The sequence below is a fragment of the Bacillus sp. 01N42_2 genome, assembly GCF_056399565.1.
In genome coordinates this window covers 57291-170397 of sequence record NZ_JBFTRO010000005.1, presented here as the reverse complement: position 1 = coordinate 170397, position 113107 = coordinate 57291, and the positions used below count along the sequence as shown (strand labels likewise).

118 protein-coding genes and 2 pseudogenes (2 of these 120 only partly in view) are annotated in these 113107 nt (G+C 47.3%); 58 read left to right on the top strand and 62 right to left on the bottom strand.

Annotated elements, in window-relative coordinates:
- Both lepB and AC1DN5_RS13115 read right to left on the bottom strand, forming a co-directional pair.
- Positions 1-474, bottom strand: the 5' portion of a protein-coding gene (gene lepB / locus AC1DN5_RS13120) for a signal peptidase I (protein WP_016938300.1). 42 nt of this gene lie to the left of the window's left edge; 474 of the gene's 516 nt are visible here — the first part of the coding sequence; it begins with the start codon at positions 472-474; the stop codon falls past the left edge of the window.
- Complete coding sequence (locus AC1DN5_RS13115; RefSeq protein WP_366969577.1) at positions 471-1097, bottom strand: TVP38/TMEM64 family protein; 627 nt, start codon at positions 1095-1097, stop codon at positions 471-473. The genes lepB and AC1DN5_RS13115 overlap by 4 nt, the downstream gene beginning before the upstream one ends.
- A 150-nt stretch (positions 1098-1247) precedes the next feature.
- On the opposite strand from AC1DN5_RS13115, the gene AC1DN5_RS13110 reads away from it, so the two are divergent.
- The 4 genes from AC1DN5_RS13110 (at position 1248) to AC1DN5_RS13095 (ending at position 3752) form a co-directional block, all read left to right on the top strand.
- Positions 1248-1607, top strand: a complete 360-nt coding sequence (locus AC1DN5_RS13110; RefSeq protein ID WP_016938302.1) for a YhjD family protein — start codon at positions 1248-1250, stop codon at positions 1605-1607.
- Positions 1608-1727: 120 nt separating this feature from the next.
- Positions 1728-1928 carry a DUF3311 domain-containing protein gene (locus AC1DN5_RS13105; protein WP_003155162.1) on the top strand — a complete coding sequence of 67 codons (201 nt, stop codon included), beginning with the start codon at positions 1728-1730 and terminating at the stop codon, positions 1926-1928.
- A complete protein-coding gene (locus tag AC1DN5_RS13100; RefSeq protein WP_366969579.1) occupies positions 1925-3394 on the top strand; it encodes a sodium:solute symporter family protein in 1470 nt (489 codons plus the stop codon). Before AC1DN5_RS13105 ends, AC1DN5_RS13100 begins: the two co-directional genes overlap by 4 nt.
- Before the next feature lie 40 nt (positions 3395-3434).
- Positions 3435-3752 (top strand): YbjQ family protein, encoded by a 318-nt coding sequence (locus AC1DN5_RS13095; protein ID WP_016938304.1) that lies wholly within the window; start codon positions 3435-3437, stop codon positions 3750-3752.
- 32 nt (positions 3753-3784) lie between these two features.
- Here the strand turns inward: AC1DN5_RS13095 and AC1DN5_RS13090 are convergent, their stop codons facing one another.
- On the bottom strand, positions 3785-4054 hold the full coding sequence (locus AC1DN5_RS13090) for an excalibur calcium-binding domain-containing protein (protein WP_016938305.1): 270 nt from the start codon (positions 4052-4054) through the stop codon (positions 3785-3787).
- A gap of 195 nt (positions 4055-4249) precedes the next feature.
- On the opposite strand from AC1DN5_RS13090, the gene AC1DN5_RS13085 reads away from it, so the two are divergent.
- Entirely contained in the window at positions 4250-4960 is a 711-nt protein-coding gene (locus AC1DN5_RS13085; RefSeq protein ID WP_366969683.1) for a YrpD family protein, read from the top strand.
- Here AC1DN5_RS13085 and AC1DN5_RS13080 read toward each other — a convergent pair.
- The 3 genes from AC1DN5_RS13080 to AC1DN5_RS13070 all read right to left on the bottom strand — a co-directional run bounded on the left by AC1DN5_RS13080 (position 4953) and on the right by AC1DN5_RS13070 (position 6270).
- Positions 4953-5087 (bottom strand): hypothetical protein, encoded by a 135-nt coding sequence (locus AC1DN5_RS13080; RefSeq protein ID WP_016938307.1) that lies wholly within the window; start codon positions 5085-5087, stop codon positions 4953-4955. The two genes, AC1DN5_RS13085 and AC1DN5_RS13080, sit on opposite strands and share 8 nt — an antisense overlap.
- An 88-nt stretch (positions 5088-5175) precedes the next feature.
- Entirely contained in the window at positions 5176-5547 is a 372-nt protein-coding gene (locus AC1DN5_RS13075; RefSeq protein ID WP_366969580.1) for an iron chaperone, read from the bottom strand.
- Between the two features lie 144 nt (positions 5548-5691).
- Entirely contained in the window at positions 5692-6270 is a 579-nt protein-coding gene (locus AC1DN5_RS13070) for a competence protein ComK (RefSeq protein ID WP_045925287.1), read from the bottom strand.
- 316 nt (positions 6271-6586) lie between these two features.
- Between AC1DN5_RS13070 and AC1DN5_RS13065 the strand changes: the two genes are divergently transcribed.
- Positions 6587-6820, top strand: a complete 234-nt coding sequence (locus tag AC1DN5_RS13065) for an IDEAL domain-containing protein (RefSeq protein WP_045925286.1) — start codon at positions 6587-6589, stop codon at positions 6818-6820.
- A 29-nt stretch (positions 6821-6849) separates the two neighbouring features.
- Here AC1DN5_RS13065 and AC1DN5_RS13060 read toward each other — a convergent pair whose 3' ends face one another.
- Entirely contained in the window at positions 6850-7707 is an 858-nt protein-coding gene (locus AC1DN5_RS13060) for an SDR family oxidoreductase (RefSeq protein WP_007610477.1), read from the bottom strand.
- 123 nt (positions 7708-7830) lie between these two features.
- Here AC1DN5_RS13060 and AC1DN5_RS13055 point away from each other — a divergent pair, with 123 nt between their 5' ends.
- The 7 genes and pseudogenes from AC1DN5_RS13055 (at position 7831) to AC1DN5_RS13025 (ending at position 14608) form a co-directional block, all read left to right on the top strand.
- Positions 7831-9354 (top strand): FAD-dependent oxidoreductase, encoded by a 1524-nt coding sequence (locus tag AC1DN5_RS13055; protein ID WP_366969581.1) that lies wholly within the window; start codon positions 7831-7833, stop codon positions 9352-9354.
- Between the two features lie 18 nt (positions 9355-9372).
- A pseudogene (locus AC1DN5_RS13050) lies at positions 9373-9960 on the top strand (protoglobin domain-containing protein); the annotation flags it as partial.
- Positions 9961-10125: 165 nt separating this feature from the next.
- A complete protein-coding gene (locus AC1DN5_RS13045; protein ID WP_395941030.1) occupies positions 10126-10767 on the top strand; it encodes a methyl-accepting chemotaxis protein in 642 nt (213 codons plus the stop codon).
- A gap of 130 nt (positions 10768-10897) precedes the next feature.
- The gene (locus AC1DN5_RS13040; protein WP_016938313.1) at positions 10898-11455 is read left to right on the top strand and encodes a biotin transporter BioY; all 558 of its coding nucleotides are present in this window, start codon (positions 10898-10900) and stop codon (positions 11453-11455) included.
- Positions 11456-11466: 11 nt separating this feature from the next.
- Positions 11467-12903, top strand: a complete 1437-nt coding sequence (locus tag AC1DN5_RS13035) for an acyl-CoA synthetase (RefSeq protein WP_366969582.1) — start codon at positions 11467-11469, stop codon at positions 12901-12903.
- Positions 12891-13982 (top strand): acetyl-CoA C-acyltransferase, encoded by a 1092-nt coding sequence (locus AC1DN5_RS13030; protein WP_366969583.1) that lies wholly within the window; start codon positions 12891-12893, stop codon positions 13980-13982. The genes AC1DN5_RS13035 and AC1DN5_RS13030 overlap by 13 nt, the downstream gene beginning before the upstream one ends.
- Before the next feature lie 50 nt (positions 13983-14032).
- On the top strand, positions 14033-14608 hold the full coding sequence (locus AC1DN5_RS13025) for a histidine phosphatase family protein (RefSeq protein ID WP_047476718.1): 576 nt from the start codon (positions 14033-14035) through the stop codon (positions 14606-14608).
- A gap of 15 nt (positions 14609-14623) precedes the next feature.
- Here AC1DN5_RS13025 and AC1DN5_RS13020 read toward each other — a convergent pair whose 3' ends face one another.
- Positions 14624-15463: an ABC transporter substrate-binding protein gene (locus AC1DN5_RS13020; RefSeq protein WP_047476716.1), complete on the bottom strand. Its 840-nt coding sequence runs from the start codon at positions 15461-15463 to the stop codon at positions 14624-14626.
- Between the two features lie 487 nt (positions 15464-15950).
- Between AC1DN5_RS13020 and AC1DN5_RS13015 the strand changes: the two genes are divergently transcribed.
- Entirely contained in the window at positions 15951-17099 is a 1149-nt protein-coding gene (locus tag AC1DN5_RS13015) for a S8 family peptidase (protein WP_016938318.1), read from the top strand.
- 43 nt (positions 17100-17142) lie between these two features.
- Here the strand turns inward: AC1DN5_RS13015 and AC1DN5_RS13010 are convergent, their stop codons facing one another.
- Positions 17143-18393, bottom strand: coding sequence for a M48 family metallopeptidase (locus AC1DN5_RS13010; protein WP_366969585.1), 1251 nt, complete (start codon positions 18391-18393; stop codon positions 17143-17145).
- Positions 18394-18547: 154 nt separating this feature from the next.
- Between AC1DN5_RS13010 and AC1DN5_RS13005 the strand changes: the two genes are divergently transcribed.
- Positions 18548-18943: a YhfM domain-containing protein gene (locus tag AC1DN5_RS13005; protein ID WP_064778236.1), complete on the top strand. Its 396-nt coding sequence runs from the start codon at positions 18548-18550 to the stop codon at positions 18941-18943.
- 50 nt (positions 18944-18993) lie between these two features.
- Here AC1DN5_RS13005 and AC1DN5_RS13000 read toward each other — a convergent pair whose 3' ends face one another.
- From AC1DN5_RS13000 to AC1DN5_RS12985, 4 genes are all read right to left on the bottom strand, one after another.
- Positions 18994-20535 carry a fatty acid--CoA ligase family protein gene (locus tag AC1DN5_RS13000; RefSeq protein WP_016938321.1) on the bottom strand — a complete coding sequence of 514 codons (1542 nt, stop codon included), beginning with the start codon at positions 20533-20535 and terminating at the stop codon, positions 18994-18996.
- A 131-nt stretch (positions 20536-20666) separates the two neighbouring features.
- On the bottom strand, positions 20667-21311 hold the full coding sequence (locus AC1DN5_RS12995; protein ID WP_188153870.1) for an SDR family oxidoreductase: 645 nt from the start codon (positions 21309-21311) through the stop codon (positions 20667-20669).
- Positions 21312-21392: 81 nt separating this feature from the next.
- On the bottom strand, positions 21393-22388 hold the full coding sequence (gene lplJ, locus AC1DN5_RS12990; protein WP_064778239.1) for a lipoate--protein ligase LplJ: 996 nt from the start codon (positions 22386-22388) through the stop codon (positions 21393-21395).
- A gap of 12 nt (positions 22389-22400) precedes the next feature.
- Entirely contained in the window at positions 22401-23135 is a 735-nt protein-coding gene (locus tag AC1DN5_RS12985; RefSeq protein WP_060963145.1) for an MBL fold metallo-hydrolase, read from the bottom strand.
- 157 nt (positions 23136-23292) lie between these two features.
- Between AC1DN5_RS12985 and yhfH the strand changes: the two genes are divergently transcribed.
- Positions 23293-23427 (top strand): protein YhfH, encoded by a 135-nt coding sequence (gene yhfH / locus AC1DN5_RS12980; RefSeq protein ID WP_016938325.1) that lies wholly within the window; start codon positions 23293-23295, stop codon positions 23425-23427.
- Between the two features lie 233 nt (positions 23428-23660).
- Entirely contained in the window at positions 23661-24950 is a 1290-nt protein-coding gene (locus AC1DN5_RS12975; RefSeq protein WP_016938326.1) for a cation:dicarboxylate symporter family transporter, read from the top strand.
- A 40-nt stretch (positions 24951-24990) separates the two neighbouring features.
- Here AC1DN5_RS12975 and AC1DN5_RS12970 read toward each other — a convergent pair whose 3' ends face one another.
- Positions 24991-26022 (bottom strand): M42 family metallopeptidase, encoded by a 1032-nt coding sequence (locus AC1DN5_RS12970; protein ID WP_032864854.1) that lies wholly within the window; start codon positions 26020-26022, stop codon positions 24991-24993.
- Positions 26023-26220: 198 nt separating this feature from the next.
- On the opposite strand from AC1DN5_RS12970, the gene AC1DN5_RS12965 reads away from it, so the two are divergent.
- Both AC1DN5_RS12965 and fabHB read left to right on the top strand, forming a co-directional pair.
- A complete protein-coding gene (locus AC1DN5_RS12965) occupies positions 26221-26451 on the top strand; it encodes a hypothetical protein (RefSeq protein ID WP_155816750.1) in 231 nt (76 codons plus the stop codon).
- A gap of 59 nt (positions 26452-26510) precedes the next feature.
- Positions 26511-27488 carry a beta-ketoacyl-ACP synthase III FabHB gene (fabHB, locus tag AC1DN5_RS12960; RefSeq protein ID WP_045925275.1) on the top strand — a complete coding sequence of 326 codons (978 nt, stop codon included), beginning with the start codon at positions 26511-26513 and terminating at the stop codon, positions 27486-27488.
- Between the two features lie 61 nt (positions 27489-27549).
- Here fabHB and AC1DN5_RS12955 read toward each other — a convergent pair whose 3' ends face one another.
- From AC1DN5_RS12955 to AC1DN5_RS12930, 6 genes are all read right to left on the bottom strand, one after another.
- Positions 27550-29883 (bottom strand): YhgE/Pip domain-containing protein, encoded by a 2334-nt coding sequence (locus AC1DN5_RS12955; protein WP_366969587.1) that lies wholly within the window; start codon positions 29881-29883, stop codon positions 27550-27552.
- Positions 29884-29954: 71 nt separating this feature from the next.
- Positions 29955-30527 (bottom strand): TetR/AcrR family transcriptional regulator, encoded by a 573-nt coding sequence (locus AC1DN5_RS12950; protein WP_016938331.1) that lies wholly within the window; start codon positions 30525-30527, stop codon positions 29955-29957.
- Positions 30528-30675: 148 nt separating this feature from the next.
- A complete protein-coding gene (gene hemY, locus AC1DN5_RS12945; protein WP_016938332.1) occupies positions 30676-32109 on the bottom strand; it encodes a protoporphyrinogen oxidase in 1434 nt (477 codons plus the stop codon).
- Positions 32110-32136: 27 nt separating this feature from the next.
- Positions 32137-33072 (bottom strand): ferrochelatase, encoded by a 936-nt coding sequence (gene hemH / locus AC1DN5_RS12940; RefSeq protein ID WP_016938333.1) that lies wholly within the window; start codon positions 33070-33072, stop codon positions 32137-32139.
- A gap of 75 nt (positions 33073-33147) precedes the next feature.
- Positions 33148-34209, bottom strand: coding sequence for a uroporphyrinogen decarboxylase (hemE, locus tag AC1DN5_RS12935; RefSeq protein ID WP_029575331.1), 1062 nt, complete (start codon positions 34207-34209; stop codon positions 33148-33150).
- 123 nt (positions 34210-34332) lie between these two features.
- Positions 34333-36474, bottom strand: coding sequence for a transglycosylase domain-containing protein (locus AC1DN5_RS12930; RefSeq protein ID WP_366969589.1), 2142 nt, complete (start codon positions 36472-36474; stop codon positions 34333-34335).
- 122 nt (positions 36475-36596) lie between these two features.
- Here AC1DN5_RS12930 and hmoB point away from each other — a divergent pair, with 122 nt between their 5' ends.
- The 3 genes from hmoB (at position 36597) to AC1DN5_RS12915 (ending at position 39853) form a co-directional block, all read left to right on the top strand.
- Positions 36597-37097 (top strand): heme-degrading oxygenase HmoB, encoded by a 501-nt coding sequence (hmoB, locus tag AC1DN5_RS12925; RefSeq protein ID WP_366969590.1) that lies wholly within the window; start codon positions 36597-36599, stop codon positions 37095-37097.
- 114 nt (positions 37098-37211) lie between these two features.
- Positions 37212-38597, top strand: coding sequence for a hypothetical protein (locus AC1DN5_RS12920; protein WP_095240995.1), 1386 nt, complete (start codon positions 37212-37214; stop codon positions 38595-38597).
- Positions 38598-38665: 68 nt separating this feature from the next.
- On the top strand, positions 38666-39853 hold the full coding sequence (locus AC1DN5_RS12915; RefSeq protein ID WP_366969591.1) for a M20 family metallopeptidase: 1188 nt from the start codon (positions 38666-38668) through the stop codon (positions 39851-39853).
- A gap of 22 nt (positions 39854-39875) precedes the next feature.
- Here the strand turns inward: AC1DN5_RS12915 and AC1DN5_RS12910 are convergent, their stop codons facing one another.
- The 3 genes from AC1DN5_RS12910 to ecsA are packed head-to-tail and all read right to left on the bottom strand — an operon-like array spanning position 39876 to position 42585.
- Positions 39876-40580, bottom strand: coding sequence for an EcsC family protein (locus AC1DN5_RS12910; protein ID WP_016938339.1), 705 nt, complete (start codon positions 40578-40580; stop codon positions 39876-39878).
- A gap of 42 nt (positions 40581-40622) precedes the next feature.
- Positions 40623-41849: an ABC transporter permease gene (locus AC1DN5_RS12905; RefSeq protein WP_016938340.1), complete on the bottom strand. Its 1227-nt coding sequence runs from the start codon at positions 41847-41849 to the stop codon at positions 40623-40625.
- Positions 41842-42585: an ABC transporter ATP-binding protein EcsA gene (gene ecsA / locus AC1DN5_RS12900; RefSeq protein ID WP_016938341.1), complete on the bottom strand. Its 744-nt coding sequence runs from the start codon at positions 42583-42585 to the stop codon at positions 41842-41844. Before ecsA ends, AC1DN5_RS12905 begins: the two co-directional genes overlap by 8 nt.
- Positions 42586-43075: 490 nt before the next feature.
- Here ecsA and AC1DN5_RS12895 point away from each other — a divergent pair, with 490 nt between their 5' ends.
- The 3 genes from AC1DN5_RS12895 to AC1DN5_RS12885 all read left to right on the top strand — a co-directional run bounded on the left by AC1DN5_RS12895 (position 43076) and on the right by AC1DN5_RS12885 (position 45367).
- Entirely contained in the window at positions 43076-43513 is a 438-nt protein-coding gene (locus AC1DN5_RS12895; protein WP_007409220.1) for an HIT family protein, read from the top strand.
- 135 nt (positions 43514-43648) lie between these two features.
- Positions 43649-44728 carry a 3-phosphoserine/phosphohydroxythreonine transaminase gene (serC, locus tag AC1DN5_RS12890; protein ID WP_045925268.1) on the top strand — a complete coding sequence of 360 codons (1080 nt, stop codon included), beginning with the start codon at positions 43649-43651 and terminating at the stop codon, positions 44726-44728.
- A gap of 120 nt (positions 44729-44848) precedes the next feature.
- On the top strand, positions 44849-45367 hold the full coding sequence (locus tag AC1DN5_RS12885; RefSeq protein WP_016938343.1) for a tryptophan transporter: 519 nt from the start codon (positions 44849-44851) through the stop codon (positions 45365-45367).
- 57 nt (positions 45368-45424) lie between these two features.
- On the opposite strand, the gene yhzF is transcribed toward AC1DN5_RS12885, so the two are convergent.
- On the bottom strand, positions 45425-45616 hold the full coding sequence (gene yhzF, locus AC1DN5_RS12880; protein ID WP_007409223.1) for a membrane protein YhzF: 192 nt from the start codon (positions 45614-45616) through the stop codon (positions 45425-45427).
- A gap of 118 nt (positions 45617-45734) precedes the next feature.
- On the opposite strand from yhzF, the gene AC1DN5_RS12875 reads away from it, so the two are divergent.
- Both AC1DN5_RS12875 and AC1DN5_RS12870 read left to right on the top strand, forming a co-directional pair.
- Positions 45735-46091 carry a YtxH domain-containing protein gene (locus AC1DN5_RS12875; RefSeq protein ID WP_007409224.1) on the top strand — a complete coding sequence of 119 codons (357 nt, stop codon included), beginning with the start codon at positions 45735-45737 and terminating at the stop codon, positions 46089-46091.
- Positions 46092-46270: 179 nt separating this feature from the next.
- Positions 46271-46882, top strand: a complete 612-nt coding sequence (locus AC1DN5_RS12870; protein WP_016938344.1) for an HTH-type transcriptional regulator Hpr — start codon at positions 46271-46273, stop codon at positions 46880-46882.
- Here the strand turns inward: AC1DN5_RS12870 and AC1DN5_RS12865 are convergent.
- A complete protein-coding gene (locus AC1DN5_RS12865) occupies positions 46879-47220 on the bottom strand; it encodes a YhaI family protein (RefSeq protein ID WP_003155243.1) in 342 nt (113 codons plus the stop codon). The two genes, AC1DN5_RS12870 and AC1DN5_RS12865, sit on opposite strands and share 4 nt — an antisense overlap.
- A 210-nt stretch (positions 47221-47430) precedes the next feature.
- Between AC1DN5_RS12865 and AC1DN5_RS12860 the strand changes: the two genes are divergently transcribed.
- The gene (locus AC1DN5_RS12860; RefSeq protein WP_016938345.1) at positions 47431-47961 is read left to right on the top strand and encodes a DUF3267 domain-containing protein; all 531 of its coding nucleotides are present in this window, start codon (positions 47431-47433) and stop codon (positions 47959-47961) included.
- 60 nt (positions 47962-48021) lie between these two features.
- Complete coding sequence (locus AC1DN5_RS12855; RefSeq protein ID WP_003155245.1) at positions 48022-48240, top strand: hypothetical protein; 219 nt, start codon at positions 48022-48024, stop codon at positions 48238-48240.
- A 52-nt stretch (positions 48241-48292) separates the two neighbouring features.
- Here the strand turns inward: AC1DN5_RS12855 and yhzE2 are convergent, their stop codons facing one another.
- Complete coding sequence (gene yhzE2 / locus AC1DN5_RS12850) at positions 48293-48379, bottom strand: sporulation protein YhzE2 (RefSeq protein ID WP_013351705.1); 87 nt, start codon at positions 48377-48379, stop codon at positions 48293-48295.
- 124 nt (positions 48380-48503) lie between these two features.
- Entirely contained in the window at positions 48504-48590 is an 87-nt protein-coding gene (locus AC1DN5_RS12845; RefSeq protein ID WP_016938346.1) for a YjcZ family sporulation protein, read from the bottom strand.
- 158 nt (positions 48591-48748) lie between these two features.
- On the opposite strand from AC1DN5_RS12845, the gene AC1DN5_RS12840 reads away from it, so the two are divergent.
- Complete coding sequence (locus tag AC1DN5_RS12840; protein WP_049628209.1) at positions 48749-49606, top strand: peptidylprolyl isomerase; 858 nt, start codon at positions 48749-48751, stop codon at positions 49604-49606.
- A gap of 37 nt (positions 49607-49643) precedes the next feature.
- On the opposite strand, the gene AC1DN5_RS12835 is transcribed toward AC1DN5_RS12840, so the two are convergent.
- The 6 genes from AC1DN5_RS12835 to AC1DN5_RS12810 all read right to left on the bottom strand — a co-directional run bounded on the left by AC1DN5_RS12835 (position 49644) and on the right by AC1DN5_RS12810 (position 57366).
- Positions 49644-49871 carry a sporulation YhaL family protein gene (locus AC1DN5_RS12835; RefSeq protein ID WP_013351703.1) on the bottom strand — a complete coding sequence of 76 codons (228 nt, stop codon included), beginning with the start codon at positions 49869-49871 and terminating at the stop codon, positions 49644-49646.
- Between the two features lie 112 nt (positions 49872-49983).
- Positions 49984-50928 (bottom strand): 3'-5' exoribonuclease YhaM, encoded by a 945-nt coding sequence (yhaM, locus tag AC1DN5_RS12830; RefSeq protein WP_016938348.1) that lies wholly within the window; start codon positions 50926-50928, stop codon positions 49984-49986.
- A 73-nt stretch (positions 50929-51001) separates the two neighbouring features.
- Positions 51002-53887, bottom strand: a complete 2886-nt coding sequence (locus AC1DN5_RS12825) for an ATP-binding protein (protein ID WP_366969598.1) — start codon at positions 53885-53887, stop codon at positions 51002-51004.
- The gene (locus AC1DN5_RS12820) at positions 53884-55107 is read right to left on the bottom strand and encodes a metallophosphoesterase family protein (protein WP_366969601.1); all 1224 of its coding nucleotides are present in this window, start codon (positions 55105-55107) and stop codon (positions 53884-53886) included. The genes AC1DN5_RS12825 and AC1DN5_RS12820 overlap by 4 nt, the downstream gene beginning before the upstream one ends.
- A gap of 110 nt (positions 55108-55217) precedes the next feature.
- Positions 55218-56477: an ABC transporter permease gene (locus tag AC1DN5_RS12815; RefSeq protein WP_016938351.1), complete on the bottom strand. Its 1260-nt coding sequence runs from the start codon at positions 56475-56477 to the stop codon at positions 55218-55220.
- Positions 56470-57366, bottom strand: coding sequence for an ABC transporter ATP-binding protein (locus tag AC1DN5_RS12810; protein WP_016938352.1), 897 nt, complete (start codon positions 57364-57366; stop codon positions 56470-56472). Before AC1DN5_RS12810 ends, AC1DN5_RS12815 begins: the two co-directional genes overlap by 8 nt.
- A gap of 105 nt (positions 57367-57471) precedes the next feature.
- On the opposite strand from AC1DN5_RS12810, the gene AC1DN5_RS12805 reads away from it, so the two are divergent.
- Positions 57472-57657 (top strand): YhzD family protein, encoded by a 186-nt coding sequence (locus AC1DN5_RS12805; RefSeq protein WP_016938353.1) that lies wholly within the window; start codon positions 57472-57474, stop codon positions 57655-57657.
- Between the two features lie 24 nt (positions 57658-57681).
- Here AC1DN5_RS12805 and AC1DN5_RS12800 read toward each other — a convergent pair whose 3' ends face one another.
- Positions 57682-58449: an enoyl-CoA hydratase gene (locus tag AC1DN5_RS12800; protein WP_047476684.1), complete on the bottom strand. Its 768-nt coding sequence runs from the start codon at positions 58447-58449 to the stop codon at positions 57682-57684.
- 185 nt (positions 58450-58634) lie between these two features.
- On the opposite strand from AC1DN5_RS12800, the gene AC1DN5_RS12795 reads away from it, so the two are divergent.
- From AC1DN5_RS12795 to AC1DN5_RS12785, 3 genes are read left to right on the top strand one after another with little or no spacing between them, the layout of a single operon-like run.
- Positions 58635-58988 (top strand): hypothetical protein, encoded by a 354-nt coding sequence (locus tag AC1DN5_RS12795; protein WP_269775482.1) that lies wholly within the window; start codon positions 58635-58637, stop codon positions 58986-58988.
- Positions 58989-59015: 27 nt separating this feature from the next.
- Positions 59016-59513 (top strand): cation:proton antiporter regulatory subunit, encoded by a 498-nt coding sequence (locus AC1DN5_RS12790; RefSeq protein WP_269775481.1) that lies wholly within the window; start codon positions 59016-59018, stop codon positions 59511-59513.
- A gap of 7 nt (positions 59514-59520) precedes the next feature.
- Positions 59521-60735 (top strand): cation:proton antiporter, encoded by a 1215-nt coding sequence (locus tag AC1DN5_RS12785; protein WP_049628203.1) that lies wholly within the window; start codon positions 59521-59523, stop codon positions 60733-60735.
- Between the two features lie 25 nt (positions 60736-60760).
- On the opposite strand, the gene AC1DN5_RS12780 is transcribed toward AC1DN5_RS12785, so the two are convergent.
- The 3 genes from AC1DN5_RS12780 to AC1DN5_RS12770 all read right to left on the bottom strand — a co-directional run bounded on the left by AC1DN5_RS12780 (position 60761) and on the right by AC1DN5_RS12770 (position 64633).
- Complete coding sequence (locus AC1DN5_RS12780) at positions 60761-62050, bottom strand: lysine N(6)-hydroxylase/L-ornithine N(5)-oxygenase family protein (protein ID WP_016938357.1); 1290 nt, start codon at positions 62048-62050, stop codon at positions 60761-60763.
- 101 nt (positions 62051-62151) lie between these two features.
- Positions 62152-63654, bottom strand: a complete 1503-nt coding sequence (locus AC1DN5_RS12775; RefSeq protein WP_366969604.1) for a coproporphyrinogen III oxidase — start codon at positions 63652-63654, stop codon at positions 62152-62154.
- Between the two features lie 112 nt (positions 63655-63766).
- Entirely contained in the window at positions 63767-64633 is an 867-nt protein-coding gene (locus tag AC1DN5_RS12770) for a Cof-type HAD-IIB family hydrolase (protein WP_016938359.1), read from the bottom strand.
- Positions 64634-65002: 369 nt separating this feature from the next.
- Here AC1DN5_RS12770 and AC1DN5_RS12765 point away from each other — a divergent pair, with 369 nt between their 5' ends.
- Complete coding sequence (locus tag AC1DN5_RS12765; RefSeq protein WP_080752449.1) at positions 65003-66142, top strand: DNA alkylation repair protein; 1140 nt, start codon at positions 65003-65005, stop codon at positions 66140-66142.
- Between the two features lie 37 nt (positions 66143-66179).
- Here the strand turns inward: AC1DN5_RS12765 and AC1DN5_RS12760 are convergent, their stop codons facing one another.
- Positions 66180-66530, bottom strand: coding sequence for a YlbF/YmcA family competence regulator (locus AC1DN5_RS12760; RefSeq protein WP_045927096.1), 351 nt, complete (start codon positions 66528-66530; stop codon positions 66180-66182).
- 85 nt (positions 66531-66615) lie between these two features.
- Positions 66616-67749, bottom strand: coding sequence for a DUF445 domain-containing protein (locus AC1DN5_RS12755; RefSeq protein WP_366969605.1), 1134 nt, complete (start codon positions 67747-67749; stop codon positions 66616-66618).
- Positions 67750-67986: 237 nt separating this feature from the next.
- On the opposite strand from AC1DN5_RS12755, the gene AC1DN5_RS12750 reads away from it, so the two are divergent.
- The 6 genes from AC1DN5_RS12750 to AC1DN5_RS12725 all read left to right on the top strand — a co-directional run bounded on the left by AC1DN5_RS12750 (position 67987) and on the right by AC1DN5_RS12725 (position 72033).
- On the top strand, positions 67987-69078 hold the full coding sequence (locus AC1DN5_RS12750) for a YheC/YheD family endospore coat-associated protein (RefSeq protein ID WP_016938363.1): 1092 nt from the start codon (positions 67987-67989) through the stop codon (positions 69076-69078).
- Positions 69068-70426: a YheC/YheD family endospore coat-associated protein gene (locus tag AC1DN5_RS12745; RefSeq protein WP_198698620.1), complete on the top strand. Its 1359-nt coding sequence runs from the start codon at positions 69068-69070 to the stop codon at positions 70424-70426. The genes AC1DN5_RS12750 and AC1DN5_RS12745 overlap by 11 nt, the downstream gene beginning before the upstream one ends.
- 83 nt (positions 70427-70509) lie before the next feature.
- Positions 70510-70725 carry a YheE family protein gene (locus AC1DN5_RS12740; RefSeq protein WP_012117190.1) on the top strand — a complete coding sequence of 72 codons (216 nt, stop codon included), beginning with the start codon at positions 70510-70512 and terminating at the stop codon, positions 70723-70725.
- Between the two features lie 224 nt (positions 70726-70949).
- Positions 70950-71156: an alpha/beta-type small acid-soluble spore protein gene (locus tag AC1DN5_RS12735; protein ID WP_016938365.1), complete on the top strand. Its 207-nt coding sequence runs from the start codon at positions 70950-70952 to the stop codon at positions 71154-71156.
- 102 nt (positions 71157-71258) lie between these two features.
- Positions 71259-71384 (top strand): hypothetical protein, encoded by a 126-nt coding sequence (locus tag AC1DN5_RS12730; protein ID WP_016938366.1) that lies wholly within the window; start codon positions 71259-71261, stop codon positions 71382-71384.
- Between the two features lie 28 nt (positions 71385-71412).
- On the top strand, positions 71413-72033 hold the full coding sequence (locus AC1DN5_RS12725; protein ID WP_047476679.1) for an NAD(P)-dependent oxidoreductase: 621 nt from the start codon (positions 71413-71415) through the stop codon (positions 72031-72033).
- A 40-nt stretch (positions 72034-72073) separates the two neighbouring features.
- Here AC1DN5_RS12725 and bmrD read toward each other — a convergent pair whose 3' ends face one another.
- Together bmrD and bmrC are read right to left on the bottom strand one after the other, a co-directional pair.
- Positions 72074-74095 (bottom strand): multidrug resistance ABC transporter ATP-binding protein/permease BmrD, encoded by a 2022-nt coding sequence (gene bmrD, locus AC1DN5_RS12720; RefSeq protein ID WP_366969606.1) that lies wholly within the window; start codon positions 74093-74095, stop codon positions 72074-72076.
- Complete coding sequence (bmrC, locus tag AC1DN5_RS12715; RefSeq protein WP_366969608.1) at positions 74092-75849, bottom strand: multidrug ABC transporter ATP-binding protein BmrC; 1758 nt, start codon at positions 75847-75849, stop codon at positions 74092-74094. Before bmrC ends, bmrD begins: the two co-directional genes overlap by 4 nt.
- A gap of 421 nt (positions 75850-76270) precedes the next feature.
- Between bmrC and AC1DN5_RS12710 the strand changes: the two genes are divergently transcribed.
- Positions 76271-76771 carry a universal stress protein gene (locus tag AC1DN5_RS12710; protein ID WP_045927089.1) on the top strand — a complete coding sequence of 167 codons (501 nt, stop codon included), beginning with the start codon at positions 76271-76273 and terminating at the stop codon, positions 76769-76771.
- Between the two features lie 37 nt (positions 76772-76808).
- Here the strand turns inward: AC1DN5_RS12710 and AC1DN5_RS12705 are convergent, their stop codons facing one another.
- Positions 76809-77360 (bottom strand): hypothetical protein, encoded by a 552-nt coding sequence (locus AC1DN5_RS12705; protein ID WP_016938373.1) that lies wholly within the window; start codon positions 77358-77360, stop codon positions 76809-76811.
- 108 nt (positions 77361-77468) lie between these two features.
- On the opposite strand from AC1DN5_RS12705, the gene AC1DN5_RS12700 reads away from it, so the two are divergent.
- A complete protein-coding gene (locus AC1DN5_RS12700) occupies positions 77469-78053 on the top strand; it encodes a TetR/AcrR family transcriptional regulator (RefSeq protein ID WP_016938374.1) in 585 nt (194 codons plus the stop codon).
- A 41-nt stretch (positions 78054-78094) separates the two neighbouring features.
- Here the strand turns inward: AC1DN5_RS12700 and dat are convergent, their stop codons facing one another.
- Positions 78095-78946: a D-amino-acid transaminase gene (gene dat, locus AC1DN5_RS12695; RefSeq protein ID WP_099745088.1), complete on the bottom strand. Its 852-nt coding sequence runs from the start codon at positions 78944-78946 to the stop codon at positions 78095-78097.
- 256 nt (positions 78947-79202) lie between these two features.
- Here dat and AC1DN5_RS12690 point away from each other — a divergent pair, with 256 nt between their 5' ends.
- Complete coding sequence (locus AC1DN5_RS12690) at positions 79203-80051, top strand: polysaccharide deacetylase family protein (RefSeq protein ID WP_016938376.1); 849 nt, start codon at positions 79203-79205, stop codon at positions 80049-80051.
- 34 nt (positions 80052-80085) lie between these two features.
- Here AC1DN5_RS12690 and AC1DN5_RS12685 read toward each other — a convergent pair whose 3' ends face one another.
- The 3 genes from AC1DN5_RS12685 to AC1DN5_RS12675 all read right to left on the bottom strand — a co-directional run bounded on the left by AC1DN5_RS12685 (position 80086) and on the right by AC1DN5_RS12675 (position 82265).
- Positions 80086-80817 (bottom strand): NAD-dependent protein deacylase, encoded by a 732-nt coding sequence (locus tag AC1DN5_RS12685; RefSeq protein ID WP_406795070.1) that lies wholly within the window; start codon positions 80815-80817, stop codon positions 80086-80088.
- 63 nt (positions 80818-80880) lie between these two features.
- A complete protein-coding gene (locus AC1DN5_RS12680) occupies positions 80881-81996 on the bottom strand; it encodes a mechanosensitive ion channel family protein (protein ID WP_016938378.1) in 1116 nt (371 codons plus the stop codon).
- A gap of 164 nt (positions 81997-82160) precedes the next feature.
- Entirely contained in the window at positions 82161-82265 is a 105-nt protein-coding gene (locus tag AC1DN5_RS12675; protein ID WP_016938379.1) for a YhdX family protein, read from the bottom strand.
- 169 nt (positions 82266-82434) lie between these two features.
- Between AC1DN5_RS12675 and AC1DN5_RS12670 the strand changes: the two genes are divergently transcribed.
- From AC1DN5_RS12670 to crcB, 3 genes are read left to right on the top strand one after another with little or no spacing between them, the layout of a single operon-like run.
- Positions 82435-83151, top strand: a complete 717-nt coding sequence (locus AC1DN5_RS12670; RefSeq protein WP_366969609.1) for a glycerophosphodiester phosphodiesterase — start codon at positions 82435-82437, stop codon at positions 83149-83151.
- 1 nt (position 83152) lies between these two features.
- Entirely contained in the window at positions 83153-83548 is a 396-nt protein-coding gene (locus AC1DN5_RS12665; RefSeq protein WP_366969610.1) for a fluoride efflux transporter FluC, read from the top strand.
- Positions 83545-83904: a fluoride efflux transporter CrcB gene (gene crcB / locus AC1DN5_RS12660; RefSeq protein ID WP_045927082.1), complete on the top strand. Its 360-nt coding sequence runs from the start codon at positions 83545-83547 to the stop codon at positions 83902-83904. The genes AC1DN5_RS12665 and crcB overlap by 4 nt, the downstream gene beginning before the upstream one ends.
- 13 nt (positions 83905-83917) lie before the next feature.
- Here crcB and AC1DN5_RS12655 read toward each other — a convergent pair whose 3' ends face one another.
- The 3 genes from AC1DN5_RS12655 to AC1DN5_RS12645 form a co-directional block, all read right to left on the bottom strand.
- Positions 83918-85306, bottom strand: coding sequence for a hemolysin family protein (locus AC1DN5_RS12655; protein ID WP_366969611.1), 1389 nt, complete (start codon positions 85304-85306; stop codon positions 83918-83920).
- 231 nt (positions 85307-85537) lie between these two features.
- Positions 85538-86782: a beta-ketoacyl synthase N-terminal-like domain-containing protein gene (locus AC1DN5_RS12650; protein ID WP_188153853.1), complete on the bottom strand. Its 1245-nt coding sequence runs from the start codon at positions 86780-86782 to the stop codon at positions 85538-85540.
- Between the two features lie 32 nt (positions 86783-86814).
- On the bottom strand, positions 86815-87999 hold the full coding sequence (locus AC1DN5_RS12645; RefSeq protein ID WP_366969612.1) for a pyridoxal phosphate-dependent aminotransferase: 1185 nt from the start codon (positions 87997-87999) through the stop codon (positions 86815-86817).
- 178 nt (positions 88000-88177) lie between these two features.
- Here AC1DN5_RS12645 and AC1DN5_RS12640 point away from each other — a divergent pair, with 178 nt between their 5' ends.
- Positions 88178-88603, top strand: a complete 426-nt coding sequence (locus tag AC1DN5_RS12640; RefSeq protein WP_016938386.1) for a MerR family transcriptional regulator — start codon at positions 88178-88180, stop codon at positions 88601-88603.
- 61 nt (positions 88604-88664) lie between these two features.
- On the top strand, positions 88665-89999 hold the full coding sequence (locus tag AC1DN5_RS12635) for a hemolysin family protein (RefSeq protein ID WP_016938387.1): 1335 nt from the start codon (positions 88665-88667) through the stop codon (positions 89997-89999).
- Between the two features lie 45 nt (positions 90000-90044).
- Here AC1DN5_RS12635 and AC1DN5_RS12630 read toward each other — a convergent pair whose 3' ends face one another.
- Positions 90045-90644: a lysophospholipid acyltransferase family protein gene (locus tag AC1DN5_RS12630; RefSeq protein WP_045927079.1), complete on the bottom strand. Its 600-nt coding sequence runs from the start codon at positions 90642-90644 to the stop codon at positions 90045-90047.
- Positions 90645-90882: 238 nt separating this feature from the next.
- Here AC1DN5_RS12630 and sigM point away from each other — a divergent pair, with 238 nt between their 5' ends.
- Genes sigM through AC1DN5_RS12615 form a run of 3 tightly spaced genes read left to right on the top strand, consistent with a single transcriptional unit; the run spans position 90883 to position 92718 of the window.
- Positions 90883-91374, top strand: a complete 492-nt coding sequence (gene sigM, locus AC1DN5_RS12625) for an RNA polymerase sigma factor SigM (protein WP_003155312.1) — start codon at positions 90883-90885, stop codon at positions 91372-91374.
- The gene (locus AC1DN5_RS12620; protein WP_316100815.1) at positions 91367-92440 is read left to right on the top strand and encodes an anti-sigma factor; all 1074 of its coding nucleotides are present in this window, start codon (positions 91367-91369) and stop codon (positions 92438-92440) included. Before sigM ends, AC1DN5_RS12620 begins: the two co-directional genes overlap by 8 nt.
- Positions 92428-92718 carry an anti-sigma-M factor gene (locus tag AC1DN5_RS12615; RefSeq protein ID WP_003155315.1) on the top strand — a complete coding sequence of 97 codons (291 nt, stop codon included), beginning with the start codon at positions 92428-92430 and terminating at the stop codon, positions 92716-92718. The genes AC1DN5_RS12620 and AC1DN5_RS12615 overlap by 13 nt, the downstream gene beginning before the upstream one ends.
- A 41-nt stretch (positions 92719-92759) precedes the next feature.
- Here the strand turns inward: AC1DN5_RS12615 and AC1DN5_RS12610 are convergent, their stop codons facing one another.
- The 4 genes from AC1DN5_RS12610 to AC1DN5_RS12595 all read right to left on the bottom strand — a co-directional run bounded on the left by AC1DN5_RS12610 (position 92760) and on the right by AC1DN5_RS12595 (position 98044).
- Positions 92760-94115 (bottom strand): sodium-dependent transporter, encoded by a 1356-nt coding sequence (locus AC1DN5_RS12610; protein WP_366969615.1) that lies wholly within the window; start codon positions 94113-94115, stop codon positions 92760-92762.
- 124 nt (positions 94116-94239) lie between these two features.
- Positions 94240-95637 (bottom strand): amino acid permease, encoded by a 1398-nt coding sequence (locus AC1DN5_RS12605; protein WP_366969617.1) that lies wholly within the window; start codon positions 95635-95637, stop codon positions 94240-94242.
- A 354-nt stretch (positions 95638-95991) separates the two neighbouring features.
- Positions 95992-96861, bottom strand: a complete 870-nt coding sequence (locus AC1DN5_RS12600; RefSeq protein ID WP_016938392.1) for an SDR family oxidoreductase — start codon at positions 96859-96861, stop codon at positions 95992-95994.
- Positions 96862-96940: 79 nt separating this feature from the next.
- Entirely contained in the window at positions 96941-98044 is a 1104-nt protein-coding gene (locus tag AC1DN5_RS12595; RefSeq protein ID WP_049628186.1) for a citrate synthase/methylcitrate synthase, read from the bottom strand.
- Between the two features lie 109 nt (positions 98045-98153).
- On the opposite strand from AC1DN5_RS12595, the gene AC1DN5_RS12590 reads away from it, so the two are divergent.
- On the top strand, positions 98154-99029 hold the full coding sequence (locus AC1DN5_RS12590; RefSeq protein WP_045927075.1) for a LysR family transcriptional regulator: 876 nt from the start codon (positions 98154-98156) through the stop codon (positions 99027-99029).
- A gap of 68 nt (positions 99030-99097) precedes the next feature.
- Here AC1DN5_RS12590 and AC1DN5_RS12585 read toward each other — a convergent pair whose 3' ends face one another.
- On the bottom strand, positions 99098-99922 hold the full coding sequence (locus AC1DN5_RS12585) for a C40 family peptidase (RefSeq protein WP_016938395.1): 825 nt from the start codon (positions 99920-99922) through the stop codon (positions 99098-99100).
- A gap of 460 nt (positions 99923-100382) precedes the next feature.
- Between AC1DN5_RS12585 and AC1DN5_RS12580 the strand changes: the two genes are divergently transcribed.
- Complete coding sequence (locus AC1DN5_RS12580; RefSeq protein WP_366969620.1) at positions 100383-101762, top strand: alkaline phosphatase; 1380 nt, start codon at positions 100383-100385, stop codon at positions 101760-101762.
- A gap of 35 nt (positions 101763-101797) precedes the next feature.
- Here the strand turns inward: AC1DN5_RS12580 and AC1DN5_RS12575 are convergent, their stop codons facing one another.
- On the bottom strand, positions 101798-103204 hold the full coding sequence (locus tag AC1DN5_RS12575; RefSeq protein WP_049628183.1) for a SpoVR family protein: 1407 nt from the start codon (positions 103202-103204) through the stop codon (positions 101798-101800).
- Positions 103205-103377: 173 nt separating this feature from the next.
- Here AC1DN5_RS12575 and AC1DN5_RS12570 point away from each other — a divergent pair, with 173 nt between their 5' ends.
- From AC1DN5_RS12570 to lytF, 3 genes are all read left to right on the top strand, one after another.
- Positions 103378-104892 carry a mechanosensitive ion channel gene (locus tag AC1DN5_RS12570; RefSeq protein ID WP_064778267.1) on the top strand — a complete coding sequence of 505 codons (1515 nt, stop codon included), beginning with the start codon at positions 103378-103380 and terminating at the stop codon, positions 104890-104892.
- Positions 104893-105027: 135 nt separating this feature from the next.
- Positions 105028-105462 carry a nitric oxide-sensing transcriptional repressor NsrR gene (gene nsrR / locus AC1DN5_RS12565; RefSeq protein ID WP_016938399.1) on the top strand — a complete coding sequence of 145 codons (435 nt, stop codon included), beginning with the start codon at positions 105028-105030 and terminating at the stop codon, positions 105460-105462.
- A 178-nt stretch (positions 105463-105640) separates the two neighbouring features.
- Positions 105641-107104, top strand: a complete 1464-nt coding sequence (lytF, locus tag AC1DN5_RS12560) for a peptidoglycan endopeptidase LytF (RefSeq protein WP_366969622.1) — start codon at positions 105641-105643, stop codon at positions 107102-107104.
- Between the two features lie 41 nt (positions 107105-107145).
- On the opposite strand, the gene AC1DN5_RS12555 is transcribed toward lytF, so the two are convergent.
- Positions 107146-107469 carry a DUF3889 domain-containing protein gene (locus tag AC1DN5_RS12555; RefSeq protein WP_016938401.1) on the bottom strand — a complete coding sequence of 108 codons (324 nt, stop codon included), beginning with the start codon at positions 107467-107469 and terminating at the stop codon, positions 107146-107148.
- Between the two features lie 190 nt (positions 107470-107659).
- On the opposite strand from AC1DN5_RS12555, the gene AC1DN5_RS12550 reads away from it, so the two are divergent.
- Complete coding sequence (locus AC1DN5_RS12550; RefSeq protein WP_016938402.1) at positions 107660-107902, top strand: YhdB family protein; 243 nt, start codon at positions 107660-107662, stop codon at positions 107900-107902.
- A gap of 13 nt (positions 107903-107915) precedes the next feature.
- Here the strand turns inward: AC1DN5_RS12550 and AC1DN5_RS12545 are convergent, their stop codons facing one another.
- The 5 genes and pseudogenes from AC1DN5_RS12545 to glpD form a co-directional block, all read right to left on the bottom strand.
- On the bottom strand, positions 107916-108440 hold the full coding sequence (locus AC1DN5_RS12545) for an NADPH-dependent FMN reductase (RefSeq protein ID WP_366969623.1): 525 nt from the start codon (positions 108438-108440) through the stop codon (positions 107916-107918).
- Positions 108441-109084, bottom strand: a pseudogene (locus AC1DN5_RS12540) (response regulator).
- Positions 109065-110222, bottom strand: a complete 1158-nt coding sequence (locus tag AC1DN5_RS12535) for a GAF domain-containing sensor histidine kinase (RefSeq protein WP_366969624.1) — start codon at positions 110220-110222, stop codon at positions 109065-109067. Before AC1DN5_RS12535 ends, AC1DN5_RS12540 begins: the two are co-directional and overlap by 20 nt.
- A gap of 142 nt (positions 110223-110364) precedes the next feature.
- Positions 110365-112107, bottom strand: a complete 1743-nt coding sequence (locus tag AC1DN5_RS12530; RefSeq protein WP_045927068.1) for a phospho-sugar mutase — start codon at positions 112105-112107, stop codon at positions 110365-110367.
- Between the two features lie 132 nt (positions 112108-112239).
- Positions 112240-113107: the 3' portion of a glycerol-3-phosphate dehydrogenase gene (gene glpD, locus AC1DN5_RS12525; protein ID WP_366969625.1), read on the bottom strand. Its footprint extends 800 nt past the window's final position; the window shows 868 of its 1668 coding nt (coding positions 801-1668); its start codon lies off the right edge, out of view — the gene reads right to left on this strand; it ends in the stop codon at positions 112240-112242.

Below are 113107 nucleotides of genomic sequence, written 5' to 3'. Positions count from 1 at the left end.
ATCCTTAATCGGTCCGAAATGGCGGCTGTCGAGGCTGTATATGCGATTGTCGCCAATAACGAAATATTGCCCCTTCGGTATGCTTTTGCGCCCGGTCGTTTCCTTCAATGTATAATCACCGGTCACATGGCTGCCTGCGGACAATGATGACTTTAACGGTTTTAAAAACGGTTCTGAAACCCGTTTTCCATTCACATACAGCTGGTCTTCCCTGTAAGCGATCGACTCGCCCGGGAGCCCGATGACACGTTTGATCAGCACTTTGCGGTGTGGGCCTTTAAACAGGACAATATCGAAACGGCGGATCGTTTTGTAACGATGGGAAAACTTGTTGACTATCAGCTCATTTCCTTGTTTAAAGGTCGGATTCATGCTGATTCCTTCGACTTTATAATCAATAAAAATGGCATTTTTTAATTGTATGGCCAAAACAACGATAAGCACGCCGGCTATAAACCAAAATCGTTTTTTCAAGATTCCTGTCTCCCTCCGTCTTTCTCATGCTGACTGATCCTCGTCTGTAAACGCCGTTCGATATGCTTTCCTGCATACCACAGCACCGTTATCACCGTTAAGGCGCCCGCCATCCTGAAAGGCTGTGTAAAGAGCGCGTGAAGGTCATACCCGATAAAGCTGATCATAAAGATCATGACCATTTTCCCCATAGCGGCGGCTGATACAAACTGCAGCGCCCCCACCCGTGACAGGCCGGCAACGATATGAACCGCAGCGGACGGCGTAAAGGGGAAGCAAAGTAAAATAAACAGCGGACCGAAACCGTGCCGCTCAACCCACAGCATCATCCGCCTTATGGTCTGATGCCTGCGGATGAAACCGAAAGCTCTTTTCTGTCCGAAACGGCGGACGGCATAAAACATAAGCAGTGATCCTGCCGCAGATCCGAGCCACGACAGAAAAAAACCTTCCCACAGTCCAAATGCATTCGTATTCGCCACCACAAATACAACAAGCGGCAAAAACGGAAGAAACGCTTCAATAAAAGGCAGTAAAACCGCAGCAGCCGGGCCGAAAGCTCTATAGCTTTGGAACCATTCCGTCAGCTGTTCCTCAGTCAAATATGATAAAAATTGCTCCAACGTTTATACTCCTTAACGAGTTTGTCTATCCTTATTCTACACATTATCTCCAAAAAACGAAAATGTTTACGAGATTTTCCGACTTGAAATATCGTGTAAGCGAGTATAAAATAAGAACAAATGTTCTCTTTTAAGAAAGAAGGAGTATTTATGCCTGACATCCGGAGCGGCACCCGCGACCTCATCGAAAAAGGGCTGTTTCTGCCCATGGCAGCCGCCATTCTGAATCGGGATCTCGAAGCGCTTGATTCGTGCCCGTTCAAATTAAAACAACCCTATAAACAGCTTATCAGCTGCTCTTTAAAATTAGCACAAAAGGATTTGAGTGATGTTCGAAAAGAGTTAAGAAAGCGTAAAATCAAAATATACGAAGCCCAAAGAGATGAAGCATTTACGCTTTATATATGCACCATTAACGGCTATGAAGAAAAACACCGTTATTTCAACCCGAGAATACGGGAACAGGTAACCGCCTTATTGGAGTATTACCTGTCTCTTGCAGCCATTTAAAAAGCAGCCGTGACTGCTTTTCCTTTCAATCAATAAAATTCAGACTATTCACACTATACATTCGACATGATTTTCTTTATAATTCGGGACACGCTGTTTTCAATGAAAAGGAGGAATGTTATGAAACTGATTCATGTTCTCGCTGCCCTGCCCTTTTTCGGAATTCTCGCCGGCATTCCATTCGCCAACCGGGTGACGCCTTATGTTTTCGGAATGCCTTTCATTCTCGCATATGTCGTCATCTGGGCGGTTCTGACTTCTGTTCTGATGGCTGCGGTTTACAAATTGGACAAAGAAAACAAGGCGGGTGAGACGGAATGAACGCCGCATTTCCCGTAATGGCCGCCGTGCTCCTGTTTTGTGTATATCTCGGAATCCGCGCCCGAAAAGGAAAAAAGATGGATCTTGAACAATGGACGGTGGGCGGACGCGGCTTCGGCACGATGTTTGTCTTCTTATTAATGGCGGGAGAAATTTACACGACCTTCACATTCCTCGGCGGAAGCGGATGGGCTTACGGAAAAGGGGGTCCCGCCTTTTACATTATCGCTTACGGCTGTCTTGCCTACATTTTGTCATATTGGCTTCTGCCTGCCGTGTGGACATACGCCAAACAGCACAAACTGATGTCGCAATCTGATTTTTTTACTTCAAAATACAACAGCCCGCTCCTCGGCATTCTCGTATCGCTCGTCGGCATCGCATCTCTCATCCCCTATCTCGTCCTGCAGCTGAAAGGGCTCGGATTAATTGTTTCAGCAACGTCGTACGGCCAGATTCCGCCATCAGCCGCAGTCTGGATCGGCGCTGTCTCCATCACGATTTATGTGATGATTTCAGGAATCCACGGTTCAGCGTGGATATCAGTCGTCAAAGACATCATGATTTTAGGCATCGTCCTGTATTTAGGCATTTATCTGCCCATTCATTACTACGGCGGTTTTGCGGAGATGTTCAAACAAATCGACGCCGCAAAACCCGGATTTCTTACACTTTCTAAAACCGGACAGAGCCCTTCATGGTTCAGCTCAACCGTCCTGCTGACCGCTCTCGGCTTTTATATGTGGCCCCATACCTTTGCCGCTTCCTATTCGGCGGAGCATCCGCGGGTGTTTCGGAAAAACGCGATCATCATGCCTCTTTATCAGCTTGTCCTGCTGTTTGTCATCTTTACCGGATTTGCAGCGATTCTGCAGGTGCCCGGTTTAAAAGGGGCGGACACGGATCTCGCCTTATTAAAGCTGTCAGTGAAAACCTTTGATCCTTGGTTTGTCGGACTGATCGGATCGGCGGGCATTCTGACGGCGCTTGTCCCCGGTTCAATGATACTCATGGCCTCAAGCACGCTGTTCGCCAAAAATGTGTACAAAGCAATCCGGCCCGGCACGACTGACAAAAAAGTTTCACGGCTCGCAAAATATGCCGTACCCGTTATTGCGCTGATTTCCGTATATTTTACGCTGAAAGGCGGAAATACCATCGTCACCTTGCTTTTAATGGGCTACAGCCTTGTCACCCAGCTTTTCCCCGCGCTTTTATTCAGCCTGCCGAAGCGGCGTTTTATCACAAGCCACGGCGCTTTTGCCGGCATAGCGGCCGGGATCGGGACGGTCGCCTTCATCACGCTGACCGAATCAACCATCGGAACCCTCTTTCCGTTTCTTCCGCAAATCGTGAAAGACATGAATACAGGCATCATCGCGCTGATTTTAAACACCGCCGTCATGTTTGCAGTCAGTGCCGCAGTCAGAAAAAAACAAATCAGCGCAACCGAAAAAGCGGCTTAATGGTAAAATAGCGGTAAGACACATGGAGGGGGAAAGCCGCATGATCATGACAACAACTGAAACCGTCGCCGGAAAACAGATTACGGAAGTAAAAGGCCTGGTGACAAGCAGTATCGTCCAGTCCCGTCACATCGGAAAAGACTTGCTTGCAGGCCTAAAATCTGTTGTCGGCGGCGAATTAAAAAGCTATACCGAAATGCTGGAAGACTCCAAAAAAGCGGTGAAAGAACGGCTGATCAGAGAAGCGGAGCAGCTCGGAGCGAACGCCATCGTCGGCCTGCGGTTCGAACTGACCGCCGGACAGAACACGTCCGAATTAATCGGATACGGAACCGCCGTCACCATCGAATCAATGTAAAAAAACAAGCCTCTTTAAAGAGGCTTGTTTTTTTATTTCTCACATGCGATATAGTCTTTATCACGATCAAGTCTTTTATTTGCATCGTAAAGCGCTTTTGAGACATACGGCTTGTACTTTGTTCTGCCGCCTTTGTTTTTCACTTTTGACGTCCGGGCCACGCCGCCCTTATACACCTTATTCAGCGCCTTGCAGTTTTGATACGTTTTCACCTTTGTTTTCGCTTCTGCTGTCTGCCCCGCCCCGTATGAACATCCGAACACCAGACCGAAAGACAAAAGCACAGCTGCCGTCTTTTTCATACTCTATCTATCCCCTCTCCTGAGTGATGCGGTATTGCTGAACATAGCATAGTTCAAATAATCTCCATTTACAAGATAAATAGGAAAAAAGTTTCGATTTACATTTGTTTGGATCTCTTTTATGGAATTTCTTCCAAAACCTTTTATAATATGAATTGATAGCGCTATCTGACTATGATGATAGGAGGAGAAATGATGATGAAAAAAGGGCTTCTTGCGGGTGTGCTCACTTCAGCCGTTCTATTCGGCGCATGTACTGCGGATATTCCTGGGGTCATCAGCCCCAATACGGCGGAAGCGGCGTCCCAGCTCAGCAAAGGAATCGGCGGAAGGGCCTACCTGAACAGTACGGGCTCTGTTCTCGTCACGAAAATTCAGCTTCCGAGCTCGATTCAGGTGTCAAATGGGACAGCCTATATTTACTCAGGATTTACCGGAGGCACGGAGGCCGATATCGGGCTTCAGTACAGTGAAACGTATCATGTATGGAAACCGATCATGAAAGTCGGCTCAAAAGGGCAAAGCCAGGTCCGGTATCTGGAAGGAGAAAGCCAATTCACCTATACGAAAGGCTTCCGGCCCGGCAGCACCGTACAGCTGACCATTTACAAAAATCTGAACGGTAATACCCGCGCCACATATTGGGGCACGAATAATGACGGGTACACCGGCCGCATCATCTCAGAACTCGCACAAACAAATGTAGGTTCGGTCTCAAAATGGAAAGCGCTCGCCACCGTTGCGGTCACATCAGAGGATCAGCGCCCTTACATCAAATCAAACTTCTCAACAGCTTTTACAAACATCACGATCGACAATAAAGCAGTCACACCTGTGGTGGATACACAGGACTTTGCCAAAGTGACGGTGTCAGGCAGCAGCGTCAGCATGTCTGTCGTCAAATAAAGAATTCCGAACGCACGATTCCTGCCATCGTGCGTTTCGTTATGTCAATCCCGCACTTTACCGCGAAGATTTCGCCTGAAGGAAAAGCCGTTTTCGCCGAACCCGGGTATTCAGGCGATGAACGCATGATGATCCTCCGCCGGAAACGCAAATCCCTTAGGATTACTTTTCATAAAAAAGCTCCTGATCAGGTTTGTGCTTTAATATTTTTTCGTTCATTTCCGCCAAAACGCTGAACAGTCTGCCTTCTCCTGAATATTAAATTGAATCATGCTTTCAAGCAGATCATAATGCACCGGTTTAGTCCATTGAATTCTGAACAAACGGGAAGTGGCGCTATAGCCGGCGCGGGCGATGTCATCGGCAAAGTGCGCAATCCCCGCTTCTTCGGGGGAAACACTTAGATGATGCTTCGCTGCTGCAAAGCCGATAATAAAGGTGCCGTGATCAGTAAACATCGGCGTATTCCACTTGATCTGCGGTTGTAAATTCGGGAATCGGTCAGCCGTCCAAGACAGGATTTCCTCTAGTTTGAGCCGGTGATCCGGATTGTCGATTTCTGATACATATTTTGCAAATACATCCATGCCCATCTCTCCTAAAATATAATGTCATGACTCTTTCCACCATCATAGCCAACAGACGGAGACGATACAACTCTGCCCGGGCATGTAAATCAAAAAAGCCCTTCCCAAAAGGAAAGGGCCCGTCCCTTCACATCACAGCTTTCTCTAATATCTCTCCCCCAGCTCCCGCAAAATAAAGTCGTAAATCATTTTAGTCCGCTCTTCTTTCGGGTACAGCATGAATTCCTGCCGCTTCGGGATATGGCTGCCCATCCTGTCCTGAAAAGTGGTTCTGAGATAGGCGGTTCTGTAAACTTGATTCTCAAAAGAATGATAAGATACTTCCAGCTCCATCGTTTTGCCGTTTGAGAATGTGACCGCTGTATCATCGAATGCGGTCGGTTGAAAATCTTTAACATGCACATGAGATATCCAGCCGCATTGAGGCCTTGCAGAAGAAAGTGTAGGGAATAAAAAGATGTGATTTGAAGGGTCCACCATAATCGGCGGCTTGTGAGAAATTTTAATCGCTTCATACGTTCCCGCTTTTCTCCCGGCATAGCTGGAGCCAAAGTAGCGGCAGCTTCTGTCAATGATGTGAATCGGCTTCATGCTGACATACAGAATGCAATCTTTTTCAATGATCTTCGACCCCATTTTACCGTCTATTTCCTCAGGCAAAACAGCGATGGTTGAACGATTTACTTCGTAGCTTTCTAAGGGTGCGTGTGTTTTCTGGCACATAATGTGCAGCCTCCAATCCTTTTCTTGAAAATTTATACTAATAATCTATCATCTGTCATTGGAAAACGACAGGTTTTTTTTGAATATAGCTAAAAATCACCTTTTAAAGATATAATTTAGTCTTAATTTACTACTTAAATATTATTTTTTAATTTCGTTTTCACAACATTTATACAATGTTATTTTTCAATTTTTCGTCAGTTTGCAGGATATGTCGATATATTTCCAAGTATTAGTTGTCTAAAGATTATAAAAATTAATTGATTTTTCCGGCTGTTATCCATATACTATAAAAAAGGCATTGGGGGGATTCTTTATGAAAGAGAAAAAATCGTACACTGAGCTCATGAAGTCCCGCAACACGCAAAAAGCAAATGAATTCGATGTGACAATGGCCGATATTTACATTCAAATGGTGCTCGACGAATCCTTGTATAAACGCCGGCTCCACACGCTGACAAAACAGATTGATAAAGCGCTTGATGATAAAAATAAAGAAGCGTTCCTTACGCTTTCTAAAGAATATGCTGCACTCAAACAGAGTGAATAAGCCAATCCATATGGATTGGCTTTTTTATATTATCCGTTTACGATGGTGCCGCCGTTCACATGAATTGTCTGTCCCGTGACATAGGAAGAATCATCGCTTGCTAAGTACAAATAGCTCGGTGCCACCTCAACAGGCTCTCCCGGGCGCTGCATCGGCACGTCTGAGCCGAAGACTTCCACTTCCTTCGCCGAGAAGCTCGCCGGAATGAGCGGCGTCCAGATCGGCCCCGGCGCCACTGCGTTCACCCTGATGCCCTGAGTGACAAGAGACTGGGACAGAGATCTTGTAAACGTGACGATCGCCCCTTTTGTCGCTGAATAGTCAATCAATGTTTTGTGGCCTTTGTAGGCGGTAATGGAGGCCGTATTAATGATTGAACTTCCTTTTTTCAAATGAGGGAGCGCGGCTTTCGTTAAGTAAAACATTGAAAAAATATTCGTCTGAAACGTTCTGATGAGCTGATGGCTCGTGATTTTCTCAATCCCCGGCTGCACGTGCTGCTCACCCGCATTGTTGACTAAGATGTCAATGGAAGGAAAGGCTTGGCCCGCCTGACGGATGACATCGTTGCAAAAGGCTTCGTCGCCGACATCACCTGCGATCAGCAGACACTTTGCCCCCTCTTTTTCTACATATTGCTTCGTCTCTTCGGCATCCTGATGCTCATCAAAGTAAACGATGACCACATTTGCGCCTTCCTTCGCGAACAAAACGGATACGGCGCGTCCGATTCCGCTGTCTCCGCCCGTGATAATCGCAGTTTTTCCTTCAAGTTTTTTCGCCGCTTTCGGTTTGTCAAACACAGGGCGCGGGTCCATTACATATTCAAAGCCCGGCTGCCGGTTTTGATGCTGCGGCGGCAAGGTTTTCTTCTTCTGATTCGCCAATTTAATCACTCCTTTACATTAATTACTATATTATGAGTAATTTAAGCATCTTATACGACTTTCATGTATGAATATAGACTTATTGGAAAAATTAAGAATATACAATAGAGGAGGTAATTTGAAATGACTGCTTTTTCAAACGAGGAATCTGCTTCCTATTGGAAAGCAACAGCTGACATTCCTTCCTTTCCCGCCCTGACTGAAGATACGGAATGCGACGTTGCGGTTATCGGCGGAGGAATTACGGGCCTGACAACGGCATACGAACTGACGAAAAGAGGCTTCCGTGTCGCTGTCATTGAAGCAGACCGGATTTTAAACGGGACGACCGCGGGCACGACCGCAAAAATCACCGCCCAGCATGATTTCATCTATGCCGATCTTATTCAGCAGATCGGACTGACCAGCGCAAGGCTGTATTTCGAAGCCCATCTTCGCGCTATGGAAGACATGAAGCAGATCATCAAGGACCTTTCGATTGACTGCAGACTGATTGAACAAGACGCGTATATTTACACGAATACGGAAGCCGGCGTCAAAAAAATCCGCAGTGAGCAGGAAGCCTATACCAAGCTCGGCATTGAACATGAGCTTGTGAAAGAACTCCCCGTCCCTGTTAATTGCAGGCTCGGCCTTGCCATGAAGAATCAGGCGCAATTTCATCCGCTTTTATATGGCGCGGCGCTTGTGAAAGAGATGGTCAAAAACGGAGCGCGGATTTTTGAACAGACGGCGGCAATTGACATTAAAAAAGAACCGCAGCCTGAGGTGGTCACGAAAAACAGACACGGCATCAAGTGCCGCTACATTGTCTGCTCCTCCCACTTTCCTTTTTATGACGGCGGAGGGCTTTATGCCGCCAGAATGTATGCCAGCAGATCCTACGTACTCGCGGTAAAACCGAAGCAAGCGTATCCTGACGGTATGTTTCTCAGCATAGACAAGCCGTCCAGATCACTGCGCTATACAGAGCTGAACGGTGAAAAACTGGTGCTCGTCGGCGGCGAAAGCCACAAAACAGGCCAAGGAAAAGAAATGTCCGAGCATTACGAAGCGCTGAAACAATTTGCAGAAGACACAATCGGAGTCGAAAGCATCCCATATCATTGGTCTGCACAGGACCTTGTCACCATTGACAAAATCCCGTTCATCGGTCCGATCTCAGGCGATGAAGAATATATTTTGGCGGCAACCGGTTTTAAAAAATGGGGCATGACAAGCTCAGCCCTTGCGGCGAAGCTTTTGGCCGATCATATCCAAAACAAAAAGAACCCGTTCTCCGGTCTGTTTATCCCGTCACGTTTCCACGCAGATCCGGGGCTGAAAAAACTGATTTCCTATAATGCCGACGTAGCCAAACACCTTATCTCGGGCAAACTTGAAAGGCCGGACGCTTCACCTGAGTCCCTTCAGCCCGGAGAGGGAAAAATCGTAACGGTAAACGGCAAACGGGCCGGCGCCTATAAAGATGAAAAAGGCTGCCTGCATCTTGTCGACACGACATGCACCCATTTAGGCTGTGAGGTTGAATGGAATGACGGCGAACGGACGTGGGACTGCCCTTGTCACGGCTCCCGGTTCACACCTGACGGCGGGGTTGCCGAAGGTCCCGCCATCAAGCCGCTGAAGCGCATCACGCAAGATTAACTGAACCATTCTGTATGAATGGTTTTATTTTTTTGCATTAAAATATTTTTACCAGATTCCTTCATTCAAGTTCCTTCCAAACCGATAAAAAGAAAAAGAGAATATCTGGAGGAACTAATATTGTTATTTAAAAAAGACAGCAAAAAAGAAACAGCTTATTTTTCAGAAGCCGATGGCAAAAAACGCATCGAGCTTTCAAATCAATATGCAGATGTCAAAAAGCAGCTGAAAATGGTCAGGCTTGGAAACGAAGAGCTTCATGTGCTTGAAGAGCTGCAGCCGTTAATCAAAGAACATATTTCCACCATCGTCGATTCCTTTTATCGAAACCTGGATCACGAAAAATCATTAATGACGATCATTAACGACCACAGCACGGTCGAGCGCCTGAAAAAAACATTACGCCGTCACATCCACGAAATGTTCGCCGGCACGATAGATGATGAGTTCATTGAGAAAAGACAGCGCATCGCTTCCATTCATTTGCGGATCGGCCTTGAACCGAAATGGTATATGGGGGCGTTTCAGGATCTGCTTCTGTCGATGATGAACATATATGAAGCTTCCATCCCGGATTTGCATGAGCTTTTAAAAGCGATCAAAGCGACGACGAAAATACTGAATCTCGAACAGCAGCTCGTCCTTGAAGCGTTCCAGACCGAATATAACTGCCAGCGGGACGAGCAAGAAGAAAAGAAAGCCCGTCTTCATCAAAAAATTCAGGAAACATCCGGATCACTCGCTGATCTGTTTTCAGAAACGAGCAGAGCCGTGCAGGAGCTGGTCGATAAATCAGAGGACATTTCCGAGGCGTCAAAAGCCGGCACCGTCACTTCCGTACATGTAGAAGAAAAGTCAATCGGCGGAAAAAAAGAACTTGAAAGCCAGCAGAAGCAATTGAATAAAATCGACGCCAGCCTTCTGCATATTGAAGAAGAAATGGATAAGCTGAATGACATTGCCCAGCAAATCGAAAAAATCTTCGGCATCGTGACGGGGATCGCCGAGCAAACGAATCTCCTGTCATTAAACGCTTCAATAGAATCTGCGAGAGCCGGGGAGCACGGCAAAGGCTTCGCCGTTGTCGCAACGGAAGTAAGAAAGCTTTCAGAGGATACGAAAAAAACCGTTTCCACCGTATCAGAGCTTGTGAACAATACCAATACACAAATCAACATCGTGTCCAAACATATTAAAGATGTAAACGGACTTGTGGGTGAAACGAAAGAAAAAATGACGCAGATCAACCGTCTGTTTGATGACATCGTCCAAAGCATGAAAACGAGCAAAGATCAGACAGGCAAAATCGACGTTGATTTACAGGCTTTTCTCGGCGGCCTTCAAGAAGTCAGCCGCGCCGTTTCCCATGTTGCATCATCCGTTGATTCACTTGTTATCCTCACAGAAGAATAAAGACAAACCGGCCGGCCTTTTTTATAAAGGGCCGGTCTTTTTAATGTAAACTAAAAATATAATGATGTTGACATATATAAAGACTCGATTTATTGTATAAACATATTTTGATAAGCTGGAGGAATACATAATGAAATTGACAGAAATGATGCATATTGCCGTGTTTACCGCCATTATGGGACTTTTAGGGCTGCTCCCCCCGCTTTTCTTATCCTTTACGCCGGTTCCGATTACACTCCAGACGATCGGTGTGCTTTTATCAGGAAGCATCTTAAAACCGAAAGCCGCGTTTTTAAGCCAATTGCTGTTTTTGCTGATTGTGGCATGCGGAGCGCCTCTCCTTTCGGGCGGAAGAGGCGGGTTCGGGGTTTTTTTCGGGCCGAGCGCCGGGTATCTCATCGCATATCCGCTTGCGGCATTCCTGCTTAGCCTCAGCATCCGAAACCTTCGCTCAGCCAGCGCACCCCATTTGTTTATCAGACAGTTTTTGTTCGGCGTGCTGTTTTTGTATGTCATCGGCATTCCCGTTCAGGCTTTTATGATGCACATTGATATCATGACTGCCGTAAAGCTCAGCCTCATCTATGTGCCGGGAGATCTGCTTAAAGCGGCCGCAGCCTCTTTCGCAGCCGTAAGAATCAGAAAAACTCTTCAAGCAAGCCGGCTTTTGCCGACGAAAGGAAGCTGATTTTACTCATCATGATTACATCATCATATTCAGAAACATCCGGACAAGCGCCGGAACAAATCGCCATTCAGACAGAAACAGAAAAGATCAACTATCAAACTTGGAACAGGCTAGTAAACCAGACCGCAAACTGGCTTAGCAGCCTGTCAGGTAAGCCGAAAAACATTGCAATATTACTGCCGAATGAAATCCCTTTTTTACAACTATTCGCCGGCTCGGCGCATGCCGGCTGCACGGCGGTACCGTTAGATCCCCGCTCGACAGCGGCGGAATTCGCGGATCAGCTGCACATCAGCAAAACCGATCTCGTCATCTGTGACCGCCGGCTGAGCGTCAGATTGAACGGCGTCAAAACACCCGTCATTCTGTGGGATGAATGCAGATCTTGTATCGAGGCGGAGAAAACAGAAGGCGCCTTTATCAAAAACGCCGGCCTGCCCTTTTATACCGGGTTCACCTCGGGTTCGACCGGAAAGCCGAAAGCCTTCACCCGCTCCCACCGTTCGTGGCTGGAGAGCTTTTCTTGTACGAAACGTGAATTCGGCATTTCCCCTGATGACAAAGTGCTGGTACCGGGCACGCTGCGCTCATCACACTTTTTGTACGGCGCCGTCAGCACTTTGTTTATCGGCGGAACCGTCATCCTTCAAAGAAAATTCAATCCGGCCGGGATGAAAGACTGGCTGAGACAAGCTGATGTTCTGTATACCGTACCGACAATGACCGACGCCCTGCTCTCGGCAGAAGCGTTTCCGGATAAACCGCTCAAGGTGATTTCTTCCGGCGCAGACTGGCCGGCTTCGTCTAAACAAGCGCTGTCAGACCGCTATCCTCATCTGCGGTTATATGATTTTTACGGTACGTCCGAGCTGAGTTTCGTGGCTTTCTTATCGCCTGAAGACGGCGCAAAAAAGGCAAATGCGGCGGGCCGGCCGTTTGATCATGTTAAAATCGAAATCCGCCGTCCCGGAGGAGAACGCTGCATGCCGGGCGAAACGGGGAAGATTTTTGTGAACAGCCCGATGAAATTTTCGGGATACATCGGCGGCGCAAAGCCTGATGATTCCGGATGGATGACGGTTGACGACATGGGGTATGTCGACAGTGACGGCTATCTATATATCGAAGGACGTGAAAACGGGATGATCGTATCCGGCGGCCTGAACGTGTTTCCTGAAGAGATTGAACGTGTGCTCAACGGCTGTCCGGGCGTCAGAAAAGCGGCCGTAACCGGTGTGCCTGATGCCTATTGGGGCAGCATCGCCGTTGCGGTGATCGACGGACATGCGGATATAAAGGAACTGAAGAAACGGTGCCGCGAACAGCTGGCAGCATATAAAATCCCGAAAAAATGGCTGTTTTCAGAAATACCGGAAACAGCCGGCGGAAAGATCGCCCGTGCCGCCATACGAAAACAGGCAAAGGACATGATGGAATGGAAGCGGTAATTACGGATGCGAAACGGACGATTTTCGCCCGGGAAAACGGCCTGTTAAAGGACTGTCTTCCTGAGGATTTAGCCGCTCCGCTGATCCGCCATTTGAGCCGGAACACACCCGAAGACATTGATGAAGTCCTGATCGGAAATGCGACGGGCCGCGGCGGAAACCTCGCCCGGCTGTCAGCCTTGGCAGCCGGACTTCCTTTGAGCGTGTCCGGGACGACCATCGACAGACAGTGCGGCTCCGGGCTTGATGCCGTGAGAATCGCGTGTCATTTTGTAAAAGCCGGCGCAGGGAGTACGTATATCGCGGGAGGAGCGGAGAGCAGCAGCCGCTCCCCTTTCTCATCGCGCGCGCGTTTTTCTCCTGAACATATCGGCGATCCTGATATGGGCATAGCAGCCGAGTATACGGCACAGGCTTACGGGGTAACGAGAAAGATGCAGGACGAATATGCCCTTCTCAGCTATGAACGGAGCGTCAAAGCGCACGAAGACGGCCTGTACCGCCGGGAGATCCTCCCCTTTCGCGGATTCGCCGCTGACGAAAACATGCAAAAAAAGCGGAACATGGAGCCTCTCATCGCCCGCGCCAAACCCGTCTTTCAGCCCGGAGGCTCTGTCACCGCCGCCAACAGCTGCGGAATTTCTGACGGGGCGGCGGCAGTCTGTGTGATGGAAGAACAAAAAGCGCGGTCTCTCGGTTTAAAGCCGAGATTGCGTTTTATCGGAAGCGCGGTAAGCGGCGTCCATCCGCATTATCCGTCAGCTGCTCCGGTGTATGCCGTCAAAAAACTGCTGAAGGAGCGGGACCTGTCACCTGATGACATTGATATATACGAAATAAACGAGGCGTTTGCCGTCAAAATATGCGTCTTTTCACAGCAGCTTCAAGTGCCGTATTCTAAAATAAATGTCCGTGGCGGCGCTCTGGCCGTCGGACATCCGTACGGGGCTTCCGGAGCGGCGCTTGTCACCCGGCTTTTTTATGAAGCAAAAAGGCGGCCGGATGCCCGCTTTGCAGCAGCAGCGATCGGCAACGGAGGCGGAGTCGGACTGGCGCTTCTCTTTGAAGTGTTAACGTAACGGCAGTATAATAGATGATATCGATAAAAAATGATCGGAGTGGAGACTTTATGACTGCCGTTTGTTTAGTAAGACATGGAGAGACTGATTGGAACGCCCAAAAGAAGCTTCAAGGCAAATCGGATATTCCGTTAAATGCGACGGGAGAGCGTCAGGCGAAAGAAACAGGAGAATACTTAAAAGGTTTCAAATGGGATGTCATCGTGTCAAGCCCGATGAAACGGGCCAGAAAAACAGCCGACATCATTAATGGATTTCTGAATCTTCCTATCGTCGTCATGGAAGATTTCAGAGAACGGAGCTATGGGGATGCGGAAGGAATGTCTTTACCGGAACGGTCGAAGCGCTATCCGGATAAAAACTATCCGAACATGGAGACCGCAGAGGAGCTGACAGACAGAATGCTGGCCGGTTTAGTGAAAGTTCAGGAGCGCTTCCCTGATCAAAAAGTACTGATCGTCGCTCACGGCGCAGCCATTCATGCCCTCTTGTCCGCCATTTCTGACGGTGACACCGACATACAAAACGCAAAGCTTGTCAATGCTTGTCTGAGCAATATCGAACGAATTGAAAATAAGTGGCGCGTCAAGGATTACAATGTAAGCAGCCACCTTTCAGAAGCATAGCAAAAAGGCCCGCATTCAGTGCCGGGCCTTTTTAGCGGGCATTTTTTCCTGCAGATCATGTAATATGGCGTCCGCACCGTCAATACTCCGGCGTTCCGTCCAAACCGCCCTGTCCGCGCGGTAAACATGTCCGTTTTTCACGGCTTTAAGCTGTTTCCAGATCGGATTCTTTTGGAACTCTTTCTCTCCGCCCAACAGCACGATGTAATCAGGATCGATATGCAAAAGCCCCCCGGGTGTCATTTTGATAGGCTCAGATTTTCCGCCGGAAGCTGTCTGGACCGCATAGGTAAACCCTGCGAGCGTTAAAAGCCGGGACGTAAAAAATTGATCATCCTTTACGGAAAAGCTGCCGTTTACAGCGTTCATTATTAAAATCGAGGCGCCTTCTGCATCCAGTTTTCTTTTGATGTCATTCAGCTTTTCTTCCTGAGCCGACAACTTTTTCTCTATGATGCCCTCTTTACCGGCCGCCTTTTCAATGGTAAGGGCGGCGTCAACCGCATCCTGATAATCCGCATCTTCATTTTTTAAAGCGATTGTCGAAGCGATCTCCGTCAGCTTATGGTATATCCCTTCGTGCAGGCTTGAGTCTGCAATGATGAGATCGGGTTTCAGCGAAGCGATCTTATTCAGGTCGGGATGTGACCGGTTATCGGCCGCAGCCACAGGCTTTATGCCGAGATCATGGAGGGTATCATTAAAACCCGGATTCAGCACGGCGACGCGCTGCGGATGCGCTGGCACATGTGAGGTCCCCAGATCATGTCTGATGGCAGTCTCATGTTCCGGTCCTGAACATGCCGATATGACGAGGACGGCCAAGATCGGCATCAGCATACTGAATCGTTTCATCTGTTCCCCTCTTTCGTTTTTCCGCAATTATATCATGATCAAGATAAGCATCAATGATATTCATAATCATTATTTTTATAAAATGGTTTCATAGCTATTCTCCACCAAGGAAGTCAAAGACTGATTCATGCCGGGGCTTTTTCTCATTCTGTTTTCACGTCCATCAGTCTTCTGTATTCAACAAAAAGTGACATTTATCCTGTTTTTGGTGAAGCATCCAAAAATGGAAGCAAAACATTCGACCCAGTAAACAAGCGAGTCATTGCGCTTGTGTACATTTACTCATGTCCTTCCATCGGTTTTTTCCATTAAAATTTAAATATTTCGGGTTCCTACTAAATGAAAGAGAGTTGATATACCTAAATAGAAATAAAACGGGATGAAAAAAATTGGGTCTACTAAAATATTATTCCATACTATACAATTAATCCACAGAATAGTCTGTCTATTGGTTATTCTGCAAATGAAAAAAAGGAGAGGATAAAGAGTGAGAGGCAAAAAGGTATGGATCAGTTTGCTGTTTGCTTTAGCGTTAATCTTTACGATGGCGTTCGGCAGCACGTCTTCTGCCCAGGCGGCAGGAAAATCAAACGGGGAAAAGAAATATATTGTCGGGTTCAAACAGACAATGAGCACGATGAGCGCCGCTAAGAAGAAAGATGTCATTTCTGAAAAAGGCGGAAAAGTACAGAAGCAATTCAAATATGTAGACGCGGCTTCAGCTACATTAAATGAAAAAGCTGTAAAAGAGCTGAAAAAAGACCCTAGCGTCGCTTACGTTGAAGAAGATCACGTTGCAAAAGCGTACGCGCAATCCGTGCCTTACGGCGTATCTCAAATCAAAGCCCCTGCTCTGCACTCTCAAGGCTTCACCGGATCAAATGTTAAAGTAGCGGTTATCGACAGCGGTATTGATTCTTCTCATCCTGATTTAAAGGTGGCAGGCGGAGCCAGCATGGTTCCTTCTGAAACAAATCCTTTCCAAGACAGAAACTCTCACGGTACTCACGTTGCCGGCACAGTTGCGGCTCTTAATAACTCAATCGGTGTATTAGGCGTTGCGCCAAGCGCATCCCTTTACGCGGTAAAAGTTCTCGGCGCTGACGGTTCCGGCCAGTACAGCTGGATCATTAACGGAATTGAGTGGGCGATCGCAAACAAAATGGACGTTATTAATATGAGTCTCGGCGGACCTTCTGGTTCTTCAGCGTTAAAAGCTGCAGTTGACAAAGCCGTTGCTTCCGGCGTCGTAGTGGTTGCGGCAGCCGGTAACGAAGGCACTTCCGGCGGCTCAAGCACAGTGGGCTATCCTGGTAAATACCCTTCTGTCATTGCAGTCGGCGCTGTTGACAGCAGCAATCAAAGAGCATCTTTCTCAAGCGTAGGGCCTGAGCTTGATGTCATGGCACCTGGCGTATCGATCCAAAGCACGCTTCCCGGAAACAAATACGGAGCATACAACGGTACGTCAATGGCATCTCCGCACGTTGCCGGAGCGGCTGCTTTAATTCTTTCTAAGCACCCGAACTGGACAACCACTCAAGTCCGCAGCAGTTTAGAAAACACCACTACAAAACTTGGTGATGCTTTCTACTACGGAAAAGGGCTGATCAACGTACAGGCGGCAGCTCAGTAAAACATAAAAAACCGGCGTCGGCCTTGGCCCCGCCGGTTTTTTATTATTTTTCTTCCTCCGCATGTTCAATCCGCTCCATAATCGACGGGTGGCTCCCTCTGAAAATTTTGACGAGAAACGGCGGGTTGACCCGGCTCAGTCCCGTATCGGCCAAGTCCTGAAACGTCTCAATCGCCGCTTCCCGGTTTCCGGTCAGCTCGATGCCGTAACGGTCGGCAGCGTTTTCCTGATACCGGGAGACGGCATTCGTAATCGGATCAGAAGCAAAACTGAGCACGGATATGAGCAGCAATAACAGCGGGAGAGCGGCCAGATCTTTAGGCCCCTCTATATGAAGCATTCGGCCGAAGAATTTGGACAGCCGCTTATAAAGCTTGTCAATGATATAGAACCCGGCCAATGACAGCAGCAGATACCCGGCAAGTCCAATGTACACGTGCTTCATCACATAGTGCCCCATCTCATGCCCCATTATGAACAAAATTTCCGGATCCTTCAGTTTGTTAAGAGTCGTATCCCACAAAACAATGCGCTTATTCGAACCGATGCCCGTCACATACGCATTCAGCGCGTTCGTTTTCTCCGACATATTCACTTCATAAACATGGCTGGCGGGAATATCGGCCTTGTCGGCAAGCGACAAAATTTTGCTTTCCAGCTCCTTGTCTTTCAGCGGATAAAAATCATTGTATAAAGGATCAATGACAACCGGCTGCAGGAAAAACAAAAACAGGGTAAACGGCACGGTCAGACACCAAGCGTAAAACCACCATTTTTTTGTATGCTTTGTGATCAGCCAGTAAAACACAAGCACACACGCGGCAAACAGCGGAAAACTGATCCAGAAATCAATGACATGGTCTCTGATCCAGCTTGTTGCGGTCTGGGTCGAAATATGATACGCAAGCGAAACCCGATATCCGATCCACTCAAGCGGAAGCGAAGCAGCCATAACGATGAGTGAAATGACAAATACGAAGCTTACGATTTGCAGCACCCGAAAGCGCACCGCTGCTTCCAGCCATTGCTTTATTTTTTTGGCAAGCCCAGTAATGAGCAGCAGAAAAAATAAAAACCAATCTAACGGCGCCCCGATAAAAAACAGAAAATCCTTTACATTTGAATAGTTTTCAGCGGCTGCCAGGCGGCCCGGGTCCATAAACGAGGCCGGATCGGCTTTCGTTCCCTTTACGGCCTCCGGGACCGAGGAGTCTCCTGTCATAAAGAAATACCAATAGAAAAAAAGGCCGTACAGCACATAGGCAAGTCCCGCTGCCGCAATCCATTTGCGCATGGAAGTCACCCTCCTTACCCTTATGACTTACTCCTATTGTAAGCATAAATGCAAATAAATAGAACCAAGCCTCCGAAACGGATGTTAATCTTTTCACAACAGAAAAGAATGGAACAACAGGAAGCGGGAAAGACTAAAAGACGGAGTGATGAATATGAAAAAAATAATCGCATTTATTGTAGTAATCGCCCTTTTGGTTATTGCTTTCTTCTATGTATACAGCCGGACCGGCGATGTGTTTCCATCAAGCAACGCAGATCTGATTATTCTGTCTGAGCACGGAAAAAAAGAAATCAAAATTAAAGACAGGCAGAATGTAAAAGATATGCTCGATATCTTGAACCAAGGAAAACAAGTCAAACTGACCAAAAGCGTGTCTCCCGATTACAACGGAACGGTCAAATACCATGAAGACCGTTTTGATTCATTCAGCATGTGGCTCGAAAGCGGCAATTATATGACGTACAAGTATAAAAACACGTATTACAAACTGACCCGGCATGATACGTTGCTTGTGCAAAGCATCATTAAGGAAGAATCGCAGAGCTGACCGGATCAGTTCATGTAAAAGCGAAGCCCTCAGGCTTCGCTTTTCGTCTGTCATTTCGGAAGCATGTCCCGAACCGCCCGTCTCAGCAGCTTCCCGGTCGCGTTCTTCGGAATCTCATCAAGAAAAACCACTTCCGCCGGGCGCTTATATTTTGCTAAATGCTGTTCACAGTAATCAACAACGGCCTGCTCTGTCAGCTCACCATCCGCAGGCACTATATAAGCATGCACCGCTTCCCCCGTTTTGGCGTCAGGAACGCCGATGACCACGGCTTCTTTAATGCCCTCATGGCTGTAGAGCACTTCTTCTACTTCGCGCGGATAGACGTTGTATCCGCCGACGAGAATCATATCTTTTTTTCTGTCGACGATATAAAAATAACCGTCTTCATCGCGCTTCGCCAAATCACCCGTGTACAGCCAGCCGTCCTTCAGCGCGTGTTCCGTCTCCTCCGGCATCTTGTAATAGCCTTTCATCACATTCGGCCCTTTCACGATCAATTCCCCCACTTGATGAGCGGGCAGCTCTCGACCGAGCGTATCAACGACTTTATTTTCGACATGCAAAATATTCGTCCCGATTGAGCCGGGCTTTCTCCCCCGGTCAAACGGATTGAAACAAGTAACCGGCGACGCTTCAGAAAGTCCGTATCCTTCCAAAATGGTGACATTAAAGGTTTGTTCAAACGTCTGCAGCAGAGCGACCGGCATCGAAGCTCCGCCTGAAATGCAGAGCCTGATAGACGCAAAATCCTCCGCTTTGCCGTGCTCATATTGATACAGGTAGTTATACATCGTCGGAACGCCTGCAAAAATAGTTGCCTGCCGGCGTTTAATCAGTTTAAACACAGAGGCCGGGCTGAATTGCGGCTCGATTAATACACACGCTCCGCTCATCAGAGGCGCATTCATACAAACGGTTAAACAAAAAACGTGAAACATCGGCAATGCGGCTACAATTTTATCTTTCTCATTCATTCCTAAGTATCCGGCGACATCATTTGCGTTGGAAAAAAGATTCTGATGGGTGAGCATGGCGCCTTTCGGTTTTCCCGTCGTCCCTGAGGTATATAAAATGACGGCAGTATCATCTTGGGACAATGTCGGATAGGTTCTGGTGCGCTCCGCTGGACGGAGCATTTTTGTAAACGTTGTCATTTTCAAGCGCAATTGAGGGTCTTCTGTCGATGGAGCGTTCTCTGCGGTCTGACTGATGATGATATGCTCCACTAGCGGCAGTGAGCCGTGCAGGCTTTCAAATACGGGAATTAAAAGGTCGATGCCGGCGATCGCTTTGACATCGCCGTTTTTCATCATATATGCGATCTCTGAAGGTGTGTATGCCGGATTAACAGGTATGACGACAACTCCCGCTTTTAACGCGCCGAAAAACGCAATGACAAAATCAGGCGTATTTCCGAGCAGCAAAGCGAGATGATCCCCTTTTTTCAGTCCCCTGTCTTCCAATCCGTTTGCAAATGCTTCGATTTTACCTGCCAGCTCCTCATACGTCATGTACTGATCTTGAAACAGACAAGCCGGTTTTTCCGGTTTCTGTGATGCCGTTTCTTCCAATTTGGAAACCAGATTCATTTTCCCACCCCTTTAAAAATGTAATGAATGAATAGTCATTCATTTCTCCGGAATAAACGTTCACTTTCATTATAGAAAAATATAGAAAAACACTCAAGGGCTAAAAGCCCCGAGTGCCGTAAAACCGGAAACTATAATTGTTTCAGCGCTTCTCTGATGGGCGTGCTGCCCGCCGTCAGATCGAACGCCTTTTCAAACGTATTCGGTTCATTAAGGGATGCGATAACGGTCTTGGCGACATCGTCTCTTGAAATGGAGCCTCTTTCTAAATCGGCGGCGGCATTGATATTGCCCGTGCCGGGATCATTTAATAACCCGCCGGGACGGATAATCGTATACGTCAAACCGCTCGCTTCAAGAATTTTGTCCGCATAATGTTTAGCGGCATAATACGGCTTCAGCGATTCATTCCAGTTGGCCCGGTTATGAGCCTGAAGGGCGCTCACCATAATAAACCGCTTAATGCCGGCTTTTTTTGCCGCTTCTATCGCTTTTGCCGCTCCGTCAAGATCAATCAAAAGCGTCTTATCATAGCCGGTGCTTCCTCCTGATCCGGCGGTAAAAACCATCGCGTCACAACCCTCGGCGGCTTTCGCGATGTCTTCCGCACTTCCTTCCAGATCGGCAAGAACGGCTTCTGTTCCCGCAGCTTGAAGCGCTTCTTTCTGCTCTTCTTTCCGGACCATCGCCCGAAGCGTATGGGTGCCGTCTTTTTGAAACAGCCCGGTCAGCCGCTGTCCGATCTGTCCGTTTGCTCCGATGAGAAATACTTTCATCATGATCCCTCCCTATCTATTATGGTTCTATCATTTCATAAAAACGGGCGCTGATTCAAATCATGCGGTTCGGCAAGTGTTCTAATAAATCAGTTCGAGAAAGTCTTCCAGCTCTATTTTGCCGAAATACTGTTTCAGCTCAATTCCGGCCAGCGCCTCCCTGATCGCGGTTCTGTCATACTGTTTTCCGATCAGCGCCTGTTCGACTTCACTCACATCTTTCGCACCGAAAAAATCACCGAAAATTTTGCAGTCTTGAATGATTCCTTTTTTCACTTCAAGGCGCAGATCAATTGATCCGACCGGATAACGTTTGGAATGCTGAAGATTGAATGCCGGCGACCTGCCGAAATTCCAGTCCCAGTTTTGATAACGCTCTTCAGAAATCTTCCGGATCGCTTTCCAGTCTACATCCGTCAGCTTATATTCCGGCACTTTGGAAAGATCATTTGTATTAAAAATATGGTGAAGCAGATGCTTTTTGAATTCATCGGCCGTCATTTTGTCATCAAGAAACTCGCTGATGTTGGCGACACGGCTTCTGATTGATTTAATGCCCTTTGATTCAATTTTGTCTTTTTTCACTTTCAGCGCTGACACAACATGGTCAATGGCCGAATCCAGCATTAATGTTCCGTGGCTGAAAATCCGCCCTTTCGTCGAGAATTGAGCGTTGCCGGAAATTTTTCTGCCATCTGCGACAATGTCGTTGCGGCCGCTTAATTCAGCTTCCACACCGAGCTGGCGCAGCGCCTGAATGACGGGTTCGGTGAATTTTTTAAAATTGTGAAAGCTGTCTCCGTCATCCTTTGTGATAAAACTGAAATTCAAATTTCCGAGATCGTGATAAACCGCGCCGCCTCCTGACAGTCTGCGGACGACAATGATTCCGTTATCTTCTACGTATTTCGTGTTGATTTCTTCTATTGTATTTTGATTCTTCCCGATGATAATCGACGGCTGATTGACATAAAAAAGCAGGTACGTCTGTTCAGGGTCGAGATGCTTCACGCAATATTCTTCGATCGCGAGGTTGATCCTCGGATCGGTTATGTTTTGGTTGTCAATAAATAACATGGTGCTCCTCCTCTATTTCTCCCACTTCAATCCGGAGGCCGCGATTTTCACTTCGCCCCCGAACACGGTTTCCGCTTCTTCTTTCAGTTTGCGGTGCTCGCCGAAGTGAGGCAGATGCGTGAGAATCAGCTCCCCCGCTCCCGCCTCCTTCGCGATACGTCCGGCTTCCAAGCTGTTCATATGGCCGGCTGACGTGCCGTCCTGGTCTGCGTAAAAATTGCACTCGCAGATCAGCAGATCGGCATTTTCCGCAAACGGAATAAACGAGTCCTGATAGCTTGAATCAGCCGTATACACAACGGAAGCAGAACCGTCAGTAATGCGCATCGCATAACAAGTGACCGGATGCACCGTTTTCAGGAAGGTAATCGTGAACGGCCCGGCAGAAAGCGGACGGTCCGGCTGATAGGCCATTCCCTTTGTATGCGTTTTGTATGTAAGACGCTCAAACTGTTCTATATCAGCATCATGCCCGTAAATCGGCAGCGCATCCGTCCCTTTTCCAAGAAATGAGCCGACCTGCTTGGCAAATTGAAGCGGTCCGATATCAGCGATGTGGTCATGATGATAATGGGACAAAATCACGGCATCAAGCTCTTCTGCCGGTACATAGGCAAACAGCTTTGATAATACGGCGCTTCCGCAATCGACGAGCAAAGAATAACCGCCGGACTGAAACAGATAGCCTGAAGTTGCTTCATTTGCGGCCGGAAACCCGCCGCAGCATCCAATAACTGTAACTTTCATAGCATCCTCCGAATGTTTAAGATAAAAAGATCCTTTCCTTCAATATACCTATTTTTCGTATAAATTGCATGTTTTAAACATTGTGCCAAAACAGCCGTTGATTTTCATTAACTGTTATAATACAATGTAAAGACAACACAACGAAAGAGGGATGGGTATGTTGGATAAAATAACAGAATTTTTTAGAAATCTGCCCGGTAAAAAGTGTGCGGAATGCGGCAAAGAAATAGCTGAACAGCATGAATGCTATGGAAATGTTTGTGACGATTGCTTAAAAATAAAGGATATGTGACAATAGGGTGCCGCACAGTCAAAAGGGTGCGGCACCTTTATTTTTCGGCCGGCGCCGTACTTTCTGAATAGGGCGTTATCCACCATTATTAGCAATTATCTGTATGTTTTGTACAATTCAGTATTTTCAATCTATATTTTTTTATAGACGAATTGTTTTCTTTTCTATTATAATTTGTTCTAATAGCTATCTTTTTAGATACTTATTGCACTTTTTTCTTCGGGAGGTAATCTATGAAAAAATTACGTTTTGGATTAGCGACGCAAATTTTCGTCGGACTCATACTAGGGGTTGTAGTCGGTGTCATCTGGTATGGCAATCCTGCTGTTCCAACTTATTTACAGCCTATCGGCGATTTGTTTTTACGCTTAATCAAAATGATCGTGATTCCAATCGTCGTCTCCAGCTTAATCATCGGCGTTGCCGGCGCGGGAAGCGGAAAACAGGTCGGAAAATTAGGCTTCAAAACGATTTTGTATTTTGAGATCATTACCACTTTCGCCATCATTCTCGGACTGGCTTTGGCAAATCTTTTTCATCCGGGAACAGGCGTTAATATACATGAGGCTCAAAAAACAGATATCAGTCAATATGTTGAAACAGAAAAAGAACAAAATAATAAATCCATCGCGGACACATTCCTGCATATTGTACCGACAAACTTCTTCCAATCATTGGCCGAAGGAGATCTGCTTGCCATCATCTGCTTTACCGTGCTGTTTGCACTCGGCATCTCGGCAATCGGTGAAAAAGGAAAGCCCGTATTGGCCTTCTTTGAAGGTGTTTCTCATGCGATGTTCCACGTTGTGAACCTGGTCATGAAAGTTGCTCCGTTTGGTGTTTTTGCATTGATTGGTGTTACCGTTTCCAAATTTGGGCTCAGTTCCCTGCTTTCACTCGGTAAACTGGTCGGTTTAGTATATGTAGCTTTGGCTTTCTTTCTCATTGTTGTATTCGGAATCGTCGGAAAGCTTGCCGGGGTTAACATTTTCAAATTCCTCGCCTATATGAAGGATGAAATTTTATTGGCGTTCAGTACGTCAAGCTCCGAAACTGTACTCCCTCGTGTTATGGAAAAAATGGAGAAAATCGGATGTCCGAAAGGTATTGTTTCATTTGTTGTGCCGATCGGATATACCTTTAACTTAGACGGATCTGTGCTGTACCAATCTATCGCCGCAATATTCCTCGCTCAGGTATACCACGTTGACTTGTCCATTTGGCAGCAGATTACCCTTGTGCTTGTCTTGATGGTCACTTCCAAAGGAATGGCTGCCGTGCCCGGGACTTCTTTCGTCGTCCTGCTTGCGACACTAGGCGCATTCAACATTCCTGCAGAAGGCCTTGCATTCATCGCCGGTGTTGACCGGATTATGGACATGGCCCGTACGGTCGTCAATCTGACCGGAAACGCGCTGGCATCCGTTGTGATGTCAAAATGGGAAGGTCAGTATGATCCCGCTAAAGGCGCGAAGGTCATGAGCCTCGCCAAAACAGAACAAAACACAACCATCTCAGGTTAAACGAAAACCCTGCACGGAACTTTTTCCGCGCAGGGTTTTTTTATGCCATCGGCGATAGAACGTACCGGTACAAAAGCTTCGCCGTATTAAGAAGCGATAATTCGTGCGTGCGTTCAAAGGCGTGTGACGCGTCAATTCCCGGGCCGATCAGCCCGTGGACGATGTCATGGCCCGAACGGATAGCTGCTGAGGCATCAGAACCGTAATACGGATAGATATCAAGCTGATAATCAATGCCATAGCGCTCCGCAAGCCCGGCCAGATGTTTTCTGAGCTGATAATGATACGGGCCGCTTGCATCCTTCACGCAAATAGAGACGGTATATTCATCCGTAGACTGGCCGTCGCCGATCGCTCCCATATCAACAGCCAAGTATTCGACGGTTTCAGGCGGAATGTTGGAATTGCCGCCGTAGCCGATTTCTTCATTATTAGAAATCAGAAAGTGCGTCGTATACGGAAGTTCGATTTTCTCTTCTGTGATGCGGCGGATTAAGTTCAGGAGCAGGGCCACACTCGCTTTATCATCAAGATGCCGGGATTTTATAAAACCGCTCGGTGTCATCTGCACGCGCGGATCAAATGAAATGAAATCGCCGACCCTGATGCCGAGATTGGAGGTCTCCTCCTTCGTCCGGACAGGCTCATCAAGGCGGACTTCCATATTCTCCTGATTCCGCTCTGCCTTGCCGGCGTCCTTGTAGACGTGCACTGAAGTCTGATGCATTAAAATGGTGCCTGTATAGGTTTTGCCGGAAGCAGTTTGGATCTCGCAATATTCCCCTTCAATCGAGTTGTATCGGAAGCCGCCGATCAAGTCAATCTTCAGCCGGCCGTCCGCCTTTATTTCCTTTACCATCGCGCCGAGCGTATCGACATGCGCCGTCAGCAATCTGTGTTTCTTGTCATCACGGCCGGGAATCGTGACAAAAAGACCGCCTTTGCGGTTTCTGTAAGAGGAGACGCCCCAGTCTTTTAAAAGACTTTCTGTATAGGCGATAACCTCGTATGTATTGCCCGTCGGACTCGGAATCGACACCAGTTTTTTAATCAGTTCCATCGTATGTTTCATATCTGCCACAGGTCATTCCTCCTATCAATTTGATTCTTCTTAAAATATACTCTTTTGATCCACAACCCGTCCAATCTTTTCCTTCTCTTTTTTCATAAGATGAAGGGAGCATGGGGATAGGAGGGAAATGTATGATCAGCCGTAAATCGCATAAGCGGAAAAGGTTTCATAAAGATTGGTTTGAGGATTGGTTTGAGGATGATTGGTTTGATGCAGACTCCTTCTGGTGCTGTAAAAAAGACAAAGATCCCTGCAAGAAGAAAAAAGAAGAAGAACCTTGTAAGAAGAAAAAGGAAAGAAAGCATCATCATTCATGCCGCCATCATCGCCGCCACTGCTGCCGTCATTGGTAATATCACACAAGCCCGTTTTATAAATAGATGTCTCATGCTCCCCAACCAGCGGATGCTGCTTGGGTTTTTTTATTAAAATTAGTACCAAGTATTAATATCTGGTGTTATAATCTGATTATAAAGGAGTGATTCATCATGTCAAAATCTAAAATTACAGCAATCGGTACATATGCTCCGGCACGCCGATTAACAAATGCGGATTTGGAGCGCATCGTCGATACATCTGATGAATGGATCGTCCAGCGTACCGGCATGAAGGAAAGACGTATTGCCGGCGAACATGAATTCACATCGGATTTATGTATAGAAGCGGTGAAAAACCTTGCAGAACGATACAGCGGGACCCTTGATGATGTCGATATGATCCTTGTCGCTACAACGACGGCGGACTATGCGTTTCCAAGCACTGCGGCACGCGTGCAGGCTCATTTCGGCTGGCCTCACACCGGCGCCCTTGATATTAACGCCACATGCGCCGGACTCACATACGGCCTTCAGCTCGCAGACGCATTAATCACCGCCGGTTCTCATCAAAAAGTGATCGTGATTGCCGGTGAAACATTATCAAAAGTAACGGATTATACTGACCGGACGACCTGCGTCCTTTTCGGAGACGCTGCAGGCGCCTTATTGGTGGAACGCGACGAATCAGCGCCGGGCTTTTTGGCAGCCGTGCAAGGAACGGCCGGGAGCGGCGCGGACGTGCTGTATCGCACGGGGCTGAGCGCAGAATTAAACGGCGAGCCGCTTAAGGGCGGAGGAAACATGGTGCAAAACGGGCGCGAAGTATATAAATGGGCGGTCAGAACCGTGCCTGAGGAATGCAATGCCCTTTTAGAAAAAGCCGGCTTTTCAAAAGACGATCTGGATTGGTTCGTTCCTCACAGCGCCAACATGCGGATGATCGAATCCATCTGTGAAAAACTTCCTTTCCCGCTTGAACGGACATTGACAAGCGTTGAATATTACGGAAACACTTCATCGGTTTCTATTATTCTCGCTTTGGATGAAGCCGTGAAAGCGAAAAAACTGTCGGAAGGCCAGACACTGGTATTATTCGGGTTCGGCGGCGGATTGACGTATACCGGATTGCTGGTGAGATGGGGATTTTAATCGAACGATGATCGAAAGCTGAAAAAAGAGGCCCCGAGCATCTGCCCAGGGCCTCTTTTTCTTATGCTGTGATTTCTTCTTCCGCTTTGTGTTCTTTTTTGCTTTGCACCGTAAAGTACACGATGGTCAGCGCGATCATGACAACGGCAATGCCCAATAGAATCGATGCCTGCTGCCACATGTAGGCGTAATCGCCATTTGAAATGACGGCACGGAATCCGTTAATGCTGTACGTCATCGGCAGTGCCCCGTGAATCACTTGATAGAATCCAGGCAGAAGTTCAAGCGGGAAGGTTCCTCCGCTTGCCCCGAGCTGGAGCACCAGAATGATGACAGCGATAAAGCGTCCCGGATTTCCCATCGTGGTCGCTAATAATTGAATCATGGACAAGAACGCGATGCTGGTAATCATCGTAAAGAGATAGAATCTCCAAGTGCTTTCCACATCAAGCCCGATTCCTTTTAACAGAACCGTGGCGACTATAACAGATTGAATCAGTCCGACGAGCAGAATGACGCTGAATTTACTGAGGAACCATTCAAACCCGTTTCTCGGACGGCCCGAAGCTTCAGTCAGAGGGAATACGACCGTCAGCATCAATCCGCCGACATATAAGCCCATAGACAGGATATAAGGCGTCAGTCCCGTACCGTAGTTAGGCACGGAATGAATCGCGTTATCGTCTGTTTTTACCGGATCGGCAATCATGCTGTACGTTTTGTTATCTGTCTTAATGTCTCCGGTTTGATCGGCCGCATCTTTCAGCTGGCTGGACAATTGTCCGGTGCCGTCTAAAAGCTTGCTTAAACCGGTGCCGAGTGACGCTTGGCCCTGCTCAATTTTGGACGAACCGTCATGGACTTTGTTTTGTGCGTCCAGCAGTTTCGTTAAGCCGCCAGACACCTGGCCGCTCCCTGACACTAACGCTTCTGATCCTGATTTGAGCTGTCCGAACTTGCTGTTGTATTCGCCGATACCGGCCGTCAGTTTGTTTTGGCTTTCAAAGACGGTCTGCGCTCCGCTGTATAATTTGTCAGTTCCCGCTGTCAGCTGGTTAATCGCGTCTTGTACCGCCGCCGCGCCGTTATACAGTTTCGATGTGGACTGCGGCAGTGCTTTCAGCTGATCAGCCTTCGCTTTTACATCTTCCAGCGCGCTTTTTATAACTGACATATCCGGAAGCTGAACATCTCCGCCGGACGGAAGCTGGCTGACGATATTGTCTAAATCCGGAAGGTCAGCCTTCGGAAGCTTCTCATTCAGAAGCTGAACCAGTTTCGTTTTTTGCTCACCCGTTAAGAAATCACTGTCCTGAATCACCTTTTTGACCGCATCATCCCGGGCATCCAGGCTGTTTTTCAGATCAGAAAGCTTTTTCTTAAACTGCTGCAATTCCTTTTCAGTCTGCTCAAGCTCCCCAACCGCTTTTTCAATATCTGAGAGGTTGACTGAATTGATCGCATCTTCAAATGCCGCCGCTTTTTGCGATACTTCCTGCGCCTTACTGTTTAATGCGCTTAATCCATTCGTTAAATCCGGAAGCTTTTGCTGGAGCTGCTTATGCCCGTCAAGACTCGTTTTAAGCCCGCTGGCCACCTCGCCTCCTCCTGAAGCAATCTGTCCCGATTTGTCTTGAATGTCGGCGCTTGCGCTCTGCAGTTTTGCGATAGAGCTGTTAAGCGTTTGAATCCCGCTTGTCACTTTCGCCGCTCCGTCGGTAAGCTGCTGTGTTTTGTCGCTGATGGTTGCGGTACTTTCAGTAAGCTTCGCTAAATTTTCCTTCAGCTTGGCGCTGCCGTCTTTCGCGTTTTTCGTGCCATCGTCTATTTTCTTGGCGCCGCTGCTGGCTTTCCCGAGTCCTTTGGCAATATCTTTAAAGTTGTCAAAAATGACTTTTGCGTATTGCTCTGTCACTTCTTTCGACACGGAGGCTTTCAGTTTATCGATCGCCTTTTCGCCGATTGTCGCCCCGACATAGTTGGATCCGGCGTTCGTATGATATTTCAGATCCAGCTTTTTCGGATTTTTATCCATTACCGTGCTGGCGTTTTTCGAAAAACCTTCAGGAATCTCGACCACTAAATAATATTTAGCATTTAATAAGTCCTTTAACGATTGATCAAGATCGCTTGAAAAATGCCAATCAAAATTATCATTTTTCTTTAATTCTTTCACAAGATCGTCACCGATCTGAAGATGTTTCCCTTCGTAGTCCGCCCCTTTATCCTGGTTGACAACGACTACCGGCAGCTGATCCACCGTGCCGTACGGGTCCCAGTACGCCTTCAAAAACACTCCGCTGTAAATCAGCGGAACGAATAATATGGCAATGATGGGGATTAACAGTTTCTTGCTCGTTACAATGTCTTTCCACTGGCTTTTTATTGTATTCAACCCTGTTGCCTCCTTCCGCAAACTGACTCATTTGACAAAACGGTCACGGCACCTAAAAAGTGAAGGATCATCTATTTAGATAATCCTTGACCAACATACATTTCCAGCAATTCGGCGATCGTCTCTTTTTCAAGAGGCGGATGGTTTTTTTCCCAGTCAAATATCAGCGCGATGTAAAGCTTAAGCATGACAAAAGCGGTCAGCTCCGGATCGCACGGTTTAATGCTCCCGTTTTCAATGGCATATTCTATCTTTTCTTTAATATATGACAGAATGGCCCGCTCCATTTTCGCAATGACATCCTGAACGGCTATTGTACCAATCTCGGCGTTCTCCTGAAAAATTTTAATCGTCAGCTGGTGTGTTTTTCTGAATTCCAAAATCGCGACAAGCGCCCGGTGGACATTTTCGTGAAATGAAAGCTCCGGTTTCATCGCTTCATCGGCGTGTTCCTTCATTTCTCTTAAAATAGTGGTGAAAATATCATCAAACAGTTCTTCCTTGTTTTTGAAAAACGTATAGATGGTTCCCTTCCCCACATTTGCCAGCTTCGCCACCAGATCCATTGTCGTTGCTTTGTAGCCGAATTGTGTAAAAGACTTCGTTGCCGCTTCCAGAATGAGCTTTTTCCGATCGACGGACATGTTTCCCACCTCGTTAAATTGACCGTTTGAACGTTTTAGTCATTTTGTACATAAGATAACTTATCACAGTCGCAAAGAAGATTCAAATGTTTTTTCTTTTTATTGGTGTTCCCTTTACAGAACGGGAACATGCAAAAAAACCTCCGTTTTAAGATAACGGAGGCTGGTACGTTTCAAATAAATAAGCCAGTGAATCATATACGGCAGCTTTTCCCTGGTCGATACAGTCTGGGATGCCCACCCCTTCAAAAGACGCGCCCGTCGCGTATACACCCGGATAGGAAGCTCTCAGCGCGTCTCTGAACTCTTTGATGCGCTCTTTATGACCGACATGGTACTGCGGCATGCTTTCGTTCCAGCGGGTCACACAGGTCATTTCCGGCTCGCCTTTGATATTCATTACTTTTTTCAAATCTTCCATTACGATGTTAATGATCTCGTTATCTGAAAGATCTACGATGGATTCATCTCCGGCTTTTCCGACGTACGCCCTGAGCAGTGTTTTGCCCTCCGGCGCCGCATGCGGCCATTTTTTGTTCGTCCATGTGCAGGCCGTGATGGAGAAGTCGCTGTTTCTTGAGATAACGAATCCCGTACCTTCATGCTCCATCTTGACGGCTCCCTCAGGAAAACCTAAGGCGACGTTGGCGACGGATGTAGAATGCATGTCTTTGAGACATGAAACCGCCGGCAGATCAGAAAGCATTTTCGCCGCGGCTTTATGCGGCGCTGTTACAATGCATCCTTCCGCATGAAGCACTTTGCCGTTATCAAGCGTCACGGAATATCCTTTCTCCTCGCGGCCGATATGGGTGACTTTCGTGCCTTTCATCACTTTTGTCAGCGTAAGCTGCTTTTCCAGCTCCTCCACCAACGTTTGAAGCCCTGTTGTCAGCGTTAAAAACTGCCCCTGCTTTTTGGCCGTCAGCTGCTGTCCTGAAGGCTGCGGACGCGATTTTTTCATGCCGAGAATCAGGCTTCTGTGCTTTTGCTCAGTCTGATAGAATTGCGGAAATGTGGACATGAGGCTCAGCTTATCAATATCTCCGGCATAGATCCCTGACAAAAGCGGTTCTATTAAATTCTCAACAACTTCGTCACCGACGCGTCTGCGGAAAAATTCACCCAGAGACTGATCTTCCTTCGGTTTGCTCGCAGGCAGAACAAAATCCAGCGCCGCCCGCGCCTTTCCGGGAACAGAAAATAAGCCGGTGGAGATGAACGGAGCGATTTTTGTCGGGATGCCCATCACCGCGCCCTTCGGCATCGGATGAAGCGTCTCGTTGACGAGCACGTAAGACTGGCCGGTCGCATTGTTGACGAGCAGATGCTCAAGCCCTAAATCTTTTACGAGCTGGGGAGCGCTTTTTTTCCTTTCCAGAAAAGAATCCGGCCCCCGCTCAATGATGTAGCCGTCTTTATGCGCCGTCTGAATTTTGCCGCCCGCTCTCGGGCCCGCTTCAATCAGGGTGACCTCAAGCGGCAGCTGTTTTTCTTTGATTTCTTTTTCCATGTAGAAGGCGGCGGCTAATCCCGTTATGCCGCCGCCGATGATGACCAGATGTTTTTTATCGCCACTCATTTTTATCGCCTTCTTTACCGTTTAGTTCTACTTGTCCAGCTCTTTCAGCACGACCGCTGCAAGCGCGTCGATAAATTCGGGCTGTGCGTTCGGCATGGCCGGACGATAGTAGCTTGCGCCGACTTCATCGGTCACAGCTTTGCATTCGTAATCATTATCGTAAAGCACCTCTAAATGATCGGCAACGAAGCCTGCGGGCACGTATACAAATGCTTTATAAGGATGCTTTTGATACAGCTCGCGCGTGAGATCCTGCACATCCGGCCCGAGCCATGGATCAGGGGTGTTCCCTTCGCTCTGCCAGCCGACTGCGTAATCGGTAATTCCGGCGCCTTCGGCAATCAGTTTTGCGGATTCCTCCAGCTGGTCAGGATACGGATCGCCGTATTCTTTAATTTTTTCAGGAAGGCTGTGCGCTGAGACGATCAGCATCGCGTCATCCCGTTCTTCTTTCGGCATTGATTCATACGTTTTCTTCACCTGGCTGACCCAATAATCAACGAATTTCGGTTCATCATACCAGCTTTCAACCGACTTGATGGTCAAGCCGCCAAGCTTCTCCGCTTCTTCTTTGGCGCGTTTGTTGTATGACTGGACGCTGAATGTTGAAAAATGAGGGGCGAGCACCAGGCTGACAGCTTCTGTAATGCCGTCTTTATGCATGTCCGCCACCGCGTCTTCGATAAACGGTTCAATATGTTTTAATCCGATGTACACTTTGAATGTGACGTCGTCCTGGATTTCATTTAAACGCTGTCCGAGCTTCTCCGCCTGCTCCTTCGTAATTTTTGCAAGCGGCGAAATGCCTCCTATCGCTTCATATCTGTCTTTTAAGTCTTGAAGCATGTGCGGCTCCGGCTTTCTTCCGCGTCTGATATGTGTATAATAACGTTCTATGTCTTCTTCTTTGTAAGGCGTTCCGTAAGCCATAACGAGAAGTCCCATTTTCTTTTTGCTGCTCATTTTGTTAAACACCTCTTTTGATGGTCTGTCTATCTTGATTTTGACAGGAAAATCTTCTTATAACCAACGATCTGCTCAGGAAGATTGTTCCCCTATTTTAGCCGCGGAGTATTCATGCACAAACGCCGTCAGCCTTTTCAGCGTTTCCGGGTTTACATCAGGGAATACGCCGTGTCCTAAATTGAAAATAAACCGATCCGTTTTCATACCCTGGTCAAGAATCGCTTTCGCTTTTTTCTCGATGACCTCCCAAGGCGCAAGAAGAAGCGACGGATCAAGATTGCCCTGAACCGTTTTTGTGATGCCTTGTTTTCTGGCTTCATCTATGCTGAGTCTCCAATCAAGACCGACAACGTCAAGAGGAAGGTCATGCCAGTCTCCGGCCAGGTGGCTTGCGCCTACGCCGAACATGATCAGCGGAACTTGTTCTGCTGAAAGCTCCCGGAAAATTCTGTCCATCACCGGTTTTATAAATTGCCGGTAATCTTCGCGGTTCAGCGCGCCGACCCAGGAATCAAAAATCTGAATGGCTTTTGCGCCGGCGTTAATCTGCGCTTTTGCATAAACGATAATCATATCCGCGAGCTTGTCCATCAGCATCTGCCACGCTTGCGGCATACTGTGCATGAACGCTTTTGTTTTGTTGTAATTTTTAGAAGGCCCGCCTTCAATCATATAACTGGCCAGCGTAAAAGGCGCTCCCGAAAAACCGATGAGCGGGACATTCAGCTGTTCGTTTACGAGTAATTTGATCGTTTCCAGCACGTAAGGAACATCCTGTTCGGGATTCAGTTCGCCGAGCTTTTCAATATCCGCAGCAGAGCGCACCGGCTGATCGATCACCGGGCCGATTCCGTTTTTAATTTCGACATCCACTCCGATATAAGGAAGAGGCGTCATAATATCTTTATATAAAATGGCAGCGTCCACTCCGTACTGCTCGACCGGGAGTCTCGTCACATACGCGCACAGCTCGGGCTGATGCGTAATTTCGACTAAGCCGTATTTTTCCTTCAGCTTGCGGTATTCCGGCTGTGACCTCCCCGCCTGTCTCATGTACCAGACAGGGACATGATTTGTTTTTTCTCCCCGTGCCGCTTTTAAAAACGTATCATTAAACGCTTCTCGTTTACTCATCTGAATTTCCACCTTTCCTCCTGCAACCATACGTTCGTGTTCTTCGCCCATTACACTATACCTTGTTTTTTCAAAATGGTATAGAATTGAGGCCTAATGTTCAAAAAATCGCCGAATTCATCATTAAGAAGAGAAAAGCTTCGGCTGAACGTATTCCGTTCCCTCTCCTTCTTGATTCGTCTGTGGATTATATGGAACGACCTTGTATGAAGCCCCTGAAAACAGGTTGGCGTATGGTATGTCAAAGCTGCCTTTTCCTTTCACCGAATCCAGAAGCTTGTCTTTTCCGTCTTTCTTTTCATATATTCGGTAAACAACCCGATCATCCTTTTGAGCATCCCATTTTAATTGAACCGTAATCAGTCCCATCGCCTTAAATGTATAACCGGCCGACAGGGACTTCACCGCTTTCAGCTCAATCGGGCTTCCCAGTTCTTTCACATTTTCAGGCTTTTTGAATGTTTTGCCGTTTTCCCCCGCTTTTGTGACGATATCTTTAAAGAGTCTGACAGGATACTGGCTTCCGCCTTTCAGGTAATGGGTTTTATCTGTTTTGTCATACCCCATCCAGATGGCTCCCGTCAGTCCGGGAGTGTATCCCGCAAACCAGGCGTCCTTCGTGGCGCCGGGGACGCCGGTAAATGACGTCGTGCCGGTTTTCCCCGCCAGGCCGCCCTGATAGCTGCCTTGTGAAGCGGTTCCTTCTTTTACGACCTGCTGAAGCATCCTCGTCATATTCCATGCCGTCTGTCCGCTGAAGACGCGCGTTTTGCCGTTTTTAGGTCCGGAAATCGTTTCTCCGTCTTCGTCCGTGATGTTCTCTATAAAAAATGGCTTCGTATACATTCCGTTTGCCGCAAATGTATGATAAGCTCCGGCCAGCTGAAGCGGGGTGACGCCTTCTGACAGACCGCCCAGCGCAATCGCGAGTCCGTTGTCAGAAATGTTTATGCCGTTTTTATTAAGATACGATTTTCCCGTATCCACGCCGATCTGCTTTAATGTCCAGACAGCGGGCGCATTTATGCTGTAGGTGATCGCGTCCTGCATCGTCACTTGCCCCTTGTACTGTCCGTCATAATTTTTCGGTTCGTACCCGTTGTAAGACTGCAGTTTGTCTTGAAGTAGCGAGTATGGTTTGAACTTGTCCTCCTGCATGGCGGGCCCGTACACGGCAAGCGGCTTAAACGTTGAGCCCGGCTGCCGCGGCGCCGTTACCCTGTTGTATCCTTTTGTCACATAGTCGCGACCGCCGACCGCCGCGCGGACGCCTCCGGTTTTATTATCAATAAAGACGGCGCTTCCCTCCGCCGCCTGATCCGTTCCCGGAAAATAGCCGCTTTCCCTCATGAGCGTATATGCCGTTTTCTGCAGTTTGGAATCAAGCGATGTCCGAATCGTATAGCCGCCTTGAAGAAGCTGTTCGCCTGACATCGAATAACGGGATTCCGCCTCCTTGATGACAAGATCGATATAACTGTCAAACCAAGGCGTTTCAGATGTTTTCTTGATATGAAGCCCCAATGTCCGGCCCTGGGCTCTGACGGCTTCTTTTGCGCTGATATAGCCCTGATCGTTCATCATGGAAAGAATCGTATCGCGCCGCTCTTTATTTTTGCCGGGATGCTGAATCGGCGAATAAAGGGAAGGCGCCTTCGGTATAGCCGCCAGAACGGCGCCTTCTGCAACGGTTAAATCTTTTACTTCTTTATTAAAATAGTAGTGAGACGCGGCTTGAATGCCGTAAACGCCATGGCCGAAATAGAGCTGGTTCAAGTACATTTCAAGCAGCTTATCCTTGCTGTAATCACGCTCAAGATTGATGGCGATAATGACTTCCTTCGTTTTGCGTAAAAATGTTTTATCATGAGTCAGAAAAATGTTTTTCGCCAGCTGCTGGGTGATCGTGCTTCCGCCCTCCACCTTGCCGCCCGCTAAAATATCCCGGAACATCGCCCGGCCGACAGACTTTACATCAATGCCGTGATGTTCGTAAAATCGTTTATCTTCAACGGCGATAAAAGCATCTCTCACATCTTCAGGAACCTCCTGAATGGATACCGGTTCGCGGTTTTCCGTATAAAGACTCGCGATTTCATCACCGTTTTGATCGACGATTTTTGAAGATGCGTGCAGGATTAATTTCTTTTCATCGATGACATAATGGCCGAGAAATATAATGATAATGTATCCGATTAACGCGAGAAAAGCGGTTACCGCCGCAATTACAGCCGGAATAAAGAATCTTTTTTTCTTTTTCAGCATAAGTCACCTCGCCTTTCTTAACTTGTAGTATGGGAAATATTGTTTCGAATTATGTCAGAATGAGTCGCCAATAGAAACTTATACCACTCTTTTGTTATACTAGCAAGCAGGAGGTGGCTGATATGAAGGTTTATATTACATATGGGACAGCCGATTTTTTAAAAACGATTGCAAAGAAACACCCAAATGAGAATATGGTGCTGATGCAAGGAGAGGAAAATGCGATTTTAATCCATGAGACAAATGGCGGAACCGTTTTTCAGGCGCCCCATTCCTATGAAAGCATCGACAGCGTCGGGGAAATCAAACATCCGGGCTACGCCGTCCTCAATAACATCGCCGTTACCCAGGAAGGCCGTCCGCTGTTTGAAAACCGGTTTAAAAACCGCGCCGGCAAAGTGGAAAATGAACCCGGCTTTGAAGCCATCCGCGTATTAAGGCCGCTTGAAGGCGATACGTATGTCATCCTGACCCTGTGGGAAGAGGAAAAAGCCTTTCAGGGCTGGCAGCAGTCAAACTCTTATCAGGAAGCCCATAAAAAACGCGGAACATCAGCCGGCATCGACACGACGTCCATTTTCTCCCGCCCGTCTTATGTAACCGCTTATTACGCTATAGATTAAAACCGCCGGAGATTCTCCGGCTTTTTTTAGTCCCGATTTTCCGCCTCCCCTTTGCACCTTCCGCCCGCCTATGAATAACCTGTAGCAATCCTATTTATAAACGGAGTGGTTCAATTGGGGATCGGCATCTACTCGGTACATCTGCTTTATGTTGCTTTTATCGCGGCCATTATCGTTTTTATGCTTCTCAGAAAAGATACAACCTTTATTTCACTTGCCGGTATTTTTGTGATTGCGCTATGGACGACGCATTCATTCTCCGCTTCGGTCAGCAGCCTGTTTCACAGCTTCACGTATGCCGCCGGGGAATTGCTGCCGACGATTTTTATTATTTGTTTTATCGTGGCCATGAGCGGACTTTTGACCAAAACAGGTATTAATGAAGCGATGATTTCTCCGTTTGCGAAGCTGATGAAGGGGCCGGCTGCCGCGTATTGGATCATCGGCTGCCTGATGTTTGCCATCTCTCTTTTTTTCTGGCCGTCACCCGGTGTGGCGCTGATCGGCGCTGTGCTGCTTCCCGCGGCGATCCGGGCGGGTCTTTCTCCGATCGCCGCGGCAATGGCGATGAACCTGTTCGGCCACGGATTTGCTTTATCAGGTGATTACGTCATTCAGGCGGCGCCGAAATTGACAGCCGATGCCGCGGGCGTTCCTGTGGGCGATGTCATGCAGGCTAGTATTCCGCTCGTTTTAATCATGGGATTAACGACGACAATCACCGCTTTTTTTCTCATCATGCGGGAGCGAAAAAAAACGCAGGTCCCCCTCTCCTTTGACAGCTCCGGTTCTTTGGACACAAGCATGTATCTCCCGAAAAAACTCAGGGTGACTCTGGCTGTTCTCATTCCGCTTGTTTTCCTCGCCGATATTATCTGCATGATCGTCTACCGCCTGCAGGGAAATGATGCGACGGCACTCGTCGGGGGAACGGCGATCGGCATTCTCCTGATCATTCATTTCATCGTGCATAAGCAGCGGCATTTAGAAAAGATCACTGAGTATTTTATCGGCGGTTTTCAATTCGGCTTTAAAGTATTCGGCCCCGTCATTCCGATCGCGGCGTTCTTTTATCTTGGTGACGCGGGGTTTAAAAGTATGTTGAACACCCCCCTGCCGAAAGGGTCTGCGGGTATCGTCAATGACCTTGGCCTGGCGCTGTCCCATTCCTTTCCGATGTCCGGGGAATTCGCCGGCATCGCCCTGACCGCAGTCGGTGCGATTACCGGGCTTGACGGTTCAGGCTTTTCCGGTATTTCTCTTGCAGGATCGATGGCAAAGCTGTTTTCCGCCGCGCTTCATACGAATCCGGCCGTTTTAACGGCGCTGGGCCAGATTTCAGCGATCTGGGTCGGGGGCGGAACATTGGTCCCTTGGGCACTTATTCCCGCTGCGGCTATTTGTAAAGTCGACCCGTTTGAGCTTGCCAGAAAAAACTTTATCCCGGTGACGGCCGGGCTTATCGTCACGACGATTGCCGCCATCATCATTCTTCCGTAGCAAAAAGATTGAAATCTTCTGACATTTTATATACAATCATGGGAAAAGCAGACGAGGGGGCACCGCTTTTGACATTAACGACACTTCAAAAAAGCTTGTACGCTCAGCTTGACGGGCTGTATGAGGAAATGGTTGAAATCAGACGTCACCTTCACAGGAATCCCGAGCTTTCCTTTAAAGAGAAAAAAACACCGGCATTCATCGCTACGTTTTATGAAAAGCTCGGCGTTCCCATCCGGACGAACGTGGGGGGAAACGGCGTCACAGCCTATATTGAAGGCGGAGAACCGGGACCTTGTGTCGCGCTCAGGGCTGATTTTGACGCTTTGCCGATACAGGATGAAAAAGATGTGCCCTATGCTTCACAAATTCCCGGCGTCATGCACGCCTGCGGCCACGACGGCCATACGGCGGCTCTGCTTGCTGCCGGAAAAGTGCTTTATCACAACCGGAAAAAACTGAAAGGATCATTTGTGATGATCCACCAGCACGCCGAGGAATTATCTCCCGGCGGAGCAACATCAATGATTGAGGACGGCTGCCTTGAACATGTCGATGCCGTTTTCGGCACACACCTATGGGTGACTGAACCCGTCGGAACGGTCTTATGCCGCCCGGGCCCAGTGATGGCCGCCGCTGACGGCTTTACGATTAAAGTCATCGGCAAAGGCGGCCACGGCGCGATCCCTCACGATACGAAAGACGCCGTTTTAATCGGCTCACAAATCGTCACGGCCCTTCAGCATATCGTGAGCCGGCGTGTAAACCCGATGCAGCCGGCCGTCATCTCAGCGGGCTCATTCATCGCTGAAAATCCGTTTAACGCCATTGCTGATCAGGCAGTCATCACAGGCACCGTACGCTCGTTTGATGAAGAGGTGCGCAGCCTGCTCGAAGCAGAAATAGAAGCCGTCGTAAAAGGGATCTGTTCCATGCACTCCGCTTCCTATGAGTATCGTTTCAAACGCGGCTATCCCGCCGTCGTCAATCATCCGGAGGAAGCGGCGCACGCTGCGGCAGCCGCCGCGGAAACAGACGGCGTCACGAAAGTCGTTGAAGGAGAGCCGCAGATGGCGGGAGAGGATTTTTCCTATTATCTGCAGCATACAAAAGGCGCTTTTTTCTTTACGGGCGCCGCTTTAGACGATGCGGAATCTATTTACCCTCACCATCATCCGAAATTTGATTTTAATGAAAAAGCGATGCTGACCGCCGCCAAGGTGCTGATCGGCGCCGCGGTGAGCTACCCCCGATAGGCATTAAAAAACAGCCGGTACATTACGTACCGGCTGCTGTGATTCTTAAATGATAAACGTGCCTTGCCGTCTCGCCGAGCTGTGACAGCAGTTTATAATTGGCCGCTCCGCCCACGGCGGCTCCGACGACCGGCAAAAGCTGAAACAATTTCACCACGTCCAGATAGTCGCGGTATTCCTGCTGAAAAACTCTCCAATCAACTTCATGCTTTTTTGAATCCCAATGTTCAATGATTGAATATATGCGTTTCCGCTGTTCACCGCTTGAGAAAGCAAGCTGAAAAATAAACAGCAAAAACAATCGTTCATCTCTATCTTTCACATCATAGCCGTAAACGGAGGCAAGATCGAACAGACATTTCATTTTAATGGACAACAGCAAAGGAAAGTCAGCCATCCCAAAAAAAATTCCGCCGGCCCCCGTACCGATGCCCTCGGCTGCCGCCACCTTTTGATAGGATGCGATAGTTTGTCTGGCAAGGGCATCTTTTTCTGTAAGCGACATGCCGCTTGTATCCCGCTTGCTTTTTACCAGGTTTGACCCCGCCATTGTTGCCTCGGTCATTTTTTTAATGCTTTCTGTGATGACGGCATGAATTTTTCCGGGAATCCGCTCATTTATTTTCGCCTGCATGCCTGTAGAAAAACGTTCAAACATGGAATCCTTACGCAAAAAACGCGCTTTCCATTGCAGGGCTTCCTGTATCAGCTGCTGATCGCCGGTCATCCGCGTCTCCTTCTTTCGTAAAGGTTTCAAAAACCCGTTTGATTACAGCCTGCCGTACTTTTTCAATCTGCCGCCCATATACGAAGGCATAATCACAAAGATCAGGACGGCTGAAGCGATAGCGGCATAAAGCGCCCCGCTGACTCCCGCGGCATAGGCCGACGCTGCCGAAAACAGCAGTGCCTGCACGGTTAACGCCGATTTCATCAGTGAAAAGAAACTTTTCAGCTTCACTTTCTGATTGACCGGGTAAAGCTCCTGTAACGACAGATGTTGAAAATGCCCGAACAGCGGCAAAAGCTGTATCCCCGTAATAAAGACGGTAAATACGGTTAACGCCGCCGTTATCAACGGATTGGCGGAAACGAGCATAATAATCAGGATAAAAATAATCGTGAGTCTGACCTGAATGCCCAGATAATCATTTGAACGAAGAAAGGCCCGCGCATACATATAGGAGAACGTTTTCCGCTGCTCGAACGGAATCATTCTGAGCAAAAAGTCGAGATACGCCCGGCGTTTTGCCTGTTTCTTCAAGTGAGGCACATCGGTAAACAGATTGGCAATTCTGTAAAACCGCTGCTTCCTTCTTAATTCATATTCAATATGAGCTTCCCATTTTAACGATTTATGTTTCGCAGCTGATGTGAAATAGACATAAAGGCCGGCCATTACAATGTAGACGGCGGCAGCGTACAGATAAAACGATTGTAAGACGAAGTATAAAAGCAGCATGTTGCAGATAAAGCGTATGACCGCATCCATCATTTTCATACTTCTGTCATTCATAAATGTCATCCGCCACTCCATGGCCTGATTCCACGCTTTCACCGCCAGCATCTGAATAAAAACGGCGGCATACGACGCAAGCGACGCCCCCGGACTTACAGCGAAAAACAGAGGCATGCATACAAGCGACAGAGCGATAAGCGGAAACAGCTGTGACAGATAGCTGTACTTGAATGCATGCTTAAAGTAAGTCCCCATTTTCGGTTCAAGCGGCAGCAGAAACACGAGATCCGCTTCCTTTAACAGCGTCCGGACGTATGAACCCGTCAGCACGATAGAAAAGAGCACCGCCATCACCCAAAAGGACGGGAAATGAACGGGAATGTCTTTGACCCATTTGCTGTACCAGCTCGCAGCGCCGGCAATAAAAAAGATCAGGACAATGACGAGATGATCATTGAGCATATATTTCATATACATTCTGGTTTCCTTTATATGCTCCTCAAGCCGGGACTGCCAAATAGTAGACATATTATTCATGGCCGGCGTCTTCCTTCGTCAGTTCAATATATAAATCATCAAGAGCGGCGTCTCTCATGCCGAACTGCTCTCTCAATTCTTCCAGCGTTCCGCTTGCGCGTACTTCGCCGTTATGTAAAATGATGAAAGCGTCACAGTAGCGCTCTGCCGTCGCCAGTATATGCGTTGACATCAGCACGCTTGATCCGGCTTTTTTCGCGGCGTCCATCCGCTCCAGCAATGCATTGATCGCAAGCGGGTCAAGCCCGAGAAACGGCTCGTCAATAATATAAAGCGAAGGCTCCGCGAGAAACGCACACATGATCATGACCTTCTGCTTCATCCCCTTGGAAAAGTGAGCGGGAAACCATTTCAGCCTTTTTTCCATTCTGAATTCTTTCAGAAGCGGCGGAAGCCTTTTTTCAAGCGTTTCTTTCGAAAGGCCGTACGCCATGGCCGTCAGCTCCAAATGCTCTTTGAGCGTCAGTTCTTCATACAGCACCGGCGTTTCGGGGATATACGTAAATTGCGAACGATAGCCCTCTTTATCCTCTGAAAACGTCTTGCCGTTCAGCTCGATCGAGCCTTTATGCGGGTCCATTAAACCGATAATATGCCGGATCGTCGTGCTCTTGCCCGCGCCGTTTAATCCGATGAGTCCGACAATCTGGTTCGGCTCAAGGGTGAATGAAACATTTTTTAAAACCGGGTTTCTCGTATAACCGCCGGTTAAGTCTTTTACCGATAGCAGAGACATAATTTCTCCCCTTCTGATTCGTTTTTCTTCATAGTACCAAAAATAAAGGCTGATTTGAAACGATTCCCTTTTTTTCTCACGTAAAAAAGCCTGCATAGTTATCGTGACAGCGGACATCATAATATGTGTAGAAGGAAACAGCTTTAATCAACTGAAAATGAGGTGTTTATAAAAGACGTCTTAGAACAGTTGGATGAAAATCAACATGTCTTATGCTTACAATTTCTTCACACACTGCTTTGATGATGTTCTTCAGTCATGATGAAATAATCAAATGAGGTGTTTGTCCCAGGAATGATCAAGCAGACCCATAAGTCTTCATTTTAAAAACAAATGAGGTGCTTACAAAAGGCATATTCAATTTTCTGTGATAAAGCTCGTACTTCTGCATCAGGATGAACGCCAGCCGTTCATCCTGTTTTTTATTTCGGCAAGTTTTGTGGTACGATGAGAATATACATATATTTCTTTTCAGGGAGGAAACCCATCTATGCACAAAGCGGACGATTGTATTTTCTGCAAAATCATTGCCGGCGACATTCCGTCTTCAAAAGTATATGAAAACGAACACGTCGTTGCGTTTCTCGATATCAGCCAGGTCACAAAAGGCCACACGCTCGTCATTCCGAAAACACATATCGAAAACGTGTACGAGTTTACGCCTGAGCTTTCTAAAGAATATTTTGAAGCGGTGCCGAAAATCGCGCGCGCCATCCGGGATGAATTCGAGCCGATCGGGCTGAATATTCTCAATAACAACGGTGAAAAAGCGGGCCAATCCGTGTTCCATTTTCACATGCATATCATTCCGCGTTACGGAAAAGGCGACGGATTCGGAGCCGTCTGGAAGACACATGCCGAAGACTATACGCCTGACGATCTTCAGGAGATCGCTTCAACCGTCAGAAAACGGCTTGCCTCATCTTAAGGATGAGGTTTTTTTGCGCCCGAAACATAAAATACATAAAATAATATTTTTTCATATCAAAAAAATCTAAAAATTGTGATAGGATAATTGTATTATTTCTTACACTAAAGCGGAAAACAGGGAGAGATCGTAAAAATGGAACGTACAACGAATTTCAATGCAGGACCCGCAGCCCTTCCACTGGATGTGCTGCAAAAAGCACAGAAAGAATTTATCAACTTCAATGATACCGGCATGTCTGTCATGGAGCTGTCCCACCGGAGCACAGAATATGACGCGGTGCATCAAAAAGCGAAAACCCTTCTGAAAGAACTGATGGATATCCCCGACGATTATGATATTTTATTTCTCCAAGGCGGAGCAAGCCTTCAATTCTCAATGCTGCCGATGAACTTTTTAACGCCGGAGAAGACGGCGCACTTCATCGTGACGGGCGCATGGTCTGAAAAGGCCCTCGCTGAGGCGAAACTGTTCGGAAACACATCCGTCACAGCAACAAGCGCAGATTCAAACCACAACCATATACCGAAAGCGGACCTCTCACAGATAAAAGACGGCGCCTACTTGCATATTACGTCCAACAACACGATTTTCGGAACGCAGTGGAAAGAGTTCCCGAATTCACCGATTCCGCTCGCAGCCGACATGTCAAGCGACATCCTGAGCAGAAAATTTGATGTCAAAAAGTTTGATGTCATCTACGGCGGAGCCCAGAAAAACCTCGGGCCGTCCGGCGTTACGGTCGTCATCATGAAAAAATCATGGCTTGAAAACGAAAACGCCAACGTTCCTAAAATTTTGAAATATTCCACCCACACAAAAGCCGATTCACTGTATAATACGCCGCCTACATTTGCGATTTATATGCTGAGCCTCGTCCTTGAATGGCTGGCTGAAAACGGCGGTGTCGAAGCGGCTGAACGGCGCAACCGGGAAAAGGCGGATGTCCTGTACGGCACAATCGATGCAAGCGGCGGATTTTACGCAGGCCATGCCGAAAAAGACAGCCGTTCTCACATGAATATTACGTTCACCCTCCGCGACAGCAGTCTGACGAAAAAATTCGTTGAAGAAGCGAAAGCGGCAAAAATGACCGGACTCGCCGGCCACCGCTCAGTCGGAGGCTGCAGGGCGTCTGTTTACAACGCCGTCAGCCTGGCTGATTGTGAAAAACTGGCTCAGTTTATGAGAAAGTTCCAGCAGGAAAACGAATAAATTTCTTCTAACCCGACAGTTCCTTTGATATACTGTTGGCATATCAATTTTTCCGGCCATCGCAATAAATGACGAGCATATTATTGGATGGCGAAAAAGCTTAGCAGAGGAGAGCTTAGTATGAAAACAAAAGAATTAGTCATTATGGCCCTGTTTGCGGCAATCGGAGCGGTGCTTCATTCCATTATGCCGCCGGTATTATTCGGAATGAAACCCGACATGATGCTTGTGATGATGTTCATGGGAATTCTGTTATTCCCCCGTGTGCAGAACGTGCTGATGATCGGGATTGTAACGGGAATCATTTCCGCACTCACGACATCTTTTCCGGGGGGACAGCTTCCGAATATCATTGAAAAACCGGTAACGGCGTTTCTGTTTCTCGCGCTGGCGCTTTTGGTGAAAAAAAGCGTGAAAACAGCGGCGGCTGCCGTCATTACGATAGCCGGCACTTTCATCTCCGGTGTGATCTTTCTGGCGCTGGCCCTTCTGATTGTCGGCCTGCCGGGCGGATTCACGGCATTGGTGCTCGCGGTTGTCCTTCCGGCGGCTGCGCTGAACGCAATCGCCATTATCATCATGTATCCGATTGTGCAGACGATCTTAAAACGTTCCAATATGATTGAAACGGCAAAATAGCCGCATACTGAAACCTCTTCCGGCCGGAAGAGGTTTTTTAATGTGTTTCAGCATGTTTCATACGAGAAGTTTTGTGAAAAAGATAAGGAACAATGCGAGGGCGGTTCCTGCTGAGCAGACAATGGCCTTTTGGCGGACGACCCGCTTCGGCGGATAAGAAGCGGCCTGGCCGAGCAGTTTCAGGTAATAAACGGCGCCCGCCGCAAAGACAAGAGCCATACAAGATAAAACAATCATGAAGACAGACAACCTTCTCCCTCCTTTTCCCTTAAAAAATATGCTAAAATAAAGCAAGCTATGTATAGAAGTTTATTCTTCTGAACAAAAATGGTAAAAGCTTATGAGAAAAAAAACGGGGTGATTTCAAATGGCTGACGGACGTTCCCTTTTAACAGGCCTTTTCGTAGGCGGATTGATCGGAGGCGCAGCGGTTTTGCTTTCGGCTCCTTCATCCGGAAAAGAGCTGCGGGGCAAAATCAAAGCGAATTGCAATTCTATTGAGGACACAATCAAACGGTTAAAAAAAGACGGAATGGCGCTGAAAGACCAGCTTGTCCAAACGGCGAAAGAAAGCGCCGAAGTCATTAAAGACGTAGGCGGAGAGCTTCAGACAAGCATTAAAAGGTGGCAGGAGGAAATCAAGCCGCACCAGCAGGATCTCCAAAAGGAAATCGCTGATATTGAAGAGAAAATCAGACAGCTGGAGAAAACCTTACAAAACTAATATCCTATACAACCAAAAAAAGTGCGGACATATTGCGTTCCGCACTTTTTTTTGCGGTTTAAAGCCTTTCACAGCAACGGATTTAGAATTTATTATAAAATTCTTAAATTTTCATCTTTATTAATCTTTATTTTATTGGCATAATAGAGGAAAAGAAAATGTGAAGCAGGTGATCTGTATTGAATCGTGTTGAACCGCCTTACGATTTAAAAGAAGCTTTAATCTATACCCAAAAAATGGCGCAGCTGTCCAAAGCGCTGTGGAAATCTATCGAGAAAGACTGGCAGAATTGGCTGAAGCCGTACGATCTTAATATTAATGAACATCATATATTATGGATTGCTTATCAGCTTAAAGGAGCTTCTATTTCGGAAATCGCCAAATTCGGCGTTATGCACGTATCAACTGCATTTAATTTTTCAAAAAAACTTGAAGAACGCGGGTATCTGAATTTTTCCAAGCGGCTGAATGACAAGCGGAACACGTACATTCAGTTAACAGAAGAAGGGGAAAAAGTATTTGAAAGTCTGCTAGAGGAGTTTGACCCGTCGAGAAACGCGGTGTTTAAAGGCTCACAGCCGCTCTACCACTTATTCGGGAAGTTCCCGGAGATGGAAGAATTGACCTGTGTCATCCGCCACATTTACGGAGAAGATTTTATGGAGATATTCGAGAAATCATTGACAAACATAAACAATGATTTTGAAAGTGAAGACGGAAGCCTGAAGAAAAAAGCGGGCGAATCGGCTGCCCATGAAACGGCTGAAGAGCTGGAACCGGTCAGCAATTAATCAAAGTGCTTCATAATCTCGATGAATTCTTCCATCAGCGCTGTATAAAGCCCCTGCTCGTACAAAGCAAAAATCGTTTCATGAACATCTAATTTTTCGTTCAGCTGTCCCGCAAAAAGCGCAAGGAGCTTGTCGAACGTCACAAAGCCTTGCGCTTTTTGCGACTCCAGCTCGTCCTCCAATTCGCGGCAGATCCGCCCGACCTCTTCACCTTCCTCTTCGGTCAGCCCTTTTTCAATCATCATCGCATAAAAAGGGTACTTATCCATATCCACCGTTTTCACCAGCAATTGTATGTAATATTCTAACCGCCCGATACGCTGATCCATTGAATCCATCCGTTTCACTTCTTTCTATCTTTAATCTTATTTTAGCTGATAATGAATGGAGAAGAAAGGTTAAACCGTACATTTCCATGTTTCACCGCTCTCTTCTGTTCTTCTCTTTCCGGGTTTATTTTTTTCTTTAAAAAAGGATTGATTTTTTCTCCTGAAGAGAGTAAATTATTTTGAGATTGTATTCCATCTTTGTACGGAAGGATGACTCTGATGAATTGCTGGAAAACCATTAATCTGATTAAAGATTATGGTGCGGTTCGTTTATTATTGACTGCTGTAGGTTTTATGATCCTGTTTTTTATATGCAACTTCTTGGCATTCGGGCTGCTTCGTCCGAATATCAGTTTAAGTGACGGGCATGTATTAGCTTTTTGCGTTCTGCTCGTCGTTACTTTATTTGTACATAAAGTCATACATGTCCTGCCAATGTTTTGCAAAAAAAGAAAAAAGGAAATGAAAATGTACTTTTTGCGGATGCCGACATGGAAAGGCATACCGAAAACAACGATGCTGATTTCAACGATCAGCCCGTTTTTATTCATTACGCCGGTGTTATTTTATGCAGGCTTGGCATTCCCGAGACACGCCCATTACTTTTATATGATTTCGAGCATTCATGCGGGCTATTGCCTGCCTGATCTGCTGTTTGCGCTGCACCTGGTCAAAGCGCCGAAATCATGTCTGATTGACCAGGAATCCGACGGCTTTGATATTTTAGTAAAAAAAGTGCCGGAGTCCTGATGTCCCGCTGATTTTTCAGCTTACATTCTATCTTTTTCAATAAATATTTGGTAATGTAATATGGGAGCAGTTCAGAGAGAGGGGGAATCTCCCATCATTTTATTCTATTTTATCGTGGCTGCCCTGTTTATTCTTTATTTTATAAACAGGCTCACAAATACATTATGCCTTGTCAGAGAGATTCCTGAAGACCGGCAGGATAAGGTATTCCGCTTTATTAATGTATCTATTTTAATTTTACTGATCTCTTCGTTCGTCGAGATCTCCTTTACTGTGTAAACAGGCAAAAAAAGATGGCTGCCGGCGGATTAACGCGGACAGCCATCTTTTTTTAGTAAATCCAAGAAGCGCCGATGATGATCAATAAGATGAACAGAACAACCAACAATGCAAAACCGCCTGCAAATACTTCACCCATCTCCAGAAGCACCTCCTACAAAACGTTTTATTTTTCCAATTACATCATATGCAATTCACTTCAGAAACGCTTAGGCGCCTGGGTAAGAAAATGGACCGCTTTTGGAAAAAGCGATCCGTTTCGCTTAGCAAATGTAAGCTGCACCTACAATGACAAGCAAAATGAACAATACGACGAGCAGTGCAAAACCGTTTGAATATCCTCCGCCCATGGTTCATTACCTCCTTTTCATGATCAATATATTTGTATGTATCAGGAAAAAGTTTGACTAGACGAATGCCCTTTATTTAAAATCTTTTTACAGAAAGCCACAATATGTTATGATACGCATATGCAATTTAATTTGGATGATTAGGAGTGTTTAAAGGAATGAAGAAAATCGCGATAGCAGCTATTACGGCAACGAGCGTCCTGGCTCTCAGCGCTTGCAGCAGCGGCGACAACGACGTGATTGCCAAGACGGATGCCGGCAATGTAACAAAAGGCGAGCTCTACACGAACATGAAAAAAACCGCGGGCGCAAGTGTGCTGACACAGCTCGTACAAGAAAAAGTATTAGCCAAAAAATACAAAGTATCGGATAAAGAAATCGATACCAAGCTGAAAGAGTACAAAACGCAGCTTGGCGATCAGTACAGCGCCCTTAAACAGCAGTACGGCGAAGATTACCTGAAAGATCAGGTGAAATACGAACTGCTTGCACAAAAAGCGGCGAAAGACAACATCAAAGTGACTGACTCCGATACGAAAGAATATTACGACGGCTTAAAAGGTAAAATCCGCGCGAGCCACATCCTTGTCGCTGACAAAAAGACAGCTGACGAAGTGGAGAAAAAGCTGAAAAAAGGCGAGAAATTTGAAACGCTTGCGAAAGAATACTCAACCGACAACTCAAAAGACAACGGCGGCGACCTTGGCTGGTTCGATAAAAAATCAATGGATGAAACATTCAGCAAAGCAGCATTCGGCCTGAAAGTCGGACAAGTCAGCGATCCGGTCAAAACAAAATTCGGTTATCATATCATCAAAAAGACAGAAGAACGCGGCAAATATGATGACATGAAAAAAGAACTGAAAGAAGAAGTTCTTAAACAGAAACTAAACGACAACTCAGCCGTGCAGGCAGCGATTCAAAAAGTCATGAAAAAAGCTGACGTAAAAGTTGAAGACAAGGACTTAAAAGACACGTTTAACACTTCAACATCATCATCTTCTCAATCTAAATAAAAAAAACTGTGCAGGCTCCGTGAGCCGCACAGTTTTTTTATGCGATCGAATGATTGGAATTTTCTTCTGCATCTCCGTTTTCATTTTCGGGCGCCGCCATACGGCGCTCGCGTTCCTGCTCCATCCGTTCAATATACACTCTTCCTTCTTTTTCAATAAACGACTGGTCAAGCTTTTCCTCTTCTTTAGCTGTCGTAAAAAGCTTATAAGCGCTGAAAATAATCCCGATAATGCAAAGGTATACCCACCAAGGAAAAAATAGCACGTTGTTTCCTCCCTTTTTACCCAAAGTCTTTATTTTAAGCTATGCCTGATAAAGACAAGTTATGAGAGCTGAACGTAAAAAAGACCGATCGTAAAGGATCGGCCTTTTTTTCTTATTGATGGAAAGTCGGTTTGTAGAAAGAACGGTTTTCAAGCGCAAATACACGCTCAGTGTATTCGCCCGGCTTCACCCGTTCAAGCGCTCTGTCCATCATGATCATTTTTGCATCCAGATTGTCAATGTAGTGCAGAATTTCCGCTTCTTTCACCATCGGCGGTTTCGGGCTTCCCCATTCCGCTTTTCCGTGATGGCTCAAAATCAAATGCTTCAGAATCAGCACTTCTTCAGCGTCAATCTGAAGCTCTTCGGCTGCTTTTGAAAGCTCTGTCACCATGATTGAAATGTGTCCCAGCAGATTCCCTTCCACGGTGTATGTTGTGGAAACAGGGCCTGAAAGCTCTTTTACTTTGCCGAGGTCATGAAGGATGACTCCCGCATACAGTAAATCCCGGTCAAGAGACGGATACAGATCGGCAATCGCTTTTGCCAGGTTCAGCATCGACACAACATGATACGCAAGCCCTGAGACGAACTCATGGTGGTTTTTAGCAGCCGCCGGGTAATCCATAAAATCAGCGGCATATTTTTTGACCAGATGTCTCGTGATCCGCTGGATGTTTGGATTTTTCATTTCAAAAATGTATTGAGTGACGGTCTCCATCATTTCATCTTTCGGAATCGGCGCCGTTTCCAGAAAATCATCAATGCTGACATTTTCATTTTCGCCGGCCGGCCGGATGTTTCTGAGCTTAAGCTGGTTTCGTCCGCGATAGTGATGTACATCTCCGATTACCTTCACGATCGTCTGCGCCGCGTATGTTGTTTCATCAGTCGGCTTGGCATCCCACAGCTTCGCTTCGATATCCCCCGATTGGTCCTGCAGCATTAACGTCAGAAATGGTTTTCCGTTGCTTGCGATTCCTTTAGTCGAAGATTTAATCAGAAAGTATTGATCGACCTGCTCGCCGACCTCGTGCAGCATAATACCTTTTGCCATTCTATTAAAAGCTCCCTCCATATCTTACATAATACCAGTATAGCACATACCTCTTTTTTGAAAATAAACTCTTTTATGACAGGAGCCGCATGACTTGTCCGTTGTGAAATGACCGGCTCACATGCTCATGGCAGGTGAAATAAAGTATCTGCCGCCCGCCTTCTGTAAGCTGATTCAGCACATCAAACAGCCGCTGCAGCCGCTGCCTGTCAAAATGAACAAAACTGTCATCTAGTAAAAACGGCAATGATACCGCAGATTCCCGTTCTGACGCAAGGGCAAAACGGATTGCCGCGTAAAGCTGCTCGCATGCCGCCTGTGACAGCTCGCTTGCAGAAAAAACCGTACCGTCTTTCTGCATGACCATAATGGAATCATCGGCCTCTGAGAAATACAATTTGTGATAGCGTCCGTCCGTAAGCGGTCCGTACAATGCGCCGGCGGTTTCTAACAGACGGGGAAGCGTCACCTTTTTATGCCGCTCCATTTTTTCTCTGATCACATGTCTGACCGTCTGCAATGCGGCCCACTCTTTAGCTGTTTTTTTAACGCGTTCCTTCTGCATTTCTGTCTGCTGTTTTAAATCGGACACAAGCCCCGAGGACTCCAGCTGCTCTTGCTTCACCGTTAATAAAGCAATCTGCTCACGGAGATGCGCGCTTTTTTCCTCGAGTGTTTCTTTCTCTTTTTCCTTCTGAGCGAGTGTATGTTCAAGTTGGGTCACTGTACGGCTCATGTACGGCGCCAGCTGTTTTTGGCCTATGCCGGACAAGTGCGTATCGATTTCGCGCAGCTGCCTCTCTGTTTCCCGGCGGCTTTCATTCAGCCTGGCGAGCTCACAGAAGTGTCCGCGGTTTTTTGCGTCTGCCGCCATAAAAAGCTGTTTCACCTGCTGTTCGTAGTAATGAACTTCTTCGTTTAATTCGCGCATTTGCTCTTGGGCATGCAGCAGATCCGTTTCGAGAGCCTGCTTTCGTTTTGCGTCCTCACGGGCCCGTTCCGCCTGCCCCAGCAAAGTACGCAATCTTTCTTTTACGGACAGCTCCCGGCCGTCTGAAGGACTCAGCTTTTTGACCCGTTCCTCAAATGATCTTTGCAGCTTTTGGAGCCGGCCCGCTTCAATGGTCAGTTCATGCTTGTTAAGAATTTCTTTTTTGACATCTTTCATCACATGATATGCGTCAAGAAGATGGGACGGGCTGCCCGAAAACCCTAGTTCCTTCATAAAATGTTCCGCCTGTTTTTCAGACGGCGCCATTTCTGCCTCCCATTCTTCATATTGGCGGATGACTCTTTCATATGCCGCTTCTTTCTGTTCAAGCACAGCTTGGTCCGCAATCAGCTGCTGGCGGTGCCGGCCGTCACGCCAAAGCTCTTCCTGCAGAATGTCAGCCTCTTCTTTTGAGATCGGCGGCGGCTGCTTTTTGTGATTGGCCCCTCTTCTTTCTGACGGCAGCGGCTTCTGTATGCCTGACAGCATATACAGCATCAAAGCGCCGGTAAAAAGGGCGGCGGGCAGCCATTCCTTTAACACAGCGAAAATCGCAATGAACACAATGCCCGCACCGAGAAAGAGCTTTTTTTGTTTGGCGCGCTGTTTTTCCAGCTGCTGAAAATGCGCCTGCCATTCGTTTCCATCAGTATCTGCCATTTGCTTATATGATTGTAATGCGGCTTCTTTTTCTTGCCTGACGGCGGGAGCCAAGATGTTTTCCGCCGTTACGGCATGCTTTCGTTCGGCGTCTTCCAGCTCCAGACGCGCTTGTTCAAAAATCGCATCAAGCTGTTTTTTTCTTTCTCTTGCCTGTCCGGCGCTCTGCACGGCTTCTTGCAGCCGCCATTCATATTCATAATCGGTGTTCAGCGAAAGAATGCCGTCTTCCTCATGTCTGCCGCCGAGCTGCTGTAACCCTGAAGAAACACGGGCCGATATCTGCCGGATTTGTGATTGGATGGCGGCAAGCTGTTCACCTCGTGATTCGTACATATGCTGCTCGCCGGAAAGCTCCTGCAGCTGCCGTTCTTTTAGCAACAGGTCCTCATTTGGCGCGAGCAGCTCAGCCTGCCGCCTGATTTCAGCCGCTTTTGCCCGAAGCCCCTCAAGCCGGGCCGCTTTCGGATGGAGATGCGATTCGTATTTTTCGAGCTGATGCATTCCGTCCTTCGGGAATTGCTCCAATACTTCCGGATAAGAAGAAAGTTCGCTTTCCAACGCTGTTTTTTTGTCTGCGAGCGGCTTTGCTTCTATCGCCGCTTTTACTGTTTTGATTTCTTCAGTTACATCTTTCAAATGTGCTTCGGCATCCTGCAGACGGCTGCCGGCGCTTTTTTTCTCTTCCAGAAGGCTGTGATAGCCCGCTTCTGCAGCTTCCGCCTGTTTCAGCCGGGCGCTGAGCCGCTTTAACGTATCCAATTCCTGATTTAAACGGGGGTTCCGTCCGTTCGGCTTATACATTCTGTCGAGCTCTTTCGCCAGTCTGCCGTCAAGCTTTGCCGCCGCTTCAGATCCGAATAAGCTGGAAAACAGGAGAAACTCGCCGATTTTATCCCGGTTAAAGGCTTGAATCTCCTGCAGTCCGAATACATCAAACGAATAGATTGCTTCGTACAGCGCCCGATCCGTATCGGAAAGCAGCTGTTTGAGCCATTCTCCGTCCTTGATTTCACCTGAAGGCAAATACACTCTGACTTTTTCGGCAGTGCCTTTTGTGCGTTCAATTTTAACAGCGCCGTAATCGTCATGCTTCAGTTCCACAACGCCGCCGTACACCCCGCCGTTTTTCGGTTCGTATTTTTTTGATTTCGGAAAACCGAACAGTACGCTTTTGATAAAGGACATCAATGTCGTTTTGCCCGCTTCGTTTAAGCCGTAAATCACTTGGACGGGCGAATCTGACAGCTGGAAGCTTCGGTTGGAAAATTTCCCGTACTGGTAAATCAGCATCGTCGTTATTTTCATCGCTGAAGCTCCTTCAGCTGGCGCTTTAAAACGGCTTGAGCCTGCCGTTTAATGTCCAGTATCTCTTCATCCGTAAATAAAGTCATCTGCCGCCGGTATACGGGATGACGCTCGAGCGCTTCAAATACACCGCTCATGTCCGCGCATTGTTCTATGTCCTGAAGAAGCCCTTTAAAAAACGGATCCGGCGGCACGGTGTCTGTTTCATCCGTCCGATCCTCAATCGCAAGCGGCCAGATGAAACATTCCTCTTCAGCCTCTTCCTCCTGTAAAGCGGAAAGAAGCTCCTCCGCAATGCCTGCGGGCGCCTCCGTCCAAAAGCGGGGCGCCTCGCCGCGGAGCACCAGTCTGACACATGCCGGGCGGCCCGCGGCACGCAAGCGGGTGAACATATCCGATGCCATTTTCATCAGGGAGGTCATATGCTCGGCTTCGGAAATATCAAGATCAATTTCCTCCCATAAGACATCGTGCGCTTCTTTGAATTCCCAAGACATCTCACCGTCTGCCGCCCGGACGAGATAATATCCCTTAGGCCCGGTTTCTTTTAAATGGCGGGCCTGAATATTTCCGGGATAAATGGCGGCGGGATGCTTGGCGGACAGAACCTGCCGCTTATGAATGTGTCCAAGCGCCCAATAATCCATGCCGCTTTTTTCAAGGTCTTCTTTCGTAAACGGACAGTACGGGTCATGCCCATCCGCTCCTGATAACATGCCGTGGAGCATGCCGATATGATAAGGCGCGCCGGTCATTTTCCGGTAACGGGATGCCTGATTGGCCGTTACGCTTCTTTCCTGATAGCTGCATCCGTATATGCTTGCCGCGAGCTCTCCGTTTTTAAAGAAGGATTTTTCCTCCGGTGTATCCGAAGTGAATATATGTACATTTTCCGGCCATTCAATCGGTGTCCACTCACCGCCTAAATGATCATGGTTGCCGAATATGACGAACACTTGGATATCCGCTTCCTGTAATCTGGTAAACTGCTTTCTCAAAAACAGCTGGGCTTTTAAACTTCTGTTCGCTTCATCAAACAGATCTCCCGAAAGCAGCATGAAATCTGCCTGCTCCCGGAGCGCCCCGTCGGTAAGACGGCGGACGCTGTGAAATGTGCTTTCTTTAATACGCGCATATACCGGTTCAGGCAGATGCGAAATGCCGTAAAACGGGCTGTCCAGATGCAGGTCAGCGGCATGAATAAACGTCAGATCAGCCATCTCGCCCTCCCCTTTCTGTAGGTTGAATTACCCTTATTCTAGCATCGTTTTCATACGAATGCACGTTCTGCACGATAAAAAAACAGCCCGGCTGTCCCGGGCTGTTTCACTTATTTTTTGGAGATGCGCAGCGCTTGTTTGATCGCTTTGAATCCGCCGGCGTTTCCGTAAATCAAAACGCCGCCTTTGTAAATTTTCGCGCCGACCGCTGCAAAGATCACGATAGCGACCAGTGTCAGGGCGATTCCGGCCGCCGCCTGCCAAAACGGGATATCGAGCATTCCTACGCGTAAAAACATAATCATCGGCGTGAAAAACGGAATGTAAGATGTAACGGTAATAAAACCCGCATCAGGATTGCCAAGTCCGAACATGGCGATCATAAAACCTGCCACGATTAAAAAAACCATCGGCTGAATCGTCTGCTGCACGTCCTCTATCCGGCTGACAACACTGCCGAGAAACGCGGCAAGCGTCGCGTAAAGAAAATAGCCGAGCAGATAGAAAATGACGGCATAGACAATCGTCGAGACGGGAACATCCGAAAAATTGAGAAATGCACTGATCGGCGACGACTCATCATTTTGAGGGTTCAGCTTCAGTGAAAGAAAACCCGCCGCAAGCAGCACCGCAAACTGTGTGATCCCGACAAGCGCGATACCGAACAGTTTGGCAAACATCTGCTGAATCGGCGGCATGCTTGAAATTAAAATTTCCATGACCCGTGACGATTTTTCCGTCGCCACTTCCATCGCAATCATACTTGCGTACATGATAACCGAGAAGTAGATGACAAACAGCATGATGTATACAAGCCCCATCACCTGACCGAGCTCTTCCTCAGATTTCGCCCCTTTTTCCAACGCGTCTTTGCTGACTTCAGGCGGAGTGTAGAGACTGCTGACTTTTTCTGCCGAAATGCCGAGCTTGGCGGTTTCAACAGCGGTTTTTGTCTGGGTTAAAGCCTGCTTGAGAAGTTTATACGCTGATTCATCAGAAATGGTCAGCGCCTTGTAGGCTCCTGTTATCGTTCCTTTTTGATCTTGTCTGATGATAAAAAGCCCGTCCCATTCACCGTCTTTGACACGCTTTACGGCTTCTTTTTCGGACTCCTTCGTCTCCATCGCCTGCAGATCATTGTCTGTATCAGCCGCTTTAAGCTGTTTTGCAAACGCCGGGTAAAGCCCGCCCGTTTCATCAATCACCGCAATCTGCTGCTTGCCGTCATCCGATTGAAACACGGAAATGATCGATTGCAGGTTGGTCACCGCTAATACTAATAAAACGGTAATGGCGGTCGAAATAATGAATGACTTTGTCGAGATTTTGTTTTTATATGTATGAAACAGCATAATCCAGAATTTATTCATAAACGGCCCCCACCTTTTCTATAAAAATATCATGCAGTGACGGCTCTTCCAATTCAAACTTCCGTATAAAACCTTTCCCTTGCAGCGCCCGGAAAATATCCTGGGAAACCGGTTCATTCGCGACCTGCAATCTGATCCCGTCATTTGTTTCCTTCCATTTCACGACACCTTCATGCGTTTTTAAAAAGCTGAGATCATCATCTGAATGAACGGTGACATTTTTTTTGCCGAAAGACCGCTTAATGTCTTTCAGATTGCCTTGAACGACGGGTTTTCCCTTCTGGAGAATGCACAAATTCTCGCAAAGCTCTTCTACATGCTCCATTCGGTGGCTTGAAAAAACGATGGAAACGCCGCTGTTTTTCAAAGAAATAACCGCTTCTTTCAGCAGCTCGACATTCACCGGATCAAGACCGCTGAAAGGCTCATCGAGAATCAGCAGTTCAGGCTTATGCAGGACGGCGGAAATGAACTGGATTTTTTGCTGGTTTCCTTTTGACAGCTCTTCGACTTTCTTATTCTTGTAATCTGTAATGCCGAACCGCTCGAGCCATGTCATGAGCTCTTTTTCCGCCTCTTTTTTGCTCATTCCTTTTAATCTCGCAAGATAGACAAGCTGGTCACTGACCTTCACTTTCGGATACAGCCCCCGCTCTTCCGGGAGATAGCCGATTTTTTCGCTGATAGAATAATTGACCGGCTTCCCTTTCCAGCTGATCTGCCCGTCAGTCAGGCTTAAAAGCCCCAAAATCATCCGAAAGGTCGTCGTTTTTCCCGCGCCGTTTGCGCCGAGGAGCCCGAACATTTCCCTTTCAGGTATTTGCAGGTTCAAATTGTCAACAGCGGTAAAGCTGCCGAATGTTTTCGTTACGTTTTCAATTGTAAGCACGAATCCAACTCCTTTCCCGATCCATTATATACTAATAATGGGTAAAAATTAATGGAGGATTTTAAATTCTTTATGAGAATATCATTCTATAAAGGAGGTGACGTGATGGGACAATATGTATTGACCGCATTCCATGCGTCGGGAGAAAAACTGCTGGATGAACGGATCGAAGCAGGTAACGTGGCGGAAGCAAAGGCTGCCGGAGAGGCTTTGTTAAAGGAAAAAAAGCTTGAGAACACTGCTCATCGCTTAGTAAATGAAGCCGGAAAGCTGATTTTATTCCACAGATAACAGAAGCTTTCCGGCTTCTGTATTTTACCGGTTAAATTGCGGCGTCCGTTTTTCTAAAAAGGCGCGGATGCCCTCTTTATGATCATCCGTTTTTCTCATATTTTCCTGGGCCTTTCGTTCAAGAGACAAAACGTCTTTTAAACGGCTGATATGGAGGCTTTGATAAATAGCCTTCGTTTCAATCATTGCTGCCAGCGGCGCATGTAACAACCGGTCGATATACGATTTTGCCCCTGCCGCAGGGTCGCCGCTGAACAGCCCGTCGGCAAGCTTGAGCTCCACCGCTTTTTCAGCCGGCAATTTTTCGCCGCTCCAAATCAGTTTTTTCGCTTCAATCTCACCGACGCGTTTCATTAATAAATAATGGCCTCCTCCGTCGGGAACCAATCCGATGCCGATGAAATTCATCGCGAGGCGGGCATTTTCTTCGGCGAGAACCACGTCGGCACACAGCGCGAAACTCAGTCCGAGCCCCGCCGCGGCTCCGTGGATGGCGGCTATCACAATTTTTTTCATATCATAGAGCGTCAGTGTAATGGATTCGATCATTTTCATGAGCCGTTCATATTCTCCTGAATCATGATCCGATGTCATCATCTGAATATCACCGCCCGCGGAAAATCCCCTGCCTTCCCCCCGCAAAAGGACGATAAGCGCCTCACTGTCAGCTGCCATGACGCATGCATTCTCCAATTCCCGGAGCATTTGTTCATTGAGCGCGTTGTAACTGTCAGGCCGGTTCAGCACAATCTCTGCAATCTTTCCCTTTTCTTCATATCGAATATACTGCATGTTTACACCCTCCTTGTATCCGCTTACATATTTTGTTCAAATGATATATTCTTTCCGCCGAAGCGAAACCCCTTTATTTTTCAAGGTCAACAGATACCGAAAAATGCATATCATTTGAAACTGAACATATATTTTTATATAGTGAAATTGACATACAAAACAAAAAGGGGGGAGGAACGCCGATCATGAAATATGTGATACTGAGTTTTTTATTGAGCTTTTTTATGGTGCTGTTCCCCCCTTCGGATGTCGCCCTTCCTTCCCAATTGGTGACAGAAACAGACAGCCACGTTCAAATTTCGGTGTACCCGCAGGAAACGGACTCGGCAAAGACGTCGGCCCCTGCTAAAACCGCTCCGCACGGCCTGTCAAAAGGGTACGATGCGTTATCCCGAATGGTCACCCTGTTATCTGTCAAACCTCTTGATCAATTCATTGATTCCACACTGGAAAGGACATGCGCCATTCCGATACAATACCAGTCAAATTACCTCCGGCATCAGACCATTTCTCATTGCCAATCTGTATTTACGGTGTAAAAACAGTCTATTCCGGAGGGATTTTTTATGAATATTAAAGAAAACGATCTGCCCGGCATCGGGAAAAAATTTGAAATCGTAACGAGAAACCATGAAAAAATGACGATCATCATTCATGACGACGGCAGGCGGGAAATTTACAGATTTGATGACCGCGACCCTGATGAGCTTCTGGCAAGCATTTCTCTTGATGATGCGGAAGCAAGACAGATTGCCGCGATTATCGGCGGGATGGTGTACAAACCGCAGGCGCTTGAATCGATTGAAATGGCGTTCAGCGATCTGATTATCGAATGGTTTAAGGTTGAAAAAGGGGCTAAAGCGGCAGGCCGGACGCTCGGCGAACTGGATGTGCGCCAAAACTACGATGTGACGGTCATCGCCATCATTAAGCATAACCAGAAAAAGTTTTTAAACCCGGGCGCTGATTCGCTCCTTGAAGCAAACGATACACTCGTCCTCTCAGGCGAAAGAAAGCATTTGAAGAAACTGATCCAAGACTTTCTCTCCAGAGACGGAGTGTGATCTGTTTATGGATCATCTCGTATTTGAAGTCGGTACGGCGCTAGTTCTCGTGGCCATTGCAAGTGTCATCGCCAATAAAATTAAATTCTCGATTATTCCCTTCCTGATTATTTTAGGAATGCTTGTCGGGCCGCACGCGCCCCAAGCGGGCATCATTGATCTGACATTTATCGAAAGCCGGGAAGTGATTGAATTTTTCGGACGGATGGGCGTCCTGTTCCTCCTCTTTTATCTCGGGCTTGAATTCTCGGTCGGAAAATTAGTGAAATCCGGACGTTCCATTGCCGCCGGCGGAACGATTTATATTCTGATTAATTTCAGCTTAGGACTGATATACGGCTTTATCACGGGCTTTTCCTTTTTGGAAGTGCTTGTATTGGCCGGTGTCATCACGATATCATCAAGCGCCATTGTCGCAAAAGTGCTTGTCGACTTAAAGCGCACGGCCAATCCGGAAACGGAGCTGATTCTCGGCATCATTATGTTTGAGGATATCTTTCTGGCGGTTTACTTGTCCGTTGTTTCCGGGCTTGTATTGGGAGACGCGACGTCTGTCGGAGGCGCGCTGATGTCGATCGTGATCGCTTTCGGATACATGCTGCTGTTTTTCATTGCCGCTCGAAAATTGCCGCCTCTTCTGAACAAGCTGCTTGATATCCGTTCAAACGAGGTGTTTGTCATTGTCATTTTTGCAGCGCTCTTTTTCATTGCCGGCTTTTCCGAAACGATTCATGTCGCCGAAGCGATCGGTGCGCTTTTACTCGGACTCGTCTTTTCGGAGACGGCCCATTCTGACAGGATTGAGCATCTTGTCGTGCCGTTCCGTGACTTTTTCGGGGCCATGTTTTTCTTCAGCTTCGGGCTGAGCATTGATCCGTTTTCACTCGGAGATGCGGTCTGGCTTGCCCTCGGCGCCGTTTTGCTGACGATTGCCGGAAACTTTATCGCCGGCATGATTGCCGGGCGCCGGGCGGGGCTTTCTCATAAAGCATCGTCTAACATCGGGCTGACCATCGTCTCCCGCGGCGAATTCTCCATCATCGTTGCAAATCTCGGCATCGCCGGCGGTCTGTCCGCCTCACTAAAACCTTTCGCCGCCTTGTATGTTTTGATACTGGCCATCTTCGGCCCTTTGCTCACGAAAGAATCGAAGCGGATATATCTCATGTTGAACAGCGTTTTCAAATGGAAAAAGCCTGAAAAGACGCCGCAGAAATCATAAAAAAACTGACCCCTTACTAAAGGGGTCAGTTTTTTCGCGCGGGAAGAAATTGCTGAAAAGCCGTTTTTTTGTTAATAGAGAAATGCTCTTTTCCCAGAATGGTATTAATGATTTTTTGGTTTCTGTAAACAGACAGCTTCAAATTCGTAGCCCCTGTTCCGTGGGCGTGGTCAAGATTCGTTAATGTGAAGAAATGATGCCGCCTATTGTCCTTAAAGACGAGGCGGGAATCGGCCGTCACTTTAAACCGTTTCTCATCCTCCCATTCGATATCGGGAGAAATGGCCGAAAACCAATCCGGAATATGCGGCTTGAAGCCGGTCGCCAATATCACTTTTTCTGAATCGGCCGTAAAGGTTTCATCCATCTGCCATTGATGAAAGCTCAGTGCGCAGCGGCCGTTTTTCTTTTCAATTTTTTTAAGTTCCGCCATCGGCTGAATATAGACATCAGGCGAGCCTCCGCTGATCGACCTGTGGTACAGGGCATCGTAAATGTCAGCAAGTGTGTCAGAATCAATGCCGTGGCGCAGTCCTTCCAGCTCAGGCAGTGTATTCAGCCGTTCCTGAAAAGGCAGGCGGTTAAAATACTCCACATAATCGGGTGTAAACATTTCCTGTCCGAGCTTGGCGGTTTCCAACTCTCGAAATCCGGCGGAGCGTGTCACCCATTGCAGCCGGCAGCGGCGGTATTGTTCATCATGCAATAAATCAGAAAAGATCTCCGCTGCGCTCTGTCCGGAGCCGACTACTGTAATTGATTCGGCACCGGCGAGTTCATCTTTCCGGAACAAATATTCCGTGCTGACCATCGTGTCCTGACGCGCCCCGTCATCAATCTCTGCCGGAATAAGAGGCTCAGAACCCGTTCCCATGACGAAATGCTTCGTTTGATACACGCTGATGCTTCCGTCCTCAATGTTCTTGACGCTGACTTCATAATGGCCGCCGGCATTTTTCACGCCGATTACCTCTGAGCCGAAACGGCATGATTTGATTTCTGAAGCCGCCCAGCTCAAATAGTCGTTAAACTCCCGCCTTGGAATATCAAATTCATTAAACGTATAAAACCGGTACAGCCGGTCATGTTCATGGAGAAAGTTCAAAAATGTGTAGCGGCTTTTCGGATTGGCAAGCGTGACGAGATCAGCCAGAAACGCCACCTGTAAATCCGTTCCTTTAATTAACAGGCCCGGATGCCACGCAAATTCTGTCTTTTTATCGAAAAAAAGAGCGTCTGTTTCGGGTATATCCTCTAACAAAGCGGCAAGCCCTAAATTAAACGGCCCGATTCCCGCTCCTATGACATCATACATAATTACACCTCTTACGAATTACAGTCTGATGATCTTTTTCCCGTTTTCACATACAGATAAACATAAAAAAACGGCACGCTGATTCCGTGCCGTTTTTCATATTACAAAGCGGATTTGACGAACATCTCATCTAAGTATTTGATTTTCTCTTCTGTATAATGCTCGAATCGGTCATTATATGATTTCGGGTCTTTTGGATTGGCGAAGTGCGTGATTTTTCCGGTTTCCGGATGAATGAATTTGCTTGCCGCGCCGCAGCCGATACCGATAATCGTCTGCACTTCTTCCATAATCATAATGTTGTAGATGCTCTCCTGACCCGGGAAGGAGTAGCCGACATTTTCAAGATTTCCGAGAATGTTTTTCTGCCGGTACAGGTAGTACGGTTTATAGCCGTGCTCTTTTGTCCAGCGGACGGCGTCATCCATCATGCGGGATACTTCCTGCCTGTCGGCAACTTTATACTTATGCTTGTTTCTCGTCATTTCTGACGCCCGTTTGAAAGAAAGTGTGTGAACGGTCAAAGATTCAGGCATCAGCTTTTCCGTTTCATCAAGACTGTGCCTGAACTCACCCGTCCCTTCTCCCGGCAGGCCGATGATCAGGTCCATGTTGATGTTATTCATGCCGTGTTTGCGGGAAAGGCGGTACTTTTCAATGGTTTCTTCGACTGTATGATGTCTGCCGATGGCCTTAAGCGTTTCGTTTTCATAAGACTGCGGGTTGATGCTGATTCTGTCAATCTTATACTTATTTAAAACGGCAAGCTTTTCCTCCGTAATCGTGTCAGGACGGCCCGCTTCAACGGTAATCTCCCTGATATTTGCGACATCTGGGAAAGAACGGACCATTTCTTCATATAAAAGGTCCATTTCTTCAGCGGTAATGCTTGTCGGCGTACCGCCTCCGAAATAAATGGTCGTCACTTTGATATCATGCTGTTTCAGCCATTCGCCGATTTTTTGCATTTCATAGTGAAGCCCCCATAAAAAGGAGCCGACTCTGCCTGCCTGTCCTTGGATGGCATAGGCCGGAAACGTGCAGTAGGCGCACTTCGTCGGGCAGAACGGAATGCCGATATAAATGCTGACTTCATCTTTGACCCGGTACAGATCGGGAACCGCGGCGAGCTGGCGGTCGACAATCTCCTGCATCAGATTGATTTTTTCATCATGGATCAGATAATCTTTTTTCAGATCGGCATGCGCCTCTTCTTTTGTCAGGCCGCTTTGCAGCTTTTTATGAAGAAGTTTAGTAGGCCTGATTCCGGTCAGGATTCCCCATTTTTGTGTCATGCCCGTATGCGATTGAAGAAGATTTAAGTAGACGTATGACAGCGTGTTTTTCACCTGTTTAAATACTTCTTTGTCGCTCCATCCGGCAAGAATCGGTTTCGTGTGATGCTCCTTTTCGCCGGTTCCTTTGATTTCTCCCGATACTGACACGCTGTCAGCTTCTTGAGAAATGGCAAGTGAGATGACGAGATCAGAGGGTTCCTCCGTTTCGGCGTATGCAAGAACACACTCCTCAAAAAATAAATTCGCGATGTTTTGCAGCGGACGATGCAGCCTGTCATCCGTTATGCCGTCTATTTTGATTTGCAATGTGATCACCTTATTTTTCAGATTCAAAACTTTCTTTAGTGTACAGAAAGAACAGGCTAAAATCAATCCGCGAAAAAGCCGCAGACCGGTGTTTCGCGTCTGCGGCTCTTTATTACGGCCGTTTCATGTGGAACTTATCGAGAAAGCCTTTGCGGTGCTGCATGCGGAAGTATTCCTTGATCATATAGGCGACGCCCTGTTCATCATTTGACCTTGTCACCCAATCCGCTTTTCTTTTTAATTCATTAGAGGAATTCCCCATCGCGACACCGAGGCCTGCCAGCTCGATCATCGGCAGATCATCTTCCTGATGGCCGATAGCCACGACCTCTTCCATTGAAAGCCCGAGTTCAGCTGCGACCATCGAAAGTCCGCTTTCTTTTGAAACCCCTTTAGGCACGATGTTCAGCTTTTCTTCGTTAACGCGGATCACGTCCACGGCCGGGAATGCTTTCACGATCGTATCTGTTATGTCAGCCTGCAATCCGTTTTCAGCATACACCTCAATGACGGGCGCGGAAACCGGTTCATCAAGGAGCAAATCACTTAATGATTCGACAAACTGAACCGGGTAAAAAATCGGGTCAGACGGATGAATCATCGTTTTCCCGACCAGATTGGAGTTCACTTTCTTCTTGTTTCCGATCGAATATTTTTCGTGCAGAAGCCGGATATTGCATTGATAGCTTTCCAGCACCTGGACAATATTAAACGTGTGATCTTCCGATATTTTCTTTTCGAAAAACGGCTCATCTATTTTTTCGGAAATGTATGCGCCGCTGTGGGTAACCAATTTTGCATTCAGTTTTAATATTTTCGCTACTTTTTGAGCGGAGCGAAAATGGCGGTTTGTGACCAGTGTGACGTAAATCCCTTTTTTCTTGACGTATTCGATGGCATCCTTTGTCGTCTGATGCAGTTTGCCGTTGGAGCGAAGAAGCGCTCCGTCTATATTTAACGCCAGCATTTGTTTTGACACAGAGAAGTCCCCCTCCTTGATGACTGTACTTGTCATTAGGATATGACCCTGTCTCTTTGTTTAGAACAACCTTTTCTCAGCAGCAAAAAAGCCTGCCTCAAGCAGACTTTGAACTGTCATTTGTGGGATACGATCGATTTGCTGCCTTCTCCCCAATGTGTATTTCTATATCAGGAACCCCTTATTTGACCGTTGATGCGCTCGTTTCACTTACTCTCTGTTGCTACCCCTTAACATAACAGGCAGTATAGGCGACCGTATCCTTGGACCTTCTGTAAGTGTAGGCGCTTTCAGGGTTATTATCACACGTTTACTGTTAAAAGACAAGGGTTTTTTTAACTAAAAAAATCAGAGGGCCATCTATGCTGAATGTATGATAAAGTTGAAAGAGAACATATATTCGCATATAATAAAAGAAAAAAAGCGGTGACTGTCATGTCTCTATTAAAAGATATTTATAACGAAGAATTTGCAGAAGCACTTCTGAACAGAATCAAATCGGCGCATCCGGCTTTTGAGCGGGACATGTGCCGGGCGCTGATGTTTCAGGAAGATTGGCCCGAACTGGCATTAAAACAGCGGATGCGCCGGATCACAGACTCTTTATATGAAACACTGCCGAAGGATTACATACGGGCGCTTGACGTCTTATATGAGACAGCTCCCCATTTCACAGGGCTCGCCGGGATTATTTTTCCCGATTATGTCCAACAGTACGGAACGGATCACTGGGAAGAATCAATGAAGGCGCTTCAGTTTTTCACTCGTTTTTCCACTTCCGAATTTGCGGTCCGCCCGTATATCAAGCTTGACCGGGAGCGAATGTTCAAAGAGTTCCTTTCCTGGACGGAGCATCCGGACGAACATGTCAGAAGGCTTGCCAGCGAAGGCTCAAGACCGCGCCTGCCGTGGGGAATCTCCATTCCGGCTCTTCTTGACGACCCTTCTCCGATTCTCCCTGTTCTGGACCGCTTGATGCAGGATGACTCGTTATATGTCAGAAAAAGCGTGGCAAATAACCTGAATGACATCTCCAAAACACATCCGGATCTTCTGGCACAGATCGCAGCCGATCGGTTCGGAAGCTGTCCGCACACGGATTGGATTTTGAAGCACGCCTGCAGGACACTGTTAAAAAGAGGAGACAAACAGGCGCTTGCGATTTTCGGGTTTGAAGACGCCTCCCGGATTTCATTGGAACGTTTTACACTGAATTCGGAAACGGCCGCCATCGGAACAAGCATACATTTTTCTTTTCAGATCCGCTCATCCGCCCGGCAAAAAGTCAGGGTTGAATACGCGATTGATTTTGTAAAGAAAAGGGGGCACCGCAGCCGCAAGGTGTTTAAGATGTCGGAGTCCGCCATGGATAACGGAGACGTAAAAGCCTTCAGCAAACATCATTCCCTTAAAGATTTAACCACCCGCAAGCATTATCGGGGAATTCACACTCTGTCTGTCATCATTAACGGAACAGTAAAAGGTTCGCTTGATTTTTCTGTTGAATAAAAAACCCCCTCCATTTCATAGATGGAGGGGGTGGAGCTTATTGCGGGTTTCCGTAAAGCTCTTCAAGAGGTTTCATGATAATTTTGTTTAACTCGCCGATCAGCATGCTCATGCGCTGTTCCGCTTCCATCAGCTGAGAAATCAATTCATGCTGCTGGACAAGAGCAACCGTTTTTTGCGCCTGCTCTACCTCTTCCTGAGTGATTTCTTCACCTGACATCTGTTTCTGCTGCAGCTGCAGCTGTACATTGCGGAAATTATCAAACATGCGTTTTGCGGATTCATCTGCGTTTACTTGATCGTAAAGCCCTCTTAAACGGCTGTATTCATCACTGTTACGCAAAGCTTTTTCAAGATCATATGCTGCATCATAAAAATGAACTGCCATTGTAACCGCTCCTTTCTTCCTTTCAGACATACCACTCCACTATAACAGACTGCGGAGTGACTTTCATCCTTGGCCGATGTTTTCCTTAGAAAAGAATGACAAACAAAGCTTGGATTGCTCCGATGATCCCGCCGAGCAGACCGCCTAAATACGTAATCATCTTAAATTCTCTCTTGGAAATCGACAGCACCATTTCCTCGAGCCGCTCAACCGGAAACTGATCAACCTGCTCTTTGACCACTTCCTCAAGACGAAGGCGTTTGAGCACTTCTTCCAAATGAGCGGCAATACTGCCGAGCGCTGCATCAAGCAGCTTCGGCGCATACGTTCCCGTAATCTCCCCTTCATAGCGGGAGATGATGTCACCGAGCCGGCCCTCAAAAAAGGGTGCGGTTTGAAACGCGGCCAAAGTCCGTTTTTTCAGGCTGAACAGCAGATCTTTCGCATTCCACTTTTCGTCGGCCTCATAAAGTGTATAAGATTTGAGCTTGCCCCATTCTTGAGAAAGCAGATCTGTCAGAAGCTTTTTTGTTTCCTCGTTGCGCAAAAACTTTAACAGCTCAGGCAGCACACGGTCTGCCAGACTTGAATTGCCGAGGAACATCTGCACCATGCTGCCGAGCATCCCCCGTGCATTCAAAAAGTCGTCGATCATATTGCCGAGTCTGTCTTTGCCTTCTTCACTTTCAAAATAATCAATGCTCCGCTTCAGGATATAATCGGCGGCCATCGGAACTTTTTCATCCAGCTTTTTCTGCAGCTCATCAGGAAGCCAGTCCTTTATGGCGCGGTGTTCATATTTCCGGTACAGTTCCGAAAACTTTTCATCTGTAAAACGGTCAATCCAGGCATCCGTCTTTTCCTGCGGATTCCGGATGCCTGCGGCGGCCAGAGCTTCCTGCACCGTCATATCGGAAGCGGCCATTTTTTGCGTGAATTGTTCGGCGAACACAAGCGCCTGGTTTTTAACGGTATCTGACAAAAGCCGCTTTTTTATGCCTTCCGGAGTTAACAGATGGTTCGTCACCATGAGCCCCATCTGTTTTGCCAATTCGTCCCGTCTTTTCGGGATCAGCCCCGGGGTAAACGGAATCCGTTTTCCGAACAGGTAATACGGACGGTACGGACGAAATAACATCTGAATGGCAAGGTGATTCGTCACCGCGCCGATCGCGGCTCCGATCACAATCATAAATATAAACGTTCCTGCTATGCCCATTCCTTTTCTTCTGCCTCCATCTTATGTTCTATTTTTCTAGATGAACTATCTATTCGTATTATAGAGGCTGGCGTGAATGCGGGCAAATGAAGAACCTGAATTGTTGTTTCTCAGGAATAAGGCAAGATGCTGTTTCGTACTCTTTACAGTAGATCATCTTTTATGCTGCGCTTGACATGTCTATTGGATGGAAGGGCCGTTTCATCAGCGGCTTTTGAATAAAGGGGGAGTAACAACATGACAACACTCGGTTTTATGTCCGTATCCCGCCGGCACGAAGAAGATTTCGCCGGTGAACTGGCTGAAAGAGCGCCAGAGTACAATGTGCGCTTTGCACGATTTACACCGTTTGATATTTATCCGGATTCTTTACGCGTGAAAGCGCTCGTGTATCATCCGAAAAGCGGAAAATGGAACGAAACGGAAATTGATATTCCCGAATTTATTTACGACCGCTGTTTTTACGGAAAATCTGCTGAAGCTCAAAAAGCCAAACCGATCGTCGAATGGCTGAAAAAATATCCGAAAACGGAATTTATCGGCCGCGGGCTTCCTGATAAATGGACGGTCACGAATGCGCTCCAAGAGCATCATCTGATCAGTCCCTATATTCCTGAAACGGTCGAAGTCAGCCGTTATGAAGAGGTGCAATCATACTTAGCGAAAGAAAAAGCATGTATACTTAAGCCCGCTTTCGGCGCGGGAGGAAGAGGCATCATCCTCCTTAAAGCAGGGAAAAAATCAATTTCAGCCACTTACTATATCGGGAAAAACAAGCAGACAAAAACGTTTTCCAACCACGTGTCTTTTAAGTCTTGGTGCAAAAAAGTGCTGCAGCACCGTTATTTGCTTCAAGCCTACTTAAATATTCAGGATAAGGAACAGCACCCGTGCGACATCCGCATTTTCATGCGCAAAAATGAGTCAGGGGCTTGGGAAACGGTCGGAAAAGCGATCCGAAGAGGTTATCAGAACGGTCTTTTATCTCATTTGCGGGGAGGATCCGAGCCGCTGAAATTTGACACCTGGTTTGAGGAAATTCCGAAAAAGCAGCAGGCCGTTTTATTGGATGATGTCTTTTCGATCACCCAGTCCGTCCCTTATTTTCTTGATGAACAATTCGGACCGCTGTTTGAGCTGGGGCTCGATATTTGTTATGCCAAAGACGGGCGCATCTGGCTTTTGGATGTCAATTCAAAACCGGGACGGAACGCCATTTTAAGCGTGGCTCCCGAGGCGAAAGAGGATTTGTACACCAGTCCGCTGAAACGCTTCCGCGATCTTCAGTCACAGGAAAACCGGAAAGGAGCACTTCCGCGTGAATCATAAAGGGATGATGGTCGGCATCGATAAAAAAAGCAAAAATACGCTGTATCTCCCCTCCGCCATGAAACGGGAAGGGATTTTATCCGCTGCCTTCGGGACCAAGGTTGTCAAATGCCGTGTGGCCTTTTCTCAATCTCTTGAAAAAAGCGCGCTCCTTTCTGAAGATTTATTTGAGGAGCTGATGATACCGCATAAAAGCCGGGCTGATTTTCTCATCCACGGCCAGACGGTGCATATCGGACCGCTGATCGGCGTTTTTACAGCAGGGTTCACATCATCGGCGCAGCGCCCGTTCAGAGACCGCACATCCTTCTTTTCCAAGCTGCTCTCCCTTCACGAGCAGGCGAACGGATATTGTTTCGTTTTCGGGGCACATCAGATCAACTGGGAAGAAGGCACAGTTCAGGCGCTGATTTATAAAGAAAACAGCTGGAAACGGGCGGACGTCCCGCTTCCGAATGTTGTATATGACAGGCTCCCGAGCCGAAAAACGGAAAAAGTTCCTCTTTTACAGCAGACAAAATATAGGCTGATGAATGACTATCAGATTCCCTGGTTTAATCCGCAATTCTTTAATAAATGGGACATTCACAAGCTTCTGGAAAAAAACAGTCTCACCGCTTCTCTCCTGCCAAAATCAATCCTGCAGCCGAATGCAGAAGCGATAGAGACGTTATGCAGCACGTTTGACACCGTATTTATCAAGCCTGCAGACGGCACACTCGGAACGGGAATTTACAAGCTGGAAAAAACAGACGCCGGCTTCTCAGTCAAATACACGAATGAGGAAAAAACGGTGGTGACGGCAGATTATGCAGATGCGGCATCCTTCATGAAATCATTTGAAGAAAACAATGACCCGTCCGCTTTTTTATTGCAGCAAGGCATTGACCTGATCCGGCTTGACGGGCGCCCCGTCGATTTCAGGGTGCATACGAACAAAAATGCCGAGGGAAAATGGACAGTGACGGCGATCGCAGCAAAAATTTCCGGCAGAAACAGCATTACAACGCATCTGGCAAACGGCGGGGAAGTCAGAACGTTAGCTGAATTATACGGCGATCCGAAAGAGAGAGTCGGCATGATCCGGAAGCTTTCGAAAGCCGCCTTAGCGGTCAGCCGTGTGTTAAATGAACATATTGAAGGCTTTATCGGCGAAATCGGCTTTGACCTCGGCGTTGATGAGACGGGGAAAGTTTGGATGTTTGAGGCCAATTCCCGCCCCGGGCGGAGCATTTTCTCGCATCCGAAGCTGAGATCAGTCGATTACCTCACAAAACGGAGAAATTTTGAATACGCGTCATATTTATCAGAACGGTCCATTACCGCCCCGGAAAAACTTTGGCGGTGAGGCCGCCTTTTTTTCGTTGACCCGGGACAGGCACAGAACTTATGAGCTACAATGAACAGGATCAACATTTCCCGATAAGGAGCGTGAACGTCATGATTTCGCACTTCAGCTGGAAACCGTTATTCAAAAAAGAGAAACTGCCCGGATGGCGGATTTCGTTTTACTGGCAGGGTACGCATTACGAAGGAATTTACCACAAGTCCGGAGACATTGAATGGGGACACACACATCCTGGGAAAGAAGAGCCGGCTCTCGTAAAAGAGCTGCATGAATTAATGCTTTATCACATATATGACTGAAAGCTAAAAGCTCAGCCTCAAAAGGCTGGGCTTTTCTTTTTCCTTCCGCTATTTACCACCCGGTTTTCCGAATGAGATGCCTTATGATTCACCATAATACGTAGTACAAAGCGGCAAACACCATTGGGTGAAGCCGAGCTGGCAATGGTTTTCATTCCGGAAACCATCAGCTGGTGCAATTCCAGCAAACCCAACCATACTACTTTATAAAGGAGATCATACAAATGGCAAACAACAACTCTTCAAACCAACTTTTAGTACCTGGCGCTGCTCAAGCAATCGACCAAATGAAATACGAAATTGCTTCTGAGTTCGGCGTAAACCTTGGCGGAGAAACAACTTCCCGTGCAAACGGTTCTGTCGGAGGAGAAATCACTAAACGTTTAGTATCTTTCGCGCAGCAGCACATGGGCGGACAAGGCGTACAATAACTCAATAAATGGCTTACAGAAGGCGCGGGATACCGCGTCTTCTTTTTATTGCCGTCACCCTTTTTCCTATTCCACATACCCTAGGAAAAAAGGAGGGAAAACATGTCATTCATTGCCTCAGTCAATTGGGAGCTGTTTCAGTTCGTAACGGTTTCTTTGGTCAATGAATATGTTGCCCACCATCTCCCCTTTATTCACAGGTATTCTTTTCCCCGCTGCTTTGAATGATATAATGAGCGGCGAGGAGGTTTTTTACATGAAAATCGCTTTACTCGGAGCAACAGGAAGAGTCGGACAGGCTTTTATAAAAGAAGCGCAGAAACACGGACACATTGAGATATTCGCTCTTGTCAGATCTGCCGGAACGGCCCTTCCCATTTCTGAAAAACATATCATAACAGGGAATGCCAGACGGCGGGAGGATATCGGCCGATTGATTTCTAAAGCGGACACAGTCGTGAGCTGTCTCGGCACGGATGGCGACGATACCCTTTCAGCCGCTATGATCCATATAGTAGACAGCATGAAACAGCATCATGTTCAGCGTCTGATTACGATCGGAACCGCGGGTATACTTCAATCACGGCTTATGCCTGACAAATACCGTTTTGAATCGTCAGAATCAAAACGAAAATCAACAAGAGCCGCAAAGGAACACGCCCGCGTATACGAGATGCTTCTGGCAGAGGATATTGACTGGACGATCATCTGCCCCACCTACCTTCCTGACGGAGAAGCTGCCGGAGTTTACCGGTTCGAACAAGATCAGCTTCCTGAAGGCGGGACTAAAATCACCGTCGGAGACACGGCGCATTTTCTTTACCGTGAACTGATGAACCCGCAGTTTGTCAGAAAACGGGTGGGACTGGCTTACTAAATTGAAAAAGGGCGAATCTTTTGATTCACCCTCCTCCTGATTACACCGCGGACTGCGCCGTTCCTTTCTGCAATTCATACATTTGATAGTACTGCCCCTTTTGCGCCATTAATTCGTCATGGCTTCCTTTTTCAATGATGCGCCCCTTTTCCAAAACGAGAATCTGGTCTGCGTGTCTGATCGTGGAAAGCCGGTGGGCGATAATAAATGTCGTGCGCCCTTCTTGCACCACGTGCAGCGCTTTTTGAATGATTGCTTCTGTTTCGGTGTCAATGTGCGCCGTCGCCTCATCCAAAATTAAAATGGCAGGATCGAACGCGAGCGCCCTTGCAAAAGAAATCAGCTGGCGCTGGCCTGAAGACAGTGTTCCGCCTTTTTCCGTGACGGGCTCCATGATGCCCTTCGGCAAGGATTGCAGAAGGCCTGCGGCGCCGACTTGCCGAAGCGCTTCTTCAGCCTGCTGCAGGGAAATACGCTGATCATCGAGGGTCACATTGGAGCCGATCGTTCCAGAGAAAAGATACGGATCTTGAAGCACGATCCCCATATGCGATCTCAGCTCCTGTCTTGACATGCCGTATATGCTTTTTCCGTCCAGCAGGATATCGCCTTTTTCGGCATCATAAAAACGGAACAGAAGATTCAGGATGGAGCTTTTGCCGGAACCCGTATGGCCGACGAGGGCGACCGTCTCGCCTTTTTCAGCTGTAAAGCTGATGTGTTTCAGCACCTCTTCTCCCTTTCGATACCCAAAAGAAACATCGCGGAATTCTACAGTCCCTTCCGCCTTTCTGTCTGCGGGAGCGCCTGTTTCTTCCGTTTCCTCCTCCTGTAAAAGCTCAAATACCCTGCCCGCGGACACACGAGCCAATTCAAGCTTTGAAAATTGGTTGACAATCCCCGTAACCGGCTGGAACAAACGGTTTAAATAATCAACAAACGCATATAAAACGCCGATCGAAACAATTCCGGCCGCACTCAGACTAGCGCCCCCGAAATACCAGATCAGCCCGACAAACGCCAGATTGCGCAACACATTGACAAGACTGTGGGACATGAGGGAATTTAAAGACAGCATTTTGTTCTTATAGCGGAAATGAGCTTCATTCAATTCTTCAAATTCCTTCATCGTTTCCTTCTCACGGCGAAACGCCTGAATAATCGGCATCCCTTGAATGGACTCATTCATTTTTGCATTGATGTCACTGTTAATGGAACGGATGTTTTGGTTGAAGACGGATGCGTATTTGCGGTACACAACCGACCAGATCATTAAGATCGGAATAATCAAAAGGCAGACGGCGGCCAGTCTGACATCAAGCATAAACAGCGCCGTAAAAATACCGAGCATGTAGACGCCGCTTGTGATAAACGTAGACAGCACCGTTACATATAAATCTCTGACCGCTTCTGTGTCATTCGTAATGCGGGCCACGACTTTTCCGGCAGGCAGATTATCAAAGTAGCGGATCGGCATTTTCTGAATGTGTGAAAATACATCCTGCCTCATACGCTGTATGATCCGGTTCGCTCCCATCTGCAGCAGGTAATGCTGGCCGTAATGAAAGCACACGGAAAACATGAGCAGTCCCGCGTAAATAGCGGTCAACTTCAGCAATCCTTTTATTTCCGGACGGTAAAATTGAAAAATTTCCTGTTTAGATAACGCAATAGCGGGATATGACCTGCTTTCTTTACCGTTTGATATCGTCAGCCGGCCGTCAGTCACCGAACGGTTTCCGTCAAAACTGACGGGACCCTCAACAAAATAGTAGGCCGCACCGACTTGATAAATGTGCGCCTCTCCGGTTTTCTCCGCCCCCGGTTTGAGCCGGTCCTCCCTGACATAATCATGCCCTCTGAACCTGACGGCGTCCGGATCGTCCCCAGAGGCTTTAACCCATGTTTTTTCAACGCCGAGAATATGGTCGTCAATCATTTTTTTTCCGATAAACGGGCCGGTCAGCTCAGTGCCGACCGCAATAATGAGCAGAACGACCGCCCATATCAGCAGCTTTTTGTATTGAAGCGCGTAATTCCATAATCTTCTTCCGGTCTTCATGCGCCCGTCCCCCCTTCTTCAAGAGAGGACAGCTGCTGCCTCTCATATTGTTCGCGATACCAGCCATTCTTCGCTAACAGCTCCTGATGCGTGCCTCTTTCAGACACCCGGCCTTCGTCCATGACGAGAATGAGATCTGCGTGTTCAACCGCCGAGAGCCGGTGAGTGGTAATAATCGTTGTTTTATGCCGCCGTTTTTTACGGATGCTGTCAATGATGGCAGCTTCCGTTTTCGCGTCTACCGCAGAAAGCGAATCATCTAATATGAGAATGTCCGGATCTGTCAAAAGCGCTCTCGCAATTGAGATGCGCTGTTTTTGTCCGCCGGAGAGCGCCACCCCCTTCTCGCCGACAAGCGTCTCAAGCCCTTCTGAAAGCATGCCGATATCTTGTTTAAAATGCGCATCCTTCAGCGCGCTGCCGATTTCCTCTTCGGTTGCGTCCTGCCGACCGTAAAGCAGATTTTCCTTCACCGTCTTTGAAAATAAAATATGATCCTGCGGCACATAGCCGATCCACCCTCGGAGCTTCTCAAGCGGAATCTCCTGAATCGGAACGCCTGTAAACGTGATGGCTCCCGCACCGGGCGGATATTCACGCAGCAGCTGCTTAATGATCGTCGTCTTTCCGCTTCCCGTTTTTCCGACAATGCCGAGTGTCTGCCCTTTCTCAACGGAAAATGATACATCGGAAACAGCCGGTACCGATCCGCTCGGGTACGTAAAAGTCACTTGTTCAAAAACAAGACGCCCGGGCTCCTTGATATCGGCGGGCTGCTTGGGCCCTGTCACATCAGGCTCATAGGAAAGGGTCTCATTGACACGGTCTAAGGAGGCATTGCCGCGCTGCATGATATTGATTAATTCTCCGATCGCAAACATCGGCCAGATCATCATTCCGAGATACACGTTAAACGATACCAGCTCTCCCAGCGTCAGCCGGTTTTGAAAAACGAGATAGGCGCCGTAGCCAAGACCGATGAGATAGCTGAGTCCGACAAGAAGTTTCACAGTCGGTTCAAAGAGTGAGTCAATAAACGCCACCTTCATGTTTTTCTCGTATACATCCGCCGTCATGTCACCGAAACGGCTGACATCATTTTTTTCCTGCACGAAAGCCCGAATGACACGCACGCCGGATACCGACTCCAGCACCTTGTCATTTAATGATCCGAAAGCATCCTGCGCTTCCGTAAACCGCTCATGGATCTTTTTTCCGTACAGACTGACCGCAGCCGCCATAATCGGCAGCGGAATAATCGCGGCAAATGTCAGCTTCCAGCTGATGAGAAGCCCCATTGTCAAAAATATCGTCAGCATATACATCGTCGAATCAACGAGCGTTAAGACCCCGAAGCCCGTCGTCATACTGACGGCCTGCAAATCATTCGTCCCCCGCGCCATTAAATCGCCCGTTCTGTATTTCTCAAAAAACGGCGGTGACATTTGAAGAAGCCTTCCCATCAGTTTTGATCGGAGAATTTTCTCCATGACATTCGCCCCGCCGAAAAGCTGGTACATCCAAAAATAGGACAGCAAATAAACGGCTGCCGTTAAAGCGAGAAACACACATATGTAAAACAGCATCCCGCTTTTCGTAAACACGCCCGCCTTCATATCGTCTATTGCGTTGCCGAGAAGTTTCGGCGGGAACATTTCAATGACATTCACAATCAATAACAGAACAATCGCTGTCGTATAGCGCAGCCAATAGGCTTTAAAAAACCAAGCGAGCTTTTTTAATACAGTAAACAAATACCGTCATCCCCTTTCATGAATCAGCCGCCATCAAGTTTTTCCGGATTGTTTTTCATTGTTTTCGCTAATACCGCCACATGCATCACACCTGTCTTTCCTTCATTTTTTTGTATAAAAAAAGACATGAAGCGTCAGCTCCATGCCTCTTATTATTATAAATAAGGTACAGACCCGCCTGTTATGCGCGACTGCACCGTTTTTAAGCAAATGTTCAGAAAACGGAAGATGTATGGCAGTCACGCCGGTATTCAGCTGAAGATGAGTTGACAAGCTTTAATTCTGACATGATCCATACCTCCTTTTTTCCTATATTATTCCTTTATCATATAAACGAATCCTTTTTTTGTCAATACAGGTTTTAGATTTCTTCCGTACGGGTATCGTTTTGTAAACCTTTTTTACTGAAAGGATGAGGCCGATGTTTCACGCGGACCGGTTGATTGCAGCTTTTGACGGAAGTGATGATAGCAAGAAAGCGCTTCAAAAAGCGATAGACCTTGCAAAAACATTTCACGCGAATTTAACGGTCGTACATTCTCACAATGCAAAAGATACCCAGACGATTGTCGATCCCCCGAGGCCGGGAGCCGGTGCCACGTATATCGGCGGCGGGATTGCAAGCGTTCCCGACCCGCTTCAAGCGGAAAGAATCCCCCCTGACCCGATGATTTATGAAGACCGTACGGAAGAAATCATTGCCGAAGCGAGAATGCTGATGAACGACAGCCAGATTGACGGGGATATCGACATTTTAGAAGGTGATCCCGCTGATGCCATTATCGAGCACGCCGACCGCATATCGGCGGATCTGATCGTCATGGGGAGCAGGGACCAGAACAGGCTGAAAAAACTTTTATTCGGAAGCGTCAGTGAAAAGCTGTCATCAAAATCCGACATTCCGGTGCTGATCGTAAAATAATCCTTTCTGTACAGCAGCTTAATCAAAAGCTGCTTTTTTAAAGCTCCCGGCTGTTTCCTCTTTTTTTCGGCATCACAAAAAAACTCGCCATGATCAAAAAATCAATGCACAGCACGACAGACCAGCCCTTCAACAGCCTGCTGAGCGCTTCGGTGCGGGAAGCGTCCTGAATGAGAAATACCGTTCCGGCTAAAAGAACGCCGCCGATGACAAACGCTAATACATGCCTTCCCCATCCTTTTGCATAATGTTTGGCATAATCCAGTCCGTACCGCTTGACCGGTTTTGCCCCTTCCTTTACGACATAATAGCGGAAACGCTCATCCGCCCATTGAATCATGCTTTTTCCGAAGGCGACAGACACTCCGATATAAACGGCCGCCACTGCATGCGCCATAGTCGCTGTCGCCCCTCTGTATAAATCAGCTGCAGCCGCCGCAAACAATACGGCATCAAGTAAAGGAATGAGAGCGAAAAAAAACATTCCGAGCTTTTGCCGCCTGAATAAATACCGCGCCGCCAACCCGAAGATGACAGCCGCCCAAAAAGCAGCCTCACAAATGACAATCAACCAAGCAATCGCGTTCAATCCGGTTCCCCCTTATCGTTTTCTAAAAAGCATTGTAACACCTCTTTTTATTTAATACAATTGTATTATAAAATTGCAAGAAATATTTTTTCCTGTTACACTGGAGACATGCCTAAAATCATCGATCATGAAAAAAGAAGAAAACAAATAGCCGAAGCCACTTGGCGGACGATTTTGGAGCGGGGCATGGAAGGAGCGACAGTGAGAAACATCGCCCGGGAAGCGGGTCTTTCTTTAGGCGCGCTGAGGCACTATTTCACCACTCAGGACGAACTTTTAGGGTATGCGATGACCCTCGTAAAAGAAAAAGCGGCCGCCAGAATTAACGAAGTTGCCATGAAAGATCTGCCGCCGAAAGAAAAAGCGGTGCGTCTGATGCTTGAAATCATCCCGACAGATGAAGAAACGATGGCTGAAATGGAGGTATGGTTCGCTTTCACAGCTTATGCCAGACATAAGGGAGAAGAGTTTCATCCCCAGCATGACGGGATCTTGGCATATATCCGCGGTCTGATTGACTGGCTGGATGATAATAAGCATCTGAAACCAAATCTTGATAAAGAGACAGAAGCGGAGAAATTGTATGCCATTGCCGACGGATTGGCGCTGCATGCACTGCTTGAACCTGAGCGTCTTTCAAAAGAGAAAATCTCCCGCGTGCTCGTTCAGCATGTCGAGTCTCTTTTTATCTGACAGAAGCAAAAAGGCCGGATGTGTTTCCGGCCTTTTTCCGTTTATGACTGAACGCCGATCTCCTGCTGAATGCTCAATTGAAAAGCCTCTTGAATCGTTTTGGCCACAGGACCCGGCACACCGCTGCCGACCGGTTTTCCGTCGAGAGTTACGATCGGGATTAGTTCAGAGGTTGTCGACGAGATGAAAATTTCATCCGCGTTTCTGAGTTCGTCTTCAGTAAGGGGCTTCTCCCGCACCTCAATCCCGTTTTCTTTCATCAGCCCTAAAAGTTTCATCCGCGTAATGCCGTTTAAAATCAGCTCATTTGCAGGATGCGTCCGGACGGTGCCATTTATGACGGCGTATACATTGGAAGAGGTTCCTTCCGTGACCGCTCCGTCCCTTATCAGCACCGCTTCATAAGCGCCTGCTTCATAGGCTTTTTGTTTTACCATCACATTATACAGTAAATTCAGACTCTTAATGTCACACCTCAGCCAGCGCTTGTCTTCGGCCGTTATGGCCTGCGCCCCTGCTTTTTGTTCATTTTCCGGTTTTTTCACTGAAAAGGTGTATGCTGTCGTCTGCGGCTCCAATCCTTCATCATACTGATGCTTCCGGGGCGCCTTCCCTCTCGTCGTCTGAATATAGACCCCGCCGTCAATGAGTTTGTTTTCCTGTACGAGCTTTTGGAGATCCCATTCTATGTCTTCTGCGGAGAACGGCAGGGTGATGCCGATTTCTGCGGCGCTTCTGAAAAGACGGCCGATATGCTCACGCAGACCGAATAAAACGCCGTTGTATACTCTGATGACTTCATACACACCGTCACCGAATTGATATCCGCGATCCTCAATATCAACTGCGGCTTCTTCACGATCAATCAACTGGCCGTTTACCAATGTCTTCATGTAAACCCTCCTCATCGTTATCTGCCGTGATGCGGATTCTCAGCTGTTATTGTCAACTATTCTATCATATTGAACAAGCAGGCAGCGGAGTTTATTTTTTTCTTAAAATCTTATTATTCGACATATTTTCTATGTCTTTTCCAGTTTTGTTCCTGTATACTTGATTCGACATACATATGCTGTTAACTTTTGGCACTATGCAAGCCTCTGCTGTTATCGGCATTATGAAGAAATTTATGCTACTGGAGAGATTGTTATGCGCAAGACAAAAGAAGGTGCTTCCCCTTCTCTGTTTTCATTAGCTTTTAAACTTACGAGTTTAGCAGTTTTGTGCGGACTGCTTCTGGTAATCGTCATAATGGGTTATTCCGCTTCCGCCGCAAAAAATAAACAGGTCACCGTGACTGCAAACGGGCAGCTTAGAGATGAAACAGAAAGCCTGCGGCTGAAAAACGATTCTCCCGACATCCTGCTTAAACATTTGCAGAAAGAGCGGGACACGGGAAAAAAAACGGTATATTTAACCTTTGACGACGGGCCGTCTCCTTATACTGAACAGCTGTTGAATGTATTGAAGGCAAATGGCGCAAAGGCCACTTTTTTTATGCTTGAACCGCGGATGAAAGCCTATAGACATTCCGTGCAAAGAGCGAATCAGGAAGGAATCGCGCTCGGCCTGCATGGCGTGACGCACGATAATCACCTGTTTTATCAAACACCGACATCGCCGCTGAAAGAAATGCAGCAGGGACGTGATACGCTCCAGGCCATCACGGGAGTGAAAACGGATCTTGTCCGCACGCCTTACGGCAGCAAACCGTCATTGACAGACACCCAGATCAAACATCTCGAAAGAGGCGGCTTCGTGTACTGGGACTGGACGATTGACAGTGAGGACTGGAAATACAAAAATGCCCGGTACGTGCCGGAAGTATTGAATCAGCTCGCATATTTGGAAAGCGTCCATACGAGCAGGCCGCATGTCATTTTAATGCACGATCTGCCTGCGACCGTGCATGCTTTGCCGAGCCTGATCCAAAAACTGAAAGCCCAAGGCTACTCCTTTGATATTCTGACGGACCAGATGATTCCCGTCCATGAATAAGAAAAAGCCGGATCTGTATATGATCCGGCTTTTTTTATATCGCGGCGCTGATCCGCTTTGCAAATTCACCGATCTTCTCATGGATGACAAGATCAAATAAATGGTCGCAATATGTCGGCTCAAGATTAATGATCACCTGCTTCAAACCGGGAATCCGGCTCGCATCCTCAGGGACAAACCTTGCCGGCGCCACCTCAAGCGAAGTGCCGATCACAAGAAGGAGATCAGCTTGATCAAGCTTTTCATAAAGGGTTTCAAAATGCTGGACGAGATCGCCGAAAAGTACGACATCCGTCTTTAATACAGTGCCGCAAACCGCATGATCTCCGGTTTCCGCCGTACATTCCGGCACTTCTTCCTTCAGCAGATGAGAAAGCCCGTAGCGCGCTCCGCAGCGGGGGCATGCGGCGGTCTGAATTGAACCGTGAAGCTCATAGACACTGCTGCTTCCCGCTTTCTTATGCAGCCCGTCAATATTCTGCGTGAAAATGTCTACCTGCTTTCCCCGCTTTTCAAGGTCTGCCAAATACTTATGGCCGGCATTCGGTTCATAGCTTCCGCTCATTTTCATCTGAAACAGCTGTTTGAATTTGGGCCAGAAGTCACGCGGACGGCGTTCAAAGTATTCCCTGCTCATCGCTTCCATTCTGGAGGTGTCTTCGGTCCATATACCGCCCGCCGAACGAAAATCCGGAATGCCTGATTCCGTGCTCATTCCCGCTCCCGTCAGCACCACGATACGTTCAGCCTGATTGATCAATGTCATAAACGCTTCCACTCTTCCACCGCCTTTTCTTTTTATCATATCATGAAAAAAGAACGGCGCCTGTTATGCCCGTTCTTTTTCTCCGGAATGATCCTTCACATGAACCGGATCATCGTGGCTTTTCTGTTTTACGAATACATTCTGGCCCGGATAGGCGAATTCCACGCCTTCCTCCGCAAAAATATCAATAATCCGGCGGTTGATATCCTGCCGCACGTCCAGGCTTTCCGCCCAAACGATGGTCTTAGTGTAAAAGTTGAAAAAAAGATTGTAATAGCTGTCCGCAAACACGTCAAAGTTAACCATAATCGTATCATCATGCACGCCTTCATGTTCACGAAGCATTTCTCTGAGCCTCGTGATGCACCGCTCTAAACGATCAATCGGCGTCGCATAAGAGACACGAACGGAAAACGTGATCTGCCGCTTCGTCATTCTCGTCCAGTTTGTGATGGCTTCCATCGACAGCGTTGAATTGGGCACAGTGACGAGCGCCCCCTGCGCCGTCCGGAACCTTGTGCTTCGGAATGTGATATCTTCTACGCCTCCCGTCACAGATGACGTCTCGACCCAGTCGCCGATCGTAAACGGCTTCTCCGTAATGATGATAATGCCGCCGAAAAAATTGCTGATCGTATCTTTAGCCGCGAGCGCGAACGCCAATCCGCCAAGTCCGAGTCCGGCCACAAACCCATTTACATCATAATTGAATTCCTGTGCGATCACGCTGACGCTGAGTGCGAGAATGACAAAGCGCAGCACCTTAGATAAAAACGGCGCCAAAATGTCATCCATATCAAGCTCAAAGCGCTGATTGACTTTATGAAATAAAAAGGAAGACGCCGATGTCAGATTGCAAAGCCCCCAGGCGATCAGCGCTATGATCAGAGAGCGGTACATTTTTTTGACAATGTCCATCTGACCGTCTAAAAACGGCGAATACTCAATCGCTAAAAACAGCCCCAGCGCCACGAAAAACCACCTGGCCGGCTTATCAAACGCTACCGCAATCTGTTTGAATATATCGGTTTTCGGTTTGTTCGCCAATTTGTAAACAAGCTGGAAAAAGTATTTGACAAACAGCTTTCTCAAAATGAGAAAAGCCGCTAAAATCCCAATGCTGATACAGATCTGCAAAATATGGTCAAGAGTAAAAAAGCTCTTAAAATGTGTCACCATGGCATATACTCCTTTGTCTTGTCGAAAATCCATTATACTAAAACATTCGGACATCAGCTTCTTTTAATGTCTTTATGAAAGCCTGAAAAACCCCGGCAGCAGAACACAGCCGGGGTTTTTCACAAATTCGTTCATCTTTCAGCCAGATACAACAGGGGCAGGCACTATTTCTTCTTCGATTGTGTCTGATTCAGGAGAGTCGCTTTTTGGATCTCAGCATCGGTTTCGGCTTTAATTCTTTCCTCCACTTTCAATCTCCCTTTTCCCATGATCTCGCCTCCTTTTTGCCATTATAAATCATCACTGCGGAATGTAAACCGAAAAAAGCACTATCTTTTTTCCAAAAAAATACTGTTTCGCACATTCACCAGTTTGAATCGCTGTGCATATATGAATTTGATATAATAACAGAAATGCCCATGAGGGGAGCTGACAAGCTTGTATACCATCGCTCATCGCGGCGCATCCGGTTATGCGCCCGAAAATACATTTGCGGCATTTGATATCGCTGCCGAAATGAACGCTGATTTCATTGAGCTTGACGTCCAGCTCACAAAAGACGGACACATTGTCGTCATACATGATGACAGAGTCGACCGGACGACGGACGGCTCTGGTTTTGTAAAAGATTTCACGCTGAAGCAGCTGCAGTCCCTGGACGCCGGCAGCTGGTACGGGGCTGAGTTTAAAGGGGAACGGATTCCCCTGCTCGAAGAGGTCTTGAAGCGTTACCATTCTAAAATCGGATTTTTAATTGAACTGAAAGGGCACGCTTCTCAAGTCGGTCTTGAAAAAGCAGTCGGCCGGCTGTTAAGCAGGTTTACCTTTTCCATGCATCATATCGTTCAATCTTTCAGCCTGAAGTCGATTCAGGCCTTTCATGATATGTATCCGTCCGTTCCGACTGCAATTATTGCTAGGCCCAGCTTCGGGAGGTTTTCCAGAAGCCAGCTGAACGCCTACAAATCAGCCGTACATTATGTCAATATTAAATATACCCGCCTGAATCGGTTCTTGATTTCCACCGCTCACAAACACGGTCTGAAAGTATTTGCCTGGACGGTCAGAAATCAAAAGACGGCCGAAAAGCTGCAAATGATGGAAGTTGACGGCATTGTAACTGATTTTCCGGATTTTATTTCTAAGGATGGCTGATATGAAACAATACTTTGCAATTTTTATCGGAGGGGCGCTCGGCGCTTTGCTCCGCTTTGAAATGAGCACACACATTCACAGCCGATCATTCCCGGCGGCTGCTTTCCTCGAAAACGCGGCGGGAAGCCTTTTACTCGGCCTTATCACGGGTTATTTTCTCATTCGGGCTAAACGCCCTCTCCTGACCGCCTTTTTCGGAACCGGTTTTTGCGGAGGTTTCACGACGATGTCCACCTTCGCAAAAGAAACCGTCTTTTTGCTGCAATCGTCTCCCGCAACAGCTTTTTGTTATGCTGCCGCGACTTTATTCGCCGGTCTTGCCCTTGCATACGCCGGCATTTTCTGGGGACGGCGGATTGCGCTTCGCATCGCGGGAAGGGGGCATGATACGCCATGACGATTGTCTTGATGCTTATTGCAGCGGGAATCGGAGCGGTATTACGGTTTCTGCTGGGGCAAACCGTTTCAGAAAGGACAAAGGGTTTGCCGATTCCGCTTGGAATGGCTGCGGTCAACCTGCTCGGCTCCTTCGGCCTCGGCATGTTCACCGGATTGGGTCTGGATAATCCTTCAGCCGGCATCATCATTGCGACAGGCTTTTTCGGTGCGTTTACGACCTTTTCCACCTTCAGTATTGAAGCCGTGCAGCTGATGATGAACAACCGCATAAAGGAAAGCCTGCTTTACATCGCAGTTTCAGCAGCCGGAAGCCTTTTGGTGTTCTGGTGCGGCTTCATTATCATTTCCATTTAAAAAAACCTTGAGCTTATTTTTCGCTCAAGGTTGCGTTATGAAGCATGACCGTTTCAGGCACGGGCAGCGGGCGGTTTATTGTCCCCTGACCGCCCGGGCGGCCCTGTTCTTCTTTTAATTCAAGCTGTTTAATAAACCGGCCGTCCATTTCTAAGATAAGGGCAGTGTATCCCCCAATCTGTATCGACTCACCCGCACAAATATCAATATTCCGCTTCAGCACAAGGCCGCCGATCGTGTCGACTTCCTCTTCAATCTCTGCGCCGAGCAGATGATTCACCTGATCGATCCGAACCTTTCCGTCCAGAACATAATGACGTTCGGACAGCTTTTGAATCAGCGGCTGTTCATCTTCATCAAATTCGTCTCTGATATCCCCGACGATTTCTTCAAGGATGTCTTCGGTCGTCACAAGACCGGACGTCCCGCCGTATTCATCAGACAATATCGCCAGATGAATCCGCTCTCTCTGCATTTTTATCAGCAGGTCGTGTATCGGAATCGTCTCAATGACTTCAATGACCGGGCGGACGTAAGACGTGATGGATACTTCCGCTTTTTCATCTTCTGTCATAAACAGCAGATCTGAAAAAAGATGCTTCGTATTGATCATGCCGATGACGCTGTCTTTGTCCCCGTCTGTTACGGGCCATCGCGTATACTTGTCTTTCAGCATCATATCAAGCATTTCCGGCACGGTCATATCAGTGGAAACAGCGGCGATTTCTTTTCTCGGAATCATGATTTCCCTGGCGATCCGATTATCAAATTCAAAAATTTTATTCACAAATGTATATTCGGACGGATTGATTTCTCCGTTTTTTAAACTTTCTGACAGCAGGATCCGCAGCTCTTCTTCAGAATGGGAGCCTTCATGCTCAGACGCCAGCTTTAATCCGGCCAGACCGGTTAAAATCCTCGCGGAGCCGTTTAAGACCCAAATAAACGGGAACATGAACACGTAAAATAACCGAAGCGGCCCGGCAATCCATAGCGTCAGCTTTTCCGCTTTTTGAATCGCAACCGTTTTAGGCGCAAGCTCACCGACGACGACATGTAAAAACGTAATCAGCCCGTACGCCGCAGCAAACGCAATCACATGCTCAGCAGAATCCGGCAGCCCCATACTCTGTAACACAGGATGAAGCATCCGCTCAAATGCAGGCTCTCCCAGTACGCCGAGCCCGATAGAAGTCAGTGTAATGCCGAGCTGCGAAGCGGATAAATACTCATCAAGATCCGTAATGATACGCTTTGCGAGCACTGCCCGTCTGTTCCCTTCTGAGATGAGCTGATCGATTCTGGATCTCCTCACTCTGACGATCGCAAATTCACTCGCCACGAAAAACGCCGTTAACGCAATGAGCACACCGATTAAAATCAAACTGTCAATATCGTCCATTTCACCTTATCCCGAATTGAAGGATAAGGACGTCACCTCCTGATTTCATCGTTTTTTCTTAAGCGAGAGGAACGAAATGGGCGATTGACTACACAGAGGGCCCCATCCTGCCACCTCCTAAGTCAAAGCATGATTGTCATTTGTATATTTTATTGTATCATAACTCCATTCTTTCATCATTTTCAGATTTTTTATCATATAAAAAACAGCCTTCAAAAAAGAAGACTGCCGTTATCTGCTTCGGAAATGATTTTCTAAACAAAGCGCTGTATTAATCCCCCCGAATCCCATGCTTAAACTCAACGCATGGTGTACGGTATGGGCGCTCGGCCCGTCGGTCACCCACTGAAATGAATCGTCAATCGGCTCCGTTAAATTGCGGGTCGGATGAAGCTTGGATTCCCGCATCTGCAATAGTGCGGCAATGATTTCCACCGTTCCGGCCGCACTCAGGCCGTGTCCGGTAATCGATTTTGTCGCATTAATCCGCGCGTGGGCCAGACCGCTTTCAGAAAGCGCCCGGCACTCAGTTTTATCTCCGATCGGCGAACCGGTGCCGTGGGGATTGATGTAATCAATTTCTTTTGCTGAAAGACCGGCCCGCTCCAGTGCCTGGCGGATCACCGTCATTTCGCCCTCTGCTGAAGGATTCGGGTTGCGGTTCGCATCAGAAGCCATCCCCCAGCCCTTTAAGCCGGCCCACGAACGCGCGCCCCTCTGTTCGGCAGATTCAGCGCGTTCCAGCACAATCGCCCCGCATGCTTCTCCGAATATAAAACCGTCCGTATGCCGGTCAAACGGGCGGCAGGCGGCTTCAGGATGTTCAGCGAATTGATCAGTGCCCATTGCTCCCAATGACCGGAGAGCGTGACACTCCATATACGACAGATCGGCCAGCGCCCCGATCACGATACAGCGGTCAAACAGGCCGCCATTGATACCTTGGACAGCCTGGATAACCGCCGCCTGGCCGCTTGCCGACGCGCCGCCGACCGTAAAGGCCGGCCCTTTTATCCCGAATTGCTCGGTGCAAAGCCCTGATAGATCACTATCCATAAAAGAAAGCCCGTACACCGGATTTACAAATTGCGGCGTTTCGCCGTTTTTCTCAAAGGTCTGCAGCAGTTCGCGCTGCGTCGTATTCGAGCCGCCGACGATCAGACCGGTGCGGCTGTGATCAGCACCGTCTAATTGAGCGTCATGCCACGCTTCATATAAAGCGATAAGCGCCGCCTTCCCTGATAATGCGGCCCTTCGGTACAAGCGTTTGGACAGCGCATCCGGCGGCGTTAATTCGGTAAGCTCCGCGCCGATAAACGAACTGCCCTTCTGCCGGCCGGGGCGTTTCATCACATCAAAAGCGTGCCGCCCTTCCATAAGCGCATCAAGAAACGCCTCTTTGCCCTGTCCGACCGCGGTTAAGACCCCGATTCCTGTAATGCTGATGTCTGACGTGCCAACACTTCTCCTCGACATTTGCCCGTTCTCCCATCTTTATGTATTGGAAGCTATGAAGAAAAATCTTGATACAGCGCTTTGAAAATGTCCCGCGACTGTCTGATCTGTTCTATAGGCACGCTGAAAGATAGGCGGAAATAGCCGCTTCTTCCAAATCCGCTGCCAGGTACGATCAATAGTTTGTATTTCTGTGCGGCATGCATGCAGAATGCCACCTCGTCTTCAATCGGTGATTTAGGAAAGACGAAAAAGCCTCCCTTCGGCATTTCAAATTCGAAGCCGGCTTCTGTGAGGATGTCCACCATAAGGTCTCTGCGCTTACGGTAAGGTTCAGCGTCAATCGAAAGAACATCCATTTTCGCCACGGCGCGCTGCATCATGACCGGAGCGTTCACAAAGCCGAGCGTCCGGTTGCAGAAAACGAACGCATCCGTCAGAAGATCCCCCTCAGGCATTTGGGCGTCAACTGCGATATACCCAAGCCTTTCCCCCGCAATGCCGAGATCTTTACTGAACGAACTGACTAAAATCACGCGGTGATACGCCTGAAACGGATTCGCCTGCTCTTCGCCGTAGATCAGCTGGCTGTATGGTTCGTCAAATAAAATAAAGATGCTTTGTCCGTTCCGTTCCTCGGCTTCTTTTAGTAAGGCGCCCAATTCATTAAGATTTTTCTGGCTCAGCACCGTTCCCGTCGGATTATGCGGCGTATTGACGATCAGCCCTTTCGTACGGGGAGTGATCGCTTCTCTCACCGCTTCAATATCAATCTCAAATGAGTCAGTCAGCGGACAGATGACGGATCTGCCGCGGTAATTTTCAACATACGCTTTGTATTCCGCAAAATAAGGCGCCAGAAGGATGACTTCTTCCTCCGGGTTCAATATGCTCTTGAGCGCAACATTCAGCGCTCCGCCGGCTCCGACCGTCATCACTGTATGTCTGGCAGAAATTTCAGTCTGGAACCGCTCTGACAAAAAGCCCGCAACTTTCTCTCTCGCCTCCGGAAGCCCTTGGTTTTGTATATATCCGTGCCGTCCTGTTTCAGCCGCTTCGCAAAGCGCCTTTTTAAATGTTTCCGGAGGCTCCGCAACCGGATTTCCTATAGAAAAGTCAAACACCTTATCGGCGCCGAATTCTTTTTTCAGTCGCGCGCCTTCATCAAATAGTTTGCGTATCCATGATCCTTTATCCAGATTTTCTGTCACTTCCCGTGATAAACCGCCCATTGTCATCTGTCCCTTCTGTCTTTTTCTGCCGTTTCTATTTACAATGATTATGAAAGATTTACATAGCGCAGTCAACGCTTTTTCAGGATCATGCCGCCCGGATTCAAGAGAAAGACGGAAAACAATAAACTTGTGCAAACTCCCCTTCATATATTAAACTATTCTCATAACTATAACGTGATGGTTGGGGAGGGATTTAGATGGGGCTGAGACTTATCGCATCAGTGAATTAGCAGAGCTTGCCGGTGTAACGAAACGCACGGTGGATTACTACACAAACCTCGGGCTTTTAAAGCCTGGCAGGTCTTGTTCAAACTATCGTTACTACGATACACTTGCACTCAACCGGTTAAAGTTTATAGTCGCTTGTAAAAAGCAGCGATTGGCCCTGTCTGATATAAAAGACCGACTGGAGAACCAGTTTCCCTCTTCAGCCTTGCCTGACGATATTGGAAATCTGGCATCGGAAATTGATCACATGAATCAAAACATCTCCGGGATCTTGCATCGGTTTGAAAAGCTTGAACCAGAGGAGCGCGCACAGCTGAAAAAAAAGCTGGCTCCTGAAAAGCTTGCAGTGCTTCAATCATTTATGCTGCTGTTAAGTTAAACCATTATCTTACTAACAGGAGGTGTTACCTTCATCTTCCCAAAAGGAGTGAAGGTTCTAATTGGACATTGTGAATTTGATTTTAGTCGCGGTTTTAATCGCGCTGACGGCATTTTTCGTAGCATCTGAGTTTGCGATAATCAGAATCAGAGGCTCACGGGTTGACCAGCTTATAGCAGAAGGAAATAAAGCCGCAATCGGTGTCAAAAAAGTGACCACGCATTTAGATGAGTATTTATCAGCGTGCCAGCTCGGCATAACATTGACTTCAATTGGTCTTGGTGTCTTAGGCGAATCAACGATTGAACGCCTGCTTCATCCGCTTTTCACAAAGATAAATGTACCAAGCTCACTATCGCACATTATTTCATTTATTCTCGCCTACGCGGTCATTACGTTTTTACACGTGGTCGTCGGAGAATTAGCGCCGAAAACAGTCGCCATCCAAAAAGCGGAAGCCGTTTCGATGCTGTTTTCAAAACCGCTCATTTGGTTTTACCGCATCATGTTCCCGTTTATCTGGCTTCTGAACAACTCCGCCCGTCTTTTAACGAAGATGTTCGGCCTGGAGCCGGTGTCAGAAAACGAGCTTGCCCACTCTGAAGAAGAGCTGCGCATCATTTTATCGGAAAGCTATAAAAGCGGTGAAATCAACCAGTCTGAATTTAAATACGTGAACAAAATCTTTGAATTTGACGACAGACTTGCAAAAGAAATCATGATTCCGCGTACGGAAATCGTCAGTCTGCCGCATGATATCAAAATTTCTGAAATGATGGACATCATTCAGATTGAAAAATATACCCGTTACCCTGTCGAAGAGGGTGACAAAGATAATATTATCGGCGTCATTAACATTAAAGAAGTGCTGACCGCCTGCATCAGCGGCGAGGTATCAGTCGACTCGCCGATTACTGAATTTGTCAATCCGATCATCCATGTAATTGAGTCGGCACCGATTCACGACCTGCTTGTGAAAATGCAGAAGGAGCGGGTTCATATGGCGATTCTGTCGGACGAATACGGCGGAACCGCGGGACTTGTCACCGTTGAAGACATCATCGAAGAAATCGTCGGGGAAATCCGTGATGAATTTGATATAGATGAAATCAACGAAATCCGCAAACTCGGCGACGGTCATTACATGCTTGACGGTAAGGTTCTGATTGATCAAGTGAACGAACTGCTCGGCATCCATTTAGAAAATGACGAAGTCGACACTATCGGCGGCTGGTTCCTTACACAGAAATACGACGTCGAACAATACGACTCGATTATCGAAGAAGGCTGTGAATTTATTATTAATGAAATTGACGGCCATCACGTCGCATATATCGAAGTGAAAAAACTGGCGTTTGATGAACTGCTGGAAACCGCTGAACAAAAAGAAGCATAACCAAAAAAAGCTTGCGCGTCTGATACAGACGGCAAGCTTTTTTGTTTACATTTGTTCCAATTTTTTCTCAAGGTCTTTAATTCTGGCATTCAGCTCTTCTGTCATGGCCGCAAGCCTCTCCTTCGGCGCAAGGTCGGCAAAGTCCTCCAAAAAAATCGGCTTGCCGATGATAAGCCGCATTTTTCCCTTTTTAAACAGTTCTTTTCCCGCAGACGGTCCGCTGTATGCGGCCGGAACGAGCGGCGCTTTCCCCATTTGGGCGATAGTCACGGCCCCTCTTTTCAGCGGGACGTCTTCAGAAGTTCTCGTGCCGCTTGGAAAAATCCCGACAATCTTCCCTTCCTTCAGAAGCTTAATCGGCGTTTTAATGCTGCTCGGACCAGGATTTTCACGATCAACCGGAAACGCGTGAATCTTCTTCAAAAAACTTCCGATCCACTTTTTCTGAAACAGCTCTTTTTTCGCCATATAATGAATCTGATGAGGCAATATTCCGACTCCGAGCGTAAGGACGTCCACCCAGCCCGCATGCGTGCAGGCGATAACGAATCCTTTATCAGACGGAAGATTCTCTTTATTGTATACTTTGACTCCTCCGCGCAGAGAAAGAATGAATTTGATGGCATTTGCACAAAACTTATACATAACGCACTTCCTTTGTTGTAATGATCAAAAGTGTTCTCTCTCTATTATAACAATATTTTTTATTACCTGGTACTAATAAATATATTTTTCCTCCGCCGATCTCTATCTTTTATGACGGATTTTGGGTACTATAGAGAAATGGTGTTTGATGAGGTGAAAATGAAATTAAGCCGTTTGCATGGAACGTGCAACTTTAAACCTTTCTTATGCGTGTATAACATAGAGGGGAGAAAAGGCAGTGACGATCGATGAAATTTACCAAATGTATATGAATGATGTTTACCGGTTCCTGCTCTCCATGACTAAAGACAAGCATCTCGCTGAAGATTTGCTGCAGGAAACCTTTATGAGGGCATACATACACATTCACTCCTACGACCACAGCAAAGTAAAGCCATGGCTTTTTCAAGTGGCGAGAAATGCGTTTATAGATTATGTCAGAAAACATAAGAAGGAAGTGACCATTTCCGATGACTTAATTGGGAGCCTTTTTCAGACGGCTGTGCAAAGCCCGGCTCATCAGATTGAAATCAAGGAAGTGCTGACAGGGTATATGTCCGAACTTCCCGACAATTATCGGGAGGCCTTAACACTGTATTATTTAAAAGAACTGAATTACAAAGAAGCATCCCATATTATGAATATTTCAGAGGCTAATTTTAAAAGTGTTTTATTTCGTGCCAGACAGCGGCTGAAAGCACTTTATAATAGAGGTGTTAATGATGAATGAAGAATTTAAAAAGCGTTTTTACCAATACAAAAATGGAGAAATGAGCGACCGGGAAATGGCCGCCTTTGAAGAAGAGCTGGAAAAGCTGGAAGTCTATCAGGAGCTGATTGAAAGCGAAATGCAGGACGACCGGGAATGGGACGTCGGCATCAGCCCGGAAAAACAGAAGGCCATTTTATCATACGGAAAACGCAAATCGTATTTGCGGATTTCGGTTCTCGCCGTCATCTCCACTTTGATGATTTTGCCGCTTTGCACTTTAGGAAGCTACCTCTATTACGGTCTGGGAGGAAAAGAAAGCACAGGCAATCAATTAATGGAAACCGCGGCCGTGACGGTGGCGACCACCATGCCGAACGTGCTCGTCGATACCTCCGGACTGAAAAGCCAGGTGAAGCTGTTTGGAATGAATACAGAGTTTCCGCTGCAAAAGCAGATCGGCACAAAAACGAAATCCGTCGGCGGAGAACGGATTGAAATGTTTTTAGATAAGGTTAAATCGCCTGCCGTTAACTACTATGATCTAGACGCGGCACAGTCAAAGCATTATTTCGCCCATCCTTCCGGCTTAAAGAAACGTACGGTCGACAAAGCCGGACAGACATTAAAAAAATTGCCTGAAGGCAGCGTGGCTGAGGTCTATCTTTCTTATGACCGCGCCTACCCTTCTTCCCAAGTATATTCAGCCTTTAAAAAATACGATGTGAAGTTTTTATGGAACGCGATCGAAACGGAGAAAAATCTGAAAGACAGTCCTTATGCCGAGCCGTTAGGATTTCCCGGGAAAGATTCTAAGATGGCTTCCTCTTTTGAAGCGCAGGGACAGACAGACCGAGAACAATTCACCAGCGCTCTTGAATTTATGTCCCGCCATAAAAAATGGGCGCATGCGATATCGAAACGCAAAGACATGAACCTGAGCAGCAGAATCGACTATGTCGAACAACATGGAATGAATGTATACGGCTCTGTCGTGACGGGGCCGACAAAAGAAATCGAACGTCTGCTGAAAAACAAAACAGTAAAAGCAGCAAACATCGGTGAGGTGGAATTATGGAATTGGTAAGAATTTTTAAAGAGCATAATGTTTTCGGCTGGATATCAGTCGGTACCGCGATTTTGTCGCTGCTGCTGTTGAACGTGGCAATCATCAGCAATGTAACTTTCTATTCTTATCAGATGCTGCCGTTTGCAATGGCCGCCGTGCCGTTCGGCATCATTGAGCTGTTTATTAAAAAAGGCCGGACGGGCCCGGGGCTGCTCGGCGTCATCCTCAACCTTTTCGTCATTGTATGTGTATATACGATCGTTGCCGTTGATACGAATCTGCAATTCGGTTTTTAACCATAAAATAAAAACAGGCCCTTTTTACGGGGCCTGTTTTTTTAAAATGAAAGAACGCCGATTAAATGCAGCAATACGACGATGATAGCCAGCGGCACGAGATATTTCAGAAGGAAATACCACAGCTGAAAGAAACGATAGCCGATGGCGGAACCGCTTTTCATCTCGGCGAACAGCTCCCGCTTCGGTATTTTCAGCGGGATGAAGATTGATATTAATAAAGCGCCGAGCGGAATCAGCACATTGCTCACTGTGAAATCCGCCAGATCAAAAAACGTTTTTCCGAACAAATGAACATCACTGAGAACACCGTATGATAAACACGACGGAATTCCGACTAAGAAAATGAGCAGACCGCTTGTCCACGACAGCTTCTTCCTTTTCGTTTCATCACCTTTCCCTACAGTCGCCACGATAATTTCCACCATCGAAAAGGCCGAAGTCAGTGCGGCAAAGAAAAAGACCGCCAGAAAGCTGATAAAAAACAGCGAGCCGAACGGCAGCCGGTCAAACACAGCCGGCAGTACGGTAAACAGCAGTGTAGGCCCTTCATCCGGTTTAAAGCCGAACGAAAAAACCGCCGGAAAAATGGCCAGTCCCGCAAACAGCGTGACGAGCACATTCATGATAACAATGGAACCCGCCGATCCCGGAAGGTTTTGGTTTTTCGGCAGATACGAACTGTACGTCACCATGACCGATACGCCGAGCGTTAATGTAAAAAACGCCTGTCCTAAAGCATAAAGAATGGATTCCGGCGTCAAATCTTCAAAGTGCGGAACCAATAAAAATTTAATTCCCTCAACGGCATGATCAAGCGTGACAGAACGCAGCACAAGCAGCAGAAACAGCACGAATAAAATCGGCATCAGCACCGCACTGACACGTTCAATCCCTTTCTGCACGCCTTTTGCGACGACCGCTACCGTCATGATCATAAATACCAGCTGCGCGGCGAGAGTCTGGAGCGGATTTTCAATGACCGTCCCGAATACCGTGCCGTACTGCTCCTGAGTGAGCCCGGATAAAGAACCGGTAACGGCTTTCAGCACATAGAGCAAAATCCACCCGCCGACAACACTGTAAAAAGACAAAACTAAAAAACAGGCCGCCACACCCACATAACCCGTAAGGTGCCATACCGACTTCGGCGCGGCTTGTTTGTAGGCATCAATCGCATTTGTCTGGCTCCGCCTTCCGAAAATAAATTCACCGAGCAAAAGCGGATAGCCTAAAAGCACGGTAAAGAGGACGAATACAAGAAAAAAAGCGCCTCCCCCGTTCGTACCCGCTACGTAAGGGAACTTCCAAATGGCTCCCAGGCCGATCGCCGAACCGGCGGCGGCCATAATAAATCCTATTTTTGAGGCCCATTGAACCCTTTTTTGGTCAGACACCACTTTCCACTTCCCTTCCGCCCTATATTATCCCTTATTCGCCGCGATAACTTAAGCCCATTTCAATATGTTTCACTATTCTGAAAAACATAAAAGGAGCGGCAGATACCGCTCCTTTTGCCAATTATCCGTTTAATTTCGAATGCTTTCTCGAATATAAGAAATAAATCACCAGACCTATGATCAGCCAGATAAAGAAACGGATGATAGTGGCGGCGCCAAGGTTAATAATCAAAAACAGGCAGAACAGAATGGACAATATCGGAATAAAGGGAACTCCCGGACATTTAAAAGCTCTCGGCAGATCAGGCTGTTTCTTTCTCAGCACGATAACCGCCACGGAAATCATGACAAACGCGGCGAGCGTGCCGATGTTTACGAGCTTCGCCAGTTCATCAAGCGGGACGAGCGCTCCCAGCAATGCCGACAGAATACCGAACACCCACGTCACCACGTGCGGCGTTTTATGCTTCGGATGGACTTTTGAAAGCGCCCCCGGCACTAAACCGTCACGGGACATGGCAAACATCACCCTCGTTTGGCCGTACAGCATGACGAGCATCACCGTCGTCATTCCCAACACTGCGCCGATATCAATAATCCCGGCCACCCAATTCTGACCCGCCATCTGCAGGACGAGAGAAACGGGATGGTCAACGCCTTCAAAACCGGCAAACGGTACAACGCCCGTCATAATCGCCGATACGGTCACATACAGCACGGTGCAGACGATTAATGAAAAAATAATTCCTTTCGGCAGATCCTTCGCCGGATTTTTCGTTTCCTCTGCGGCGGAAGAGACGGCGTCAAAACCGATAAAGGAGAAGAAAACGAGCGCCGCGGCACTGAAAACACCGCCGAACCCCATCGGCATAAACGGCTGCCAGTTATGCGGTTTGACATATACGGCCGCAACGGCGATAAATAATAAAACAACCAGAATTTTCAGAATTACCATAATATTATTGACCCGCTTCGATTCCTTAATGCCTAAGTAGAGAAGGAATGTAATCGCAAGTACAATAACAAATGCCGGAAGATTAAAGAATGTGACCGTCCCTTTAACAGAACCCGGAGCGGCCGTCAATGCGGTCGGAAGATGGATGCCGAATCCCGCCAAAAATGATTGAAAATAACCGGACCAGCCGACCGAAACCGCGCTGACGGCGAGCATATATTCCAAGATTAAATCCCATCCGATGATAAACGCGAGAAGTTCACCCAATGTCGCATAAGTAAATGTGTAGACGGAACCTGAAACCGGGACGCTTGAAGCAAATTCAGCATATGACAAAGCCGCAAATAAACATGCTAAAGCGGCTATGACAAATGAAACGGTCAGCCCGGGTCCCGCCGTAACTGCGCCTGTTCCGGTTAAAACAAAAATACCCGTTCCGATGATGGCTCCTATCCCGAGAAGGGTCAGATCAAAGGCCCCCAACTCCCTTTTCAGCGACTTTTCGCCGCCCGTTGCGGCAAGCAGGTCCTGAATGCTTTTCTTTCTGAATATGCTCCCCTTCATCTGCTTCACTCCTTGTATATCAATCTCTTATGTTAGAATATTCAGATAACAATAACGATAATGACTAAATTCTTATTTTTCGCATGAAATGTTTCAGTACATCATTCCTTTCTCCTACATCATATTATAACGAAAAATAAAAAAATGAAAATAACTTTTTTGAAAATTCTCTATATTAAATTTAATGTATGAACAAAACAGAACATGAATGGGAAAACGTCCCGTTATTACAGCGGGTTAACGCCTATTATCATCTTTGAATTCACGATTGACCTGACGACAGCGTTTTCTTAACATTATATAGAAATAAATAAAAATCCCGCACTTTTAAAAGTGCGGGATAAGACTTAAGGATTATGTTGAAATAAATCTGCCTCCATTTACGTGAATGGTCTGCCCTGTCATATAGGAAGATTCGTCTGAAGCCAAAAGCACGTAAGCTCCGGCGTGTTCAGCAGGCTGTCCCGGTCTTCCCATCGGGGTATCCAGACCGTGCTTTTCCACCTTTTCTTCAGTAAACGTCGCAGGGATCAAAGCGGTCCAGATCGGGCCCGGGGCCACTGCATTTACCCTGATCCCCTGATCGGCCAATGACATCGCCATCGAACGTGTAAAGGAAACGATGCCGCCTTTCGTGCACGAATAGTCAATCAATGATGTATCGCCCTGATAAGCGGTAATAGATGTTGTGTTAATAATGGCGCTCCCTCTTTTCAGATGAGGCAGCACAGCCTTTGTCATATGAAACATGGAAAACATGTTTGTACGGAAGGTCTTCTCCAGCTGTTCAGCCGTAATATCAAGAATCCCGTTTTGCGGATGCTGCTCAGCGGCATTATTCACAAGAATATCAATTTTTCCGTAGTGATCTAAGACTTGCCGGACCGCCTTCTGACAATGGGCCTCATCCCCGACGTCTCCCGGAATTAACAGGCAATCAGCCTGGCATTCTTCCGCACGCTTTTTCGTTCTCTCGGCATCGGCATGTTCGTCAAGGTACAGGATGGCAAGATCCGCTCCCTCCTTCGCGTAAGCAATCGCAGCCGCTGCGCCGATGCCGCTGTCTCCGCCCGTGATGACGGCGACTTTTCCTTTTAGTCTGCCCGATCCTTTTACATCCGGGTCCTCCAAGAGCGGTTTCGGCTCCATTTCTGACTCAGTGCCGGGCTGGCGGTTTTGCACCTGCGGTTTTTGACCTTCTGTCTGTCTGTCCATCGGATTCATGTTCTCACACTCCTGCATTTGGTATTACTGAGACGATACCACGGAGTGCGGATCACTAAACGGACAAATATGCCGGTGCTTAAAGCTGCTGAGCCGTTTCGGGAAAGGCTCCGGTGTATTGCGCAGACGGCCTGAAAATCATGTTGTCAGCTGACTGTTCAAGCACGTGTGCGCACCAGCCCGCCATTCGGCTTGCCGAAAAAGTCGGCGTAAACAAAGCATTATCCACATCAATAGCCTGCATGACAGCCGCCGCGTAAAATTCTACATTTGTATACAGCTTCCGTCCCGGCTTATATTGCTCTAATAAACGGATGGCTTCCTTTTCCACATAAAGCGCCAAATCAAGCGACGGATCATTTCCGGCCACCTCTTCAGCCTTTATGCGCAATGCTTCCGCCCGCGGATCTTTTGTTTTGTATACTCTGTGCCCGAAGCCCATCAGGCGCTCTCCCCTCATAAGCTTCGCTGTCAAATATGCTTCTGCGTTTTCTTTTTGTCCAATGTCTTCAAGCATTTTCGTTACACCGGAAGGCGCGCCTCCGTGCAGCGGCCCTTTCATCGTGCCCAGTGCGGAAGTGACGGCAGACACTAAGTCTGATTCAGTGGAAACGGTGACTCTCGCTGAAAAAGTCGATGCATTCATCCCGTGCTCCATCGCCAGAATCATATACGTTTCAAGCGCTTTCTTTTGAGCTTCGGACGGCTGCCTGCCGGTCAGCATGTACAAATAGTTTTCAACGTGCCCGTATCGCGCCTCAGGCGGCAGTGCTTCCTGCCCTTGTTTACGGCGGTATCTGTACGCAATAATCGTCGGTGTGACGGCAATCAGTTTAATCGCTTCTTCCGGCTTAGGCGGATATGTAAATGAATCTGTCCCCAAACCTGAAACAGCTGTTCTCAGCACCGCCATATCGTCCATATCGTCCGGAAGCGTTTCCAGCAGGTCGATGAGATGTTTCGGCAGCCCGCGCTCGGCTGCAAGTTTTTCCTGAAACGCAAGCAATTGCTGCTCATCAGGAAGCGTTCCGTTTAAGATGAGATACGCCGCTTCTTCAAAACTGGATTGGAGCGCGATATCCTTCGCGTCATATCCGCGATATATCAAATGCCCCTTTTCTCCGTCAATGTGGCTGATCGCCGTTTCTGCACAAGTAATTCCTTTTAATCCATGATAAATCAATTTCATTCCCCCTTATCCTCTTTCTGTTATTATAGTAAATATAATATTTAAAAAATAATGAATATTTTTAAGGGAATTAATTAAAACTTTTAATCAGAGGAGTGCATCTATGGATTTTAAATGGCTTCACACCTTCGTCACCGCAGCAAAATATGAGAATTTCAGAAAAACGGCGGAAACACTTTTTTTATCCCAGCCGACCGTCACCGTTCATATAAAATTATTAGAGAAAGAAATCAGCTGTAAGCTGTTTCAGCGAAGCGGCCGGAAAATACAATTGACTGAGGAAGGAAAAGCATACGTTCCGTTTGCCATGAGGCTTTTGGAAGACTATGAAAACAGCATGGCGGAGCTGCACAGGGTGCGTCAAGGCTACTTCCACACGCTGACGCTCGCTGTTTCGCCGCTTATCGCCGACACCGTTCTTCCGTCTGTCATGAAGCGTTACACAGAGGACAATAAAGAGACCGAGATGACGGTTACCATTTACGAATCGGAAGAAATCGCCACTCAAATCAGAAACGGCTCAGCCGATATCGGACTGAGCTGCTTAAAGGTGCAATCATCTTCCCTCACATGCCGTCCCCTGTACAATGACCCCGTTGTGCTCGTCGCGCCCCCCGGCCGTAAACCAGGATCAGGGAAAGCGGATGAAGTGAAAGACCTGCTCGGACGATACCTGCTTTTGACCCATAACCATCCTGACTATTGGGATGATTTGCTCCGTCAGGTCAGAATACAGTTCCCCTTTGTCAGAACGATGAAGGTGACACAGACGCATATTACGAAACGATTTATTAAAGAGGGGCTGGGCGTCTCATTTCTGCCGCTGTCAGCGGTACGGGCCGAACTCGCCGAAGGCAGCATGATAGAAATCCCGTGCGATTTCGCCCAGATGCCGAGCGCGGGCGCCTACGCCATCGCCCTCCATGAAAATGAAAAAAAGAAAACCTTTTTAGATTTTTTATCACATTTTCATTTTTAGGTGAAACAAATGGAGCGCTGTTCCGTCTAAATAAAAAACCCGTTCTGATGAACGGGTTTTTCTGGCTGCTAGAATCTTTTCGCGCCCAGGTAGCGCGGCTTCCAGTAGCTGTTATTCAGATCACTTGTTGCGACGCCGTCAGAACCGGCATGGATGAACTTGTTGTTTCCGATGTACACGCCCATGTGTGAAGGGCCGGCCTGATAGGTTGTAAAGAAGACGAAGTCGCCTTTAGACGGACTGGACACGCTCTTCATTGAGCTCCAGTAACCCGCAGTGCTTGTTCTTCCGACACTCGTCTGTTTGTTCAGCAGGTACCAGATAAATCCGCTGCAGTCAAAGCCGGAAGTCGTTGTTCCGCCCCATACATACGGCGTGCCGATTAAAGATTGCGCATCAGAAATCAGCTTGTTTACATTCAGGCTCGTCTGTGCAATATTATGGCTGGATGAAGGCTTCTTTGATGACGAAGATCCTGAAGACGCTGAACCGGAAGTTGATCCTTTTACTTTAAGAACTTGTCCGATGCGGATCAGGTCCGTTTTTAAACCGTTTAAGCTTTTCAATTGGTTTACCGTCATTTTATATTTATTCGCAATTTTCCAAAGGCTGTCGCCTTTTACGACTTTATATGTAGACGATGATGACTTGCTGCCCGAATTTGAACCTGAAGATGATTTACCATTGATCGAAAGCTTCTGGCCGATGTAAATGATATCCGATTTTAATTTATTCTCAGATTTAATGGAATTAATTGACGTTCCGTACCGATTTGAAAGTCCCCATAATGTATCGCCTTTTTTTACCTTAATTGTTTGCGCAGATGCCGCACCCGCAAACAAAGTCGTCCCTAAAACCACTGCCGTCGTTGCTGTAACAAGTTGCTTTTTCATTTTTTCCTCCCTGAATAATTCTATCTATTTTATAAGTCTCTTTTTTAAAGTTTTTATCTGTTTCCTATTATAAGGTTCAATTTCCACTAGAAATAGACTTGACTTCCCGTGACAAATTTCTTACTAATTCGTTTTTAAAAAAAGTTTTTAAGGGTATTAAATATTTCAATTTGATTTCAAACGTGACGAAAAAAGAGTCTTTTTGTCATGTTTTTTTCCTGTGATCCTCGTATTTTGGAAAATAAAGAAATTTATTTTCCACATTACCCCTTGTTAAAAAAACCCTCATCTTTTTTGAAAAAGTGAATGATTTTCACTTTTTCTTGAAAACATAACCTTACTTGGGAATTTACATTTCTAACAATGTTTCACCTGAAATTTACAGGAGGGACAGGCGTTCTTTACAAACATCCCCTACCATTAGACATGCAGACCACGATTAAAGGAGGACGATTTGGGAATGAGTCTATTTAAACAGGTTCGGTCAAAACTTCTGCCGGCGGCAGCCGTATCCGTGCTGACAGCCGGTTTGATTGCGGGTGCGGGATTTCAGCACTCCGAACAGGCTGCGGCAAAAAAACAGCCTGACAAAAATGAGATCAGAAACGTCATCTTCATGGTCGGAGACGGAATGGGTGCGCCATACATGAACGCCTACCGTTCGGTCATTAACAAAGGAAAGCCTTCAGACGGCATGAAACTGACGGCGTTTGACCCCAATCTCACCGGCATGATGATGACTTATCCTAATGATCCTGATTCCACTATCACCGATTCCGCGGCGGCCGGCACGGCAATGGCCACCGGCGTGAAAACGTATAACGCAGCGATCGGAGTCGATAAAAAAGGAAAGCGGGTAAAATCTGTCCTCGAAGAAGCGAAACAAAGAGGCAAATCCACCGGACTTGTCGCAACTTCAGAGATTGCCCACGCCACTCCTGCGGCTTTCGGCGCGCATAACAAATCAAGAAAAAATATGGATGAAATCGCAAGCAGCTACTTTGATGACCGCATCAACGGAAAGCAGAAAGTAGATGTACTCCTCGGCGGCGGCAAATCAAACTTTATCCGTAAAGACCGCAATATAACGAAGGATTTCAAAAAAGCGGGATACAGCTACGTGACATCAAAACAGGAACTTAAAAAGGACCGCAATAAAAACGTTCTCGGCCTGTTTGCCGATGGCGGACTCGCCAAAGCAATCGACCGCTCAAACGACGTGCCTTCATTAGAAGACATGACAACAGCGGCGATCGACAGACTGAATAAGAATAAAAAAGGTTTTTTCTTAATGGTCGAAGGCAGCCAAATTGACTGGGCGGGACATGACAATGATATCGTCGGCGCAATGAGCGAAATGAAGGATTTTGAAAAAGCGTATAAAGCAGCGATCGCATTTGCCAAAAAGGACAAACATACGCTTGTCATTGCCACTGCTGATCATACGACCGGCGGATTGACGATCGGCGCGAATAACGATAAAAACTGGCATGTTGAACCGATTCTTGCCGCGAAAAAAACACCGGCATTTATGGCTGATCAAATCAAAGCGGGCAAATCCGTATCTTCCGTGCTTGCGCGTTATACCGGCCTGAAATGCTCAAAATCCGAAATCAACCAGATCGAAACTACGGCAAAGCAGGATAAGGACAAGGGCGCCTACAAAGCGATCATTAAGCTCTTTAATGCGAAAACCAACAGCGGCTGGACAACCGGCGATCATACGGGCGAAGAAGTTCCGGTTTACGCATACGGCCCGGGAAAAGAATCTTTTACAGGCCTATTAAACAACACGGATCAGGCTAAAAAGATCTTTCACATTCTGAAAAACGGCAAATAAAAAAAGGATGCGGGGTTTCCCTGCATCCTTTTTCTTTACAGATATCTCCGGTGCACTCCTTTGCCGTCATACGAGAACATCACTTCCTTATCTTCCAGAACTGATTCGATATGCACGCTCCTGCCCCACAGCTGGTACAAGTACGGCAGCACCTTCTCCAAATATTTCAGATCAAGCTCAATTCCCTCATACCAATGCTTAATATAAAGCTCATTATTCTTCAGATAATCCCCATCATTGACGGTCAGATAAGGAAACCCGCCGTTTACCCGCATGTTCACGAGCTGATCGCGCACGGCCTTCCATTCCTTGTCGATCACTTTATAGTCCCTGCCCTGCTTTTGGAATAAATACAGATCCTCTCGCAGCACGAGATCTTTCGTCAAATAATTGCGGATAAAAGAAATATCTGATTCAATTTCCCTGACCTCAAACATTTTTTCACGGCCGGAACCGGGCTTTACCCCTGTTTTTTTCATTTCTTCTGTCGGGTTGTCGTAGCGCTCTTCGATGTCTTCAAAAATTTTCAGCCCTAAATAATACGGATTGATTCCCGTTTTTGACGGCTGAACGACGCCTGCGTTCAGTTTCGCAAATTCGATGGCTTCATCTGAAGTTAAATCAAGCTCGCGGATAATCCGCTGATGCCAATAGGATGCCCAGCCTTCGTTCATGATTTTTGTTTCCAGCTGAGGCCAGAAATACAGCATTTCTTCTCTCATCATGGTTAAAATATCTCGCTGCCACGGTTCGAGCTCCCGGGAATGCTCCTCGATAAACAGCAGAATGTCTTTTTCCGGCCGGGGCGGAAACGCTTTTTTCCCTTTTTTCTTTTTCACCGGCTTCGGCTTATCCATTCCCCATAAATCATCGTAAGGCGATGGCGCAGTTTCCTCTTCGTCCTCATCTTCGTCATCAACGCTCCATTGCAGCTTCGGCCTGACGAGCGACGGATCGATATGCTCTTGAACCGCCAGAATGGCATCTAAAAAGGACTCCACCTCTTTAATTCCGTGAATTCTTTCATAATGCTTAATCCGCTCCGCCGCAGCCGCCATACTCTCGACCATGTCCCGGTTCGTATTTTGAAAGCGGCAGTTATGTTTGAAAAAATCACAATGGGCCAGTACATGGGCTACAATTAATTTATTTTGGATCAGCGAATTGCTGTCCAGCAAAAAAGCGTAGCAAGGGTTGGAATTAATGACAAGTTCATAAATTTTGCTCAAACCGAGATCATAATGGAGTTTCATCTTGTGAAATTGTTTACCGAAACTCCAGTGGCTGAATCTCGTCGGCATGCCGTACGCGCCGAATGTATAAATAATTTCAGCCGGGCAAATTTCGTATCTCATCGGGTAGAAATCAAGGCCGAATCCCTTCGCAATGTCGGTTATTTCCTCAATTGCCCGCTGTAAACCTTTTGTCTCCTCCGCGTTCAACCGAATCCCCCCTACTTGGACTTATTTATAATGTATGACCCCTCCTCTCAAAAGATGAAATAACAGGCGGGTTTCCGTCTGAAAACTTTCGGCACATCCGTCCCGTTTGCTTTATATGTAAGTGGGTAAACACACACCATACCCCATAAAAAAAGAAAAAGGAGCGATTCTACTTGAACACAGCAGACATGCTTACCACGTATCTCAGCAAACTGCCGAATCTGATCATTGCATTGCTCGTCCTGCTTATCGGCTGGGGCATTGCGAAAATCATTGAAAAAGCCGTATACAAAGGCCTGCAAAAAACAAAAATCGACGACAGGCTGTTCGCCGAAAAAAAGCCGGCGCGCTATTCCTCGGAAAAAGTCATCAGTAAAGTCATTTATTTTATCGCATTAATTATCGTTTTTATTCTATTCTTTAACATTCTGCATCTGACAACCGTGGCTTCGCCTTTTGTCAGCATGCTGTCGGCGATAACGGCGGCTGTGCCGAGCATTTTAAAAGCCGGTTTGATTCTGCTCTTGGGATGGGCGGCTGCTTCGCTTTTCAGCTATCTCGTCAAAAAAGCGGGCATGAAACTGGCTGCAAACGGCTGGATCAGAAAATGGACCATGGTTTCTGAAGAGGCGGAGATGAGCAAGTCCGTTACGGCCGCTTCACGAATCGTTTTTTATTTCGTCTTGCTCCTGTTCCTGCCGGGCGTCTTGTCCGCTCTTCAAATCAGCGGAGTATCAGGACCGTTTACACATATGATCCAAAGCGTGTTATCCTTTATACCGAAATTATTCGCCGCGGCGCTGATTGTCTTAATCGGCTGGCTTGTTGCCCGTCTCGTCCGTGATATCGTCACAAACTTTCTGGCGAGTATCGGCACGGAAAGACTTGCCGCACGTATGGGGCTTTCTATTTACCTGAAGGATACAAGCCTGTCGGCAATCATCGGAACGATTGTCTACGTGCTGATTTTTATTCCGGTGGTCATTTCTGCGCTTGACCGGCTTGATATTGCGGGCATTTCTGAACCGGCCTCAGCCATGCTGAACACGGTCTTCACAATGCTTCCTAATATCATTATCGGTATTGTGCTGATCATCGCCGGCATCTGGATCGGAAAATGGGTAAACAGTATTGTATCAGGGCTGCTGCACCGGGCCGGCTTTGACTCTCTTCTCGGAAAAATGGGCTTTGAACAGGCGGACCGTCCGAAGCTTACGCTTTCTCAAACTGTCGGCATGATTGCGCAGATCATCATCGTCCTGCTCTTTACGGCAGAAGCGCTGCAGCTGGTTCATCTCGAATTTCTCGTCGTCATTGCGACCGGGATTATCGCTTACCTGCCTAATGTTCTGGCCGCTGTATTTATTCTCGGAATCGGGCTTTTGGCCGGACAGCTTGTCAGCAGACTGCTTGTCAGCATGCTGAGCGGAAAAGAATTCAGATTCCTGGCACCTCTTGCGAAATATACGATTATCACGCTCTCAATCTTTATGGCGCTGGATCAGCTCGGTGTCGCCGACACGATCGTAAATGCCGCATTTATTCTGATTCTTGGCGGTTTCGCGCTTGCCTTCGGACTTTCATTCGGTCTTGGCGGAAAAGAATTTGCTTCCCGTTATCTGTCGAAGTTGGACCGCAAAATTGAAAAACATCAATCGGCTGATGACCGTAAACCGCCGATGTCTTAAACGAAAAAAACGTGTGCTCAGAAGGAGCGCACGTTTTTTTTTTTGAGATTGATGGGCAAATTCCTTTTTTTTCATTTTGAAATCCTATATGATAAACTGTAACAGAAGCAAAATCTCTTTTTTCGAGGTCATTCTATGAAATTAACGAACTATACCGATTATTCTTTACGCGTTTTGATTTTTTTGGCTTCCAGACATTCCGAAGAACTTTCCAACATAAAAGAAATCGCCGACACATATTCCATCTCTAAAAACCACCTCATGAAAGTCATTTACCGTCTCGGACAGCTCGGGTATGTGGAAACGATCCGGGGCCGCGGAGGCGGAATCCGATTAGGAATGAAACCGGAAGACATTAACATTGGAGAAGTCGTTCGAAATACAGAAGACGACTTCAACATCGTAGAATGCTTTGACTCCCAAAAAAATCTCTGTATCATATCTCCCGCCTGCAACTTAAAGAATTTGCTGAATGAAGCCCTGCAAGCTTACCTGGCTGTTTTAGACAAATATACGTTAAGGGACCTGGTCAAAAATAAAGAGGAGATTATGAGACTGCTCAGAAGCTGAAGGAATGCCTGCATTCCTTCTTTTTTTATGCCTGCATAAGAAAAAAGAACTATTTCTACTAATATGATAAATGATTGCAGACAAGTGCCGATATAAAGATTATCATTACTGTTATCCTCACCTTGCGGCTGCAACGAATGGGGATAGTAAAATCATCGCAGGAAAAGGGAGATTCACTATGAAAAAAAAGGTAGCGGTCGGTTTGACTGCATCTGCGATCGTCGGGTCTGCGTTAGCTGTAACACCGGCAGAAGCACAAACGATTAAGGTTAAAAGCGGAGATTCATTATGGAAGCTTGCCCAAAACTACAATACAAGCGTGGATGCCATTACATCAGCCAATCATCTAAAATCCACCGTTATTTCCATCGGGCAGACGCTCACCATCCCTAACGGCAAATCAGATTCCGGCAGCAAAAAGCCATCTTCAAAGAACAGCGGCAAGACGACAAGTGTGTATACGGTGAAAAGCGGAGACTCGCTGTGGCTGATCGCGTCTGATTTTAAAATGTCCGTACAGGAACTGAAAAAACTGAACGGTCTGACAAGCGACTTAATCCGCGCAGGACAGAAGCTGCAAGTGAAGGGGAAAGTTTCCTCAAGCACCGACAAGACAAAAACCGTGCCGGGCAGCAGCTCAAACAGCAGTAAAAAGCAGTCATCTTCATCTTCATCTTCCGGGACATATAAAGTCAAACTCGGCGATTCGCTCTGGAAGATCGCAAACAGCGTTCATATGTCCATTGCGGAACTTAAAGTATTAAATAACTTAAAAACGGATACGATCTACGTAAACCAGGTTCTGAAAATAAAAGGAACGTCTCCTTCGGGAAACAAGCCGTCAAAAGACAATTCAAACAAAAATCAAAACCAGACGCAAACATCATCTTATACAGTAAAAAGCGGAGACTCGCTTTGGAAGATCGCAAACGCATACAATATGACGGTTCAGCAAATCAGAAGCATCAATAAACTGACGTCAGACATGCTGCGGGTCGGACAAGTGCTGAAGCTGACAAAAACGTCATCTTCCGGCTCTTCGTCTTCACCGTCATCTCCGAACCAGTCCGGAGATACAGGGAAAACCACTACATATACCGTCAAAAGCGGGGATTCTTTATGGGGGATCGCCCAAAAATTCAATGTAACCGCCCAGCAGATCCGCGAGAAAAACAATCTGAAAACAGATGTGCTTCAAATCGGACAGAAGCTGACGATTACAGGACAGCAGTCAAACACGACACCGAATCAGTCCGGCAGCACAGGCGGCACAGGTTCAACAAGCGCGAAGATTAATGTAATGATCGATGCCGCAAAAGCTCAGCTGGGTGTACCGTATGTATGGGGCGGGACAACGCCGAGAGGCTTTGACTGCAGCGGTTTTATTTATTACGTTCTTAATAAGGTCACTTCCGTATCCAGACTTTCAGCCGCAGGCTACTGGAATACGATGACATCAGTCAGCCAGCCGGCGGTCGGTGACTTTGTCTTTTTCTCAACTTATAAAGCCGGACCTTCTCACGTCGGCATTTATCTCGGAAACGGACAGTTTATTAATGCCAACGATTCGGGTGTCGTCATCTCCAGCATGAACAATTCCTATTGGAAACAGCGCTACCTCGGAGCGAAACGATTCTTCTGATACAGACAAGCTGCACAGCCGAAAAGGCTGTGCAGCTTTTTTTACAGCCTGAAAATATTAATGCTGATCACATGTTTAGTCACGGGGTGAAAATACACTTCAGCACGGGAGGAAAACGTCTCTTTTTTTGTTTGCACCGTTACGCGAAACACGTCTTTCGTCTGTTCCCGGTTTACTTTCGTACGGCCCATGTACGAATAATCGGTAAGCTCGGCCCCCTTGTATTCACGTTCCAGCTGGTTCCATGCGAGCTGCTCCCATTTTCCGACTGATGGATCGAGGTGTTCTGTATGCCCTTTTTCAGCGATTGAGGCAATGAGAATGCCGCAAAACAAGAGGGCGAGCGCAAATGGAAGGAATTTCATCTTTATGTTCTCCTGAGTCGTTTTTGTCAATCTTAGCGTGTCCAAAGAAGAGACGGATATGCGTTTTTATTTTATGTCTCCCTCATATTGCTATGCCCAATTTATACGGACACCAACTTTTCCCCCGTTGCATCCGGGCTTCGGCGGCATAAACTAACGGAGAACTTCTCATTGAAAGGGGAAGCGTAAGATGGATCATGCCGATTATGATAAAGCCTTATATTACACACACAGGTCTCAATGGGACAATTTATTAATTTTGATGGTGCGTACGAAAGATGATTTGTTATCAAAGCGTATTGAGCACTTTTTGCATGCATATCATTTTGAACTTGATTATGCGGTGCTTGAAAAAGAGCTGTATTCCCTTCTCAGGTATATTGATCATGCGGCAGAGCTCGCGTATGAAGATCAATTAGCCATGCTGACATAAAACAATCCCGGCGTCAGGCGCCGGGATTTCCCGTGTTTGTAAACATATTCAGCTCTTCCATCATGTCTTTCAGGCTGACCGCCATATCCTCAGATACGGTCCGGCGCTCCATGTCGATGTGAATCGGGTCTATGACCAGCTGTTTCGGGATGACATTTGCATAGACGCCCCTCATCACAGTCCGCATATTCGCCAGCGCGTTCATGCCGCCTTTTCCTCCGCCCGCCGCTGCAATGATGGCCACCGGTTTGTATCTCCAGCAGTCACTGCTTAAAAAATCCATGGCGTTTTTTAAAGCGCCGCTCATGCCGCTGTGATACTCGGGAGATAATAAGACGACGGCAGACGACTTTTTCACCTGCCGCCTTAACTCTTGCACTGAGGGCAGATCGTTCTGTTCTTCTTCACCGTTATAAAGCGGCAGTTCACTTTTGCTTAAATCAATAAAATCGGTTTGAAACCGGTCTCTGATATACGAAGCGGCAATTCTTGTCCGCCCGTTTTTTCTCGGCGTGCCGCTGATCACTAATATGCTCATTTAGTTTACCGCCTTTCCGGAAACATTGTATTTTACGGCATACAATGCCGCTTGTGTCCGGTCTGAAAGATTCAGCTTTGACAGCAGATTGGACACATGGGTCTTTACTGTTTTTTCAGAAATAAACAGAGCTGCGGCAATTTCCTTATTGCTTTTCCCTTTGGCTATTTCTTGAAGAACATCTTTTTCACGGGAGTCAGCTGATAATATTTTTCCTTATCCTGATCCTCCTGAACCATATGTGTCAGCACGTGAGGCACAATATCCGCTGAGAGCCGGTACCGTCCGGAATACACTTCCCGGAGTGTTTTCACTAAATCATCGGGCTGGGCGTCTTTCAGCTGATACGCTTTGGCTCCGGCTTTAAGGGCGGGAATGACATGCTGCGGGTCGGAATAGCTCGTCAAAACGACGATACTGATGTCCGGAAATCGTTCAGCCGCGATTTTTGCCGCTTCAATGCCGTCCATATCAGGCATTGATAAATCCATTAACACGATATCAGGCTTCGTTAGTTCAGCTTGCTGAAGCGCTTCAGCACCGGTAGACGCCTCACCGACTACTTCAATATCTTCCTGAGTGGCGAAGAAAAAGCGCAATCCTTTGCGGACAACGTGATGATCATCAGCGATCACAATTTTCATCAATCAGACCTCCTATCCCGTAAAATGGAAGCCGAACAGAGACAATCGTACCGGCGCCAAGCTCCGATTGCAATGCAAACCGGCCTCCGATTGCTTCGGCGCGCGCTTTCATACCCGCAATGCCAAGTGACGGCAGCCCCGCATGCGCATCAGCGCTGAAGCCCGCTCCATGATCGATAATGCGAAGCTCAGCATGTTCCGGCTTTTTAACGGCAGAAATGATAACCCGGTCCGTTCCTGCATGCTTTTTACAGTTATTCAAGGCTTCTTGAGCGATCCGCCAAAGCGCGTGTTCCTGTTCATCCGTAAGCTTCAGTTCATCTTCCATGTCACAGACGGCTTCCAGGCCGATGAGAGCGGCATAGCTTTTGATCGACGCATACAGCCCTTTCGTTAAACTTTCCGGTCTCAGCTGCCAAATAAGCGTCCTCATTTCTGTCAACGCATCCTGCGACAGCTCTTGGATGAACGTAATCATCTGCCGGAGCCGTTCATCATCTGTAAAGCTTTTAGCGGCTTTTGCCGTTAAGCTGACGGAAAACAGCATCTGATTGACGGAATCATGCAGCTCTTGCGCCAGTCTGCTCCGTTCCATCAGCAGGGCGTTCTGCTGTGCAAATTCGGCCAGTTTCATCCGCTGGATCGCCGTTCCGATTTGAAAGGCAACCCCTTCAAGAAGATGCAGTTCTTCTTCGCTGAAAAACGTCTTTTCGCCTGCAGCGACGTTTAATAAACCGAATTTCCGGCCGCCGTCTTCAAGCGGAACGGTCGCATGATGGGTAATGCCTTCGGTGTCGCTGCAGTCCGTCGTCTGTTCCGCAAATTCAATCCGTTTACAATTCATAATGTTTACAGCCTTGGTCAATCCGCCATTGCTGAATTTGGTCAGACAATAGCAGTCCCCGCTGCACATTAATGCGTTTTCCCGCTGACCGAGAGCCGGCGGTAAATAAGCGGATGCGGCAAGCGTATAGGACCCGTCCGGATCAATCAGAAAAATCCACCCTGTCTGCAGCCCGGTCAAGCTGAGCAGCTCGCGCAGGACTTTATCAAGCGCTTCCTTCATATCGTGGCTTTGGTTTAAGGTTTCCGCAATCGCTTTTAAGGTTTTTAAGGTTTCTACCGTCGTTTTCGTCAAACTCCCTCACTCCGGCCATTCAGAATTATCCATATTATATCAATTCTAATCTGTATTTGCCTTTGCTTCAGCATGATTTTACCTCATACTTTCGGATGAGGCGTAAAAAAACCGCCGGATATCGCTTCCGGCGGTTTTTTGTTTATTTCGTTTTTTCCACTATGGCATCCACCGTTTTCATGACGGCTTCAGATAATGCGGCAAGACGCTGTTCACTGTCTTGTAAAGAAGTTCCCTTCACTGCGAAATAGAACTTGACTTTCGGCTCCGTTCCGGATGGGCGGAGGCAGAACCAAGAGCCGTCTTCAAGGAAATATTTCAGGACATTTGACTTCGGCAGATCAATATCTTCTTCACGATGATCGGCAAATACAGTCCGTTTTCCCGTTGAATAGTCTTCAGCCTGCGTGATTTGTTTTCCGGCCATCTGCTTCGGCGGATCGTTTCGGAATGAAGTCAGGATAGCGGAAATCTGCTCTGCTCCCTGTTTTCCTTTTAACGTCAATGACTTCAAGCCTTCACGGTAATAACCGTATTCTTTAAAAATGGACAGCAGCGCGTCATAAAGCGACATGCCCTGCTTTTTATAAAAGGCGCATACTTCGACGGCTAACAGCGCAGCCTGGATCGCATCTTTGTCACGCGCAAAATCGCCGATTAAGTAGCCGTAGCTTTCTTCATATCCGAACTGGAACGTGTATTGTCCGGTTTTTTCATATTCTTTGATCTTTTCACCGATAAATTTGAAGCCCGTCAGCGTATCAACCGTGTCTAAACCGAATGATGAAGCGACGGCGCGGCCCAATTCACTCGTAACAATCGTTTTCATGACGACGCCGTTCTCAGGAAGGACGCCTTGTTTTTTCTTTTCAGAAAGCAGGTAGTGCAATAAAAGCGCGCCTGTCTGGTTCCCCGTCAGCACCGTATACTTGCCTTCACTGTTTTTTGCGGCAATGCCGAGACGGTCGGCATCCGGGTCCGTAGCGACGAGAATATCGGCGTTTTGTTCTTCTCCCAGCTTAATGGCATATTCGAATGCCGCGTGCTCTTCAGGGTTTGGCGATTTGACCGTTGAAAAATCTGGATCCGGAAGCTCCTGTTCCTTTACGACAGCGACGTTTTTGTAACCGAGCGCGTCGAGGCCGCGGCGTACCGGTTTATTCGCCGTGCCGTGCAGCGGAGTGAACACCACGCTCACGTCGACTTCTTCCGAAAGCTCGGGATGGACGGAGATGGAAGTCAGTTTTTCAGTATAGGGTGTATCAATTTCTTCGCCGATGATCTTAATTAAACCTTTTTCCTTCAGCGCCTGTTCATCTTCAACTTGAATTGTTAATTCATTTTCAATCGCATTCACTTCCGCAATGACGATGTCCGCTTCTTTCGGCGGCAGCTGTGCCCCGTCATCGCCGTACACTTTATATCCGTTATATTCAGGCGGGTTATGGCTGGCCGTCACGACGATACCCGCATAAGCGTTCAGTTCTCTCACCGCAAAAGACAGCTCAGGCGTCGGGCGGAGCTCATCAAATACGTATGTTTGAATGCCTTGGGAAGCAAGGGTTTTGGCTGCTTCCATCGCAAACTCAGGAGATTTATGACGGGAGTCGTACGCGATCGCAACGCCTCTTTTTTTCGCTTCTTCTCCTTGTTTTGCGATATACGCAGCAAGCCCGGCGGATGCTTTGCGGACCGTGTAAATGTTCATTCTGTTTGTGCCCGGCCCGATTTCTCCTCTCATGCCTCCTGTTCCGAACTCAAGATTTTTGTAGAAAAAGTCTTCCAACAGCTGCTCGTTTCCTTCTGCGTCCGCCAATAATTTTTTCAATTCTGAATCTAATTGTTCGGCCTGATTCCAGCGTTCGTAACTCTTACTCCAACTCATGTTCGTCCTCCTATAATTTCAGCTTATGACCATATTTTAATATGAAGCGGCTGTCCGTGTCACTTGATAACTTAACACAGTGCTTTATGTAAAAAGAAGGGCTCATGCCTTTTCGGCACAGCCCTCCGGTAATTATTGTTCGAGCGGAACAACCGCATCGTGCAGCAGCGTGTTTAACAACTCGGTATGTTTCGCTTTCGTTTCGTCATCCCATTGGAACCGGTCGCTCATGTAATCAATCACAGCCGTTTTATACGTCTGCACCCATTTGATGTCGAAGAACAGTCTGCCCGTTCTGCGGACGAAGAAATCAGCAGGTGTCGCAGCCATCTCTTCTTCAATGCTGTAAGCCGCTTCCGCCAGAATGTGAACCGGAATCTGGCGTTTTGCCGCTTCTTCTTTCAGGCCTTCAATCCGGCTGAATACATTTTCGACGTTAGAGCCGTATCTGATAGCTAACTGTTTAGCTGTTTCCTGTGATAAACCGATTTTCAATCCGTCTTTTGTCTTTGCTTCCACAAATGACTCGAAGTTTTTAGAGCCGCCGACATGTCCGCCGGAAATCGGCATCGTCTTCGTCTTACAGCCGCCGAAGTCCTGGCCGCCCTCTTCTTTTAAGCGATCGCGGACAAGATCGACAATGTGCTCAGCCATTTTACGGTAGCCCGTCAGTTTTCCTCCGGCGATTGTGATCAAGCCAGATTGAGATGTCCAGATTTCATCTTTACGGGAGATCTCAGACGGATCTTTTCCTTCTTCGTGAATGAGCGGTCTGAGGCCGGCCCAGCTTGATTCAATATCGTCCGCCGTAATATTCAGTTCCGGGAACATATAATTGATGGAGCTGACGACATAATCACGATCCTGCACCGTCATGCGCGGATGCTCAAGCTTTTGTTTATAAACCGTGTCTGTCGTGCCCACGTATGTTTTTCCTTCACGCGGAATGGCGAACACCATACGTCCGTCCGGCGTGTCAAAGTACACAGCCTGTTTAAGC

Coding starts and splice junctions, on each gene's coding strand:
- AC1DN5_RS12995 (WP_188153870.1), bottom strand. CDS start 21,311: ATGAAAGTATTTCTCATCGGAGCAAACGGACAGATCGGACAGCGGCTG.
- AC1DN5_RS12675 (WP_016938379.1), bottom strand. CDS start 82,265: ATGGGAAAAGGGAGATTGAAAGTGGAGGAAAGAATTAAAGCCGAAACC.
- AC1DN5_RS12970 (WP_032864854.1), bottom strand. CDS start 26,022: ATGAAACATACGATGGAACTGATTAAAAAACTGGTGTCGATTCCGAGT.
- AC1DN5_RS12965 (WP_155816750.1), top strand. CDS start 26,221: ATGATTGGTTTGATGCAGACTCCTTCTGGTGCTGTAAAAAAGACAAAG.
- hemY (WP_016938332.1), bottom strand. CDS start 32,109: ATGAGTGGCGATAAAAAACATCTGGTCATCATCGGCGGCGGCATAACG.
- AC1DN5_RS12655 (WP_366969611.1), bottom strand. CDS start 85,306: ATGGACGATATTGACAGTTTGATTTTAATCGGTGTGCTCATTGCGTTA.
- lytF (WP_366969622.1), top strand. CDS start 105,641: ATGAAAAAAAAGGTAGCGGTCGGTTTGACTGCATCTGCGATCGTCGGG.
- AC1DN5_RS12615 (WP_003155315.1), top strand. CDS start 92,428: ATGGAATTGGTAAGAATTTTTAAAGAGCATAATGTTTTCGGCTGGATA.
- AC1DN5_RS12590 (WP_045927075.1), top strand. CDS start 98,154: ATGGATTTTAAATGGCTTCACACCTTCGTCACCGCAGCAAAATATGAG.
- bmrD (WP_366969606.1), bottom strand. CDS start 74,095: ATGAAGACCGGAAGAAGATTATGGAATTACGCGCTTCAATACAAAAAG.
- AC1DN5_RS12930 (WP_366969589.1), bottom strand. CDS start 36,474: ATGCTGAAAAAGAAAAAAAGATTCTTTATTCCGGCTGTAATTGCGGCG.
- crcB (WP_045927082.1), top strand. CDS start 83,545: ATGACGATTGTCTTGATGCTTATTGCAGCGGGAATCGGAGCGGTATTA.
- AC1DN5_RS13095 (WP_016938304.1), top strand. CDS start 3,435: ATGATCATGACAACAACTGAAACCGTCGCCGGAAAACAGATTACGGAA.
- AC1DN5_RS13100 (WP_366969579.1), top strand. CDS start 1,925: ATGAACGCCGCATTTCCCGTAATGGCCGCCGTGCTCCTGTTTTGTGTA.
- AC1DN5_RS12725 (WP_047476679.1), top strand. CDS start 71,413: ATGAAAATCGCTTTACTCGGAGCAACAGGAAGAGTCGGACAGGCTTTT.
- AC1DN5_RS12665 (WP_366969610.1), top strand. CDS start 83,153: ATGAAACAATACTTTGCAATTTTTATCGGAGGGGCGCTCGGCGCTTTG.
- AC1DN5_RS12875 (WP_007409224.1), top strand. CDS start 45,735: ATGGCTGACGGACGTTCCCTTTTAACAGGCCTTTTCGTAGGCGGATTG.
- AC1DN5_RS12840 (WP_049628209.1), top strand. CDS start 48,749: ATGAAGAAAATCGCGATAGCAGCTATTACGGCAACGAGCGTCCTGGCT.
- AC1DN5_RS12700 (WP_016938374.1), top strand. CDS start 77,469: ATGCCTAAAATCATCGATCATGAAAAAAGAAGAAAACAAATAGCCGAA.
- AC1DN5_RS12815 (WP_016938351.1), bottom strand. CDS start 56,477: ATGAATAAATTCTGGATTATGCTGTTTCATACATATAAAAACAAAATC.
- AC1DN5_RS12825 (WP_366969598.1), bottom strand. CDS start 53,887: ATGAAAATAACGACGATGCTGATTTACCAGTACGGGAAATTTTCCAAC.
- AC1DN5_RS12690 (WP_016938376.1), top strand. CDS start 79,203: ATGCGCAAGACAAAAGAAGGTGCTTCCCCTTCTCTGTTTTCATTAGCT.
- AC1DN5_RS12950 (WP_016938331.1), bottom strand. CDS start 30,527: ATGTCCGTCGATCGGAAAAAGCTCATTCTGGAAGCGGCAACGAAGTCT.
- yhaM (WP_016938348.1), bottom strand. CDS start 50,928: ATGGCAAAAGGTATTATGCTGCACGAGGTCGGCGAGCAGGTCGATCAA.
- ecsA (WP_016938341.1), bottom strand. CDS start 42,585: ATGTCTCTGCTATCGGTAAAAGACTTAACCGGCGGTTATACGAGAAAC.
- fabHB (WP_045925275.1), top strand. CDS start 26,511: ATGTCAAAATCTAAAATTACAGCAATCGGTACATATGCTCCGGCACGC.
- dat (WP_099745088.1), bottom strand. CDS start 78,946: ATGAAGACATTGGTAAACGGCCAGTTGATTGATCGTGAAGAAGCCGCA.
- AC1DN5_RS13105 (WP_003155162.1), top strand. CDS start 1,728: ATGAAACTGATTCATGTTCTCGCTGCCCTGCCCTTTTTCGGAATTCTC.
- AC1DN5_RS12895 (WP_007409220.1), top strand. CDS start 43,076: ATGCACAAAGCGGACGATTGTATTTTCTGCAAAATCATTGCCGGCGAC.
- AC1DN5_RS12760 (WP_045927096.1), bottom strand. CDS start 66,530: ATGGCAGTTCATTTTTATGATGCAGCATATGATCTTGAAAAAGCTTTG.
- AC1DN5_RS13040 (WP_016938313.1), top strand. CDS start 10,898: ATGAAATTGACAGAAATGATGCATATTGCCGTGTTTACCGCCATTATG.
- AC1DN5_RS12650 (WP_188153853.1), bottom strand. CDS start 86,782: ATGTCGAGGAGAAGTGTTGGCACGTCAGACATCAGCATTACAGGAATC.
- AC1DN5_RS12795 (WP_269775482.1), top strand. CDS start 58,635: ATGAAATATGTGATACTGAGTTTTTTATTGAGCTTTTTTATGGTGCTG.
- serC (WP_045925268.1), top strand. CDS start 43,649: ATGGAACGTACAACGAATTTCAATGCAGGACCCGCAGCCCTTCCACTG.
- AC1DN5_RS12555 (WP_016938401.1), bottom strand. CDS start 107,469: ATGAAATTCCTTCCATTTGCGCTCGCCCTCTTGTTTTGCGGCATTCTC.
- AC1DN5_RS13005 (WP_064778236.1), top strand. CDS start 18,548: ATGAAAAAAATAATCGCATTTATTGTAGTAATCGCCCTTTTGGTTATT.
- AC1DN5_RS12585 (WP_016938395.1), bottom strand. CDS start 99,922: ATGAAAAAGCAACTTGTTACAGCAACGACGGCAGTGGTTTTAGGGACG.
- AC1DN5_RS13035 (WP_366969582.1), top strand. CDS start 11,467: ATGATTACATCATCATATTCAGAAACATCCGGACAAGCGCCGGAACAA.
- AC1DN5_RS12580 (WP_366969620.1), top strand. CDS start 100,383: ATGAGTCTATTTAAACAGGTTCGGTCAAAACTTCTGCCGGCGGCAGCC.
- AC1DN5_RS12820 (WP_366969601.1), bottom strand. CDS start 55,107: ATGGCTGATCTGACGTTTATTCATGCCGCTGACCTGCATCTGGACAGC.
- AC1DN5_RS13090 (WP_016938305.1), bottom strand. CDS start 4,054: ATGAAAAAGACGGCAGCTGTGCTTTTGTCTTTCGGTCTGGTGTTCGGA.
- yhzE2 (WP_013351705.1), bottom strand. CDS start 48,379: ATGGGTGAAGTATTTGCAGGCGGTTTTGCATTGTTGGTTGTTCTGTTC.
- lplJ (WP_064778239.1), bottom strand. CDS start 22,388: ATGTTATTTATTGACAACCAAAACATAACCGATCCGAGGATCAACCTC.
- AC1DN5_RS12550 (WP_016938402.1), top strand. CDS start 107,660: ATGGATCATGCCGATTATGATAAAGCCTTATATTACACACACAGGTCT.
- AC1DN5_RS13080 (WP_016938307.1), bottom strand. CDS start 5,087: ATGCGTTCATCGCCTGAATACCCGGGTTCGGCGAAAACGGCTTTTCCT.
- AC1DN5_RS13025 (WP_047476718.1), top strand. CDS start 14,033: ATGACTGCCGTTTGTTTAGTAAGACATGGAGAGACTGATTGGAACGCC.
- AC1DN5_RS12750 (WP_016938363.1), top strand. CDS start 67,987: ATGACAACACTCGGTTTTATGTCCGTATCCCGCCGGCACGAAGAAGAT.
- AC1DN5_RS12765 (WP_080752449.1), top strand. CDS start 65,003: ATGTATGATAAAGTTGAAAGAGAACATATATTCGCATATAATAAAAGA.
- AC1DN5_RS12780 (WP_016938357.1), bottom strand. CDS start 62,050: ATGTATGATGTCATAGGAGCGGGAATCGGGCCGTTTAATTTAGGGCTT.
- AC1DN5_RS12860 (WP_016938345.1), top strand. CDS start 47,431: ATGAATTGCTGGAAAACCATTAATCTGATTAAAGATTATGGTGCGGTT.
- AC1DN5_RS12735 (WP_016938365.1), top strand. CDS start 70,950: ATGGCAAACAACAACTCTTCAAACCAACTTTTAGTACCTGGCGCTGCT.
- nsrR (WP_016938399.1), top strand. CDS start 105,028: ATGAAATTAACGAACTATACCGATTATTCTTTACGCGTTTTGATTTTT.
- AC1DN5_RS12680 (WP_016938378.1), bottom strand. CDS start 81,996: ATGGTGACACATTTTAAGAGCTTTTTTACTCTTGACCATATTTTGCAG.
- yhfH (WP_016938325.1), top strand. CDS start 23,293: ATGTTGGATAAAATAACAGAATTTTTTAGAAATCTGCCCGGTAAAAAG.
- AC1DN5_RS12630 (WP_045927079.1), bottom strand. CDS start 90,644: ATGTATAAGTTTTGTGCAAATGCCATCAAATTCATTCTTTCTCTGCGC.
- AC1DN5_RS12645 (WP_366969612.1), bottom strand. CDS start 87,999: ATGACAATGGGCGGTTTATCACGGGAAGTGACAGAAAATCTGGATAAA.
- AC1DN5_RS12975 (WP_016938326.1), top strand. CDS start 23,661: ATGAAAAAATTACGTTTTGGATTAGCGACGCAAATTTTCGTCGGACTC.
- AC1DN5_RS12865 (WP_003155243.1), bottom strand. CDS start 47,220: ATGGATTCAATGGATCAGCGTATCGGGCGGTTAGAATATTACATACAA.
- AC1DN5_RS13055 (WP_366969581.1), top strand. CDS start 7,831: ATGACTGCTTTTTCAAACGAGGAATCTGCTTCCTATTGGAAAGCAACA.
- AC1DN5_RS12785 (WP_049628203.1), top strand. CDS start 59,521: ATGGATCATCTCGTATTTGAAGTCGGTACGGCGCTAGTTCTCGTGGCC.
- AC1DN5_RS12605 (WP_366969617.1), bottom strand. CDS start 95,637: ATGAAGGGGAGCATATTCAGAAAGAAAAGCATTCAGGACCTGCTTGCC.
- AC1DN5_RS12790 (WP_269775481.1), top strand. CDS start 59,016: ATGAATATTAAAGAAAACGATCTGCCCGGCATCGGGAAAAAATTTGAA.
- AC1DN5_RS13030 (WP_366969583.1), top strand. CDS start 12,891: ATGGAAGCGGTAATTACGGATGCGAAACGGACGATTTTCGCCCGGGAA.
- AC1DN5_RS12710 (WP_045927089.1), top strand. CDS start 76,271: ATGTTTCACGCGGACCGGTTGATTGCAGCTTTTGACGGAAGTGATGAT.
- AC1DN5_RS13000 (WP_016938321.1), bottom strand. CDS start 20,535: ATGAATCTGGTTTCCAAATTGGAAGAAACGGCATCACAGAAACCGGAA.
- AC1DN5_RS13085 (WP_366969683.1), top strand. CDS start 4,250: ATGATGAAAAAAGGGCTTCTTGCGGGTGTGCTCACTTCAGCCGTTCTA.
- AC1DN5_RS12885 (WP_016938343.1), top strand. CDS start 44,849: ATGAAAACAAAAGAATTAGTCATTATGGCCCTGTTTGCGGCAATCGGA.
- AC1DN5_RS13020 (WP_047476716.1), bottom strand. CDS start 15,463: ATGAAACGATTCAGTATGCTGATGCCGATCTTGGCCGTCCTCGTCATA.
- AC1DN5_RS12805 (WP_016938353.1), top strand. CDS start 57,472: ATGGGACAATATGTATTGACCGCATTCCATGCGTCGGGAGAAAAACTG.
- AC1DN5_RS13075 (WP_366969580.1), bottom strand. CDS start 5,547: ATGGATGTATTTGCAAAATATGTATCAGAAATCGACAATCCGGATCAC.
- AC1DN5_RS12755 (WP_366969605.1), bottom strand. CDS start 67,749: ATGGGCATAGCAGGAACGTTTATATTTATGATTGTGATCGGAGCCGCG.
- AC1DN5_RS12985 (WP_060963145.1), bottom strand. CDS start 23,135: ATGAAAGTTACAGTTATTGGATGCTGCGGCGGGTTTCCGGCCGCAAAT.
- AC1DN5_RS13070 (WP_045925287.1), bottom strand. CDS start 6,270: ATGTGCCAGAAAACACACGCACCCTTAGAAAGCTACGAAGTAAATCGT.
- AC1DN5_RS12800 (WP_047476684.1), bottom strand. CDS start 58,449: ATGCAGTATATTCGATATGAAGAAAAGGGAAAGATTGCAGAGATTGTG.
- AC1DN5_RS12910 (WP_016938339.1), bottom strand. CDS start 40,580: ATGACCGGCGATCAGCAGCTGATACAGGAAGCCCTGCAATGGAAAGCG.
- AC1DN5_RS12530 (WP_045927068.1), bottom strand. CDS start 112,107: ATGAGTTGGAGTAAGAGTTACGAACGCTGGAATCAGGCCGAACAATTA.
- hemE (WP_029575331.1), bottom strand. CDS start 34,209: ATGAGTAAACGAGAAGCGTTTAATGATACGTTTTTAAAAGCGGCACGG.
- AC1DN5_RS12620 (WP_316100815.1), top strand. CDS start 91,367: ATGAATGAAGAATTTAAAAAGCGTTTTTACCAATACAAAAATGGAGAA.
- AC1DN5_RS12845 (WP_016938346.1), bottom strand. CDS start 48,590: ATGGGCGGAGGATATTCAAACGGTTTTGCACTGCTCGTCGTATTGTTC.
- AC1DN5_RS12600 (WP_016938392.1), bottom strand. CDS start 96,861: ATGAATCCGATGGACAGACAGACAGAAGGTCAAAAACCGCAGGTGCAA.
- hmoB (WP_366969590.1), top strand. CDS start 36,597: ATGAAGGTTTATATTACATATGGGACAGCCGATTTTTTAAAAACGATT.
- hemH (WP_016938333.1), bottom strand. CDS start 33,072: ATGAGCAGCAAAAAGAAAATGGGACTTCTCGTTATGGCTTACGGAACG.
- AC1DN5_RS13065 (WP_045925286.1), top strand. CDS start 6,587: ATGAAAGAGAAAAAATCGTACACTGAGCTCATGAAGTCCCGCAACACG.
- AC1DN5_RS13010 (WP_366969585.1), bottom strand. CDS start 18,393: ATGCGCAAATGGATTGCGGCAGCGGGACTTGCCTATGTGCTGTACGGC.
- AC1DN5_RS12545 (WP_366969623.1), bottom strand. CDS start 108,440: ATGAGCATATTAGTGATCAGCGGCACGCCGAGAAAAAACGGGCGGACA.
- AC1DN5_RS13110 (WP_016938302.1), top strand. CDS start 1,248: ATGCCTGACATCCGGAGCGGCACCCGCGACCTCATCGAAAAAGGGCTG.
- AC1DN5_RS12855 (WP_003155245.1), top strand. CDS start 48,022: ATGGGAGCAGTTCAGAGAGAGGGGGAATCTCCCATCATTTTATTCTAT.
- AC1DN5_RS12905 (WP_016938340.1), bottom strand. CDS start 41,849: ATGAATAATATGTCTACTATTTGGCAGTCCCGGCTTGAGGAGCATATA.
- AC1DN5_RS12685 (WP_406795070.1), bottom strand. CDS start 80,817: ATGACATTGATCAATCAGGCTGAACGTATCGTGGTGCTGACGGGAGCG.
- AC1DN5_RS12730 (WP_016938366.1), top strand. CDS start 71,259: ATGTCATTCATTGCCTCAGTCAATTGGGAGCTGTTTCAGTTCGTAACG.